110 protein-coding genes and 1 pseudogene (2 of these 111 cut by a window edge) are annotated in these 111,675 nt (G+C 65.3%); 53 read left to right on the top strand and 58 right to left on the bottom strand.

Going from position 1 to position 111,675, the window contains the following annotated elements:
- Positions 1–198: the start of a transposase gene (locus tag H8F24_RS03180; RefSeq protein WP_197169601.1), read on the bottom strand. Its footprint begins 312 nt before the window's first position; 198 of the gene's 510 nt are visible here — the first part of the coding sequence; its start codon is at positions 196–198; its stop codon lies off the left edge, out of view.
- Positions 199–345: 147 nt separating this feature from the next.
- On the opposite strand from H8F24_RS03180, the gene H8F24_RS03175 reads away from it, so the two are divergent.
- Together H8F24_RS03175 and H8F24_RS20010 are read left to right on the top strand one after the other, a co-directional pair.
- Positions 346–2,361, top strand: coding sequence for an acyltransferase family protein (locus H8F24_RS03175; RefSeq protein WP_231598066.1), 2,016 nt, complete (start codon positions 346–348; stop codon positions 2,359–2,361).
- 235 nt (positions 2,362–2,596) lie between these two features.
- Entirely contained in the window at positions 2,597–2,821 is a 225-nt protein-coding gene (locus H8F24_RS20010; RefSeq protein WP_370594792.1) for a DUF2256 domain-containing protein, read from the top strand.
- Positions 2,822–2,963: 142 nt separating this feature from the next.
- Here H8F24_RS20010 and H8F24_RS03165 read toward each other — a convergent pair whose 3' ends face one another.
- Positions 2,964–4,511: an IS1182 family transposase gene (locus tag H8F24_RS03165; RefSeq protein ID WP_197169597.1), complete on the bottom strand. Its 1,548-nt coding sequence runs from the start codon at positions 4,509–4,511 to the stop codon at positions 2,964–2,966.
- A gap of 100 nt (positions 4,512–4,611) precedes the next feature.
- Complete coding sequence (argJ, locus tag H8F24_RS03160; protein WP_197170930.1) at positions 4,612–5,871, bottom strand: bifunctional glutamate N-acetyltransferase/amino-acid acetyltransferase ArgJ; 1,260 nt, start codon at positions 5,869–5,871, stop codon at positions 4,612–4,614.
- Positions 5,872–5,994: 123 nt separating this feature from the next.
- Here argJ and H8F24_RS03155 point away from each other — a divergent pair, with 123 nt between their 5' ends.
- From H8F24_RS03155 to coaE, 3 genes are read left to right on the top strand one after another with little or no spacing between them, the layout of a single operon-like run.
- Positions 5,995–7,155 carry an SPFH domain-containing protein gene (locus H8F24_RS03155; RefSeq protein ID WP_197170928.1) on the top strand — a complete coding sequence of 387 codons (1,161 nt, stop codon included), beginning with the start codon at positions 5,995–5,997 and terminating at the stop codon, positions 7,153–7,155.
- Positions 7,152–7,841 (top strand): zf-TFIIB domain-containing protein, encoded by a 690-nt coding sequence (locus H8F24_RS03150; RefSeq protein ID WP_197158460.1) that lies wholly within the window; start codon positions 7,152–7,154, stop codon positions 7,839–7,841. The genes H8F24_RS03155 and H8F24_RS03150 overlap by 4 nt, the downstream gene beginning before the upstream one ends.
- A gap of 2 nt (positions 7,842–7,843) precedes the next feature.
- Positions 7,844–8,533 (top strand): dephospho-CoA kinase, encoded by a 690-nt coding sequence (gene coaE, locus H8F24_RS03145; protein ID WP_197158461.1) that lies wholly within the window; start codon positions 7,844–7,846, stop codon positions 8,531–8,533.
- On the opposite strand, the gene H8F24_RS03140 is transcribed toward coaE, so the two are convergent.
- The 4 genes from H8F24_RS03140 to gatB all read right to left on the bottom strand — a co-directional run bounded on the left by H8F24_RS03140 (position 8,484) and on the right by gatB (position 11,676).
- A complete protein-coding gene (locus H8F24_RS03140; RefSeq protein ID WP_197158463.1) occupies positions 8,484–9,470 on the bottom strand; it encodes a 2OG-Fe(II) oxygenase in 987 nt (328 codons plus the stop codon). The two genes, coaE and H8F24_RS03140, sit on opposite strands and share 50 nt — an antisense overlap.
- Before the next feature lie 64 nt (positions 9,471–9,534).
- Entirely contained in the window at positions 9,535–9,762 is a 228-nt protein-coding gene (locus H8F24_RS03135) for a hypothetical protein (protein ID WP_197170926.1), read from the bottom strand.
- Positions 9,759–10,025 carry a hypothetical protein gene (locus tag H8F24_RS03130; protein WP_197158465.1) on the bottom strand — a complete coding sequence of 89 codons (267 nt, stop codon included), beginning with the start codon at positions 10,023–10,025 and terminating at the stop codon, positions 9,759–9,761. Before H8F24_RS03130 ends, H8F24_RS03135 begins: the two co-directional genes overlap by 4 nt.
- A gap of 157 nt (positions 10,026–10,182) precedes the next feature.
- Positions 10,183–11,676: an Asp-tRNA(Asn)/Glu-tRNA(Gln) amidotransferase subunit GatB gene (gatB, locus tag H8F24_RS03125; RefSeq protein WP_197170925.1), complete on the bottom strand. Its 1,494-nt coding sequence runs from the start codon at positions 11,674–11,676 to the stop codon at positions 10,183–10,185.
- A 225-nt stretch (positions 11,677–11,901) separates the two neighbouring features.
- Between gatB and H8F24_RS03120 the strand changes: the two genes are divergently transcribed.
- Positions 11,902–13,071 (top strand): FAD-dependent oxidoreductase, encoded by a 1,170-nt coding sequence (locus H8F24_RS03120; protein ID WP_231598217.1) that lies wholly within the window; start codon positions 11,902–11,904, stop codon positions 13,069–13,071.
- 396 nt (positions 13,072–13,467) lie between these two features.
- Here the strand turns inward: H8F24_RS03120 and ndk are convergent, their stop codons facing one another.
- Positions 13,468–13,926, bottom strand: a complete 459-nt coding sequence (gene ndk, locus H8F24_RS03115) for a nucleoside-diphosphate kinase (RefSeq protein WP_197158471.1) — start codon at positions 13,924–13,926, stop codon at positions 13,468–13,470.
- Positions 13,927–14,114: 188 nt separating this feature from the next.
- On the opposite strand from ndk, the gene speA reads away from it, so the two are divergent.
- Both speA and H8F24_RS03105 read left to right on the top strand, forming a co-directional pair.
- Positions 14,115–16,118, top strand: a complete 2,004-nt coding sequence (speA, locus tag H8F24_RS03110; RefSeq protein WP_197171971.1) for a biosynthetic arginine decarboxylase — start codon at positions 14,115–14,117, stop codon at positions 16,116–16,118.
- A 729-nt stretch (positions 16,119–16,847) separates the two neighbouring features.
- Positions 16,848–18,785 carry an adenylate/guanylate cyclase domain-containing protein gene (locus H8F24_RS03105; RefSeq protein WP_197170923.1) on the top strand — a complete coding sequence of 646 codons (1,938 nt, stop codon included), beginning with the start codon at positions 16,848–16,850 and terminating at the stop codon, positions 18,783–18,785.
- Here H8F24_RS03105 and H8F24_RS03100 read toward each other — a convergent pair.
- Both H8F24_RS03100 and H8F24_RS03095 read right to left on the bottom strand, forming a co-directional pair.
- Entirely contained in the window at positions 18,742–19,425 is a 684-nt protein-coding gene (locus H8F24_RS03100; RefSeq protein ID WP_197170921.1) for a hypothetical protein, read from the bottom strand. The two genes, H8F24_RS03105 and H8F24_RS03100, sit on opposite strands and share 44 nt — an antisense overlap.
- Positions 19,426–19,440: 15 nt before the next feature.
- Positions 19,441–19,854 (bottom strand): DUF3307 domain-containing protein, encoded by a 414-nt coding sequence (locus tag H8F24_RS03095; RefSeq protein WP_370594791.1) that lies wholly within the window; start codon positions 19,852–19,854, stop codon positions 19,441–19,443.
- Positions 19,855–19,859: 5 nt separating this feature from the next.
- On the opposite strand from H8F24_RS03095, the gene H8F24_RS03090 reads away from it, so the two are divergent.
- Positions 19,860–21,353 (top strand): mechanosensitive ion channel family protein, encoded by a 1,494-nt coding sequence (locus H8F24_RS03090; RefSeq protein ID WP_197170919.1) that lies wholly within the window; start codon positions 19,860–19,862, stop codon positions 21,351–21,353.
- 310 nt (positions 21,354–21,663) lie between these two features.
- On the opposite strand, the gene H8F24_RS03085 is transcribed toward H8F24_RS03090, so the two are convergent.
- Positions 21,664–32,583, bottom strand: a complete 10,920-nt coding sequence (locus tag H8F24_RS03085; protein WP_197170917.1) for a YDG domain-containing protein — start codon at positions 32,581–32,583, stop codon at positions 21,664–21,666.
- 450 nt (positions 32,584–33,033) lie between these two features.
- On the opposite strand from H8F24_RS03085, the gene H8F24_RS03080 reads away from it, so the two are divergent.
- Positions 33,034–34,752: a ShlB/FhaC/HecB family hemolysin secretion/activation protein gene (locus H8F24_RS03080; RefSeq protein ID WP_197170915.1), complete on the top strand. Its 1,719-nt coding sequence runs from the start codon at positions 33,034–33,036 to the stop codon at positions 34,750–34,752.
- Positions 34,753–34,855: 103 nt separating this feature from the next.
- On the opposite strand, the gene H8F24_RS03075 is transcribed toward H8F24_RS03080, so the two are convergent.
- The 3 genes from H8F24_RS03075 to H8F24_RS19085 all read right to left on the bottom strand — a co-directional run bounded on the left by H8F24_RS03075 (position 34,856) and on the right by H8F24_RS19085 (position 37,212).
- The gene (locus H8F24_RS03075) at positions 34,856–35,533 is read right to left on the bottom strand and encodes an SIMPL domain-containing protein (protein ID WP_197170914.1); all 678 of its coding nucleotides are present in this window, start codon (positions 35,531–35,533) and stop codon (positions 34,856–34,858) included.
- A gap of 440 nt (positions 35,534–35,973) precedes the next feature.
- Positions 35,974–36,441, bottom strand: coding sequence for a hypothetical protein (locus H8F24_RS03070; protein WP_197158483.1), 468 nt, complete (start codon positions 36,439–36,441; stop codon positions 35,974–35,976).
- Between the two features lie 477 nt (positions 36,442–36,918).
- Positions 36,919–37,212, bottom strand: coding sequence for a hypothetical protein (locus H8F24_RS19085; RefSeq protein ID WP_231598065.1), 294 nt, complete (start codon positions 37,210–37,212; stop codon positions 36,919–36,921).
- Between H8F24_RS19085 and H8F24_RS03065 the strand changes: the two genes are divergently transcribed.
- Genes H8F24_RS03065 through H8F24_RS03055 form a run of 3 tightly spaced genes read left to right on the top strand, consistent with a single transcriptional unit; the run spans position 37,192 to position 38,710 of the window.
- A complete protein-coding gene (locus H8F24_RS03065) occupies positions 37,192–37,701 on the top strand; it encodes an N-formylglutamate amidohydrolase (RefSeq protein WP_231598064.1) in 510 nt (169 codons plus the stop codon). The two genes, H8F24_RS19085 and H8F24_RS03065, sit on opposite strands and share 21 nt — an antisense overlap.
- Entirely contained in the window at positions 37,698–37,949 is a 252-nt protein-coding gene (locus H8F24_RS03060) for a transglutaminase family protein (RefSeq protein ID WP_231598063.1), read from the top strand. Before H8F24_RS03065 ends, H8F24_RS03060 begins: the two co-directional genes overlap by 4 nt.
- Positions 37,946–38,710 carry a peptidase gene (locus H8F24_RS03055; RefSeq protein ID WP_197158487.1) on the top strand — a complete coding sequence of 255 codons (765 nt, stop codon included), beginning with the start codon at positions 37,946–37,948 and terminating at the stop codon, positions 38,708–38,710. The genes H8F24_RS03060 and H8F24_RS03055 overlap by 4 nt, the downstream gene beginning before the upstream one ends.
- Positions 38,711–38,721: 11 nt before the next feature.
- Here the strand turns inward: H8F24_RS03055 and H8F24_RS03050 are convergent, their stop codons facing one another.
- The 9 genes from H8F24_RS03050 to H8F24_RS03010 form a co-directional block, all read right to left on the bottom strand.
- Entirely contained in the window at positions 38,722–39,492 is a 771-nt protein-coding gene (locus H8F24_RS03050) for a class I SAM-dependent methyltransferase (protein ID WP_197170912.1), read from the bottom strand.
- A 133-nt stretch (positions 39,493–39,625) separates the two neighbouring features.
- On the bottom strand, positions 39,626–40,477 hold the full coding sequence (locus H8F24_RS03045) for a DUF3050 domain-containing protein (RefSeq protein ID WP_197170910.1): 852 nt from the start codon (positions 40,475–40,477) through the stop codon (positions 39,626–39,628).
- Positions 40,474–40,881 carry a nuclear transport factor 2 family protein gene (locus H8F24_RS03040; protein ID WP_231598062.1) on the bottom strand — a complete coding sequence of 136 codons (408 nt, stop codon included), beginning with the start codon at positions 40,879–40,881 and terminating at the stop codon, positions 40,474–40,476. Before H8F24_RS03040 ends, H8F24_RS03045 begins: the two co-directional genes overlap by 4 nt.
- A gap of 139 nt (positions 40,882–41,020) precedes the next feature.
- Positions 41,021–41,314 (bottom strand): MSMEG_0570 family nitrogen starvation response protein, encoded by a 294-nt coding sequence (locus tag H8F24_RS03035; protein WP_231598061.1) that lies wholly within the window; start codon positions 41,312–41,314, stop codon positions 41,021–41,023.
- A 49-nt stretch (positions 41,315–41,363) separates the two neighbouring features.
- Positions 41,364–42,371 carry a sll0787 family AIR synthase-like protein gene (locus H8F24_RS03030; protein WP_197170907.1) on the bottom strand — a complete coding sequence of 336 codons (1,008 nt, stop codon included), beginning with the start codon at positions 42,369–42,371 and terminating at the stop codon, positions 41,364–41,366.
- Entirely contained in the window at positions 42,368–43,000 is a 633-nt protein-coding gene (locus tag H8F24_RS03025) for an MSMEG_0567/Sll0786 family nitrogen starvation N-acetyltransferase (protein ID WP_197170905.1), read from the bottom strand. The genes H8F24_RS03030 and H8F24_RS03025 overlap by 4 nt, the downstream gene beginning before the upstream one ends.
- 15 nt (positions 43,001–43,015) lie before the next feature.
- Entirely contained in the window at positions 43,016–44,140 is a 1,125-nt protein-coding gene (locus tag H8F24_RS03020) for an MSMEG_0568 family radical SAM protein (RefSeq protein ID WP_197170903.1), read from the bottom strand.
- Positions 44,133–45,143 (bottom strand): Nit6803 family nitrilase, encoded by a 1,011-nt coding sequence (locus H8F24_RS03015; protein ID WP_197159037.1) that lies wholly within the window; start codon positions 45,141–45,143, stop codon positions 44,133–44,135. Before H8F24_RS03015 ends, H8F24_RS03020 begins: the two co-directional genes overlap by 8 nt.
- A 32-nt stretch (positions 45,144–45,175) precedes the next feature.
- The gene (locus tag H8F24_RS03010; protein WP_197158502.1) at positions 45,176–45,658 is read right to left on the bottom strand and encodes an MSMEG_0572/Sll0783 family nitrogen starvation response protein; all 483 of its coding nucleotides are present in this window, start codon (positions 45,656–45,658) and stop codon (positions 45,176–45,178) included.
- Between the two features lie 176 nt (positions 45,659–45,834).
- Between H8F24_RS03010 and H8F24_RS03005 the strand changes: the two genes are divergently transcribed.
- From H8F24_RS03005 to H8F24_RS02990, 4 genes are all read left to right on the top strand, one after another.
- On the top strand, positions 45,835–47,142 hold the full coding sequence (locus H8F24_RS03005; RefSeq protein WP_370594790.1) for an MSMEG_0569 family flavin-dependent oxidoreductase: 1,308 nt from the start codon (positions 45,835–45,837) through the stop codon (positions 47,140–47,142).
- Positions 47,143–47,377: 235 nt separating this feature from the next.
- Positions 47,378–47,539 carry a hypothetical protein gene (locus H8F24_RS03000; RefSeq protein ID WP_197170901.1) on the top strand — a complete coding sequence of 54 codons (162 nt, stop codon included), beginning with the start codon at positions 47,378–47,380 and terminating at the stop codon, positions 47,537–47,539.
- 480 nt (positions 47,540–48,019) lie between these two features.
- Positions 48,020–48,649 carry a DUF4336 domain-containing protein gene (locus H8F24_RS02995; RefSeq protein WP_231598059.1) on the top strand — a complete coding sequence of 210 codons (630 nt, stop codon included), beginning with the start codon at positions 48,020–48,022 and terminating at the stop codon, positions 48,647–48,649.
- Between the two features lie 185 nt (positions 48,650–48,834).
- A complete protein-coding gene (locus H8F24_RS02990) occupies positions 48,835–49,032 on the top strand; it encodes a hypothetical protein (RefSeq protein WP_197170899.1) in 198 nt (65 codons plus the stop codon).
- A gap of 62 nt (positions 49,033–49,094) precedes the next feature.
- Here H8F24_RS02990 and H8F24_RS02985 read toward each other — a convergent pair whose 3' ends face one another.
- The 5 genes and pseudogenes from H8F24_RS02985 to H8F24_RS02965 all read right to left on the bottom strand — a co-directional run bounded on the left by H8F24_RS02985 (position 49,095) and on the right by H8F24_RS02965 (position 52,510).
- Positions 49,095–50,474, bottom strand: a complete 1,380-nt coding sequence (locus H8F24_RS02985) for a nicotinate phosphoribosyltransferase (protein ID WP_197170897.1) — start codon at positions 50,472–50,474, stop codon at positions 49,095–49,097.
- A 108-nt stretch (positions 50,475–50,582) separates the two neighbouring features.
- Positions 50,583–50,836: pseudogene (locus H8F24_RS19080) on the bottom strand (ADP-ribose pyrophosphatase); the annotation flags it as partial.
- Positions 50,837–50,976: 140 nt separating this feature from the next.
- Positions 50,977–51,285 (bottom strand): hypothetical protein, encoded by a 309-nt coding sequence (locus tag H8F24_RS02975; RefSeq protein WP_197170893.1) that lies wholly within the window; start codon positions 51,283–51,285, stop codon positions 50,977–50,979.
- Between the two features lie 99 nt (positions 51,286–51,384).
- Positions 51,385–52,113, bottom strand: a complete 729-nt coding sequence (locus tag H8F24_RS02970; protein WP_231598216.1) for an SDR family NAD(P)-dependent oxidoreductase — start codon at positions 52,111–52,113, stop codon at positions 51,385–51,387.
- A gap of 58 nt (positions 52,114–52,171) precedes the next feature.
- The gene (locus tag H8F24_RS02965) at positions 52,172–52,510 is read right to left on the bottom strand and encodes a hypothetical protein (protein WP_197170889.1); all 339 of its coding nucleotides are present in this window, start codon (positions 52,508–52,510) and stop codon (positions 52,172–52,174) included.
- Positions 52,511–52,894: 384 nt separating this feature from the next.
- Here H8F24_RS02965 and H8F24_RS02960 point away from each other — a divergent pair, with 384 nt between their 5' ends.
- Together H8F24_RS02960 and H8F24_RS02955 are read left to right on the top strand one after the other, a co-directional pair.
- Complete coding sequence (locus H8F24_RS02960) at positions 52,895–53,239, top strand: hypothetical protein (RefSeq protein WP_197170887.1); 345 nt, start codon at positions 52,895–52,897, stop codon at positions 53,237–53,239.
- Positions 53,240–53,463: 224 nt separating this feature from the next.
- Entirely contained in the window at positions 53,464–53,811 is a 348-nt protein-coding gene (locus tag H8F24_RS02955; protein WP_197170885.1) for a hypothetical protein, read from the top strand.
- Between the two features lie 86 nt (positions 53,812–53,897).
- On the opposite strand, the gene H8F24_RS20005 is transcribed toward H8F24_RS02955, so the two are convergent.
- Entirely contained in the window at positions 53,898–56,288 is a 2,391-nt protein-coding gene (locus H8F24_RS20005; RefSeq protein ID WP_197170884.1) for a calcium-binding protein, read from the bottom strand.
- Between the two features lie 241 nt (positions 56,289–56,529).
- On the opposite strand from H8F24_RS20005, the gene H8F24_RS02945 reads away from it, so the two are divergent.
- On the top strand, positions 56,530–58,080 hold the full coding sequence (locus H8F24_RS02945; protein ID WP_197155761.1) for an IS5 family transposase: 1,551 nt from the start codon (positions 56,530–56,532) through the stop codon (positions 58,078–58,080).
- A 202-nt stretch (positions 58,081–58,282) separates the two neighbouring features.
- Here the strand turns inward: H8F24_RS02945 and H8F24_RS02940 are convergent, their stop codons facing one another.
- Both H8F24_RS02940 and H8F24_RS02935 read right to left on the bottom strand, forming a co-directional pair.
- Positions 58,283–59,776, bottom strand: coding sequence for an IS66 family transposase (locus tag H8F24_RS02940; protein ID WP_197154297.1), 1,494 nt, complete (start codon positions 59,774–59,776; stop codon positions 58,283–58,285).
- Between the two features lie 348 nt (positions 59,777–60,124).
- Positions 60,125–60,886 (bottom strand): response regulator transcription factor, encoded by a 762-nt coding sequence (locus H8F24_RS02935; protein ID WP_197158520.1) that lies wholly within the window; start codon positions 60,884–60,886, stop codon positions 60,125–60,127.
- Positions 60,887–61,008: 122 nt separating this feature from the next.
- Between H8F24_RS02935 and H8F24_RS02930 the strand changes: the two genes are divergently transcribed.
- A complete protein-coding gene (locus tag H8F24_RS02930) occupies positions 61,009–61,800 on the top strand; it encodes an ABC transporter ATP-binding protein (protein ID WP_197170882.1) in 792 nt (263 codons plus the stop codon).
- Between the two features lie 45 nt (positions 61,801–61,845).
- Here H8F24_RS02930 and H8F24_RS02925 read toward each other — a convergent pair whose 3' ends face one another.
- The gene (locus tag H8F24_RS02925) at positions 61,846–62,406 is read right to left on the bottom strand and encodes a DUF1543 domain-containing protein (RefSeq protein WP_197170880.1); all 561 of its coding nucleotides are present in this window, start codon (positions 62,404–62,406) and stop codon (positions 61,846–61,848) included.
- A 45-nt stretch (positions 62,407–62,451) separates the two neighbouring features.
- On the opposite strand from H8F24_RS02925, the gene H8F24_RS02920 reads away from it, so the two are divergent.
- The 4 genes from H8F24_RS02920 (at position 62,452) to cysC (ending at position 64,395) form a co-directional block, all read left to right on the top strand.
- Positions 62,452–62,655: a hypothetical protein gene (locus H8F24_RS02920; RefSeq protein ID WP_231598058.1), complete on the top strand. Its 204-nt coding sequence runs from the start codon at positions 62,452–62,454 to the stop codon at positions 62,653–62,655.
- 125 nt (positions 62,656–62,780) lie between these two features.
- On the top strand, positions 62,781–63,068 hold the full coding sequence (locus tag H8F24_RS02915; protein WP_197158523.1) for a cell division protein SepF: 288 nt from the start codon (positions 62,781–62,783) through the stop codon (positions 63,066–63,068).
- Complete coding sequence (locus H8F24_RS02910; RefSeq protein WP_231598057.1) at positions 63,069–63,671, top strand: hypothetical protein; 603 nt, start codon at positions 63,069–63,071, stop codon at positions 63,669–63,671.
- 64 nt (positions 63,672–63,735) lie between these two features.
- Positions 63,736–64,395, top strand: coding sequence for an adenylyl-sulfate kinase (gene cysC / locus H8F24_RS02905; protein WP_197170878.1), 660 nt, complete (start codon positions 63,736–63,738; stop codon positions 64,393–64,395).
- Here cysC and H8F24_RS02900 read toward each other — a convergent pair.
- Together H8F24_RS02900 and purE are read right to left on the bottom strand one after the other, a co-directional pair.
- Positions 64,388–65,470 (bottom strand): AI-2E family transporter, encoded by a 1,083-nt coding sequence (locus tag H8F24_RS02900; RefSeq protein ID WP_197170876.1) that lies wholly within the window; start codon positions 65,468–65,470, stop codon positions 64,388–64,390. The genes cysC and H8F24_RS02900 overlap by 8 nt on opposite strands.
- Positions 65,463–65,963 carry a 5-(carboxyamino)imidazole ribonucleotide mutase gene (gene purE, locus H8F24_RS02895; protein ID WP_197171962.1) on the bottom strand — a complete coding sequence of 167 codons (501 nt, stop codon included), beginning with the start codon at positions 65,961–65,963 and terminating at the stop codon, positions 65,463–65,465. The genes H8F24_RS02900 and purE overlap by 8 nt, the downstream gene beginning before the upstream one ends.
- Before the next feature lie 173 nt (positions 65,964–66,136).
- Here purE and H8F24_RS02890 point away from each other — a divergent pair, with 173 nt between their 5' ends.
- Both H8F24_RS02890 and bchM read left to right on the top strand, forming a co-directional pair.
- A complete protein-coding gene (locus H8F24_RS02890) occupies positions 66,137–67,291 on the top strand; it encodes an amidohydrolase family protein (protein ID WP_197170874.1) in 1,155 nt (384 codons plus the stop codon).
- A 38-nt stretch (positions 67,292–67,329) separates the two neighbouring features.
- The gene (gene bchM, locus H8F24_RS02885) at positions 67,330–68,028 is read left to right on the top strand and encodes a magnesium protoporphyrin IX methyltransferase (RefSeq protein WP_197170872.1); all 699 of its coding nucleotides are present in this window, start codon (positions 67,330–67,332) and stop codon (positions 68,026–68,028) included.
- Positions 68,029–68,061: 33 nt separating this feature from the next.
- On the opposite strand, the gene gghA is transcribed toward bchM, so the two are convergent.
- The 5 genes from gghA to H8F24_RS02860 all read right to left on the bottom strand — a co-directional run bounded on the left by gghA (position 68,062) and on the right by H8F24_RS02860 (position 73,825).
- A complete protein-coding gene (gene gghA / locus H8F24_RS02880; RefSeq protein ID WP_197170871.1) occupies positions 68,062–70,503 on the bottom strand; it encodes a glucosylglycerol hydrolase in 2,442 nt (813 codons plus the stop codon).
- 87 nt (positions 70,504–70,590) lie between these two features.
- The gene (locus tag H8F24_RS02875; protein ID WP_197170869.1) at positions 70,591–71,313 is read right to left on the bottom strand and encodes a hypothetical protein; all 723 of its coding nucleotides are present in this window, start codon (positions 71,311–71,313) and stop codon (positions 70,591–70,593) included.
- A 25-nt stretch (positions 71,314–71,338) separates the two neighbouring features.
- Positions 71,339–72,514: an RluA family pseudouridine synthase gene (locus tag H8F24_RS02870; RefSeq protein ID WP_231598056.1), complete on the bottom strand. Its 1,176-nt coding sequence runs from the start codon at positions 72,512–72,514 to the stop codon at positions 71,339–71,341.
- Positions 72,511–73,332 (bottom strand): response regulator transcription factor, encoded by an 822-nt coding sequence (locus tag H8F24_RS02865; protein WP_231598055.1) that lies wholly within the window; start codon positions 73,330–73,332, stop codon positions 72,511–72,513. Before H8F24_RS02865 ends, H8F24_RS02870 begins: the two co-directional genes overlap by 4 nt.
- 10 nt (positions 73,333–73,342) lie before the next feature.
- Complete coding sequence (locus H8F24_RS02860; protein ID WP_197158531.1) at positions 73,343–73,825, bottom strand: hypothetical protein; 483 nt, start codon at positions 73,823–73,825, stop codon at positions 73,343–73,345.
- A gap of 78 nt (positions 73,826–73,903) precedes the next feature.
- On the opposite strand from H8F24_RS02860, the gene H8F24_RS02855 reads away from it, so the two are divergent.
- The gene (locus H8F24_RS02855) at positions 73,904–75,055 is read left to right on the top strand and encodes a cysteine desulfurase family protein (protein ID WP_197170867.1); all 1,152 of its coding nucleotides are present in this window, start codon (positions 73,904–73,906) and stop codon (positions 75,053–75,055) included.
- Here H8F24_RS02855 and H8F24_RS02850 read toward each other — a convergent pair.
- Positions 75,021–75,617, bottom strand: a complete 597-nt coding sequence (locus H8F24_RS02850) for a DUF456 family protein (protein WP_197158533.1) — start codon at positions 75,615–75,617, stop codon at positions 75,021–75,023. The genes H8F24_RS02855 and H8F24_RS02850 overlap by 35 nt on opposite strands.
- Positions 75,617–76,534 (bottom strand): 16S rRNA (cytosine(1402)-N(4))-methyltransferase RsmH, encoded by a 918-nt coding sequence (gene rsmH / locus H8F24_RS02845; protein ID WP_197171957.1) that lies wholly within the window; start codon positions 76,532–76,534, stop codon positions 75,617–75,619. The genes H8F24_RS02850 and rsmH overlap by 1 nt, the downstream gene beginning before the upstream one ends.
- Before the next feature lie 65 nt (positions 76,535–76,599).
- Between rsmH and H8F24_RS02840 the strand changes: the two genes are divergently transcribed.
- On the top strand, positions 76,600–77,784 hold the full coding sequence (locus H8F24_RS02840; protein WP_197158534.1) for an NAD(P)H-quinone oxidoreductase subunit H: 1,185 nt from the start codon (positions 76,600–76,602) through the stop codon (positions 77,782–77,784).
- Positions 77,785–77,933: 149 nt separating this feature from the next.
- Positions 77,934–78,221: a DUF2752 domain-containing protein gene (locus H8F24_RS02835; protein WP_231598054.1), complete on the top strand. Its 288-nt coding sequence runs from the start codon at positions 77,934–77,936 to the stop codon at positions 78,219–78,221.
- 160 nt (positions 78,222–78,381) lie between these two features.
- Here H8F24_RS02835 and H8F24_RS02830 read toward each other — a convergent pair whose 3' ends face one another.
- Complete coding sequence (locus H8F24_RS02830; RefSeq protein WP_197158535.1) at positions 78,382–79,095, bottom strand: hypothetical protein; 714 nt, start codon at positions 79,093–79,095, stop codon at positions 78,382–78,384.
- Positions 79,096–79,169: 74 nt separating this feature from the next.
- Between H8F24_RS02830 and H8F24_RS02825 the strand changes: the two genes are divergently transcribed.
- Positions 79,170–79,610, top strand: a complete 441-nt coding sequence (locus H8F24_RS02825; RefSeq protein ID WP_197158536.1) for a thioesterase family protein — start codon at positions 79,170–79,172, stop codon at positions 79,608–79,610.
- Here the strand turns inward: H8F24_RS02825 and H8F24_RS02820 are convergent.
- The 5 genes from H8F24_RS02820 to menA all read right to left on the bottom strand — a co-directional run bounded on the left by H8F24_RS02820 (position 79,594) and on the right by menA (position 83,431).
- Positions 79,594–79,761: a hypothetical protein gene (locus tag H8F24_RS02820; protein WP_197158537.1), complete on the bottom strand. Its 168-nt coding sequence runs from the start codon at positions 79,759–79,761 to the stop codon at positions 79,594–79,596. The genes H8F24_RS02825 and H8F24_RS02820 overlap by 17 nt on opposite strands.
- 95 nt (positions 79,762–79,856) lie before the next feature.
- Complete coding sequence (locus H8F24_RS02815; protein ID WP_197158538.1) at positions 79,857–80,120, bottom strand: TM2 domain-containing protein; 264 nt, start codon at positions 80,118–80,120, stop codon at positions 79,857–79,859.
- Positions 80,121–80,136: 16 nt separating this feature from the next.
- On the bottom strand, positions 80,137–81,438 hold the full coding sequence (locus H8F24_RS02810) for an AMP-binding protein (RefSeq protein WP_231598053.1): 1,302 nt from the start codon (positions 81,436–81,438) through the stop codon (positions 80,137–80,139).
- Positions 81,417–82,406, bottom strand: coding sequence for an o-succinylbenzoate synthase (locus H8F24_RS02805; RefSeq protein ID WP_197170863.1), 990 nt, complete (start codon positions 82,404–82,406; stop codon positions 81,417–81,419). Before H8F24_RS02805 ends, H8F24_RS02810 begins: the two co-directional genes overlap by 22 nt.
- 26 nt (positions 82,407–82,432) lie before the next feature.
- Positions 82,433–83,431 carry a 2-carboxy-1,4-naphthoquinone phytyltransferase gene (gene menA, locus H8F24_RS02800; RefSeq protein ID WP_197170862.1) on the bottom strand — a complete coding sequence of 333 codons (999 nt, stop codon included), beginning with the start codon at positions 83,429–83,431 and terminating at the stop codon, positions 82,433–82,435.
- Positions 83,432–83,552: 121 nt separating this feature from the next.
- Between menA and H8F24_RS02795 the strand changes: the two genes are divergently transcribed.
- A complete protein-coding gene (locus tag H8F24_RS02795; RefSeq protein ID WP_197171953.1) occupies positions 83,553–84,935 on the top strand; it encodes an isochorismate synthase MenF in 1,383 nt (460 codons plus the stop codon).
- A gap of 50 nt (positions 84,936–84,985) precedes the next feature.
- Positions 84,986–85,852, top strand: coding sequence for an ion transporter (locus tag H8F24_RS02790; RefSeq protein WP_197170860.1), 867 nt, complete (start codon positions 84,986–84,988; stop codon positions 85,850–85,852).
- A gap of 34 nt (positions 85,853–85,886) precedes the next feature.
- Here the strand turns inward: H8F24_RS02790 and gshB are convergent, their stop codons facing one another.
- The gene (gene gshB / locus H8F24_RS02785; RefSeq protein WP_197170858.1) at positions 85,887–86,903 is read right to left on the bottom strand and encodes a glutathione synthase; all 1,017 of its coding nucleotides are present in this window, start codon (positions 86,901–86,903) and stop codon (positions 85,887–85,889) included.
- A 2-nt stretch (positions 86,904–86,905) separates the two neighbouring features.
- Positions 86,906–87,166 carry a glutaredoxin 3 gene (gene grxC, locus H8F24_RS02780; protein WP_197158544.1) on the bottom strand — a complete coding sequence of 87 codons (261 nt, stop codon included), beginning with the start codon at positions 87,164–87,166 and terminating at the stop codon, positions 86,906–86,908.
- Between the two features lie 85 nt (positions 87,167–87,251).
- Between grxC and H8F24_RS02775 the strand changes: the two genes are divergently transcribed.
- The 10 genes from H8F24_RS02775 (at position 87,252) to H8F24_RS02730 (ending at position 94,053) form a co-directional block, all read left to right on the top strand.
- The gene (locus H8F24_RS02775; RefSeq protein ID WP_197170856.1) at positions 87,252–88,013 is read left to right on the top strand and encodes a hypothetical protein; all 762 of its coding nucleotides are present in this window, start codon (positions 87,252–87,254) and stop codon (positions 88,011–88,013) included.
- A gap of 69 nt (positions 88,014–88,082) precedes the next feature.
- On the top strand, positions 88,083–88,712 hold the full coding sequence (locus H8F24_RS19870; protein ID WP_197170854.1) for an ISAs1 family transposase: 630 nt from the start codon (positions 88,083–88,085) through the stop codon (positions 88,710–88,712).
- A complete protein-coding gene (locus H8F24_RS19865) occupies positions 88,703–89,245 on the top strand; it encodes an ISAs1 family transposase (RefSeq protein WP_197158713.1) in 543 nt (180 codons plus the stop codon). Before H8F24_RS19870 ends, H8F24_RS19865 begins: the two co-directional genes overlap by 10 nt.
- Positions 89,246–89,283: 38 nt before the next feature.
- Complete coding sequence (locus H8F24_RS02760; RefSeq protein ID WP_197170852.1) at positions 89,284–89,931, top strand: alpha/beta fold hydrolase; 648 nt, start codon at positions 89,284–89,286, stop codon at positions 89,929–89,931.
- Positions 89,932–89,961: 30 nt separating this feature from the next.
- A protein-coding gene (gene prfB, locus H8F24_RS02755) for a peptide chain release factor 2 (RefSeq protein WP_197159045.1) occupies positions 89,962–91,087 on the top strand; the annotation gives its coding sequence in 2 pieces (ribosomal slippage) (positions 89,962–90,036 and positions 90,038–91,087; 1,125 coding nt in all).
- 118 nt (positions 91,088–91,205) lie between these two features.
- Complete coding sequence (locus H8F24_RS02750) at positions 91,206–91,388, top strand: DUF3285 domain-containing protein (RefSeq protein WP_197158546.1); 183 nt, start codon at positions 91,206–91,208, stop codon at positions 91,386–91,388.
- A gap of 4 nt (positions 91,389–91,392) precedes the next feature.
- Positions 91,393–91,983 carry an rRNA maturation RNase YbeY gene (gene ybeY / locus H8F24_RS02745; RefSeq protein WP_197170850.1) on the top strand — a complete coding sequence of 197 codons (591 nt, stop codon included), beginning with the start codon at positions 91,393–91,395 and terminating at the stop codon, positions 91,981–91,983.
- Positions 91,984–92,075: 92 nt separating this feature from the next.
- Complete coding sequence (locus H8F24_RS02740; protein WP_197159046.1) at positions 92,076–92,498, top strand: diacylglycerol kinase family protein; 423 nt, start codon at positions 92,076–92,078, stop codon at positions 92,496–92,498.
- A gap of 89 nt (positions 92,499–92,587) precedes the next feature.
- Entirely contained in the window at positions 92,588–93,211 is a 624-nt protein-coding gene (locus tag H8F24_RS02735; RefSeq protein ID WP_197170848.1) for an aminodeoxychorismate/anthranilate synthase component II, read from the top strand.
- A gap of 83 nt (positions 93,212–93,294) precedes the next feature.
- On the top strand, positions 93,295–94,053 hold the full coding sequence (locus H8F24_RS02730) for an MBL fold metallo-hydrolase (RefSeq protein ID WP_197170847.1): 759 nt from the start codon (positions 93,295–93,297) through the stop codon (positions 94,051–94,053).
- Here H8F24_RS02730 and H8F24_RS02725 read toward each other — a convergent pair.
- Positions 94,037–95,227, bottom strand: a complete 1,191-nt coding sequence (locus H8F24_RS02725; protein WP_197170845.1) for a histidinol-phosphate transaminase — start codon at positions 95,225–95,227, stop codon at positions 94,037–94,039. The genes H8F24_RS02730 and H8F24_RS02725 overlap by 17 nt on opposite strands.
- 62 nt (positions 95,228–95,289) lie before the next feature.
- Between H8F24_RS02725 and H8F24_RS19860 the strand changes: the two genes are divergently transcribed.
- From H8F24_RS19860 to H8F24_RS02715, 3 genes are all read left to right on the top strand, one after another.
- Positions 95,290–95,424, top strand: a complete 135-nt coding sequence (locus H8F24_RS19860) for a hypothetical protein (RefSeq protein WP_255518222.1) — start codon at positions 95,290–95,292, stop codon at positions 95,422–95,424.
- A 767-nt stretch (positions 95,425–96,191) separates the two neighbouring features.
- Positions 96,192–96,536, top strand: coding sequence for a hypothetical protein (locus H8F24_RS02720; RefSeq protein ID WP_197170843.1), 345 nt, complete (start codon positions 96,192–96,194; stop codon positions 96,534–96,536).
- Between the two features lie 111 nt (positions 96,537–96,647).
- Complete coding sequence (locus H8F24_RS02715) at positions 96,648–97,628, top strand: hypothetical protein (RefSeq protein WP_197170841.1); 981 nt, start codon at positions 96,648–96,650, stop codon at positions 97,626–97,628.
- A 73-nt stretch (positions 97,629–97,701) separates the two neighbouring features.
- Here the strand turns inward: H8F24_RS02715 and H8F24_RS19060 are convergent, their stop codons facing one another.
- Together H8F24_RS19060 and argS are read right to left on the bottom strand one after the other, a co-directional pair.
- Complete coding sequence (locus H8F24_RS19060; protein WP_231598052.1) at positions 97,702–97,851, bottom strand: hypothetical protein; 150 nt, start codon at positions 97,849–97,851, stop codon at positions 97,702–97,704.
- Between the two features lie 245 nt (positions 97,852–98,096).
- Positions 98,097–99,941 (bottom strand): arginine--tRNA ligase, encoded by a 1,845-nt coding sequence (gene argS / locus H8F24_RS02710; protein ID WP_197170839.1) that lies wholly within the window; start codon positions 99,939–99,941, stop codon positions 98,097–98,099.
- A gap of 1,048 nt (positions 99,942–100,989) precedes the next feature.
- Between argS and H8F24_RS02705 the strand changes: the two genes are divergently transcribed.
- On the top strand, positions 100,990–101,871 hold the full coding sequence (locus H8F24_RS02705) for a formate/nitrite transporter family protein (RefSeq protein ID WP_197158557.1): 882 nt from the start codon (positions 100,990–100,992) through the stop codon (positions 101,869–101,871).
- Between the two features lie 145 nt (positions 101,872–102,016).
- Here H8F24_RS02705 and cynS read toward each other — a convergent pair whose 3' ends face one another.
- Complete coding sequence (gene cynS, locus H8F24_RS02700; protein ID WP_197158558.1) at positions 102,017–102,466, bottom strand: cyanase; 450 nt, start codon at positions 102,464–102,466, stop codon at positions 102,017–102,019.
- Between the two features lie 215 nt (positions 102,467–102,681).
- Between cynS and H8F24_RS02695 the strand changes: the two genes are divergently transcribed.
- Together H8F24_RS02695 and H8F24_RS02690 are read left to right on the top strand one after the other, a co-directional pair.
- On the top strand, positions 102,682–102,834 hold the full coding sequence (locus H8F24_RS02695) for a hypothetical protein (protein ID WP_197158559.1): 153 nt from the start codon (positions 102,682–102,684) through the stop codon (positions 102,832–102,834).
- A gap of 146 nt (positions 102,835–102,980) precedes the next feature.
- Positions 102,981–104,708, top strand: a complete 1,728-nt coding sequence (locus H8F24_RS02690) for a dihydroxyacetone kinase family protein (RefSeq protein ID WP_197158560.1) — start codon at positions 102,981–102,983, stop codon at positions 104,706–104,708.
- Positions 104,709–104,789: 81 nt separating this feature from the next.
- Here the strand turns inward: H8F24_RS02690 and H8F24_RS02685 are convergent, their stop codons facing one another.
- Together H8F24_RS02685 and H8F24_RS02680 are read right to left on the bottom strand one after the other, a co-directional pair.
- A complete protein-coding gene (locus H8F24_RS02685; protein WP_197170838.1) occupies positions 104,790–105,299 on the bottom strand; it encodes a DUF1993 family protein in 510 nt (169 codons plus the stop codon).
- Between the two features lie 53 nt (positions 105,300–105,352).
- The gene (locus H8F24_RS02680; protein ID WP_197158562.1) at positions 105,353–105,691 is read right to left on the bottom strand and encodes a translation initiation factor; all 339 of its coding nucleotides are present in this window, start codon (positions 105,689–105,691) and stop codon (positions 105,353–105,355) included.
- Here H8F24_RS02680 and H8F24_RS02675 point away from each other — a divergent pair.
- Together H8F24_RS02675 and trpB are read left to right on the top strand one after the other, a co-directional pair.
- On the top strand, positions 105,690–105,959 hold the full coding sequence (locus tag H8F24_RS02675; RefSeq protein ID WP_197158563.1) for a hypothetical protein: 270 nt from the start codon (positions 105,690–105,692) through the stop codon (positions 105,957–105,959). The two genes, H8F24_RS02680 and H8F24_RS02675, sit on opposite strands and share 2 nt — an antisense overlap.
- Before the next feature lie 52 nt (positions 105,960–106,011).
- Positions 106,012–107,274 (top strand): tryptophan synthase subunit beta, encoded by a 1,263-nt coding sequence (trpB, locus tag H8F24_RS02670; protein ID WP_197171951.1) that lies wholly within the window; start codon positions 106,012–106,014, stop codon positions 107,272–107,274.
- 1 nt (position 107,275) lies between these two features.
- Here trpB and H8F24_RS19055 read toward each other — a convergent pair whose 3' ends face one another.
- The 3 genes from H8F24_RS19055 to H8F24_RS02655 all read right to left on the bottom strand — a co-directional run bounded on the left by H8F24_RS19055 (position 107,276) and on the right by H8F24_RS02655 (position 109,835).
- On the bottom strand, positions 107,276–108,364 hold the full coding sequence (locus H8F24_RS19055; RefSeq protein ID WP_231598051.1) for a 20S proteasome subunit A/B: 1,089 nt from the start codon (positions 108,362–108,364) through the stop codon (positions 107,276–107,278).
- A gap of 54 nt (positions 108,365–108,418) precedes the next feature.
- On the bottom strand, positions 108,419–109,408 hold the full coding sequence (locus H8F24_RS02660) for a heat-inducible transcriptional repressor HrcA (RefSeq protein WP_231598050.1): 990 nt from the start codon (positions 109,406–109,408) through the stop codon (positions 108,419–108,421).
- A gap of 76 nt (positions 109,409–109,484) precedes the next feature.
- Entirely contained in the window at positions 109,485–109,835 is a 351-nt protein-coding gene (locus H8F24_RS02655; RefSeq protein WP_197158564.1) for a rhodanese-like domain-containing protein, read from the bottom strand.
- Between the two features lie 67 nt (positions 109,836–109,902).
- Between H8F24_RS02655 and H8F24_RS02650 the strand changes: the two genes are divergently transcribed.
- Complete coding sequence (locus H8F24_RS02650) at positions 109,903–111,477, top strand: DUF3352 domain-containing protein (protein ID WP_197170836.1); 1,575 nt, start codon at positions 109,903–109,905, stop codon at positions 111,475–111,477.
- On the top strand, positions 111,474–111,675 hold the 5' portion of the coding sequence (locus H8F24_RS02645; RefSeq protein ID WP_197158566.1) for a histidine phosphatase family protein. Its footprint extends 311 nt past the window's final position; only the first 202 of its 513 coding nucleotides appear in the window; its start codon is at positions 111,474–111,476; its stop codon lies off the right edge, out of view. Before H8F24_RS02650 ends, H8F24_RS02645 begins: the two co-directional genes overlap by 4 nt.

The raw sequence follows: 111,675 nt of genomic DNA, 5'->3' as shown, positions 1-111,675 counted from the left end.
GGCAGCGCTCCACTGCTCCGGCGGCCGGTTCGTGGCAGGCACCAGCTGGCCCTGCTTCTGCCACTGGCTCCGCCAGTTGTAGATGGTCTGCGCCGTGATCCCGGTGTCGCGGGCGATCTCAGCCACGCTCTCAAGGTTCGGAGGGCTCATCCGCAGGCGGACGGCTTGCCGCAGAGCGGCGTCATAGGGCGGTTGCATAGTCGTCGGTTGGGCCCCCAGGTGGACGGGTCAAACCGAGCGGACTTCTTTGCTGACACTGGGGGGGGAAGAAATCCGTGGCAACTCAGCGGGTTCATGCCAAACCATCGGCCCTGCAGAATCTTCGGAAACCAGGACAGCCAGGCCTTGAAAAGCATTGTCGCAGAAGGAGAGGTCAGAAAATCCAACTACAGGCCCGAGATTGATGGTCTAAGGGCCCTGGCGGTGATCGCCGTTATCGTGAATCACATCAACAAGAACGCCATGCCCAGTGGCTATCTCGGCGTGGACATCTTTTTCGTGATGTCTGGCTTTGTCATCACCTCGTCTCTGGCCAATCACCGCAGTGAGTCGCTCCAGGACTTCTTCCTCGGCTTCTATGCCAGGCGCCTCAAAAGGCTGATCCCAGCCTTGGCTCTCTTCACGGTCATTACCAGTCTGTTGATCTGCTTTTTCAACCCCGAACCGTACAACGAACTTGGGCTTGCATGGAAAGGGATGTTTGGCATCTCCAATCTCAGCCTTTACGGATCGGCAACTGACTATTTTGCCTCTTCAACCGAGCTGAATCCATTTACCCACACCTGGTCTCTGGGGGTCGAGGAGCAGTTTTATCTTGTTTATCCATTTTTGATTTGGTTCTCAGGATTCGGCCGCGCCACGGTCAGGGGTGAATCCAATCTGCTCTGGGTGACTGGGCTTCTCTCCGTCGCATCACTGATCGGATTCCTTTATCTCTATCAAGTGAATCAGCCAGCAGCTTATTTTCTGATGCCGCCTCGGTTCTGGGAAATCGGGGCGGGGAGCTTGCTGTTTCTGGGCCTGAGGCATCCCAGTCAACTGCTGCGGTGGACAGAATCCCTGCCACCCCTGGCCGTTGCCGCCTGCCTGGTGGCGATCCTATGGCTGCCTTTGGAGCTGGCTGTCATCGGCACGCTTGCCGTCGTTATCGCCACGGCAGTGCTGATTGCATGCCTGAGAAAGGGGACGTTGATGTACGCTGTCTTGACTAATGACAAGATAACGTACATCGGTCTGATTTCATACTCTCTCTATCTTTGGCATTGGGGAATTCTCTCGATCAGCCGATGGACGATTGGGATTCGCTGGTGGTCGATCCCCGTCCAAGTGGCGCTGATGCTTGCCTTGGGAATTCTCTCCTATCGATATGTCGAGACACCTTTGCGTCGAGCGGAGTGGTCCGCAATGCGATGGAAAACGATCGGCTTTGCGATCAGCGCATCCGCAGGTACGGCTGGCTTGGTGATCGGCCTGCAGAGGCTGCCGATTTCTCTTTATACCGGAGAGCAGCTTGAACTTGCCGCCAGGGGAGTGGAATCCCTTCTGCAGAAGTTTACCCTTTCAGGAACAGGTCGTGCGTGGCAAGGGCGGCCATGCGTGCTGACTGAAAACTCAGAGGCTGGCAAGATCATCACCTCTGCCGGATGCACATTGGGCGACCCAGGCAAGGCAAAGCGTCGGGTGCTGGTGCTGGGTAATTCATTCTCTGCAGCATTTGTGCAAGCCTTCAGTAAGCTGGTCAAGAGAGATGGCTACGCCATTACGATCACGTCATCCTGGGGGGCGTCTCCCGTCAAGGGGATGGATAACTTCAGCGCGTATAAAGAAGTAAACACGTATTACTGGGAGCAAGTCGCGCCCTCATTGATGAAAGATCTGCGCAGAGGAGATTTGGTCTTTCTGATCAACGATTTATCAGATCTCACGCCAGCAGCAGATACGGGCAGAGCTCAAAGGCGGCGTCAACAATTTAAGCGAGGATTGGAGGAGCTCTCCCAGGAGCTCTCCTCCAAAGGGGTTCACCTTGCCGTGCTTCACGGCCTTCCGTTTGCCCGCGAGGCGAACTGCAAGCCCGTGAACGCCATCCCTCAGTGGTTCCGACCGCCGGGGAATCACTGCCCGATTCCCAATAAAGAAGTATCTCTGGTGAGGCGATCCAAGTTGGACATGATTTTACGAGAGCAAGAAAGGACTCGGAAGATCACAGTGGTGGATCTTTTCGATATCTTCTGCTCGCGTAAGGAATGCACCTACCTTGGTCGAGATGGCGAGGTTCTTTACCGTGACGAGCATTCCCACCCATCGGTGGAAGCAGCACGGCTGTCAGCCAATGCGATTCGTAAGGCACTCATGGCGCAATGACGCTTGTCGCGAGCTCTGGTGATTGCCAACTACGGGATCGATCAACCTCGCCGATTCCTCCTCCGACTTTCAGGATGGCATTCACGCCGTTGGGTCGCCGGGTCCTCGTTCATGCGGGCATCCGAGCTGGGACTGCTTTGGGCCCGTCCTGAGCTGCCGCCGTGAAAGTCTGAGCAGTCGCCCGATTCCAGCCAGTCATCTGCCCACAAAAAAGCGGACCCAGAGGACCCGCTCGATGACCATGGCCATAGTATTGCAGTTTGTAACGGACCGTGGCTCGGCGCCCACTTCCCTGATGCCCCATCACGCGGAGCGACCCACCAAGGTCTGCCAGGCCTGCGGCAGGCCCTTTCAGTGGCGCAAGAAATGGAAGGACGTCTGGGAGGAGGTTCGCTACTGCTCGGATCGCTGCCGCAGGACCCGCAACGACCGCAGAAACCAAGCCCGGATCTCTGCCTAGGAGTTTGTTGCCAATAGAGCAGCGAGCCCCTGGTCACGACGAATCCCGGTGAGGTGAGCTCTGAGGTCTACCTCTCCCGCTGAGCTGGTTCATTGGGGCGAGGTTGACTCAGCCCTGGCGGCATTGCCAGGGTCTCTACCCCTCATCCCGTCGCTGCTGCCCAGAGCTGCTGCTGTGATCGCCTGTACCGGAACAACTTGAGCAGGTTGTGGGTGGCAGCGATCAGATGCCATTCACCATCGACCTTCTCCAGGCCCCGCAAGAGAAACCGCCGCAGGCCCCGGCCTTCCTTGATCTGGCCGTTCACCGGCTCCACGATCGCTTTGCGCTGGGCGTAGATCCTGGATCCCTTCTTGCTTCTGATCTTGCGGGCCATGCGGGTTCTGGCGTCGGCATCTCTGGGCAGCGGTCCTCGCTGTGGCGGTGGCGGCTTCCCATGCGGCAGACGGCCGGTGGCGATGTAGGCGTCAATGCCAAGGTCCTCACAGTGACCTGCGTTGTCGTCGCTCCAGTAGCCCGCATCCATCGTCATCACGTCCGGCAGTTCACCGGCGCTGGCGGCGATCCGCTCCAGCATGGGCTCCAGGTGCTCCACGTCCGGTGGCTGGTTGCTGACGCCCACCGCCACGATCACCTGGTGGTCACTGTCGACCGCCAGCTGGCAGTTGTAGCCCTGCAGGTAGGTGCCGCCGGACTGCATGAGGTGGCTGTCGGAATCTGTGAAATTCCGTTGGGTCTTGGCCGTCGGTGTGCCGTCAGCCTTTCTCGCCAGACCACGCCTGGGCATCGCGTCAGAGGCGAGTGGCTCCAGATCTGGTGGCTCGAGGCCAGCGCTCTCGGCGGCCTCGATGGCTTTGTCCCCCGCCGCTGCTGCCTTTGCCGCTGCGGCTTCCGCTTTCCTGTTCAGCTCGGCCTGCTCAGGGGCCGATCCATCCGATTCCTCGGCTGCGGTCGCTTTGGCTCTGGCCTTCTCGGCTTCCTCCTGCCGCTGCCGCGCTGCAGCTGCAGCGGTTTCCGCCTCCATCTCCTTGCGGGCCTGACGGATTTTTGCGAGGCGGCCCTGCTTGTGGCGCAGCTCATCGGGAAGTTCACTGCCCAGGTTTCCTTTGCCGTAGCGCCGGTCTTCCTGGGCATCCAGGATCTCGGCCTTGCGGATCAAGGCGTTGATTTCCTTCTGGAGCTCCTTCTCCGCCCTGAGCATCCGCTCGTGGCTCATCGCCTTGTGCTTGGAGGCATTGGCCTGCACCTTGGTGCCATCGAGGGCCACATGGCCCAGGCTCACCATCCCCGCCTTCTGGCACAGGCGCAGGATCTGAATAAACAGGCCCTTGAGGGCATCAAGGTTGCGCCGGCGGAACTCGCTGATTCGGCTGTGGTCCGGCTGCTGGTTGCCGGTCAGCACGCGGAATGCCAGATCCTCGTAGCAGGCCCGCTCGATCTTCCTGGAGGAGACGATGCCCACGCAGTAGGCGTAAAGCAGCAGCATCGTCATCATGCGTGGATCGAATCCCTTCTCTCCGCGGGGGTCCTTGGCCTGAGCGGGTACGAGGATCGCGGAGAGATCCAGCTCATCCACCAGGTCCAGCAGGAAATACACCTGGTGGTCTTCTGAGAGCCACTCACGCGGTGACGGCGGCAGCAGGGTGGCCTGCTGCGGCTGCCAGGGGCGAAAGGTCTTGCGCTTCTGCATGCCCGAGTGTATCGCCCAGATCCATTGCAGTCACTGGGATCTGGGCAGATTGATGGGCGGCTGTGGAGAGACTGGGTGCTGATCTATGCGCGACAGGCTCCTAGGTCGTGTAATCGGCGTTGATGCGCACGTACTGGTCGGAGAGATCGCAGCCCCAGGCGCAGCCCTGGCCGGGACCCTTGCCCACCACCAGGCGGATCAGCACCGTGTCGCCGCCGGGTCCAGGCCCGCCGAGATAACTGCCGGCGGCGCGATCCTTCAGATACTGCGAAGCGGCCGGGCGATCGAAGGCCAGGGGCTGGCCGGCCGCCATCAATTGGTGCTCCCCCAGCCAGAGGGCCACCGCCTCCGGATCGAAAGCCACGCCGGCGCGGCCCGCCGCTGCCACGATCCGGCCCCAGTTGGGGTCGCGGCCGTGCACGGCGCACTTCACCAGCGACGAGCCGCAGATGGTGCGGGCCATGGCGCGGGCGCCGGCCTCATCGGCTGCCCCCTCCACCCGCACCTCGATCAGGCAGGTGGCGCCCTCGCCGTCGCGGGCGATGGCGCGGGCCAGGTGTTGCGACACCGCCGTCAGGCCGGCCTCCAGCGCGTCGAAGTGCTCGGGGCTCAAGGGCTCGCCGGCTGCAAACGCCAGGTAGGTGTCATTGGTGCTGGTGTCGCCGTCCACCGTGATCGCATTGAAGGAGCGATCCACCGCCCGCCGCACCATCGCCTGCCACAGCTCGGCAGGCACACCGGCATCGCAGGTGAGGGTGCCCAGCATCGTGGCCATGTCGGGGTGGATCATCCCCGAGCCCTTGGCCATGCCGCCGAGGCGCACCCGCCGGCCGCCCAGATCCGCCTCCAGGGCCAGTTGTTTGTCGATCAGATCCGTGGTGAGGATCGCCGTGGCGGCAGCGGCGCCGCCCTCGGGGCTGAGCGCGGCCACCAGCGGATCGAGGCCCGCCACCAGGGTGTCCATCGGGATCGGCACGCCGATCACACCGGTGGAGCAGATCAGCACCTCCTCGGCCGCCAGGCCCAGCCGATCGGCCACCGCCTGGGTGGCCCGCAGGCTGTCGATCAGGCCGCGATCGCCGGTGCAGGCATTGGCCTGGCCGGAGTTGGTGAGCACCGCCCGGGCCCGGCCGCCGCTGGCCGCCAGCCGCTCGGCGCAGAGGTCAACGCAGGCGGCGCGCACCAGCGAGGTGGTGAAGGTGCCGGCGCAGATGGCCCCCTCCGGGGCCAGCACCAGGCAAAGATCCGGGTTGCCCGAGGGCTTCAGGCCGGCCGTGACCGCCGCGGCCAGGAACCCGGCCGGCGCCGTGACGCCGCCGGTGATCGGATGCCAGAGGGCGGAGAGGGAACCGGCGGACATGGAACGGCGGCGGCGGAAACGGCAGGCGGCCAACCACGCGGCTTGGAAACGCCTGGGCCAATCCTGCCCTGACGGACGCTGGCAACCCCCCTAGCCTGCGTTCAAGGCCGCAGCACGACGCCGATGGCGATCTGGGAGAAGGTGCGCAGCGAGTTCATCGACGTCATCGAATGGCCCGAGCAGGGGGAGTCTGAGGGCCCCGATGCCGATGCCGGAGCCACCCTGGTGTGGCGGTTTCCGCGCCAGGGCAACGCCATCAAGATGGGCGCCCAGCTCACGGTGCGCCCAGGCCAGTGGGCCGTGTTCGTGAACGAGGGGCGCATCGCCGATGGTTTCGGGCCGGGCCGCTATGTGCTGGAGACCCGCAACCTTCCCTTCCTTACCAGCCTGCTCTCCCTGCCCTACGGGTTCGAGAGCCCGTTCAAGGCGGAGGTGGTGTTCGTCGCCACCCGCCAGTTCACCAACCTCAAATGGGGCACCCGCCACCCGGTGCTGGTGCGCGACCGGGAGCTGGGGCCGGTGCGGCTGCGGGGATTCGGCACCTACGCCCTGCAGGTGCGGGATCCGGCCCAGCTGATGCGCGAAGTGACCGGCAGCCAACCGCACTTCAACATCGAGGGGATCAGCGAGCAGCTGCGCAACCTGATCGTGACCCGCCTGGCCGACCTGCTGGGCGAGAGCGAGCACCCCGTGCTGGACCTGGCGGCCAACTACGACGAACTGGCTGGCGAGCTGGGCCAACGACTGGCGCAGGAGGTGGAGGGCTACGGACTGGCCTTCACCAGCCTGCTGATCGAGAACCTGTCGCTGCCGCCGGAAGTGGAGGCGGCCCTCGATCGCCGCAACCAGATCGCCCTCAGCGGCGACCTGCAGGCCTTCACCACCTATCAGGCCGGCATCGCCATGGAAAAGGCGGCGGCCAATCCCGGCGGCGAGGCGGCGGCCGGGGTGGGGATGGGTATCGGCCTGGCGATGGCCCAACGGCTGGCTGGAACGGCGGCAGCCTCGGGGCCGCCGGCAGCAGCTCCAGGAGCAGGCGCATGGCCGGGGGCCGGCACACCTGCCCGCCACTACCACCTGCTGGCAGGCCAGCAGCAGCTCGGGCCCTACACCGCCGAGCAGCTGCTGGTGCTGCGGGACCAGGGCCAGCTCACAGCCGCCAGCCTTTTGTGGCATCCGGGCCTGGAGACCTGGCAACGGGCCGCCGATCTGCCCGAGCTGGCGGTGCTGCTGCAGGCGCCACCACCCCCTCCGCCCATTCCTCCAGCGGTGCCAGAGCCATGAAGTGCGCCTGCTGCGCCGCACCCCTTCCCCCCCAGGCCGTGGTCTGCGCCTACTGCGGCAGCCGCCAGGACGTGGACCTGCAGAGCTGGGTGCAGGCCGAATCGATCGGCCCGATGCAGGATCTCAGCTGCCCGGATTGCCGCCAGTCCCTGGAGGAGCTGCGGCTGGGGGGCGATCCGCCGCTGGTGGTGGGCCGCTGCCACACCTGCCTGGGGCTGTTCCTGGGCCACGGCGTGCTGGAGCAGCTGCTGAGCCAGGCGGTACGACCATCGATCGACATCGACGGCCCCAGGCTGAACAGCCTGGTGGAGCAGGCAGCCGGCAGCAGCCCACCGCTGCGCTACCGCCACTGCCCCGTCTGCGACGACCTGATGAACCGTAGCCTCTACGGCAAGCGCAGTGGCGTGATCGTGGACCGCTGCCGCGACCACGGGCTCTGGCTCGATGCCGGCGAACTGCGGCAGTTGATGGAATGGGCCCATGCAGGCGGACTGCTGCACCACGCCGCCCGCATGGAGGAGGAGCAACGGGACCAGGAGCGGCGCCGGCGGCAGGACGAGGTTGAACGTCGTGCCGGCGAACAGGAGCTGCAGAACCTGGAGTCCGGCGGCCGCCAGACCGACTGGCTGGACGCCGACCTCGCCACCCTGTTGACCCGAGGGTTGCAGCGCCTGTTGGGGGGCTGAGGATGGTTGGCAGCAACCGTGGCACTGGAAGCAGCAGTGGCAGTGGCAACCGGTCGCGGGGGGAGCGGTGGCGGGGCCGGCAGCGGCGGATCGGCCTCACAGGCGGTATCGCCAGCGGCAAGAGCACGGTGGGACGGATCCTGGCTGAAAGCTTCGGACTGCCGGTGCTGGATGCCGACACCTACGCCCGCGAGGCCCTGGCCGCTGGGAGTGTCGGGGCGGAGGCCGTGTTGGCGCGCTATGGCCCGGTGGTGAGGGCCAAAACCAGCAGCAACGGCACCGCAGCGATCGATCGCGCCGCCCTCGGCAGGATCGTCTTTGCTGATGCGGCCGAGCGCCTCTGGCTGGAGCAGCTGGTGCATCCGCGGGTCAGAACCCGGTTCGATCAGGAGCTGCAGCGGCTGGCGGCTGAACCGGTGGTGGTGCTGATGATCCCGCTGCTGTTTGAAGCAGGTCTCGACAACCTCTGCAGCGAGATATGGCTGGTGGATTGCGACGCAGCCGAGCAGAGGCAGCGCCTGCTCCACCGCGACGGGCTAGCGGAGGCGGAGGCCCTTCGTCGCATCCACGCCCAGTGGCCCCTGGAGCGCAAGCGGGCCCTGGCAGACCGTCTGATCGACAACCGGGGAACGAGCGATGCGCTCACCAAAGCGGTGGAACGGGCCCTCGCGGCGGCTGGTCAGAGTCAGTGAAACGGGATGGTGCGGTTCCAGGCAGGCGACTGCGTTCCGGGATCGCCACCACGGGATCTCCCCGGTCCCAGCGCCCTGAGTCGGGCCCTCCGCAATGACGCCCCTGCTCAGCGCGAAACCACTTGGTGATCACGTACTTGCAGCCTTGCCGCACCGGCAGAGCTTCATGGAGCACGTAGGGGTTGGGGGATCCATCGGCCATCAGATTGTTCCAGGCCAGGGCCAGCCCCGGCACCGGCGTGAAGGAGCGATCCAGCAGGCGGAAGCGGGTTTCGCCGCCGGCCTCCACGGCATTGAGGTAGATCATCACCGTCCAGGTGCGCTGCCCCCCCGGGCGGGTGTGGTGCCGGTATTCCTCGGTGCCGGGGGTGAACCAGTCGGTGTGCTCGCGGAAGTACTCCCCCACTGCGTAGCGCTGCCCCTGCAGCCCCTCCGAGAAGGCCGGATCCACACCCAGCAGCTCCGCCAGGCGTCGATCGAGATCCGCAGCCAGAGCGCGATCACCATCCCGCAGGTGACAGGTGCGGCTGGTTCGATAGTCCGCCGGCCCCTGGGTCACGGTGGATGGTTGCAGGGATCCATCGATCGCCACCCGGATCACGTCACACTCCTCCGCCGAGAGGAACCCAGGGATCTCGTACACCTGTGCCAGCGGGGTATCGAGACGCCAGGCGCGGGGACGCTGGCGTGGATCGGTGAGGCGGGCCTGGAACCAGTGAAGCCAGGATGCCTGAGGAGCTCCCGGAGATGGCTCCGCCGGTACCGCCCCTGGCAAGCGAAGGCATGTCCTGGATGGAGCCTCTCCCTCCAGGACGGCGGTGATGGCTTCCGCCGTGAAGCCCTGGGCCAGTCCCCGCTCGATCAGTCCGAGGCGGTCGCAGCCGCGGTCGCGGTTGAGCCGGAACCACTCCTGCCACTCTGGAGGAATCGTTGCCACGGCTCACTCTGCAAGACACTGTTCCAGGTTGCTGGACTGGCAGGCCGTCTGCACGCCCGCAGGCTCAGCTCTCCGTCAGAGCGGAGATCATCCGTGTCACGCAGGCCTCGGGGCCCAGCTCCCCGGAAGCCACGATCACGTCGTAGCTGCAGAAACGATGAACCACGCCCACCAGGCCACGGGCTCGACCGAGAACGCGATCGCCGCGTCTGCATGGATGCGGGCCAGCTCTCGATGGCAACGCAATGCTCCATCCAGAGAGGCTCACCACCTGCTGGGATTTGGACGTCACTCTCTGGGCCTCAGGGAGCCGCCATTGCAGAAGCGTGTCGCCCAGGCCTTGATCACTTCCCTGTTGTCATCCGGCGTACTCTGCGAGTGCCACTGCACTGAAGTGGAATAGCAGGCATCCCAGATTTTCGCCTGCCGGGCAAGGGGCACCAGGGATGCCGCCATGACAACGGCGCTGACTGTTGTGATCAGCTGAAGAACGATGCCTGCATGGGCACGGACCATTTCCCGCGAAGTCGGTTTCTGATCGGTGTGCTCGCTCATGGTGGGGTTGCTATGAAATCAGAATGGATTTCAGCCATTGTGGTCGCTATCAGCCGCCACCTTTGATGCTCGTATGGGTCGTTAACACCGCTGGGCGACGATCAATCTCTTGATGATCGTCCAGAGATGGCGTTGAGCAAGGGTATTCCCTGAAGCCTCAGCCCTTCAGCTTCTCCAGCAGGATCTGGTTGGCCAGCTTTGGATCGGCTTTGCCGCCAGTCTTCTTCATCAGCTGGCCCACGAAAAAGCCCTGGAGTTTGTTCTTGCCGCCCCGGAAGGCTTCGACTTCGGTGGGATGGGCTGCCAGCAGCTCCTCCACGATGGCGGTGATCGCCGCTGGATCACTGATCATGCCAAGGCCACGCTCCGCCACGATCGCCTTGGGTGAGCCGCCTTTCTCGAGCAGTTCGGGCAGAATCTCCTTGGCGATCTTGCCGCTGATGACTCCGGATTCGATCATCTGAACCATCTCGGCCAGCTGGGCAGCCTGAAACGGCAGTTCGGTGATCAGGAGTCGGTTGGCATTCACGTACGCGGCAATGTCACCGGTCACCCAGTTGGTCACGGCTTTGGGATCTCCCCCGGCAGCCACGGCGGCTTCAAAATATTCGGCCATGGCGCGCTCATCGGTGAGCACGCGGGCGTCGTAGATCGAAAGGCCGAGCTGATCGGCGTAGCGATGGCGCTTCGCGGCTGGAAGTTCGGGAAGCTCGGCGCGCCAGGATTCCCGCTGCTCCGCGCTCACCTCGATCGGTCCAAGATCGGGGTCAGGAAAGTAGCGGTAGTCGCTGGCACCTTCCTTGCTGCGCATGCTCTTGGTGAGCTGCTTGGCTTCGTCCCAGAGGCGGGTTTCCTGCACCACCGGCTCGCCGGCCTCATAGGCCTTGATCTGCCGCTGAATCTCATACTCAATCGCCTTCTGAATGGCAGAGAAAGAGTTCATGTTCTTGATCTCCACCTTTGTGCCGAAGGGGGCATCGGGTCCGCGGCGCACGGAGATGTTCACGTCGCAGCGCAGGGAACCCTCCTGCATGTTGCCGTCGCTGACGCCCAGATAACGCATGATCCTGCGAATCTCGGAGGCATACTCAGCGGCCTCACGGCCGGTGCGTAGATCAGGCTTGCTGACGATTTCCGCCAATGCCACCCCGGCGCGGTTGTAATCCACCAGTGAATGGGTGGAGCCAGCCAGGCGATCACTGCCGGCATGCACGAGCTTGCCGGCATCTTCCTCCATGTGAAGCCGCTCGATGCCGATTGTTTTCAGGTAGGTTTCCTTACCCTTCTCAGCCACCTCCACTTCGATCCAGCCATTTTCGGCGATGGGTTCGTCGTACTGGGATATCTGATAGTTCTTCGGCAGATCGGGATAGAAATATTGCTTGCGATCGAACTTGCTGTGCTCGGCGATCCTGAGGTTGAGGGCCATGGCGGCCTTCACCGCATACTCGAGCACCCGCTGGTTGAGTACCGGCAGGGTGCCGGGCAAGCCGCACACCACCGGATCGATATGGGTGTTGGGGTCGTCGCCGAAGGCGGTGGAAGCGCAGGTGAAGATCTTGCTGTCGGTGCCCAGCTGCACGTGGGTCTCGAGGCCGATCACCGCCTCCCAGGCAGCCTCAGCCGTGGCCTTTGCAGCAGCCCCTGCCATCACCGTTCTCCAGATCCCATGCGTGGGCTGATCCTATGGGGAGCGCCGCTGGAGCCTCCGGGCGGGTCGTGATCGCAGCGCTGTGCGGTGCATGCGCCGAGCGGTGCGTGCATGACTCGCGCCCTGCGGGGCCCAGCTGGAACACTGGAGGGCCCGATTCCAGACGTTCCCGTGGACCAGGCGGCTGCCGACCGCGACCCCGTGCTGATCCTGGGTGGTGGGCTGATGGGCCTGGCCATCGCCCATCAGCTCGCCCGCCGCGGCACAGCGGTGCTGGTGCTCAGCCGGCGCCGCAGCGAAGCCGCCGGCTTCGTGGCCGCTGGCATGCTGGCGCCCCACGCCGAAGGATTGCAGGGCAGCCTGCTGGAGCTGGGTCAGCAGTCGCTGCAGCGGATCCCTGCCTGGGTCGCCCAGATCGAAGCGGACGGCGGCAGCTCCTGCGGCCTGCGGCCCTGCGGCATTGTGGTTCCCTTCCCCACCATCGCCGAACGGGACCGCTACCCCACGGCTGCCTGGGGCCAACCCCTCGACCGCGCTGCCCTGGAGCGCGAGGCACCCGGCATCGGCCCTCGCTGGCAGGCGGGTCTGCTGTTTGAGCAGGACGGCCAGATCGACAACCGCCGCCGCCTGATGCGCGCCCTGGAGCGGGCCTGCGTGGCCCTGGGTGTGGCCTTCCAGGAGGGCAGCGAGGTGCTGGAGCTGCAGCAGAACGGCCGTGGCGCCCTGGCGGGAGTGCGCCTGCGGACGGCCGAAGGAGACGAGCGCCAGTTACCGGCCCGCCGCGCCGTGCTCACGGGCGGGGCCTGGAGCGCCAGGCTGCTGCCCCAGCTGCCCGTGTTTCCGGTCAAGGGGCAGATGTTGTCGCTGCAGGGGCCGCGCCAGGCCCTGCAGCGGGTGATCTTCGGCCCGGGCACCTACCTGGTGCCGCGGCACGACGGGCTGCTGGTGGTGGGAGCCACCAGCGAGCCGGAGGCGGGCTTCGCCGACGGGCTGACGCCCTTCGGGCAACGCCAGTTGCAGGACGGCATCGCGGCCTTGCTGCCTCAGGCGAGCCAGTGGCCCCCCATGGAGCGTTGGTGGGGGTTTCGCCCCTGCACCCCGGATCAGGCGCCGCTGCTGGGCCCGAGTCCGATCGAGGGGCTCTGGCTCGCCACCGGCCACCACCGCAATGGCGTGCTGCTGGCAGCGATCACGGCGGAACTGCTGGGCTTTGCCCTGGATCCGGAGGGCCAGTCAGTCGAGCAGGACCTGCCCGCAGGCATCAGGTCCTGCCTGCTGGAGGCGTTTCGTTGGGACCGCTTCATGGCGCCTTCGGTCTCTCCTCCTGGTGCCTCTCCCCAGAGCGCCCGGCAGTCAGGCACGGTGAACGCGGCTCCGGTTCAGCCGCCAGGGTGAAGCTCTCCATCCCTGCATCGCGCAGCCCCCTGCTCAGGTGGGCGGGGCGATGCCCCCTCAATGGCGAAGGCCCGCAATCCGAACACCGTTACAGGCTCGGGCCAACACTTCACCATCGGACCGCCCCAGCGGCACGACGCCCACCAGACCGTTGAACAGCACCACCCGACGGCCGCGACTGACACTCACCAGTGGTGGACCGGTGCCCTACAGCTGGACCGCCGCCAACGGGGCCTTCTCCCATGGACGTGGCTTGAGGCCCAGTTCCCCCGCGATACGGAGTCGGAGGCTGCCTCCACTGGCCAGCTGCACTTGCAGGTGTCCGGGGTGCTGGGTGCTGGGTGCTCAGCACGGGGAGAGGGCCCATTCACCGCCTTCCGCAACGAGGCGGCAGCCTCAGCCTTCGGTACGCCACGGCTGGTCGGAAGGGGTCCACTCGCTCAGCTCCGAGGGCTGGAACCACAGGCCGATCTCAAACTCAGCGGTTTCCGGGGCATCGGAGCCATGGATCACATTGCGGCCGATGTTCACCGCCAGGTCACCGCGGATGGTGCCGGGCTCAGCCTCGAGGGGCTTGGTGGCACCAATCAGCTTGCGGGCGCTGGCGATCACGCCATCGCCTTCCCACACCATCGCCACCACAGGGCCGCTGGTGATGAACTCCACCAGGCCGGCGAAGAACGGGCGCTCACGGTGCACGCCGTAGTGGTTCTCTGCCAGCTCACGGCTGGGGGTGAGCTGCTTGAGGCCCACCAGCTTGAAACCCTTGCGCTCGAAGCGGCCGAGGATCTCGCCCACCAGGCCGCGCTGCACGCCATCGGGCTTGATGGCAACAAAGGTGCGTTCGGCAGCCATGAAGTCGGAAACATCGGATCGGGCCCATCGTCCGCGCCGGCCCTGCCGCTTGGCAAGCACACCGCTTCAGCCAACCGGTCCCGCGGCCGCCGCTCAGGGCTTCAGGTCCGCACTGCCTAGATTTCGCCTGCTGCTCCGTCGCCGTTTCCATGGTGCTCGCCCAACCCTCCCTCGCCGGCGAGCTGGCCATGGCGGCGTCCGGGCCTCCCACCTGGACCCCCGCCGACAGCGCCTCCCTTTACGGCCTCGACGGCTGGGGCGATCCCTACTTTTCGGTGAATGCCCGCGGCCATGTGCTGGTGCAGCCCCAGGGGGAGAGGGGCGGATCCCTGGATCTGGTCGAGCTGGTGCAGGGGCTGCAGGGCCGCAACCTGTCGCTGCCCCTGCTGATCCGCTTCGACGACATCCTCGAAGACCGGCTGGAGCGCCTCCATGCCGCCTTCGCCCGCGCCATCGCCCAGTACGGCTACGCCGGGCGTTACCAGGGCGTCTTCCCGGTGAAGTGCAACCAGCAACGCCATGTGGTGGAGCAGCTGGTGGAGAGCGGACGGCGCTGGCACTTCGGCCTGGAGGCCGGCAGCAAGGCCGAACTGCTGATTGCCCTGTCGCTGCTCGACGACCCCGAGGCCCTGCTGATCTGCAACGGCTACAAGGACCAGCGCTATATCGAGACGGCGATCCTGGCCCGGCGTCTCGGTCGCCAGCCGGTGGTGGTGATCGAGCAGGCCGATGAAGTGGAACGGATCATTCGCGCCAGCCAGGAGCTGGGGGCTGCTCCCTTCCTGGGCATCCGGGCCAAGCTCTCCACCCGCAGCACCGGCCGCTGGGGCAGTTCGGTGGGGGAGAAGGCCAAGTTCGGCCTGTCGATCCCGGATGTGCTGGCCACGGTGGAGGCCTTGCGCAAGGCCGACCTGCTGGGGGATCTGAAGCTGCTGCACTTCCACGTCGGCAGCCAGATCAACGACATCGCCGTCCTCAAGGACGCCCTGCAGGAAGCCGGGCAGATCTATCTGCAGCTGGTCCGACTGGGGGCACCAATGGGGTTCCTCGATGTGGGCGGCGGCCTCGGCATCGACTACGACGGCAGCCGCACCGCCACCGCCGCCTCCACCAACTACTCCCTGCAGAACTACGCCAACGACGTGGTGGCCACGGTGCGGGAGTGCTGCGAACCGCACGGGATTCCGCTCCCCACCCTGGTGAGCGAGAGCGGCCGCGCCATCGCCAGTCATTTCTCGGTGCTGGTGTTCGATGTGCTCGGCCGCAGCGGCGTGCCGGGAACCGTGCCGCCGCCGCAGGAGAACGAACCGCTGATCGTTCGCAACCTGCGCGACACCCTGGCCGGCATCACGGGGGTCGTGCAGGGCAGGGACAGCGAAGCCAAGGCTGAAGCCCCAGGCCTCGACACCACCGCCGCAACCACTGCTGAACCCGGGGACGTTCCCCCGCTGGAGCGGCTGCAGGAGGCCTGGAACGACGCGATCAAGTTCCGCGACGACGCTCTGGCCGCCTTCCGGCTCGGCTACCTCAGCCTGCCGGAGCGGGCCATGGCCGAACAGCTCAGCTGGGCCTGCGCCGAGGCCATCGCCGGGCAGCTGCCGGCCAGCGGGCCGATCCCCGAGGATCTGCGCGCCCTGCGGGCGGCCCTGGCCAGCACCTACTACGCCAATCTCTCGGTGTTCCGCTCCGCTCCCGACACCTGGGCGATTGATCAGCTCTTCCCGGTGATGCCGATCCACCGGCTCGACGAACGGCCCGACCGGCTGGGCAGCTTCGCTGACCTCACCTGTGATTCAGACGGCAAGCTGGCCCGCTTCATCGACCGCGGCCAGGTGAAGCCCCTGTTGGAACTGCACGATCTGAATCCCGGTGAGCCCTACTGGATCGGCCTGTTCCTGGCGGGGGCCTACCAGGAGGTGATGGGGAACCTGCACAACCTGTTCGGCAGCACCGATGCCGTGCACATCCGCCTCGGGGCCGGCGGCGGCTACCGAGTCGACCATGTGGTGCGCGGCAACACCAACGCCGAGGTGCTCGAGGCGATGGAACACGACCCGGAGCTGCTGCTGGAGCGGCTCCGGGTGGCCAGCGAGGCGGCGATCGGCCGCGGCGACCTGCGGATCAGCGAAGTGCGCCGCCTGATGGATCACCTCGAAACCAGCCTGCGCCAGACCACCTACCTGCAGAGCTGACGGTGTCCAGCGCTAGCAACGGCCCAGGCAGGCCCGCAAGCCGCGTAGCTTTTCCCATCGGCCGCGCCAGCAGGGATCGGTGACCTGTCTGTACCGCAGCAGCGTGCAGCTCTTGCACTGGAGCAACAGGCGACGCAACACCGCCACCATCGCAGGATTCAACATCTGGAGATGATTCAGTGAGCCGAAGATGATCCGCCCACCTGACAGCGCTGGCAGAGGGGAGGCTTCCGGCATCACTTCCGGCATCACTTCCGACGGACGAAAGACGAACTGATTATGTCAGCCGCACAGACGCTCCAGTCCGCTCTCCTTGTGAGTGGCAATTTCCCCCTCGGGATCCAGCCCAGCCATCGGTGAGGCGGTAGTCGAGGCTCGACAGACCGGTGAGGAAGAAATAGCCGAGCCAGACCTATGCCACGGGTATGGCCAACGGGATCGATCAGCCGTTTTCAGCGATTTCATGATATCGGCGATTGCCATGAAGCGCGATAGCACCGACAGATCCTCCGCGGAGTCGCCGCCCGCCAGCACAGCATCGAGCCGTTCGATGGCTGAAGGATGGGTGGATATTGATGGGCTGCTCTTCAGGAGCTGCAGGAACCGTTCCACCACTGTCCAATGGCAGGCGATCTCCTGGATTGCCCAGCCTGTCCAGTCCTACCGATGGCGGCAGCATCGGACATAGGCGCCAGAATCGGGGCATTCCTCCTCTGAAAGATCGACGGCATGGGTCGCTGGAGCTTTGCCCTGCCGAGCCGTGATCGGATCCGCAGCCGCATCCTGACCCTGCTCAAGGGTATGGCCCCCTACGGCATGGCGGCCCTGCTGCTGCTGGGCCTGCAGCGCAGCCGGATCGCCGAAACCCTTGATCTCCTCCTCTACGACCTGGTCACCAGTCAACGCCCGGCGCCGGCTGGCAAGGCTCTGCCGATCACCATGATCGGCCTGGATGAGTCCGACATCCAGGCCTACGGCTGGCCGATCGAGGATGGCCTGCTCTGCCGGGCCATCGAGCGGCTGGGGCAGGAGGGGGCGGTGGCGATCGGCCTGGATCTGTACCGCGACAAAGGCATGGGGCCGAACCAGGCCTGCCTGCGGCAGCTGGTGCAGAGCGAGCCCCGTCTGGTCACGATCTTCAACGTGGCCGAGGGCATCGAGCCGATCCCCGGAGCTCCCCCCGAACGGCAGAGCTTCAACGATCTGGTGGTGGATGCCGATGGGGTGATGCGCCGCGATCTGGTCCACGTGGCCGGGCAGGATGAAGCCACCGTGTCCCTGGCCCTGCGGCTGGCGGAGGTGGCCAGCGGCAGCAAGACCCTGCGCGGCACTCTCGATCAGGGCTCGGCGCCTGGCCCCTGGCTGGAGACCGAGTCCGGCGGATACCGCGGGCTCGATGCAGCGGGCTACCAGCAGATGCTGCCGTTCCGCCAACCGGGCAGCTTTCCCACCTGGAATCTGCAGGCCCTGCTGGCGGGCCAGGTACCGGCGACGCAGATCCAGGGTCACATCGTGCTGATCGGCAGCACGGCGCCATCCCTGCGGGATCTGTTCGAGATTCCCCACACCCGCTTCACCAGTGGTGCCAAGCAGCTGCTGATGCCAGGCGTGGAGATCCATGCCCTGCGGGTGGCGGCCCTGCTGGAACGACAGAATGGCGATCTGCGGCTGCATGTCTGGACCTCTTCAGGCCAGCTGGACCTGGCCCTGGAACTGCTGGCCGTGGTGCTCGGGATCGGCCTCGGGGAGGCCTTCAGGACCCTGCGGCGCAGTGTGGTGGCGGTGGCTCTGGTGGGGCTGGGACTGGCCGGGGGGCTGATGGCACTGCTTTGGCTTCAGCACGCCTGGATCGGTGCCGTCACCCCCCTGGCCGGCCTCTCTCTGATGGCCGGTGCCGGCTGGTTGCGCCGCGGCGCCGCCAGCCAGCAGCAACGCCAGCAGATTCAGCGGCTGCTGGGCCAGACCACCTCCCCGGCGGTGGCCAAGCAGCTCTGGGAGCAGCGAGAGGAGTTGCTGAGCGACGGACGCTTCGAGGGCCGCCAGCTGCCGGTCACGATTCTGTTCTCCGATACCTGCAGCTTCACCAGCGTGTCCGAGCAGCTCCAGCCAGCTGAACTGCTCAGCTGGCTGAACCGGGGGATGGCCTACTGCGTTCCGGCGATCACCAAACGGGGCGGCATGGTGAACAAGTTCACCGGCGACGGCTTCCTGGCCGTGTTCGGAGCACCGGTGAGCAACAGCCCCAGGGCCGATGCCCGTGCCGCGATCGAAACCGCCCTGGACATTCAGAACGGCCTGGACACCATCAACCAGGAGCTGGCCCGCGAAGGGGCCCCGGCGATGCACCTGCGCATCGGCATCCACTCCGGGGAAGTGCTGGCCGGTTCGATGGGCAGCAGTGAACGCCTGGAATATGCCGTGATCGGCGACACCGTGAACTGCGCCTCCCGGCTGGAGAGCATCGACAAAACCCGCCAGGACAACATCTGCCGGGTGCTGGTGTCATCGGCGACCCGGGCGCTACTGCCTGAAGACTGGGCCCTGGAGTGGGAGCACTGGGGCGAGCTGCAGGTGAAGGGCCGGCAGGAGCCACTCGACATCTGGGAGCTGCGCGGCGCAGCGCTCAGAGACAGCGCACCGGCAGCTCCGCCGGCCACTCCCCATTGACCACATCCGTCATCCCGAAGGCCTTGGCCACCTGGGCCCGCGGCACGGTGGAGCCACAGAACCTGCGCAGTTGCTGCAGGGCAGTCTGCAGGGGCTTGTCCTCCGGCGTGCTGTCGTTATCAGCCACCAGCAGGCTCACCGCTGGCGGAGATTCCGACTGGACGAAGGCCAGGGGATTATTGGCTGCGGTGGCACTGCCTTCCTCGCATTTGTAGGCCGATTCCCAAACGGTGGGCACTTTCAGTGCCGACACAGCGAGCAGGGTGACACCCGCAGGAGACGCCGGCAGCAGCCGTTCGACACCCGACGAGTGGGCGGCATCGCTGTTGAGCGGACGGAAGGAGAGGCGCACGGGACGCGGGTTGGCGGTCGGCCCTTCCAGCAGACCGATCTGGAGGGACGAGCCCGGCGCGAACACGCTGGTGGAGGGCACCAGGTTGGCCACCAGCCTGGAACTGCACTCGCCGCGAGTTCCTCCTCCGACGCGTCGTCCGGGGAACGTGGACCGCAGGGATGACTGGGCCAGTACCTCCGGCAGCTGGCTGGCAGCCACCAGTAACAGCAGGCCAGTTAGAAGGGCGTGGCGCTGCCGGATCAAAGGCCTGGAGGTGGATGGATTGCCTTCAGGGCGACCTGCCATGGATTCGAGCCTCTCTCATCCCCTCCACCCTGAAGCAAACATAGGGATTGTGGCCAGCCCCGCCCACAGGGCTTTGCAGAGAATATGGAGAAACTGATCGGTGTTGAGCCGGTACAGGCCGCGGCACTTGCCCAGGTCGATGAACGTGTGGATTCCCCATTCCGCCAGACCCAGCAGTGGCACGCCGGTGATCCAGGCCACCAGGAAGCCGTGGATGGCGGCATGGGCGGTGAGCCACCAGCGCCAGGAGAGCACCACATCGCAGCCTGGGCACTTCTCGACCGCCATGCGATCGCTCTGCAGCGCGAAATCCCCCACTAAATGCCCCATGGCGAGCATCAGAAACAGGTTGAAGGTCACTGCGGGATCATTCACGACCGCTCGGCACATGGGGAACATTCGCACCAGAATGATCGCGGTTTGCGCCAATGGCCATGCCCGCCCTCGACCGCCTCATTCTCACGATCGGGCTGGCAGTGGGTCTTTTCGCCCTTGCCGCCATGGTGCGGCGGCGGCCACACATGCCCCCTCTTCCCCTGGCTCTCCCGCTGGTTGCACTCGGGATCCAGGCCGTCGCCAGTCTGCTGCGCGGACCCCTGCAGGGGATCGATCTGCTGGGCCTGGATATGGCGCGCTGGCTGGATACGGGCGGTGCGCTGGCGGTGCTCTATGCCCTGATCCGCCTGGCGCTCTGGGGCTGTCTGCAGGTTCCGCCGGCCCTCGGCTGGTGGCCGCCTGTTCCGAAGATCCTGCGGGATCTGCTGCTGCTGCTGGCGGCAGCGGCCGTCACCGTGCTGGTGCTGCGTGACTACGCCGGCGTCAATCTGGTGGGGCTGATCACCACCTCTGCCGTGCTCACCGCCGTGGTGGGGCTGGCGGCGCAGGAAACCCTCAAGGACCTGTTCGCCGGCATCACTCTGCAGCTGGATCCTCCCTTCCGCGAAGGCGACTGGATCGACCTGGGCGAGGCGAAGGGCACGGTGGTGGGACTCACGCTGATGAACACCCATCTGATGAGTTTGGATCGGGCTTGCGTCGTCGTTCCGAACGACACGGTGTCGCAGGCCGTGCTGCGCCGGTACAGGCAGAAGGATCCGGTGGGGAACGGCTTCAGCCTGGGGCTGGATTACAGCCTGCCGCCGGCCCAGGCGCAGCAGCTGATGCTGGCGGTGCTGCAGGAGCATCCCCGGGTGCTGGCCGATCCTCCCCCACGGATCTGGGTGGCCGAATACGGCGACAGCGCCATCGTTTACGACCTGATGGTGTGGCACTTCGACGCCACCGACGCCAGCCGGTACGACGTGCGCAGCGACCTGCTCTCCCAGATCTGGTATGCCCTGAAGCGCGCCGGCCACAGCGTTCCCTATCCGGTCCGCGAACTGCGGCCCAAGCGGCCCGACCGGGGCACCCCTCCGGCGGAACCTCTGGATTCGGAAGCACGGATGGCGCTGCTGACTGAGCACACCCTCTTCAGCAGCCTGGACACGGACCAACGGGAACACCTGGCCCGGGAAAGCCACTGCCTGCGCTTCGGCCCCGGGGAAACCGTGGTGCGCGAAGGCGATCGTGGCGACACTCTTTTTAAGATCGTCTTCGGGTCCGTGGAGGTGCTCAAGTCGGATGGGAGTACCACCTGCCACCGGGTGGCGACGCTCGGGCCGGGCGATGTGTTCGGCGAGATGACCCTCTTCACCGACGCGCCCCGCAGCGCCTCGGTGCGAACCACCAGTGAAACCCTGCTGCTGGAGGTGGAACGGCGTGACCTCCAACCGCTGCTGGAGAAGGATTCGGTGCTTCTGGAGCGCATTGCCCGGATGGTGCAGGAGCGGCAGGCAGGCCTCGATCAGCTGATGCAGCAGTGCAACCGACCCACGGAAGTGAGTGTGCTGCAACGGATGCGGCAGCTGTTCGGCGTTCTGCGGGGCTGATGGCGAGCCAGGCGGCGCGGTGTCATTGGCGCCGATGCCCTGCTTCGGCATCGGCCGGCAACCACCTTGCACACACACCTGCAAGGGCTCGATCTGGGGTCGCACCTGCGACAGCCGACTGACCCTCAGATCATTCACATCGATATCCTGCAGAGCCGAGCGCACGGCCACCTGCAGGATCCCCTCCCACAGCACTCGCACTTCGGCCCTCGCATGAATCCACCGGGGCTAGCTGTGCGAGGACTGGGCAGGCCAGCAGCAGGGCGATCCCCCATGGGCGGGAAGACGGGAAAAGGCGGGCCATGGCTGATCACCAAGGGGTGCCGAGCAACTGCATTCCACCCCAGAAGTAGGGATGCGTCACGCCATTCTCCACGCGTCGCTGTTGCGCTTGGCTCAGCCCGCTGAGCAGAGCCCGTCCGTCAGTGCCGATCACCGCATCCCCCTGAAGACGCACCGCGCCGCTGACGAACGCCTTGCGGGTCGCCTGCAGGGCCTCCGCCTTCGGCATCCCCGCATCGAGGTAGCGATAAAACTGCACGAAGAGGGCTGATGTGGCCACATCGTCCACGTACCAGAGGGTGCCGATCGCACTGCGGGAGCCCGCCTGCAAGGCCAGTCCGGCAAAGCCGAGTTCACTGTCCTTGTCTCCCAGGGCGGTGCGGCAGGCACTGAGGGTGAACAGGTCGAGCGGCTGTCCATCGCGCCGCTGGCGCAGGCTGGAGAATTCCGCCAGGCTCATCGGCCCAACACCAGAGTAAAGCTGTGCCTTGGCGGGCCCGCCAGGCAGGAACTCGGCGTGGGTCGCCACATGAACCTGCTGGAAGGCCGGATCACCCGCCTTCTCTAGCAACAGCTCAGGCGTGAAAGCTGCATCCAGGAAAGCGCGTCCCGGGATCTCGAGTGCAAGCTGATCCAGCTCCTGAGGCACCAGCGGCAGCGGTGCCAGCCCGTCGAAACGGGACGCGCCGGTGCGCAGTTGACTCTTCTCCCCCGCCGGCGGTACATCCAGTGGCATCAAACCGATCGAGGGCGTCAGCGCAATGCCGATCCGTTCCGCCAGAAATTGCTGGCCATCGTGCAGGGCCGCAAATGGAACCGCCTGCAAGCCGGCATCCGCCGATAACAGAAGCGTCGTGAGCCCCAGAGCGTTGATGTCCTGTTCCATTGGTCGGATCAAAACGTCGTAGAGCTGGCGCGCGGGCGCCAAGGGATTGGCTAGGTCCATCGGACTCTGTTTGGCCAGTTGTCCGTACCACTGCCGCAGTCGCTCGCCAAACTGCCCTGTATCCACCATGACGCGGCGGCCCACCACTTCGCCCTCCGCCGGGACGAGCGTGATGTCGAGAAAGCCTTCTCCGTTGAGACTTCCAGCTGCGGCGTCGCTGCTGAAACTCATCCGCAGCGCTCCCAACTTGTAAGGCGCGTAATTGGAGGCGCGCTGAACCCGTTGAAGCACACTTTGCACTTCCTCAGTTGTGAGGGGCGTGACACGGCGCCCTCCCGTTAGGGCGAGCTTCTCGGCAGTGTCATCGGAGGAGCGCTGTTCCCCCATCTGGAAAGCCTGAATTGCCTCGGCACTCGTCATCGGCAAGACCGCCAGTTGCAGGGGAGATCCCAGTCCATTGAGCAGATCGAGAGTGGAGGTCACTACATCCGCGGAGCGGAGAGCCTGCGCCTCCAGTAACGAACGGCTGAACGCATCCGTTTCCAGATCCGCCCGGGCCAGCCAGTCATCGCCCTCTAGATCGATTGACGTGAGATCTGCCTCCAGATCCACCTGAAACACGGTGTCGAAGGGGAGTGCCGCGAGCAATTCCTGAGTGACAGGCTCTCCGCTTGCCGGACCATCGTCAGGACGGAGGTCGAGGATCGACTCTGCCAGCAAGGCATCGCTGAGCACACCCGGCATCTCCGCAAGTTCGTCAGTGAAAAGGAAGGAACTCGTCTCCAGGGTGATTCGAATCGGTTGCTCCACAGTCACATCACCCCCTCCCCCCAGCGGCAACGGTGCTGATGCCTCCAGAGAGGGAATCACCTCCTCATCGGTGATGGGCGGCTGCTCAATCAGGGACTGAACGCTCAAGACCTGGTCCAGCAGTGACGACGAGACCGGCACTGGACTGGGGTTGGGCGATTGGCTCGACGCAGGTGTTGGCGTGGGGAGCGGAGTCGGCGTAGGACCCGGGGCTGGGATGGGCGTTGGCGTAGGTCCAGGCCCAGGAAGTGGCGTTGGCGTGGGGAGTGGGGTCGGCGTAGGACCCGGGGCTGGGATGGGGGTTGGCGTAGGTCCAGGCCCCGGAGTCGGAGTCGGAGTCGGTGTGCCACCGATGATCTGGATGGTGGCGTCGTTGAACAAGGTGGCAGGAGGTCGCGGGCCTGTCAGGAAGGCGCTGGAAGCCGTTGGACCAAGCTGAATTGTGACGCCGCCATCAATATTGAGAGCGTTCGTGTCCAAGGATCCGATTTGCACCAGGCCACCTGAAAGCCCAACGACGTTGAGGATGGTTCCGCGGCTGCCACCTCTGATGTCGATACTGGATCCATTGATCCGCAAGGAGCCGCCAATCGCGGGGGGATCAGCGATTAAGTTGGAACCAATAACTACCACATTACTTGGCAGTGAGCGTAAGCCAATGTCAATCGCTCCTCCGTTATTTTCTCCAGAAGTATTTATGTCGCTGTTTAGTATATCAATTGTCCTGCCATCCAGGCTTGTCAGGCCTCCATCGGCGGCGCCACTGGTATCCAGTAAAGTGTTCTCCAAAAGCAAAGAGCCTGAATTGCTATTTAAAGCAATTGACCCTCCTGGGGACAGAATCTGACCCTGGGACAGGCTTAGTTCGCCACTGGTCTGGTTAATGGCAACAGTGTCAAAGCCGCTGATCAGACCTCCTGATTGTGAGTAGCTATCTGTCACGTTTAGGGAGCCAGAGCCACTCACTGATCCCCCGGGAAGATTCAAGGTTGCAACCTGAAGACCAGAATCAGCAACAATGTCTCCCCCGGTATTTGTAATTAAGCTGATTGCTCCAGGGGTAGCCGCTGCCAGGCGCACGCTGCCAGAATTCAGCAATTCAGCGGTAGAGAAGGCTCCTCCCAGGAAGTTAAAGGAGCCACTTTCTGATATCTCTGTGGCTCCGGAAACGGCAAGTGATCCACCCTCCACTCTGAGTACGCCTCCAATATCCAGAGACTGCAACGACACGAAGCCAGCGCTGGAATCAAAAACAATCGATCCGCTGCCTTCTCCAATAAGCACTGAATCTACGTTGCCTAAGGTAGGAAGAGCATCCCAATTAGTAGATTCACTCCAAAGGCCACCTCCGCTGCCAAGCCAAGTCGATAGTGGGCGAGTTGTGATGCTTCCGTCTCCATCGGCACTCGTATCGACGCTGTAATTATCAAGACTTGTTCCCTCTGACGCCTGATAGTTCTCTGCTGTCAACTCCGCCGACACACGGCTTGCCGCCAACACATCCTTGCTATCGAACTGACCCTCTGTCGGCAGGGACTGCAGGTCTCCTCCCTCCCCGTCTACAAAACCGGTCAGCTGGTAATCCTCGCTGGCCAGCTCTGCTGTTGTGGTGCCGTCATACTCCTTGCTCTGCGCACTCAGCGTCACCGTGAGAGCCTTTGGCGTGATGCTTCCGTCTCCCTCGGCACTCGTATCGACGCTGTAATTATCAAGACTTGTTCCCTCTGACGCCTGATAGTTCTCTGCTGTCAACTCCGCCGACACACGGGTTGCCGCCAACACATCCTTGCTATCGAACTGACCCTCTGTCGGCAGGGACTGCAGGTTTCCTCCCTCCCCGTCTACAAAACCGGTCAGCTGGTAATCCTCGCTGGCCAGCTCTGCTGTTGTGGTGCCGTCATACTCCTTGCTCTGCGCACTCAGCGTCACCGTGAGAGCCTTTGGCGTGATGCTTCCGTCTCCCTCGGCACTGGTATCGACGCTGTAATTATCAAGACTTGTTCCCTCTGACGCCTGATAGTTCTCTGCTGTCAACTCCGCCGACACACGGCTTGCCGCCAACACATCCTTGCTATCGAACTGACCCTCTGTCGGCAGGGACTGCAGGTTTCCTCCCTCCCCGTCTACAAAACCGGTCAGCTGGTAATCCTCGCTGGCCAGCTCTGCTGTTGTGGTGCCGTCATACTCCTTGCTCTGCGCACTCAGCGTCACCGTAAGAGCCTTTGGCGTGATGCTTCCGTCTCCCTCGGCACTCGTATCGACGCTGTAATTATCAAGACTTGTTCCCTCTGACGCCTGATAGTTCTCTGCTGTCAACTCCGCCGACACACGGGTTGCCGCCAACACATCCTTGCTATTGAACTGACCCTCTGTCGGCAGGGACTGCAGGTCTCCTCCCTCCCCGTCTACAAAACCGGTCAGCTGGTAATCCTCGCTGGCCAGCTCTGCTGTTGTGGTGCCGTCATACTCCTTGCTCTGCGCACTCAGCGTCACCGTGAGAGCCTTTGGCGTGATGCTTCCGTCTCCATCGGCACTCGTATCGACGCTGTAATTATCAAGACTTGTTCCCTCTGACGCCTGATAGTTCTCTGCTGTCAACTCCGCCGACACACGGCTTGCCGCCAACACATCCTTGCTATTGAACTGACCCTCTGTCGGCAGGAACTGCAGGTCTCCTCCCTCCCCGTCTACAAAACCGGTCAGCTGGTAATCCTCGCTGGCCAGCTCTGCTGTTGTGGTGCCGTCATACTCCTTGCTCTGCGCACTCAGCGTCACCGTGAGAGCCTTTGGCGTGATGCTTCCGTCTCCCTCGGCACTCGTATCGACGCTGTAATTATCAAGACTTGTTCCCTCTGACGCCTGATAGTTCTCTGCTGTCAACTCCGCCGACACACGGGTTGCCGCCAACACATCCTTGCTATTGAACTGACCCTCTGTCGGCAGGGACTGCAGGTCTCCTCCCTCCCCGTCTACAAAACCGGTCAGCTGGTAATCCTCGCTGGCCAGCTCTGCTGTTGTGGTGCCGTCATACTCCTTGCTCTGCGCACTCAGCGTCACCGTGAGAGCCTTTGGCGTGATTTCACCTATGGCACCAGTGATGGTTTCACTCGCGAGCTGATACCCAAAAACCTTGTTTATCTCTTCGTCGACGATGGCCAGTCCAGAGACTTGTACATTTATCCCTGTACCTACATTCTTAACCCCCTGCCCCTCTAAGTCCACGAACAGACCCGAACCAGGGAGCGAGAAGTCGACGTTGTCACCATCTAGAATGCCTGTCACAACATAAGAGCTTCCTTCCAGCGTGGAGTCAGGTGTGCCGTCATACGTTTTCGAAACTGAGCCTTCAAGGCTGATTTCGATAATTGGTGAATTTCCATAAATCACTCCATTTCCTGATGCCGCTGCAATCGGTGTCCTATCGCCTTCGACCTTGCCGTATTGCTTGAAGCCACGTGGAAGAGCATTCACCTCTTCGGAGGGCTCGGCTGCATAGACAAGCCAGCGAGCTCCGAACTCCGCATCAACGCTCAGAACATAATCGCCACCATTATTCAGCAACGATCCTTCCCCAATGTTCAAGACAATAGAATCAAAGACACTATAATCATCCTTGGTGAAACTTGCGCTGATCTGTTCGTTGAGACTGATTATGTTGCCGGCATCGGTTTGAGCGTCAATCCGCACAGTTGAGCCGGATAAGGCTTGGAGCGTGACATTGCCCGCATCTGCATCTACTGATTCACCTTCTCCATATCTAGAGGGGGAAAGTTTGATGTCGATATTGCCAGTGCCTGCGTTGATCGTTGTGCCTTCGCCCATCCAAACTTCTGCTTCTCCAGGATCTCGAAATTCAAAATTTGCCAATGGATCGTTGGCGAGTAAGCTTACATCTGAGCCGTCTGTAGTAATACTGGAGTTCAGAACGATGGATCGCCCGGCCTGCAGAGAGAGGGAGCCACCAATCCCTTCAGGATTGTCGATGTTGATGTCGGATGCTGGAGTCAGCGTGATGTCATTATTTGCTTGCAGGATCACATCCGTTCCGCTGTTTGCGATCGCTTCAATCTGCGCTGGGGTCAGAATCTGATCAGAGCCGAGCATGTCAGAAGGGATGTTGCCTTCCGCCACCTGCAGCAGGCCAACACCGAACGCAGTGGCGGAATCTGTGGATGGTGAGCCAACAACAAATCGATCACCATCAAGCCCAATAATCTGTGATTCACAGCCTTCACCACAAACTGTCCCATAGCCTTGGTACGGTTGCGTACCGAGGAGCGAGTTCAAGCTGGTTGCAGGCCCAGACAAGCCAACACTGCCATCCCCCCATGTCACGGCACCCGCGTTTTCGATCAGCCCAGAGGTGGATGAGGCATCTACGAAGGGGCTGCTCACCACAAAGTTGCCATTGCTCAAGACTGTCACGCCACCCTGGCCCACACTATCGAATGAAAAAGAGCCCACCAGTGAATTGGCGGCAGTCACCGCGCCCACCGTGCTGCCACTGCTACTTCCCCATGTCACAGCACCAGCATTTGTAATCAACCCGCTAGAACCAAATGGGTCATCCCAGCTTGGGCTTATTAACACATAATTACCGGTTCCGACTTCTACAACGCCGAAACTGCCAATCCGATCATTAGTGGTAGAGCCTACCAATGAATTTGTATCGTTGACTTCGCCCACCGTGCCACCACTCCCATTCCCCCATGTCACGGCCCCCGCATCTGATATCAGCCCAGAATCGGATGGGGCATCCCAAAGGTAACTGTTCACCACATAGTTGCCATTGCTCAACGCTGTCACGCCACTAATCCCTACAGAGTCAAACGTATTCGAGCCCACCAGTGAATTCCCTGCACTCACCTCACCCACCGTGCCACCACTCCCATTCCCCCAGGTCACGGCCCCCGCATCTGAGATCAGCCCAGAATCGGATGGGGCATCCCAAAAGTAACTGTTCACCACATAGTTGCCATTGCTCAATGCTGTCACGCCACCAATCCCTACATAGTCAAACGTATTCGAGCCCACCAGTGAATTCCCTGAGCTCACTACACCCGCTGTACGCGTTCCTGTGACACTTCCATTCCCCCATGTCACAGCCCCGACATTAGAAGCAGTGAGGGAATTCCATTCGTGACTAGCCACCACATAGTTTCCATTGCTCAATGCTGTCACGCCACCCAGGCCCACTCGATCCCCAGCAAGAGAGCCCACCAGTGAATTTTCAGAGCTCACCACACCCGCAGTACGCGTTCCCGTGACACTGCCATTCCCCCAGGTCACGGCCCCTGCATCTGAGATCAGACCCGAATCGGAGGGAGCGTTCCAGGATGGACTATTTACCACGTAATTACCATTGCTCAATGGCGTCACGCCAAACTCGCCGACATAATCAAATTCATTCGAGCCCACCAAGGAATTGGTAGAACTCACCGCCCCACTGATGCCTGTTGCCCCATTCCCCCAGGTCACGGCCCCTGCATCGAAGATCAGACCCGAACGGGAGGGAGCGTTCCAGTTCGGACTGCTCACCACATAGTTGCCATTGCTCAATGCTGTCACGCCACCAGTCCCTACAGAGTCAAACGTATTCGAGCCCACCAGTGAATTCCCTGCACTCACCTCACCCACCGTGCCACCGCTCCCATTCCCCCAGGTCACGGCCCCCGCATCTGAGATCAGCCCCAAGATCACGGCCCCCGCATCTGAGATCAGCCCAGAATCGGATGGGGCATCCCAAAAGTAACTGTTCACCACATAGTTGCCATTGCTCAACGCTGTCACGCCACCAATCCCTACATAGTCAAACGTATTCGAGCCCACCAGTGAATTTTCTGAGCTCACCACACCCACCGTCCGCGTTCCCGTGACACTGCCATTCCCCCAGGTCACGGCCCCTGCATCTGAGATCAGACCCGAATCGGAGGGAGCGTCCCAGTATGGACTATTGACCACGTAATTTCCATTGCTCAATGGCGTCACGCCAAACATGCCGACATAATCAAATCTATTCGAACCCACCAAGGAATTGGTCGAACTCACCGCCCCACTGATGCCTGTTGCTCCATTCCCCCAGGTCACGGCCCCTGCATTTGAGATCAGACCCGAATCGGAGGGAGCGTCCCAGAAAGGACTGTTTACCACGTAATTACCATTGCTCAATGGCGTCACGCCATACTCGCCGACATAATCAAATCTATTCGAGCCCACCAAGGAATTGGTCGAACTCACCGCCCCACTGACGCCTGTTGTCCCATGCCCCCAGGTCACGGCCCCTGCCGCTGAGATCAGTCCAGAATCTGATGGGGCATCCCAGTCAGGACTAAGCACCACAAAGTTACCATTGCTCAGCTCAACGGCGCCATAATTTCCCACCTGATCATCAGGATTAGAACCATGCAGCGTCGACAGCAAGGCCCCGGTTTGGCCATTAAAGAGATAGACCGCTCCTGCATCGGCAGCGACTGCATCATCGTCAGGGTCGAAAGCCAGAATGTTTCCACCGCTCAGCACCAGTACATCACGTCCAAATCCCCCATACTTCACTGGATTCGGATCCACCAGATCTGTGACCAAATAGCTTCCCTCCTTTGGGGTCGCGGAGGCATCAATGATGATATTTTTGGGGTCTAGCAGCAGGGTGCCTGCCTTACCCTTTGGCGCTGACGCATCGGCCGTTCCACCAAAGGTCAGCAGTTCCTTGCCGGACACCTCCAGCAGGCCGCCATCACCGCCCTGTAGTCCGCCCTTGGCCGATACGGAGCCATAGAAACGCGTCGTATCATCCGACCAGACAATCACCGTTCCGCCATCACCTTGGCCGGTTGCATCTGCGTTCAATGTTGTGGAGAAGGTGACCGTGGTGGATCGGGCATTCGCGGCTCCGCTCGGCAGCGCCGCTCCCCGGAATCCTCCCCCCACCTGGATCGAACCGCCGCCACCGTCACCGCTGGCATCGGCACTGGCGCCCTGCAGCTGGATTGTGGTCCCACTGATCTCGATGCTGCCGCCCTGGGCCTGCTCGCCCGTGCCGATCGCCTCATAGGTGCCGGAGCTGAACAGGTTCCTTCCCGCTGACACCGTGATGCTGCCTCCGAGTTCCGTGCCGCTGGCCTGCAAGACGGACGCAGCCGACTGGATCACGTTGCCGCCCGCCTCCAGCTGGATCACACCACCGTTGCCCGCCGAACCGGTGGCACGCACTTCCGCCGAGCTCATCAACGTCTCAGCGGCAGTCAGCACCACACTGCCGCCGCTGCTGCCGCTGGCCCGAATGGCGCCACTTTGAAGCACCGTGCCACCGGCAATCGTGACCTGCCCCCCCCGGCCACTGGCCGGTGGAACCTGAGCTGTCGTCGATGGTGTTGTTGGTGACACCAACGGGGTCGATGGGGCCAGGAGGGCGGCAGCCGGCGCTTCAGCCGTAACGGCTGTCACATCCAGAGCAGAAACGTCATTGCTCAGGGACGCGATCACATCCTCCGTCACGAGGGGAGCTTGCACCGTGGACATGTCCTCAGCGGAGACCTGACTGGCCAGGGGCTCGAGCACCGCAGCCTCCAGCAGCGGAGCTTCCACCACAGTCACGGCGTCCGGTGGTGGTTCCGCCAGCGCTGCGTTCAGGTCTGTGGTGCCGGTCTGCGGCGCAAAGCTCCAGCTGCCGCTCGTGCCGCTGTTCTCCACCACCGTGCCGCTACCGCCATCGGTGCTGCCTTCCGCAGAGCCACTGCCGGAGGCATTGATCATGCCGCCGCTGATCAAGACCCGCTGCCCCTTCAGCTCAATCCGTCCCCCATCGGCCAGCACCGCCTTAGCCGGGATCCCATCAGCTACCGCTGGCGGCGGTGTCGAGGCGGCGGCGGCGGCCACACCCACCGGGGCGGACGGTGCTGGATCACTCGAACCCGCATCAGCTGGTCCGGAGTCGCCTGATCCGGCTTCAGCCACGATTACAGCACCGGATGGCCAGGCTGCATCGCTGCTGGCCTCAGGCATCGCCTCGGATGACGGTTCCGAGGCTGAGGCTGCCGATCCCTCGCTGGCGACATCTGGTCCTGCTTCCGGGGCGTCCGTGCTATCCGCATCAGATGTCTCGAGACCTGTCTCGCTGGCACCATCCGCCGCGGCCTCGGATCCACCGGTCTCTGATCCACCGGTCTCTGTTCCACCGGTCTCTGTTCCACCGGTCTCGGATCCATCGCTGCCGGCCTCACTGGCCGACGCCTCTTCCTCCTCTGCGGCCGCAACAATCGTGGCCGGATCGTTTCCGGCACCATCGCCAGCGCTCTCTGGCTCGCTCGCCACTTCACCGCCGTCGCCGTCGCCGCCAGTGGCGAGCACATCGGTGTTCTCCAGCGTCAGATCTCCCACCGCCGCCAGCACCACGGTTCCGCCACCGGTGGCTCCGCTCGAATCGATGCGGCTATCGCGAACACTCACCACCTCTCCTTCCACCGCAATCCGCCCGCCCACGCCATCGGCGCTGCTCACGTTCAGCTCACTGGAGCTGATGCTCACATCACGGCCGGCCACCTCGATCTCGCCGCCACTCACCAGCAGACGCGCCGCCTGCAGAATCACATTGCCGCCCTGGGCATCCATCAGCAGGCTCTGATCCACCGTGAGCGTGCCGCCAGCGAGGCTCAGATCGCCATTGCTACTCAACCCCAGCGCCGCCAGACTGGCCGAGTCCGTCACCAGGCCAGAGCGGCCCCGCAGCGGTTCACCACTGAGCAGGGCCGCCTGGGCCGGCGTTGTTCCCAGCACATCAAACAGGCCAGATCCAATCCGCAGAGCCGTGGCGGTACTGAGATTGAGATGCTGCACATTCTGGAATCCGCCGGAGCCACTGATCGTGATCCCGCCAGGAGACAGCCAGAACAGATTTCCTTTGCTGCTCAGTGAAACCGGCTTATCAATAAAGCTGCCCAGAGAATTAATCACCCCTACCATGACATTGCTATATCCACCCGACTCAATCCGCACTCCCGTGATGCCGCCGCGCGTATCGAACGCACCGAAGCGATGAAACAGATTGCGCCCTGCCCCCGTTCCGCCACTCACGCCGCACAGGCCGGCTTCACAGCTGCCGTCCCTGACCCCATTCACCACCGTGCCCAGGCTCCTCGCTCCTGCCGCTCCCTTCACCTCCGCCGCCGCACGACCAGCGCCCAGGAGCAGCCCCGTGAGGCCCAGGCCGGCCCCGAGGCCCAACGCCCACAGGCGGAATTGAGGCTTTGCCGTCATGGGGGGAGGTGGCTGTCGTTGATGCCGCGAGGCGCCAAAGCCCCCACTGAGGCCGTAAAGGTTGCCGCGACTCGTCAGGCCTATTGCCAATGAGTTCAGCATAGGATGGAAAAACTTGACTTATGAGCTCAATTTTAGAGCACGCTCGCGTTGAGCACGTCCGAAACTATCCATCTTCTTCTAACAGCAGGCTCTGCGATTGTCTGCCCTTGAGTAGCAATCGCTACCATGGCTGTCGGGAATGCCCGCGCCAGAAGCCCTGGTATCGCGGATGACCCATGCCCCGCCGGGCTCTGCCTGTCCAATTGCCGTCGACCGCCTGAAGGGCAGAGTCCCTGCCGCACAGCTTTGAAGTCGTTCAGTCGATCGAAACAGCGGCACACCAGCCTTCACCACCCTCGATCCTTCCGTTGACAATTCCCGGTTGGAATTGCGTTCTGTGGGCATCAGATGCTCCTCCTGTTAGCCCAGCTGGTTGCGCCGCCGCTGCAGAACAGTCCGATTCGGCTGCCCGGACCCGATGCCGGGGAACAGCGTCCGGCCCCCCGGGGAGAGCAGCAACCGGTTCCGGTGGAGATTCAGGAACCGATCGATGGCGAGCCCCCGGCCCAGACGCCCGATTCCCCGGATCAACCCGGCACCGAACCACCAGCCGTACCCGGCGACTTCGGCAGCAGTGCAGAGCCCCGGGTGGAGGGGCTCACCGTCTACGACGCCTCTGATCTCTCAACAATCCTGGCCGGGTGCGGCGCCGGCGAGGCATCGGCCCAACGGCTCCAGACCTGTGCTGCAGTCCTCACGGCCCGGTTGGTGGCCGATGGCTATCTCAACAGCCGTGTCTATGTCAAAGCCACACCAGCCCCTGGCTACCTGGAGGTGGTCGAAGGGCGAGTGGTGGAACTCCGCGTCAACAGCGACGACGGCCGCCTCAGCCGCAAGGTGTCGCGGCTGCTGGCTCCCCTGAAGGGCTCGGTGCTGCACTTGCCCACCGTGGAGCAGCAACTGCAATTGCTGAAGCGCCTGCCGGGTGTGGCGAACGTGCGCGGCAACCTTTCACGCCTGGGCAGCGACCCTTCCCAGGCGGTCTTCACGGTGAGCTTCCAGCCCAGCGACCAGCCCTGGCAAGGCGAATTCTCCCTCCGCAACGACGGCTCCAACGGCTCCGGTGAGGCACGCGCCATCGGCACCATCGCCAAGGCCAACCTGGCCACCCGCGGCGACACCCTGCTGATCTACAGCGAGCTCGGCACAGACAACACGCCCTCACTCGGGGCTGTGATCACGTCGGTGAGCTACACGGTGCCCCTGGCCGATCAATGGAACTTCACCGGCGCCTTCGGTTACAGCCGCCGCAACCTGATCGAGCTTCCCTCCCCCACGAACGGCATCTCCACGACCCAGTTCCAGGGGCTGGGCCAGGTCGAGTGGGTGTTCAAGGACACCCTCAGCCAGCGCTGGAGTCTGTTCGCCGGATTCAGCGGCGACCGCAGCACTACCTACCTTGACGGCAGGGCCCTGCCGGACCTGGTGCCGGAGAGCGTGCGCTCCCCCAGCAACGGCTACCTGCGGGTCGGTCTGGCCGCCAATGGACTCAGCGGCTCGCTGGGCTGGGCTGGCAACGTCTATCTGCTGCAGGGCATTGCCGCCGCCACACCCCAGCAGCAGCGTAAGGAGCTGGCTCAGGTGGATCTCTATCCCGGCGAAGCCACCGCCCTCGGCGGCCTGATCTCAGCGGCCTGGGCCTTTGCCCCCAGCTGGCAACTGAACCTGCGGGCCGGCGGCCAGGTGGCCTTCAAGCCCCTGACCAACTCGATGCAGTTCACCGTGGGCTCCGATGCCGGCATCCGCGGCCTGCCCGGCCAGTTCCTCAGTGGCGACAACGGCTGGCTCGGCACCGCCGAGGTGGCCTGGACCTTCTGGCAGAAGAACAACCAAAGCCTCCAGCTGGTGCCGTTCATCGGCATGGGTGGTGTGACGACCACCCTGGCGGGGGTCACCTTCTCCGACACGGTGGGCTCCGGCGGGATCCTGGCGCGCTGGTTGGCCGGCAACAGCTGGCTGGTGGAACTGGGCTGGGTGGAACAGTTCGAAACCAACGACAACCTGGGCGAATGGACCGACTGGGCCCTGGGCAAGGGCCTGTACGCCCAAGTGAAGTACCGATTCTGAGCGGGGGGGCGTCCGGACACCTGCCTGGGAGAAAGGTGTTACAGCCCCGCGACGTGCCCCGACAAGATTGAGCTTGCCCGGATCGATCGCCGTGGCGCCAATCTCAGCGCGCGCAGAACTGGGCCTGCAGCTGCAGCCTGTCGATCGAACTGGGCAGTTCGGCCGGATCGAAGGGTGGAGGCGCGGCCGCATCGGCGGCCCTGGCCAGCATCGGCACTGGCCTGAATCCGCCATTCACCGAAACCTGCAGCGGCCGCACATGACTGAGCCCGATCGCTTCAGCGAGCTCGCGGCCCTGCCGCAAGGCATCCTGATACGCGAGCCTCAACAGCTCGCGCCGCACGGCAACATCGGCGATCGGATCCGCCTGAGGGCGAACCGGCGCTAGCTGGACACCCGGCAAGGCACCCACGTCACGGACCAAGCGCTGCAAACGCTCTGGTGCCAGATCGCCACTCACCTGCAGTTGTGCTGTGATCCGGGCCGGTCGATTCGATTCCGCTGAGCGCTGCCATGTCGACGGAGAGCTCACCCGCAGATCGTTGACATCGAGATCCTGAAGTGCTGAGCGCACAGCGGCAAGACGGCGCTGCAGTTCTGCCAGGGCGGCATCGGCCGAGGCCGCCTCCGCCTCAAGCCCAAGGGAGATGCCCAGGCGCTGGGTGGCGCGTTTGCGTTCAGCACTGCCCTGAGCCTCCAGCAGGGTGCCCTCACACAGCACCTGCACCTGGGCGTGGACAGGTTTCGCCAGGGTGAGCAGAACCAGGGCAGGGGACAGCATCAGCTGGGTCGCCCCCCAGGTGGACCAGAAACGGGTAACGGATGCCATGACCGATCACCAGGATGTGATGAGGAGCTGCATCCCACGCCAGAAGGATGGATGCACGCATCCATCCTCGACCAGAAGGCGATCAGCCACTGGCCCAGTCCAGGCGCGTGAAAATGGGTTGGTCGTGCCGCTGGCCTGGATCCCTGATCGCCGCGGCGGGCTGATGCCAAGCCTGTCATGAATCCACTGACATTGGCTCACTCGATCTGCGTTCGAGCGATCTGAATGGTGGCAGAAGGGATGGAATTGGCTGGATTCGGTGTCCCGGAACCGACGTCTGACCGCAGACAATCAAAGAAGCCTTGCTCAGGTCGTTGGGTCGCAGGATCAGCCGGTGCTCCCAAGGATGCTGCTGCAGGAGCTGATCGGATCGCGATCTTCTCCGGATCGATTCACTCCAGGTCAACGGACTCCAGCAAGATCCGACTGCGCATCAACCGGTCGGCATCGATTGCCCAGGCAATGATCTGAGTGTGCTTGGCCTGCGCGTCGTCCTTCATCTCCTCGACCACCTCATCGTGGAACCCCTCCAATTGACGGACCAGCGTCAGAGCAATCTGCTGATCTTCAGAGGCACTGGTATCGAGCTGTTCGATCAGATCCAGCACCTCCTGGACCTTGGCACTCGGCTCCTGTTCGGGCTTCTCCAGACGCTCGGACCTGGCCTGCATGGCGATCAGTTCATCGGGGCTGCCCGGGATGCCGGCAGTCGGTTGCTGGGATGCGTCGGCGTCGACCATTTCAGGATGCACACCCTCGTTGGGATCGGCAGGCTTGCCACCGTGGTAGCGGTACCGCCCGCTGCGGCGCTGGGGCTCCCCTGAGGAGGGGTTCAGTGGCTGATCTGAGGGAAGGCCCATCGCAGAGGTGGTGTCGTTGTGCTCCAACCAGGATCGCGCCGATGGGTCCCGGCTGCCTGCCGTCGGGGTCTTGGCTTCCGTGGGGCGCGGCAGGCAGCTGCCGTCGCAGCTTCATCCCGTACGACCTGCAGGCTGCTCTGCTGTGCCGTGGCCCCTTCAGCCTTGCCCTCGGTCAAGGACCCTTCGCACGCGGCGTCCTCTGCAAGGGCCCAGGTGAATCTGCAGGCGAAGCCCGTGCTTTGACCTGAGATAGGGATGCCGCAGCAACGCAGGATTCTTGCTTTTTCGCACGTTAATTCGGCAAGCCAGGACGGTGTCTGATCATGCGCCGCCCCTCCCCTCGATCACAGGGCATCGTGCAGGCCCGCTCTGCTCTCGGTGATTGGTCTCCTGATGGGCATCGGTGTTCTGGTCACGGGCTTCGACCTGCTCGGATTCAGCAGCCGTTTCCCTGCGCGGCCCGCGTGAGGGCGCTCCTCAGGGCAGGGTGAAACCGGAGGTGTTCAGGTGTTTGAGGTCGAGCAGCACGACCGTGAACCAGACCAGCAGGGCCAGGCCTCCGATCGCGCCGACCAGGACCAGCAGGCCAGCGATCACCGACTTGATGGACTTGCTGTCGTTTGGCACGAGCATGGGGGAATGGATGGTCACTGTCCCACAGCCAGATCTTATTCTCGAGATCTGGCTGCATGCCCCCGCACCCGCCTGCCATGCCGTTTCCGGATCGTCGGCTCCGGCGGTCGCTCCGCCGTGCTGCTCACCGCCGACCACGCCGGCCGCTCCATTCCCCGCTCTCTGGCCAAGCTTCAGCTCAGCGATGAGGTGCTCGAGACCCATGGGGCCTGGGATCTGGGTGTGGCGGCTCTGGCGGAGCGCCTCTCGGCTCGGCTGGATGCCGTCCTGATCCTCCACAACTACTCACGGCTGGTGATCGACGTGAACCATCCGCCCTGGGCCCCTGATTCGATCGTGGTGCGCAGCGAAAATGCCCTGATCCCCTCCAATCGCACCCTCTCTTCGGACGTGCGTCGGCGAGGGCCTGAGGCGCTGTTCGAGCCCTGCCACCGCCGCATCGCCGCCGAGCTTGATGGGCGATCCCGGCAGGGTCAGCCCGGCGTGCTGGTGGCCGTGCACAGTTTCACGCCGGTGCATGGAGGGCAACGGCGGATTCCCCACGTGGAACTGGAGGTCCGCCAAGACCTGATCGCCACGACGAAGGGCCAGCAGGCCTGCTGGCCATTGCCTTCTGCCGCTGGATGACCATTCCGGCTCGCTACAGCACCGGTTACCTGAGCGACATCGCGGTGCGGCCGCCCCACTCGGCCATGGACTTCTCAGCCTGGTTCGAGGCCTACCTCGACGATGGCTGGTCTGTGTTCGATCCACGTAGCAATCCTCCGCGAATCGGGCGCATCCTGATCGCCCGCGGCCGAGATGCGGCCGATGGGGCCTTCCCCACCACGTTCGGTTCCTCGACACTGGAATCTTTCCAGGTGTGGGCCACATGACCTATTGCGTAGCCGTTCTCCTGCAGGCCGGCATGGTGTTCGGCTCGGATTCACGCACCAATGCGGGTCTGGATAATTTCGCCACCTTCTGCAAGATGACCGTGTTCGAGCGCAGCGGCGATCGGGTGCTGGTGCTGCTCAGCTCCGGCAGTCTGGCCGGCACCCAGGCGGTGATCAGCCTGTTGCGCCAGCGGGCCGACGACAGCAATGGGGGCGACACCCTGTGGACGGCGCGCACGATGTTTGATGTGATGCTGTTGGTGTCGGATGTGGTGCGCAAGGTCCAGCAGCGTGATGCCGCCTACCTGGAAGCCTCAGGCAGTGGATTCAATGCGTCGTTTCTGGTGGGCGGCCAGATCAAGGGCGAAGCGCCACGGCTGTTCCGGATGTATGCCGAGGGAAATTTCATCGAAGCCAGCGCAGATACGCCGTTTCTCCAGACCGGCGAGGCGAAATACGGCAAGCCGATCATCGACCGCGTGATTCACGCCGACACCTCGCTGGCGGATGCGGCCAAATGTGTGCTGGTGTCGTTCGATTCCACCATGCGCAGCAATCTTTCGGTGGGGATGCCGATCGATCTGATCGCCTATGAGCGTGACAGCCTGGCTATCACCCACCGCCGCCGCTTCGGCGATGGCGATGCCGAGTTCGCGGAACTGAGCAGCGCCTGGGGTGTGGGCGTGCGCCAGGTGTTCCGCGACTTGCAGGATGTGAATTGGCAGGAGGAAAATCATTCGGCTTTTGCAGCACCCGAGTGAATGATTCCTGGTCACTCCGCCTTGACACAATCAAAGAGAATCATGATCGGGTTCTTCAAGAAGTCCTCCCAATCCGCCCTGTCATCACGATCAGGCGCCAAGTGCAGTGGATGCAGCTGAAAATCACGAAACCCCGCCCTGCGGAAGGCTTCTCGATAGTCCGTTAGCGGCAAGTAGTAATTCACAATCTCCAGATCGGCCTTCTCGAGGTGCATGGTGAAGCGAATCGGGGCTCCGCCTTTCACATGCTCTGCCAGGGTCATCTCGAATCCATACTTCCGGTAATCCGGCCTGGGCCTGAAGAAATAAACATCGGGGTTGGTTGTGAGCGTCACGAAGCGCCCTCCCGGCCGCAAGCGAGAGGCAATTCCGTCGCAAAACTCCTGAAGTTCCTCGCGCGTCTGGGCATGGACCAGCAGCCAGGCCGAAACCACGAGATCAAAGGACTGCTGCGGCACCACGGTGCGTGCATCCTCCACCCGGTAAGCAATCCCAAGCGGGTCATGGGCCTCCTGGGAGCGGGCCAGTTCGATCATGCGTTCGGAGACATCGAAGCCCACCACCTCTGCCGCTCCGGCCTTCCGCAACCTACGGGTGAAATACCCCTCGCCACAGGCCGCATCGATCACCCGCTTTCCCCGTAAGTCTCCGATCAGCCGCATCAGTGACGGCTCCTCGATTCGTGAACGCCAGAGCTGCTGTTTGGCTTCCTGGTACTGCTGGGCAACCTGATCCTGGTCGTAATCCAGCGGGGCTTGGTCTTCGGTCACAGTGCTCTTCATCTCCAACCGGACTCCAGCGTAGGCGTGATGGGTCAACGCAGATTTCAAGAACCGACAATCGCGTCCATGACGATCCAATCCTGAAGCCATGGAATCCTGATGGATCCGTTCCTCTGGCTTCATGCCATGCCGCTCAGGCAGCATTGGCGCGACGGATGGCTGGTCGTGCTGTTGCCAGGCTCGATCCAAGGGGCAGCGGCACCGGGGCCAGAGCCCGGTGGATGTCATCCCAGAACTGCCTGCGGGCCAGCACGGCACGTCGGGCCATCGCCTGGGTGGCTTGAAGCCTGGAGGAGCAGCCGCCGCAGAGCTCACTCAGCATCGCCAGGGCGGTAGGGCCATGGTCGTCACCATCCATGGCAACGTGCCGCATCAGATACCAGTGCAGGGAGGGAGCCCGTTGCGGCGCAATCAGAGCCCGCTCCAACAGGGCCTGGAACAACGACGGCACCAGCAGCTCACGGCCATAGGTGAAAGCCGCCGCCATCGGCAGCACCTCACCGCAGCCGATCACCTCAAAGGTGAAAGTCATGAAGCGCCGTGAAGGCTGGGGGATCGGTAGACCCTCCAGGGCAGCAGCGAGCTCGGCAGGGCTCAAGGTCCAGGCCTCAACCCCCCGCAATCGGCTCAGCAACTGCTCGATCGGTGCCGTACAGGCCCCCACCTCCCGCATCGCCAGCAGGTAGATCTCCAGATGGCTGAGATGGCTGGCACCTAAAGGATTGGCAGGCGCCTGATCACACTCCTCCTCCGCCACGATCCGATCGATCACCGCCACCGCCGCATCTGAACGGGGCGATGGGCCGGAGCCGGGCAACGGAGCGAAGCGAGACCTGGAGGCAAGCTGCCGCTGCAGCGCCTTCGCCAGCAGGAGGAAGTCCCACACGGCGAACACATGGTGTTCAATGAACAGCCGTAGCGCCGGCAGATCCGTGATGGCACCGGCCAGGGGGTGATCCTGCAGGTCGGAATCCGCCGGGTTCACAGTCCCAGGTCGGTCAGGCCGGGATGATCATCCGGGCGTGGGCCCTGGGGCCAGAGGAAGAGCCGATCCGTTTCGCGGATCGGAACATCGTTGATACTGGCCTCACGACGACGCATCAGGCCCTGGTCATCGAACTCCCAGTTCTCATTGCCATGGGCTCGAAACCAGTTGCCGGAGTCGTCGTGAAATTCGTACTGAAAACGCACGGCTATGCGGTTGTCGTGCCAGGCCCAGACTTCCTTGATCAGGCGATAGTCGAGTTCGCGGGCCCATTTGCGTTTCAGAAACGCTTCGATCTCCTGGCGCCCCTGGATGAACTCCGATCGATTACGCCAGACACTGTCTTCGCTGTAGGCCAGGGCGATCTTGGCGGGATCGCGGGAATTCCAGGCATTTTCGGCCATGCGGGCCTTCTGGGTCGCGCTGTCACGGTCAAACGGGGGCAGGGGTGGCTTCGATGTCACAACGAGGGGAGTCTCAGCGAGCAGATCAGAGCGAGGTCGTTCAGTGAAAGTGGGGGTGGTGAAGGGAGTCGTGGGCCCTTCAGTCGCCCGACTGGATCGTCACCATCTGGTCGGCGCTGTAGTCCGCCAGGGTCTGTTGCAGTTTCAGGGCCTCCTCATCGGTGCGCGTGCAGGCGAATCCATAGCGCGCCCTCACCCGTTCAGAGGCCTGCTTCAGACCCTCCAGCCCCCGGGTCTGCAAGTCGCCGACGGACAATTGTTCGCCGGGGGGAAGGTGCTCCAGGATCACGGTGGAGGGTGAATAGAGCTGGGAGCTCAGGCCATCGGGCCACTGCAGAGTGAGGTGAACTTCTGGCACCAGGCGATCGGGCAAGGGCTCCGGCCATGCTCCCAGCCCCCCAGGTGCATCGCCGTGCCCATGGTCACAGATGCTCCTGGCCAAGATCGTTCAGGGCGCCAAAACCGGTGAGTGGGTCCTGCTGGTGCCACACCCGCTGGCACGCCCCTGCGGCACTCAGCACAAGCTCGGCATCACCGCTCTGAAACCTGCCGATCTCCACGCACAGGAGATCGGGATCGATCCCGGTGGCATGCCGCAGCGCTGCCGACTGGGACGGATCCACTGCCAGGAGATAGCCATAGCTGGGGAAGCAGGTGAGCCAGGCTTCGAGCTCCACACCGCCTGGCGGCTGAAGCGCCTCAAGATCCAGCTCCAGGCGGCAATGTGCCGCCTCGGCGAACATCACGGCCGTGCCCACCAGGCCGCCCATGCTGATGTCCTTGGCCCCATGCACGATGCGGGCACCGGCCAGCTCCACCAGCAGAGCGAGATGGCGGCGCAGCCGGGCGGGTTCCGCCTCAGTCGCGGCATCCCAGAAGGGGTAATGGCGATGAAAGTGCCCCTTGATATTGACCAGCAGATGGCAGCGATCCCCCGGGCGGGCGGCCCGAGCGGAGAGCACCGGGCCTGGCGTGGTTCCGAGCACAGCCACCGAGAGCGCGTTGTAGGGGCTGTGCAGATTGGTGTGACCGCCCACCATCGGAACGGCGAATGTGTCGGAGGCGAAGCGCATCCCCGCCAGCAGTCGCTCGGCATGCTGCTCACCGGTCGCCCAAAGGCTGTTCACCACAGCGAGCGGGTTGCCGCCCATGGCGGCGATATCGCTGAGATTGACCAGCACTCCACTCCATCCGGCGAACCAGGGGTCGTCGTCGACCAGCTGGGGGTCCATCCCTTCGGAGGCCAGCAGCAGGGGGCCGGTCACGCCGGGGATCAGGGCGGCGTCATCGCCCAGGGCCGCTGCTGGCCCCAGTTCGGGAAAGGGCAACGGCGGGAAAGTTCTCGCCGGAGCCTGGATCTCCTCCTTCCCCCGCAGGCCCGGGTGCTGCCGCAGCCGCAGCGTCAGTGCCTGCAGGTCGGCGGGGGTCATGCCGCCTGGGCGATCGGTCGCCGTTCCAGCGAGGGCCGGTAATAGGAGAGATCGGCTTCCATCAGGTGATGGGAGATGCCGCGGATGTCGAGTTGCTCGAGCGAGCGCCAGTGCAGCCGCCGGAAGAAGGGAACGTTCTGACGCTGCACGGTGGCGAGAAAGCGATCACAACCCCAGCCATGGGCGGTGGTGACAGCCTTCCAGATCAACCCCTTGCCGATCTGATTGTGGCGGCGGAAATCGGCATCGACCCCGAGCCGGCCGCCCTGCCACAGCCGCGGGCTGAGTTCCACGATCCGCACCACACCAACGGCCTCACCGGCGCGGGCATGGCTATGGGACACAGCCACAATCGGGTAGGCGCTGGCATCGAGCTCATCGCGATCCGAGTCTTCGAAGAGGTGCTGCTCCTCGCAGAAGATCCTGCTGCGCAGATCCCAGTAGCTCGGCAGCAGCCTGGAGCCCGATCCGAGCACATGGAAGGAAAACTCCTCGGAACTGGCCGTCGGGGAGAGCTGGAAATCCTCGGCATCGAGTGCCATGCCCCAGCGCACCGAGGGGGTAAAGGCGGCCGGAGCGGAGGTGGTGCTGCGGCCGATGTCGTGGCTGCTGGGATCAATGAACAACATGGAACCGGGGATGGCTCAGGATGCGTTTTCAAACAGGGAGAGGGCCGAACAGGCGCCGCATTTGGCGCAGCCGGCGGCCATGCGGTCCGAACGGATGTTGGACTCGGCCAGCAACTTGCCCACGGCTTCGTAGATCTCGACCATGAAGTCGGCACTCGGGGCCGGGTGGTGCTGCAGAGGTGTACCGGAAATGGGTACGAAGGGCACCACGAAGGGATAGACACCGATCGCAATCAGCCGTTCGCTGCAGGAGATCAGGGTGCTGGCACTGTCGCCCAGGCCGGCCAGCAGATAGGTGCTCACCTGCCCGCGGCCGAACACGGCCACAGCCTGCTCGAAGGCCTCGACATAGCGCTCCAGGCTGAGCTCCGATTTGCCCGGGAGTACACGACGCCGTACCGCTTCGTCCACCACTTCCAGGTGCATTCCCAGGCTGTCAATCCCCGCCTGCTTCATGCGGAGATACCAGATCGGATCATCCGGGGGCTCGCATTGGCCCTGGATCGGCAGGTCCACCCGCGCCTTCACCGCCGCCGCCGTTTCCGCCATCAGCCGGGCCCCCCGATCGTCACTGTTCGGAGTGCCGGTGGTCATCACCAGCTGGCGCACACCATCGAGCCGCACCGCCGCCTCGGCCACCTCCGCCACCTGCTCAGGGGTCTTGCGCACCAGGGTGCGTCCGTCCTCGAGCGACTGCTCGATGGCACAGAACTGGCACGACTGACTGCGATCCCGAAAGCGGATGCAGGTCTGGAGCAGGGTGGTGGCCAGCACATCGCGGCCATGCAGCAGGGCGATGGCGCTGTAGGGGGTGCCGTCGGTGGTGGAGAGGCCGTAGAAGCGTGGTTGTGGCGGAGGCTCCACGGCGGCCAGTTTTGTGCCGGGCCGGTCGGTCACGGCAACCGCTCCATCGGCAGCCTGCTCCAGCCGGAACGGAGAGTCCTGGGACACCGCGTTGTAGACGGGAACCATCACGGTGGTGCCCGCGATCGTCAGGGCGCGATGGTCCGATGGACCGGCTCCACCGCGGCGCCCCTGGTTGCCGGCCACGGCGGGGTCGACCAGCCCCTGCACCTGCAGCTCCGTCACGAAACGCCCGAGGTTCTGGCTGGCCAGAGCCGGCTTGGAGGCATCAGCCATGGGTCTGGGCCTCAGCGGAAGCGACCTGCACCGTGGCGCCTGACGGAGCGTGGCTGTCCTGAGCTGCTCCTGGGATCAGCATCGGGTCCACCTGGGTGGCCGGCGTTGCGTTGATCCGCAGCCCCAGCAGATCGGGACGGCTGTAGTGCCCCACACTGTCCATCATGCGTTTGCGTTTGGTGATCAGGGCGGTGTCGAGCGTGGCGATCGCCAGTCCTTCACCCTCCGGCAGTGGGCCGGCCAGATAGCGGCCTTCCGGGCTGATCACCGCGGTGTGGCAGCCCCCCTGGAAGGCACGATGCAGGGAAGGATCGGGAGTGATCACGGCATGGTCGGCCGGATCCAGCCAGGCGGTGGACGACACCACGAAGCAACCAGCCTCCAGGGCGTGATGCCGCAGGGTCACGGCGGTCTGTTCGGAGAAGATCGGACCCACGAGCGATCCGGGAAACTGGGCGCAGTGGATTTCCTCCCCCTGGGTCATCAGGGCGAAGCGGGCCAGGGGGTTGTAGTGCTCCCAGCAGGCCAGGGCACCGATGCGGCCCAGGGCGGTCGGCACCACCTGCAACCCGGCGCCATCCCCCTGCCCCCAGACCATGCGTTCGTGGTAGGTGGGGGTGATCTTGCGGCGCTTCAGCACAATCGTGCCAGAGGCATCAATCAGCAGTTGGGTGTTGTAGAGGCTGCCGCCATCCCGTTCGTTCACCCCCAGGAGCACATGCAGGTTGTGCTGGCTGGCGGCTGAGCAGATCTGGCTGATCTCCGGTCCGGGAATCACCACGGCCTGCTCATAAAGGCGCAGATGGGAAGCACCCATCAGCACGGCCGGCTCCACGAAGGAGAAATAGGGGTAATAGGGAAGAAATGTCTCCGGAAAGACGATCAACTCAACCCCTGCCGCAGCCGCCTGCTCCATGGCCGCGAGCACCCGGGCCACGGACCCCTCAAGGTTGAACAGAACCGGACGAATCTGCGCCGCCGCAACGGTGATCGTGCTGACCATGGGAGACATCCGAAAGGTCTGAAACAGAGATCTCAGAGGGTCCAGGTGTCGAGGATGAAGGCCCCCTCCTTGCGGTGCATCAAGACAATGTCAAGCACATCAAGGGGGTTGATGGGGGTGATGCCTGGGATCAGCGCCCCTTCGCCGTGGCCGTACAGAGCCTGGAGGGCAAAGCGGCAGGCGTAGACTTTGCCACCCTGGCCCATGAACTTCTGGATCCGGGCATTGAAGTTGAGATGGCCATCAAAGGCCGCATCACCCAGCTTGGGGAATCCCCGTTGAACCCCCAGCGTGACTCCCGGGCCATACAGAAGAATCGAGGTTTCGAAGCCCTTGGTGATCAACCGGCTGGCCTGAAGAAGATTGACCAGGCCGATCGAACCTTCGAAGGCGACGGTGTGAAAGGTCACCAGGGCTTTTTCCCCGGGCTCCGCTTGGACATCAGGAAAGACTTTCTCTTCGTAATCAACGAGAAAATCGCCCGGCTGGTTGGCGGGACGGGTGACTTCGGGCATGGGGTGAGGTTGTCTGGTGGCGGAATCCAGGGCGAACCCTGCCACGTGTTTCGTTTTGTTTTATGTGGCCGATGCGACCGAATCCCTGGAGGTCGCAACCCGGCTGAGCCCGTCCAGAGGTTGCAATGGCTACCGGCCCCTGAGTCGCCAGCAGGGAAACTGGGATCTCCTCTTGATTGGCACCCTTGCAGCCCTCGGCTCCTCTGCCGCCCAGGCATCCCGTCGTGGTGGTCGGGGGCGGCCAGTCCGGCCTGTCGGCAGCAGCCTGCCTCCAGCGGCGTGGTATCCGGCCCCTGGTGCTGGAACAGCACCAGGTCGGCCACGCCTGGGAACGGCAGCGTTGGGATTCCTTCTGCCTGGTCACCCCGAACTGGCAGTGCCGGCTGCCGGACTTTCCCTACGACGGGAAGGATCCGGAAGGCTTCATGGTGCGTGACGACATCGTGGCCTACGTGCGCCGATTTGCCGCAGCCATTGCTGCAGATGTGCGTGAGGGAGTGAGTGTGCAGCGCCTCTGCTGGCGTGACGGCACCTACACGCTCACCACCAATGCCGGTGAGATCGAAGTGGAGCACGTGATTGTCGCCACCGGTGGCTACCACAAGCCAAAGCGCCATCCCCAGGCGGAGCGGCTGCCCAGCTCCGTCGTCCAGCTGGATGCCCGCGACTATCGCAATCCTGACCAACTGCCGGCCGGACCCGTGCTGGTGGTCGGCAGCGGCCAGTCTGGCTGTCAGATCGCTGAGGATCTGTTTCTTGCCGGCCGCCGAGTGCATCTGAGTGTGGGCTCAGCACCGCGCTCACCGCGCCGCTATCGCGGCAAGGACGTGGTCGACTGGCTGGATCGCATGGGCTATTACGCCATGCCGATTGATCAGCACCCCGAGCCCAGGCTGGTGCGCCACAAGACCAATCACTACCTCACTGGCCGAGACGGGGGACGGGACATTGACCTGCGACGTCATGCCCGCAATGGAATGGTGCTGCATGGTCGACTGCTCGGTTTCGCTGACGGACAGATCCACTTTTCCAGCGATCTGGCTGCGAATCTGGATCAGGCGGATGCGGTGTATTGCCGTATCCGTGACAGCATCGATGCCTACATTCAACGGGAAGGGATTGAGGCTCCTGAGGAAGCGCCCTACCAGCCCTGCTGGCACCCGCCAGCAGCAGGCGCAGACAGCGTGGCTCTCCACCAGGAGCCCCTCGCTGCGGTGATCTGGTGCACGGGATATGCGGCCGATTTTCGCTGGATCGATCTGCCGGTCTTCAATGGCGCTGGCTATCCGGCCCACGATCGCGGAGTGACTCACAGTCCGGGGTTGTATTTCATCGGCCTTCCCTGGCTGCAGACCTGGGGTTCGGCCCGCTTCAGCGGCGTTGCGGACGACGCCGAGCATCTCGCGGAGACCATTCGTCTGCGCATGCAGCTCACGGATGCCCTCCACGAGCGTCAGGAGTGCACGGCTCTGCTGGGGTCATAGTCCTGCAGTCAATCCTGGAAGCCTTGCATGGGCTCCAGTGGGGCTCCGGGAGCGCTGAAGGCGTGGACGCCATGCTCCACAGGTCCATCTGCATGGATGCTCTGGATTAGGCGGCAAGCTCCGGGCTCCTTGGTGCCGTTGCTTGCCTAGCAGTTGGTTGCCAATCGAGCAGCGGGCCCCTGGCCACTCTTGCCAAGGCCGTTGCCCTGCATCCCGTCGCTCCTGCCAGCGTCGAATGCCGGGATCGCCTGAAGCGCAACAATTTGAACAGGGTGTGTGTGGCATCGATCAGGTGCCATTCACCATCGACTTTCTGCAGACCCTGGCGCACCAGAGCAGGGATGGGTTCACCGGCGGTGCCGCTGCCAGGCAGCGGCGCCAGCTCACCGGTGGCTGAATCGTAGATAGGCTTGGCCTGGTCCTCAGGATTGACACCACTCGGCGGGATGCCCCCGTTGAATCTTGCCCGACTTCCGTGGAGATCATGTTGAAACGGTCGGACAAGCATGGTTCAAACCCCCACATCAACAGACAAGTTGGGCTTGGATGAAGCGGTTTCACAATCCCTGGCGGGGCAGGAGGCGGATTGCTACCAAGGTTCCAGGAATCTCTGTGACCAGGGTTGTCTGCCATGCAATGCGCTGCCAGCTTTTTGTACGAGCCCGTCGACACTCTTAAGGGCACCTCGAAAAATTGCCTCCACCAAGACGGAGCCCTCAAGCCTGGCCTGAAGTGGCAATGAGTCTCAATTGCCGGATCCCGAAGATCCCGAATTTTTCGAGGTGCCCTTAAGCAGATTGGTGAGGATATTTGGATTGTTGACGGCCCAGTCGTGCAGATGTTGCTGTACGGGCTGAGGGTTCCCTTTCCGACTCGAATGACCATTGTGCGCCTGGGCAATGGCGATCTGTGGTGCCATTCGCCAACGGCGTTCAGCCCTGCCCTTAAGGAACAGGTGGATTCTTTGGGGCCTGTTCGGCACTTGATATCTCCGAATAAGATCCACTATGTCCATATTGGTGCTTGGCTCAAGACTTATCCTGGAGCCATTGCCTGGGTCTCCCCAGGTGTGCGTGAGCGGGTGATCAAGCAGAAAATGGATGTGGCATTTTCTGCTGACTTGCGGGATGCTCCTCCTCCTGAGTGGGGTCAGGATCTGGATCAGATGATTTTTGCTGGCAATCTATATCTGGATGAAGTTGTGTTTTTCCATCGGAAAAGTTCCACTCTGATTCTGACTGACCTCATTGAAAACTTTGAGGTTTCCAGGCTCAACAAAGTGAGCTGGCAGTACGGTTTTCTGCTGCGGGTGGGGGGCTGTGTTGAGCCGGATGGGCAGGCTCCTTTGGATCTGCGATTGGCCTTCTGTCCTCGAAAACAGGATGCCCGGCGTTCCTTGAGGCGTTTGCTGGACTGGAATCCAGAACAGCTCGTCTTTGCCCACGGTCGTTGGTGTGATCGAAATGGAGCGGAGCAGTTGCGCCGCTCTTTTCGCTGGCTTCAATAAAATTGCCAAGGGGATGGAATGGCCCGGCGATTCGAGTGTTGAATCCCGCGTCGGTTTTTTGCATGGCATGCGTCTGCCAGATTGGTTGGTTCCGATTGGCGGCGACAGGGACAGGATTGGTGTCTGTGGCTGTGGGACTTGGTGAAGAGATATCGCATCTCGCCAGCCGGGGTGGGCGTGGGCCCATGGGCAAGAACAGCAGTTCAGTGCTGGGATCAAGCGCGATCCGAGAGTATTCGGAATCTTCTGTTTTTCGTTCGCATCTGCTCAGCTCGTTGCAGCATGGCCGCGATGCCCGGTTCAGCTCTGCTGCGCAAGAACCGCAACCGGAGTTGTTGCACTCCAGCACCGAGGTGAGGGACGCGCGTGCCGGCGATCCCTGAGCAGGCGAAGGTCTCTCCCCCAGGGCAAGAGGGCTAACTGGATGGACCTGCTGCTGCCGCCCTCAGCCGAGGACGGCCCGCTCACGCACCTGATCCAGGCTGCAGCGGTTCAGCAGCTCGCCGTTCTCGTACACGGTCTGCAGGCAGGAGTCGGGATGGATCCCGGGCAAGGGGCGCACAATCGTGCGGTAGGTGCCACCGGTGTGGATGAGATCGAGCACGCCGGCCTTGCTGGTCTTGGCCGGATCGGTGATCGGGCGCTTGTGCACCGGCAGGATCTGGCCCGAACGCTCCACCCAGGACGCCTTGTAGACAAAGCGCTGGGTGTCTCGGTTCAGCTGCTGCAGCAGGCCGCCGCCCATGCCGTAGGCCACGTTCTCGGCGCTGAAGCCCGCCGCCAGGACGGCCTCCAGCACCAGGGGCAGGGTCTGGGCGGTGATGCCGTCCCCCTGGATCACCCGCACGTGCTGGAGCACGCGGTAGCCCTTGCCGTTCATCCGGCTGCCGAAGCGGGCCTCCAGGCGCCGGAGCAGTTCCGGCACGATCCGCACCGGATCGCCGGAGTCTGGGCGGATCACCACCGTGGCACCCGCCTCGATCACCTGCGGCCGCAGCTGCTCTCCCCAGAGGTGATCCACCGCGTTCCAGAGGTCGTAGGAGTCGGACACCACCGCCAGGACGGCTCCCGGGCGGGCGAAGTGATCGAGCATGTTCCGGTAGGCCTGCGCTTCGTGCTTCTGCCCCCAGGCCAGGACCGTGGAGTGCTCGGCAGCGGGGATCGAGAAGCCGGCCATCGGGCAGTCGTAGTGGCGGCGGCCGGCCACCAGGGCGGCGCCGGTGTCACTGCCGCGGAAGGCGATCAGGTGCGCCAGACCGCCGATCGCGGCGCTCTGGAGGCTGGAGACCCCGCGCGAGCCGAAGTCGTGCAGGCGGAAGGCCAGCTCGACGGCGGGATCATCCGCCGAGCGCTCCAGCGCGGCCGCTAGAACCGTGCGCAGCTGCCAGCTGCGGGTGGCGACCGTGGTGGGGTACCAGATCCGCAGCAGCTGGGTCTCCACCCAGGTGACCAGCCAGGCCAGTTGGGGATCGGTGGATTCCACCGTCATCAGCACCTGGCCAGTGGGCACCCGGCTGCCATCGGGTACGGCGCGGATCAGCAGAGGCAGCCGGCCCCCGTGCACCTGCACCACACGCTCCCAGCCCGGACGATTGAAGGGGAGGCCGTGGCTCTGCCAGAACTCCTCTGCTTCCTCCACATCCGCCTGGGTGATCGGGGTGGTGAAGGACTGCAGCAGTAGCATCTGCAACCCGAAGAAGAGGGTGGCAGGGTTCTCGCCGCCGCGGCTCTCCAGGTAGGCCCCCATGGCAGTGAGATCGGGGGGGTACTGGAGCCAGTGGCTGGTCTTGTAGCTGTCGGTATCGAAGAGAAGGTTGGTTTCCATGGTGTGCTCTCCGCACGAGAGTAAGGAGGCGCCCCGGCCCGGTCCACCCAGGCCAGATGCAAGCAACCAAACAGGGTTGAACACGCTCTCCAGTGAAGCGGTAGCTGCTCAGATCCGGGAGATGAAGTGCTGGATGATCTGCACGTGGTCCTCGAAGAAGTTGTCTGCGTGGGCGTAGATGTCCGCCAGCGGTATCCAGAACGCCTTCTCGGCGTCATCGGCGCCGCGGACCGCGGGCAGGGCACCGGCCTTGAGCTGAATCAGAAAGGCATGGGTGAACCCCGCCCCCGTGCCGACCGACCCGGTGCATCGAACACCTGGCTGCCGGCGATCGAGCCCTCCAGCACGGATCTGGGCACCCTTCCCGGAGAAGGGTGACGGTCAAGGACGGAGGCTGCGCATCTGAAGATGGGTGTCACGCTGATGGGGTGACATGGACCCAGGAAACAGGTGCAGGGTTCACGTGAGCTCTCTCGCTGCTTCGCAAAGTTCAGAGCTCGCATCAGGGCTCGCAATCGAGTTCCTGGATCCAGGAGGCGATGGCGGCGTTCATCTGGTTGCGCTCTGAACTGGCGAGGAGTTTTTCGCGATAGGGTGAACTGCTCGCTTGCGCTGCAGGAGCTGAATTCTGGATTCGCCTCGCGAGATCGGCAATGATGCCTTTCCCATGATGAATAGAGCCCTCCGTTTCCGTTGCAGAGAGTTCCATCGCAAAGCCGTATGACACGGCGCCATGAGAGCAGTTCACGTCCAGCGGCAGGCGCGTACCGTCCTCAACGAGGAACCAGCTGTGTGGCTGCTTGGCAATCACTCTCATCATGCTGTTCTGCCGTTCGAGCCACTCCCTCTGACATGGCGTCTCGGCTGGATGAAGGGGATGGCTGGTTTGCTGCCCCGTCCTCTGCAGCGATCAGATCGATGAGGAGAATCCTCCGTCCACGGGGATGGCGGCACCCGTGATGTAGTTCGAAGCGGCACTGGCCAAGAACACGGCCACCCCCTCGAGGTCGTCTGGAGTGCCCCAGCGCCCTGCGGGGGTGCGGGCCAGCACTTGTTCGTGCAGGCCCGGGATCTGTGTACGCCCTGCACGCGTGAGATCGGTGTCGATCCACCCGGGCAGAACGGCATTGACCTGAATGTTGTCCGGAGCCCAGGCCACCGCCAGCGACTTGGTGAGCTGCAGGATACCCCCTTTGCTTGCTCCGTAGGCAGCCGAAAACGAAGCGCCAAAGATGGACAGCATTGAGCCGATGTTGATAATCTTGCCGCCTGAGCGTTTCATCAGCGGATAGGCAGCGCGAGCACACAGGAACGTGCTGGACAGGTTCGTGCAGATGACGTCGTTCCACTCGGCAAGAGAGAGATCCTGGGCGGGTGCGCGAATGGTGATGCCCGCATTGTTCACGAGGATGTCCAGGCGCCCATGGCGCCGCTCGATCTGCCTCACCAGCTCGGTGACTGCGTGCTCATCGGTGACATCGGTCTGGATCGCCATCGCCTCGAGGTCGATGGCGCTGAGTGTGCGAAGCGCTGATTCGGACTTCGCGGCATCTCGAGCGGCAATCACCACATGAGCCCCTGCCTTGGCCAGGCCGGTGGCTATCCCAAGCCCGATTCCTCCGTTGCCGCCCGTGATCACAGCGACTCGTGATGCGAGAGAGAACACCTGGGGATTCCTGCTGGTGGTGAAGCCTGCTTTATGAGCAGCTTAAAGACGTCCTATGGGTGGAAGGGGATTGAGGATCACGCAGTGAAACCGAGAAGTCATGCTTGCCTGTGCCCAGGTGGGGAGTGCGTGATGTCTCCTGTCCTGGCAGATCCTGATCAACTTCGTTTTGGCTTTCCGGGTTCTCCACCTGCGCGCCTTGCCCGCTGTTGTGATGCAGCAGCAGCAGTGCATGAATACCGGCATCGGCTGCGATTTTAACAGTGGCGCGATGGGCGGCTTCCATCAGTATCAGCACCTTGGTGGGTGAGCTGCGACGGTCCAACTCCCCTGACCACCCGTAGACCGGACCGTCCTGCAGGGCCACCATGGTGACCCCCAGCCGGCGCCCCTGGCTGGCTCCAGTCGCACTCCACTCCTGAAGATCGTTCAACAGCAGCACCCCGAAGGTGCGGCTGGGGTTGCAGACCAGTCCCCGGTGATGCGTGGGGTCGTGCAGGGCACGGAGGTCTGGGAAAGAGGAATCAAGCTGTGAATCGGAAGCTTTCCTCCAATGCTTATCGGCGTCATGCGCAAGATTTCATTGTATGGCTGGATGCTTCTTCTGGGCACCTCGAAAAATTCCAATTCCTCGGGGATGACCCGAGTGAGACTCATTTCCCAGCCTGAGTCATCCCGGCCTGGAAGTCCCGGAAAGGACGATTTTTCGAGGTGCCCTTCTGAAAGATCCGCTTCAGCCCTTTCGTTGGAAGGAGTGATCACAGATCCATTCCGTACCCTCGCCCCGGCCCGGGCCCTCCTTGAGGAGAGGCTCGGCCCCCCATCGGCAGGGATCGGCAGGGTCTCCTGGGCCCTGCTCCAACGCACGGTCGAAAGCGGTCAGTGGCCGCAGGGCAAAGCGGAAGGATCCGTCGGCGGGCCCAGCCGTGACACGCTCCGCCATGGCGAGGCCCTGGCGGCCACCCAACCGCGAATCATCCTGCACCTCGAGCGGATGGAGCAGCGCCTGGAGCGCCTGGAGCTGCTGCTGCTCCACCTTCTGGACCGTCAGGCCGGACCGCCGACCTTTCCGCCGACCTCGCCCTCTCCGCCGACCTGACCCCACAGACTGCATTTCCCTGGATGCCTCCCTTGCCGCCGCGACATACACGGCAGCTGCGCCCCATCGGCGCGATCCTGGGAACAATGACACCCCCCTCTGCGATGGGCTTTCCTTCCGATCAGCCGCTGAAATCCTCGTAGGGGCAGCCCCAGCGCCGCAGCGGCCGTTACCGCTACCACGGCGGCAAGCCCGCTGATCCCAACGAGGGCGTGCATCCCGAAATGGTCGACTCCGACCCGTCTGAGCCGCCGGCGACCGGCATTCCCGGCAGCCCCGATGAACTGATCGCCATGCAAGCCAGGTCCGAGCGTCCGGAGAAGCCCGACCGGGAGCTGAGTGCCAGGGTGCAGGAGGTGCTCGATCTGATCGAACAGCTCGATACCAGCGCCGCCGAAGACCAGCAGATCGCCCTGACGCTGGTCCGCCACCTGGAGGGTTTCCACGATGAAGTGGTGGAGGAGATGAAGGCCGACGAGCAGGCCAAGCACAGCCAGATCGTTGCCTGGTCAATCGATGCTGACCGGCTGATGCGCAGCCGCATCCTGCTCGAATCCGTCGACCTGGAATGAGCCGAGGGGCCAACCCGTCCTGATTCCCCCCAGAAGCCTTCGCGGCCCCTGAGGGGAGAGATCGGCATCCTCCTGGGCGCGATGAGTCAGCTCAGCAACACCGCCCCCTGGGTCAGATCTGCGACCATAATCCCGCTCAGGTTGATAGTTTGAGCATTGAAGCCCAGATCCACCAGAGTGCCGCCGGGCTGATCCATGAATCCCGGCAGGATGGATTCGTTCCGGAAGACGGTCAGATCCAGCACGTCTTCGCTGGGATTGAAGCCATCAATCGTGAGCGATTGTCCCCAGGCGTAGGGGATCATGATGCGCTCCGCCACGCCACTCTGTGCCATCAGATACGTATCCGTGCTGTTGACCAAGATGCCGGTTACCTGATCGACCTGCGAGCCGTTGCCTGGATCCGAAAGCCCATCGGTGATGTCGTCATCTGGAAGCAGTGGCTGGATGGCCCACGGAAGGAGCGGCTGGATGGGCTCGCCTGTGATCACGTCAGACTCTGGGTCTGTGTGCTCCTCGTCGGAGATCAGCTCAACTCTGCCCGTGCCTGCAAGGACCTGGCCTTTGGCATCGAGGAGCTGGACATCTCGGGCTATATCAAACTTGGAAAGATCAAAATCCTCAAGAATCGCAATGTTGGTGCCAGTTGTTGTGGAGATCCTGCCCAGTCCGTCCGTCTCGGAATAGGTGATCAGGAGATCAGAGCCTGAACTGACCCCGTCGTAGGCCTTCATGACGATCTGAATCTGATCAACGCCTCCTGTGAAGTCTTCAATGGTGTTGGTGCCGCCATTGAGCAGAAAGGTGTCGCTCCCACCGCTGCCGGCCAGGATGTCGTCGCCCATGCCACTGGCCAGGACATTGTCTCCATCGTCACCGCGGATGATGTCATCGCGGTCCGAACCCACGATGTTCTCGATCCCATAGAGGTAGTCCAGGTCTGCGCCTTCCGCCACCATCGGCTTGCCCAGCTCACGGATGCCGTTGTGCAGCAGCACCGCTCCATCCACCGTGGTGGCCGTGTCCACCGTGATGCCCTGGGTGGCGCTGTTGCTGGCATAGCCGTAGAAGGCCGTGTCGATGCCCTCCCCGCCATAGAGAAGATTGGAGCCGCCGCCGCCCATGAGGATGTCGTCCCCCGCGAGTCCGTAGAGCACGGCGCGGCTCATGTCGGGATGGTTGGCGCTGGGTGAGTGGTGACCCTCCAGGATGTCGTCGAGCGCTGTGCCGCTGAAGGAGGAGACGCCGTTGACCCCCTTGCTGACGGTGGTAGCCCCGTGGGCACCGAGGATGATCATCGAATCGCCGCCCAGCTGATCGAGGCCATCCAGGTTCACGCTCCGCTCGCCTTCCTGCATCTGCAGTTGCGATGAAGTGCCATCGGCGATCACGTAGCTGCGGCGCAGGGTGGAGAAGGCCAGGTCTGCCAGGTCGGTATTGGAGAGATGGCCGAGTCCGTTGCGCTGCGCGTGGGCGAGCATGGCATCCATGTCAAAGGTGACATCGGCGAGATAGGCGGGGGCGCCATTGATCTCCTGCATGACATAGAAGCCTCCGCTGTTGCTGGAGAACTGCTTGGCCACGATCTGGGGCTTGTCTTTGTCCGGATGCAGGTTGAGGATCAGGGAGTCTTCGTAGGGGTTGAAGTCCGTGATGATCTGCGCCTTGCTCCACTGCAGTGAGTAGGAGGGGGCAGTGCTGTCGTTGGAGTTCAGGTATTCGAGCAGTCCCTGTCCCAGATTCAGGGCTGAAGAGAGAGCAAAGTTCCCTGTGGCAAGTGCCACTACGCTTGCGCGTCCCAGCCCCTTTGCGGCGACGGAGTGGGAAAACGCGGTTTCCACGCCTTCATTGAATTGAAGCGCAGGTGCCACCAGTGGGCTCAGCACGAAGGTGTCGAAGCCGCTGCCGCCGCTCAGGCGGTTCTGGTCGCTCCCTGCCATCGTATCCACGATCAGCCAGTCATCTCCGGCGCCCCCCATCAGGGTGTCTGTGCCGGTGCCGCTCAGCAGGCGATCGTTGCCATCTCCGCCGTGGAGCAGGTCGTGATCGTTGCCTCCCTCCAGCAAGTCCTGGCCGTCGCCTCCCTCGAGCGTGTCGTTGTGGTTGCCGCCCAGCAGATGGTCGTTGCCGCTTCCTCCTCGGAGTAGGTCATAGCCGTTTTGGCCATAGATCGTGTCATTGCCTCCGCCACCATCGATGCGGTCATTGTGGTGGTAGAACTCCTCGCCACTTGATGTTTTCGCCGAGTTGTATCCCACGATGAGGTTGTCCTGGGAATTGCCGTAAATCTCGCTGGGAACGTAAAAGCCGGTGCCTCCTGACTGTTGTTGTGATCCCCAGTTGGGTTTGTCCAGGTTGGTCGAGCCTTCTGCCATGTGCGTCGCGCCGGTGGAATACACCCATGCATTCGTCCAGCGACCCATGCCTACATAGTGCCTGCTGTGGTGCAGCAGGGTTCCGCTGGGTGCTCCGCCCATGCTTTCTGTTGCCGTCGAGAAATGGAGGGTCTCTGTGGAGGGGGGTAAAGAAAGCGTTTCCCAGGTGCTGGTTGGGTCGGGGTCTGCATGCAACCCTTCTGCTTCTTCAACCAGTAGATCCCCGTAGGGACTCCTGAACAATCCAGATCCATTGCGCCGCAGCTGGTCTCAAGCATGAGAAACCGCTAAAGTGGCCGTGAATCAGGCAATCCGTGATTGCCTTTACTCCTGATCGTTCCATATGTACCGGAGGCACAATAACGGTCAGATCTCAATCAAGGAGTTCCACCTGCCATTTGGCGGCACACTTGATCCCGAGAATCGCTGGGTTCAACTGGAGGGGCTGATCCCATGGGATGAGCTGGAAGAAACCTATGCCCCTCAATTCAGCGCCACAATTGGCGCTCCAGCCAAATCAGTGAGAATGGCCTTTGGTGCTCTCTACATCAAACAGAAGTTAGGGCTCACCGACGAAGAGACAGTCCATCAGATCAGAGAGAACGCCTATATTCAGTTCTTTCTCGGCTTTGCGGGCTACACAGCTAAGGCACCGTTTGATGCCTCGATGATGGTGCACTTTCGCAAGCGTTTTTCTGACGAGGATCTGCGCCGTATCAACGAGCTGGTGGTGCAGCGCGGCAAAGAGATCCTTCTGGAAGCACTTGCTCAGGCAGCAGACGATGACGACCATGATGATCGTGATTCCAGTGGAGGAGGCGCTCAGCTAGAACTTGATGCGTTGATCAAGCCTGCTGACTGGCCAGAAGGAAAGAATTGGGGCACTCTCACGATTGATGCCAGTTGCACTCCAGCCGACATCACCTATCCCAGAGACCTCAAGCTCCTCAACGAGGCTCGCACAACGACCGAGCGAGTCATTGATGATCTGTGCAGTCAGTCATCGGGATTCAGGAGACATCGACCTCGCTACGACCGTGGCCTTGCTCGTGCTCATTTCCTGAGAGTGGCGAAGCAAAAACGACCACGTCGCCGCAAAGTGAAGGCTGCCATTAAACATCAGCTTGGCTATGTGCGGCAGAATCTCAAGGCCATTGATGCTCTGATCGGCTGCGGGGCAAGGCTTTCCGAGCTTAAGAGGCATTGGTGGCAGAAGTTGTTGGCCTGCAGCGAGTTGGAGCGGCAACAGGGCCTTCTGCTCGCCTCTCAGACCAACAGCATTCCAGACCGCCTGGTGAATCTTGTGCAGACCCATATCCGCCCAATGGTGCGAGGCAAAGCACGTGCTGCGGTGGAGTTTGGAGCCAAAATCAGTGTTTCGGTTCAAAACGGCTTTCCGTTCTTGCACCGCATAAGCTGGAACCCCTACAACGAAGGAGAAGACCTTATCGCTCAGGCGGAAAAATACAAGCTGGATACAGGATCTTACCCAGAGCGAATCTGCGCCGACCGGATTTATATCACGGCCAAGAATAGGCATTTCTGCACGAGGAACGGTATTCGCCTCTCCGGCAAGCGATTGGGTCGCCCGCCCAAGGATCCTGATGTCACCACTGCACACAAGCACCAGCTCCGATCTGATCAAGCTCGACGCAATGAAGTGGAAGGCGTCTTTGGCTCTGGAAAGCGCAAGTATTCCCTGGATCTGATCATGGCTCGTCTACCAGCTGGTGCCGAATCCTCCATCTCGATGGCCTTTGTCGTGATGTGCGCGGAAAAGGTCTTGAGGCTGCTGCGCCTCTTTTTTGTCCTTCTTTTTGGGTGGATCTACAGCTTTTTTATGGCCTGGTCAGCGATCAGAGCGCCTGAGGGCATCTGCAAGCCATGCTTTTGAGATCTGGCCGACTTGATGTCACCGCGCTTGCCAGCCTGATTAACGCGAAGCAAACGGACGAATCCGGCGCCGATGGGCCGAGAATCTTTTTCAGGAGTCCCCCCGTATCCGTTCAGGGGCCGTGACGCAGCCGCGCAGCATTCACCGCCCTTGATCGCTGATCACCAAGCGACCACAGACACCACGATCGATGACGGCCGGCTCAGGGATTCGGCAACAGCGATGGCATCTCACCGCCGCGATGATGGGCGATCAAGGCCTGCTCCAGGAACTGCCAGATATCACGGCCCTGTTGCCGCAGGCTGGTGGTGACCGTGAGCAACCTGCTGCGGCAGATTGCACCCTGGCGGGATTGGACGCCATGGCTGATCTTGCGCTGAATCACCGAATGGCGCAGGGCACGCTCGGCTGCGTTGTTGGTGGGCTCGATCCCTTCAATCTCCAGGAAGGTCCAGAGGCCATCGCTCACTTGCAGCAACTGATGGCAGGTACGCACCGTCTTGGCCCACGGCGTTCGCTCGCCGCGCTGGCAGCCCAGCTCCACAACCCGCTGCAGCGTGCCCACAAACGCCTGGCGGATCGGCCGACAGCCCTGCTGCAACGTGGACCAGTCGATCGTTCCGTCTTTGTAGCGGTGCCACTGGGCAAACAGCTGCTGCTGCAGGCCCAGCAGCTCCGCTCCAATCTCACCGCTGGCGCCCTGACGGTCAGCGATGGCGGTGAGATCGCGGATCACGTGCGCCCAGCACAGCTGGCGCTGCTCCAGCGGGAGATGGTTGTAGGCGGAGAAGCGATCGCTCACCACAATTCCGCCAAAGGCATTCCCGAGCAGGTCGATCGCGGCGGCAGCCGAGCGGCTCAGGCTCTGCAAGAACACTGTCACCCCCATGGCGGTCACCATGACCCACTCCCAGCCGCGCCGGCCATCGGGGTTGCCCCCATCGGCATTACCGGTGGGGGCACCGGTTTCATCGACATAGACCACCGACTGCTGACGGGCAAACGCAAGGGCCTCCTGCATGGGCTGCTCCAGTGCTGCACTCAAGCGCTGGCGGATAGTGGCCATCGCTCCCCGGCTGATCTGTACCCCCAGCAGCTGATCCAGCAGCGCCTGGGTCTTGCTGAAACTCAACGGGAAGGCACTACCCAGCAGACCCACCAGAGCACTGAGCCGGGGACCGTAATGGCTTACTTCCACCTCCGCCGGTAACGAGGCACAGGTGCTGGTGGAACAGCAGGGGCAGACCAGGCGGTGCAGCCGGTGCTCGATCACCAGAGGCGTGATCGGTGGAATCTCGATCACCTGGTGCCTCAAGGGCTCGGGATCCTGACCCTGTAGCAACGTGCCGCAGCGGCGGCAGGCCTGGGGGTGGTGCTCGACCACCTCATCCACCCGCTCGATCGGCAGCAGCTCCGGCCCAGATCCGGGATGGCCCGGCTGGCCGCCGCGCTTGCGGCCACTGCCCTTGCGTCGTTCGGGCGGCCTAAACCCCTGGCCATCACTGGAGGGAGGCTTGGAAGAATTGCGGGAGCTGCGGCCGATCCGCTCGCGCAGATGGGCCAGTTCGGTCGCCAGGGCGGTGAGCTGGACGCGGAGCTGCACCATCTCCTCCTGTTGAGCCAGAATGAACTCCCTGGCACCAGCTGGCCACGACAACCAGTCCACCTCGGAAATGCCAGCAGGAGGGGCGCCCATCTCAAGCAGTCTCTGCCTGAGATGCAAACGGGAATCAGGACGCCGTCAAGGGTTCAGCAGAGACGATGTTCGCCGCGTGCTGTCCCGACCCCTGAATGCTTACAGATCCCCTTCGGAATCCAGGGATTCGTAGGCGCTGATCTCAGGAGTCACAGCCGTGATCGGTTCGCTCGAGATGGGAAGTTCTGGATGGAGGGTGAGAGGGTTCATGGCGGATCTGATTTCTCTTGATCCCAGAGTGCAATCAGCGCCGTTCGATTCCATCCTGCACATGCAGGATGGCTCTGCAGGATCCTTCAACTGCAGGGGTGCTGTGCAGCATCCCTGGTCCGTTGGCTGATCCTGTGTTCAGGTGTTCGTCCAGTGCAGATAGCCCTGCCGCACGCCCGCCAGTACGGCCGCGGTGCGGTTATCCACCCGGAGCTTGCGCAGGATGTTCTGGACGTGGTCGCGGGCCGTCACCTCGGCGATGGACAACCGACCGGCGATCTCCCGGTTCGAGCAGCCTTCTGCTACGAGCTGCAGGATCTCCATCTCGCGTTCCGAGAGCTCGTCGCTGGCCCGCTCGCGTGTTTCCAGGGCGAGCCGGCACTCCGGATCGAGGTAGCGCTGGCCGGTTTCCAGTGCTTCCAGGGCCTCCAGCAACGCGCCTTGCCCGATGTTGTGCTGCACCAGCAGCGCATCCACACCGGCATCGATCGCGGTTTTCACAGTGGTGCGATGGGCGGCATCCATCAGCATCAGCACCTTGGTGGGTGAGCTGCGACGGTGCAACTCTCCTGACCACCCGTAGACCGGGCCATCCTGCAGGGCCACTGTGGTGACCACCAGCAGGCGCCCCTGGACCCGCTCGATCAGCGAGCGCCCCTCATTGCTGGTGTGGGCGATGCCTACCAGCCGCTGGCTGACTCCAGTGGCACGCCACTCCTGAAGATGGCTCAACAGCAGCACCCCGAAGGTGCGGTTGGGGTTGCAGACCAGCACCTGGTAGTGGCTGAGGAGTTCCATCACCAGCCGGGTCCGCTCCACCAGTCCCAGGTGATGCGTGGCGTCGTGAAGGGCCCGCAGGCCTGGGAAGGAGGAATCGAGCGGTGAATCGGAAGCTGTCATCCCATACTCAGCCGCGTCCTGCACAAGACATCATTTTATGGCTGGATGCTTCGTCTGAAAGATCCTCTTCAGCTGTCTCCGCCTTGGTGCGCAACCATGTGGGTCGATGGTCAGGGCTCCGCTTGCTCACCCCCACCCCCTATCTGGAGCTTGAGGCGGTCGAGGTCTGGCTGGGACCTCGCCGCGTCTTCGACGACCTCTCCCTGCAGCTGCACCTGGGCGAACACACGGTGATCCTGGGGCCCAACGGCTCCGGCAAGAGTTCCCTGATCAAGCTGCTCAGCCGCGAGCTCTACCCCGTGGTCAGGCCAGGCTCCCGGCTGCGGATCTTCGGCAGCGAGACGGTGAACCTCTGGCAGCTGCGCGGCCGGATCGGCCTGGTGTCTCAGGATCTGCAGGCGGGTTATGTCGGCCGCGTGCCCGCTGCTGATGTGGTGCTCTCCGGCTTCTTCGGCTCGGTGGGGATCGGCCGCAGTCAGCAGCCCACCCTCCCCCAGCGCCAGCGGGTGGCCGAGCTGATGGAGCAGCTGGGGCTGGCCGATCTGGTGGAACGGCCCTATGCCCAGCTGTCCGATGGCCAGCGGCGCCGGTTGCTGCTGGCCCGGGCCCTGGTGCACAACCCCGAGGTGCTGGTGCTCGATGAACCCACCAACGGCCTCGACCTCCAGGCGAAGCACCAGCTCCTGGCGATCCTGCGGCAGCTGGCCCAGTCCGGCACCACCCTGCTGCTGGTCACCCATCAGATCGAGGCGATCCTTCCCGAGATCAGCCGAGCCGTGCTGCTGAACCAGGGGCGGGTGGTGAACGATGGCCCCGCCGCCGCTCTGCTGCAGGACGCTCCTCTCAGCGCCCTGTTCGACACCCCCTTGAAGGTGTGCACCGCCAACGGCTACCGCCAGGTGGTGCCGGCCTGAAGGCCCTGATCGCGTTCGTTGGCATCACGATCAGCCTGATCGCGATCAGACGTCATCCCGATCGATGCGCCGGTAGCCGAACCAGTCGGGCACCAGGGGCTGATGGCGCCCCTGCGGATCGGGGATCAGGTGCACGTGCAACGCTCCCACCTGCGCCAGGGGGAGGCAGTCGTCCGCCTCCGGCAGCACCTGGAGCAGGGAGAGATCGTCTTTGTGCTGCTCGGTGGCTCCCACCAGCCAGCGGCCCTTGGCCCTGGCCTTGGCGGCCCGGGGTGAGCGGGCCACCACCAGTCCGAACTGGTGCAACTCCGCCAGCTGCCGAGGGTCGTAGGCACCGAGGTTCACGAAGTAGAGCCGTTCGGCGCTGGCCTGCTGGGGCTCTGGCTGCAGCATCACCTGGAAGCCATCCACGCGATGCACGGCCACATAGCTGTCGATGTGCAGCCCGCGCCGCTGCCCGAACCACTGGGCGCGCAGGGCTGGGATGGTGGCCTCGATGCAGTCCCCCGCCACAAAGCGCACATCGTGCAGCTCCACGTGGCAGCGGGCCGTCCGGCCGCCGAGCACCACCAGGAACAGGAGGGGAGTCGCTGGCGCGTCGGTCACGGTTAACAGATCTTTACATTAGTCTGGGGGACCGTCGGTGCGCCCGTGGACGTCCTGTTCCCCATCCTCTATCTGATTGTCTTTGCGGTGCTGCTCGGCGGCTCCTTCGCCCTGATGAGCCAGGGATTCCGCCGCCCCAGTCCCCCAGCGGCGCCCCGTCATCCCGAAGCTCCCAAGCCTGGTGAGCCGGTGCTCTACGTGGATCTTCAACGCGAGCGGCTGGAAGCGCTCTATCAAGAGGCTTCCTGATCAAAGCGCGCGATCTGCTGCCCTGCTGATCCTCTGGAGCCGGATGAACGCCAGGCCAGCTGCCGGCAGGGCAGGCTGGATGCCCGGGTGATGATCCGGCATCCGGTCGACGCACCATCCCCCCGATGGATCTTGAGGGCACCTTGCAGGCCATCGACGACCCCTTCTGGATCCGTCCGATCGAAGTGGTTGTCGTGCATCCCGGCTCCTTCTCGGAGGGATGTGCGGCCCTGGTGCTGGTGCGCGAGCAGAAAACCATCCTCGTGGACCTCTCCCAGCTGGACGAGGATGTGGCCCAGCGGGTGGTCGACTTCCTCGCCGGCGGTGTCTTCGCCCTCGATGGCTCCTCCGAACGGGCCGGCGATCAGGTGTTCCTGTTCGCTCCTGAAAGCGTTTCGATCCAGCGCGACTGATTGCACGGCATTCAGCGCCATGTCCAGCGCGACATCCAGCACGACGCAACACCCCCCATGCCCTCCATCCAGCTCGACACCCTCGATGGCTGTGGCCTGGCGATCGGCGGGTATCCGCGCTTCCGCTACGACGCCCGCGGTGGTGGAGCGCTTGGCCACCTTTCCTCCCCTGGGGCTGAGGGTCTGCACGACGTGCAGTTCGATCCAGCCGGCGTGGTGATCCCTGAGCTGTGCAGCCGAAACACCCGTCAGCTAGGCCTTCCTCTGCCGCCGTTTCTGCACATCGCCATCGTGCCCACCGCCCTGGCCGGTCAGCTGGATCCGGCCAGCGGCCAGCTCAGCCTGCAGTTCCAGGCCCGCTTCCGCTTCCGCATCGGCAGCCTCTACGCCGCTCCGGATCTGCTGGTGGACACCAGGCTCAGCACCGGGGCGGTGGCCAGCCGGCGGCATCGCCTCGCGGGCCGGCCGCTGGATGCCGCCGGGGAGGGGGTGCTGGTGGGAGTCGCCACCGTGCCCCCCTGCGGCGATCCGTGGCTGGATCGCTTTCTCGGCCTGCCGGATGAGGCGCTGGCGCTGCTGCGCTGCCGGCTGCAGAGCGTCTGAGGCCGGCAGCGCGGCGAGTGCGGGGGAGAATGCCTGTCTGCGTCCTCCTGTCCCGCGCCGCCCGATGACTGCCAGCCCCGCCTCGAATCCCGCCTACGGCGAGCTCACCAGCCGGGGGGCTTCCACCAACATCGTGTGGCACCACTCCACGGTGACCCGGGCCGCCCGGGCCCACCAGCGCGGCCACCGCAGCGCCATTCTCTGGTTCACCGGGCTGAGTGGTGCCGGCAAGAGCACCCTGGCCAACGCCGTCAACTCGGCTCTGTTCGAGCAGGGCCTGGCCTGCTACGTACTCGATGGCGACAACATCCGCCACGGGCTCTGCAAGGACCTGGGCTTCTCGGATGCCGATCGGGAGGAGAACATCCGCCGCATCGGTGAAGTGGCCAAGCTCTTCCTGGATGCCGGCGTGGTGGTGCTCACCGCCTTCGTTTCGCCATTCCGGGCGGATCGTGACAAGGCCCGCTCGCTGGTGGAGGCCGGCGATTTCATCGAGATCCACTGTGCCGCCGACCTGAGCATCTGCGAAGACCGCGACACCAAGGGCCTTTATGCCAAGGCCCGAGCGGGTGAGATCAAGGAATTCACCGGCATTTCCAGCCCCTACGAGGAACCGGAGAACCCCGAACTGCGGGTCGATACCGGCAGTCAGAGTCTGGACGACTGCGTCGCCCAGGTGATCAGCCACCTCGAGGCGCAGGGCATCATCCCGGCGGTCAACTGAGTGGCTCGCCCGGTGCCTCCCCTGCCCGCAAGCGTTCACCCCAGGCATCGAGGAAGGTCTTGACGCAGCTGGCCAGGGGCACCGCCAGGAGCAGGCCCAGCAGCTCCCCGAAGCCCATCAGGCTGCCCACCCGGGCCCCGATCGGCAGACTCACCAGCAGCCAGGCCGGCTGCAGCCCCACGATGCTGCCCATCAGCCGCGGCTGGATCACCTGATCCACCACCTGGCCGACGCTGATCGCGGCCGCCAGCACCTCCAGAGCGGTGCGGGGGTCTTCCAGCGCCAGCAGCACGCTCACCACCACGATCGTGAGGGCACTGGCGTAGGGGATCAAGGTGGTGAAGCCGATCGCCACGGCGAACAGCACGCCGTAGGGAATACCCAGCAGGGTGAACACCACGATCTGGGCGCCGCTGAGGATCAGGGCGAGCACCACCTGGCCGGCGAAGTAGCCGCGGAAGGTGCGTCCCAGGGTGGTGAGCACCAGGGAGCGCACCCCCGCCGGTAACCAGATCCCGAGCCCCGCCACAATGGCGTCGCCGCCCAGCAGCAGGAAGGCGGCCAGCACCAGCACGATCAGCGTGTTGATCGTGATCCCCAGCGTGGTGCCCAGCAGGGCCAGCAGCTGCTGGCTCACCTGGCTGGCAATCCGGCTGGTGCGGCTGATCAGATCACTGCTGAGATTGCCGAAGTCGCTGGGGAGGCCCCGCTGCACGGCCCAGTCCTGCAGGTTCTGCAGCAGCAGTTCCCCCTCCGCCAGCCAGGAGGGCAGCGCATTGATCAGATCGCCGAGCTGCTGCACCAGCCGCGGCACCAGCCACAGCACCGCCAGGGCCACCAGCCCCAGGGCGCCCCCCAGCACCAGGGCCAGGGCCAGCAGCCGCGGCATGCCGCGATCCTTCAGCCAGCGGGCCGGCAGATCCAGCAGAAAGGCGATCAGGGCTGCCCCCAGGAACAGGGCCGGAAACGGCGCCAGGGGCAGCAGCAGCTGCCGTAGCACCCAGAGGTTGAGAACCAGCAGCGGCAGGGCGAGGCCGAACCGCAGCCAGGGGGGCAGCACCAGGCGCTCAAGCATGGGGCATCTGCTCCAGATACGTGCTGCTGCCGAGCTCCTGCAGGCGGGTGTCCTTGGCCACCACCTGATCGTGCAGGTCGCTGCGGTAGGCCTCCAGCTGGGCACTCAGCTCCGCATCGGCGGTGGCCAGGATCTGCAGGGCCAGCAGGGCGGCGTTGGTGCCATTGCCGATCGCCACCGTGGCCACCGGGATGCCGGCGGGCATCTGCACGATCGAATGGAGGGAATCCACGCCCCCCAGGGCCCGGGTCTGCACCGGCACGCCGATCACCGGCAAGGTGGTGAGCGAGGCCACCATGCCGGGCAGGTGGGCGGCGCCGCCGGCGCCGGCGATGATCACCTTCAGGCCGCGGCCTGCCGCTTCGCGGGCGAACTGCACCATCTCCAGGGGCGTGCGATGGGCCGAGAGCACCCGCACCTCCGCTTTCACCCCGAACCGCTCCAGCATCGCCACCCCGGGCTGCAGGGTCGGCAGGTCTGAATCGCTGCCCATGATCACCGCCACCCGCACGGGCTGGGCCTGGGGCGCCACCGCGTCGGCAGCGGATCCGGCAGCGGCAGCGGAAGGGGAGGACACCAAAGGGCAACGCCCGACGACGGGCCGAGGGAGCAAGCCAGAGAGGATGGCATCTTTCCGCCTGCCCCGCCGCCGGGTCGGCTTTCGCCATGCGCTGGCTCAGCCACGTCCGCCTGCCCCAGGCTTCCCCCTGCCGCCATGGCCACAACCGCTCCTGGCGGATCGGCATCGATGAGGCGGGTCAGATCGCTGTGGTGGAGCCGATCCCGGCCGGCAGCGCCGCCGCCGGTGAGGCCTGGGGGGGCGACTGGCTCAGCCCGGCCGGGGTGGATGTGCAGATCAACGGTGGCCTCGGCCTCGCCTTCCCGGAACTCACCCCGGCGGATCTGCCGACCTTGCTGCAGTTGCTGGAGCGGCTCTGGACGGATGGGGTGGAGGCGATCTGCCCCACCCTGGTGACCTGTGGTGTGGGTCCCCTGCGCCAGGCCCTGGCGGTGTTGGACCAGGCCCGCCAGCAGCACCAGCCCGGGCGCTGCCGGCTGCTGGGCGCCCACCTGGAAGGCCCGTTCCTGGCGCCGCAACGGCGTGGTGCCCACCCAGCTCAGCACCTCTGCCCGCCCAGCCTGGAGGCCCTGCAGGAGCGCATCGGCGGCCATGAGGACGCCATCGATCTGGTGACCCTGGCCCCGGAGCTTGCCGGCGCCGAGGCCGTGATCGACGCCCTGCGGGCCCGGGGGATCGTGGTGAGCCTCGGCCATAGCGGCGCCGATGAGGCGGCAGCGCAGCACGCCTATGGGGCCGGCGTGACCATGGTGACCCACACCTTCAATGCCATGGACGGTCTGCAGCACCGCAGCCCCGGACCGGTGGCGGCGGCGATCCTGGCGGGCACTGTGGCCCTGGGCCTGATCGCCGACGGGGTGCATGTGGCTCCCTCGATGGCGGTGCTGCTGCAGCGGCTGGCGCCGGATCGGCTGGTGCTGGTGAGTGACGCCCTGGCGCCCTACGGACTGGGGGAAGGCGCTCACCGCTGGGATGAGCGGCTGCTGCTCGTGGAAGAAGGCTCCTGCCGCCTGGAGGACGGCACCCTGGCTGGCGTCACCCTGCCCCTGCTGGAGGGGGTGCGGCGGCTCGCCAGCTGGAGCGGCCGGCCGGAGCAGGCGATCGCCGCGGCCACGGTGTCGCCGCGGCGGGTGCTCGGCGACGAACGCTCCGTGGAAACGATGCTGGTGGGCACCCCGCTCGGCGAGGCGTTGCGTTGGCATCAGGACGGCACGGGTCTGGCCTGGCGACGCGCTGCCTAAGATCCGCGCCACGATTCCCAGCGACGAATTCCAGCCCCATGCCCACGAAAGAAGCCGAGAAAGCCGTGGTGGAGGCCTATTTCAACAGCACCGGCTTCGAGCGCTGGAATCGCATCTACAGCGACAGCTCGGAGGTGAACCGGGTCCAGCGCAACATCCGCATCGGCCACCAGAAAACCGTCGATCAGGTGCTGGCCTGGCTGCAGGAGCAGGGCGATCTGGCCAACCGCAGCTTCTGCGATGCCGGCTGTGGCGTGGGCAGCCTCAGCCTGCCCCTGGCCCAGCTGGGGGCAGGATCGATCGCCGCCAGCGATCTGTCCGCCGCCATGGTGGAGGAAGCCGGCCGCCGGGCCGCCTCTGCCGGAATCTCCAGCGAGCAGCTGCGTTTCACGGCCTCTGATCTCGAGAGCCTCGAGGGCCATTACGACACGGTGATCTGCCTGGATGTGTTCATCCATTACCCCCAGGCGGCCGCTGAGGAGATGGTGCGCCATCTGGCCGGCATGGCGGAGAAGCGCCTGATCGTGAGCTTTGCCCCCTACACCCCCCTGCTGGCGCTGCTCAAGGGGATCGGCCAGCTGTTCCCCGGCCCCAGCAAGACCACCCGCGCCTACACCCTGCGGGAAGAGGGGATCGTCAAGGCGGCGATGGCCTGCGGCTTCCAGCCGATCCGCCGCAGCCTCAACAAGGCCCCCTTCTACTTCTCGCGGCTGATCGAATTCGAGAAGCGGGGCTGAGGTTCCAGGCCGCAGTCCTGGTGGCCTGAACCCTCAGCCTGCCAGGGGCTCCAAGAGCAGCGCCTGGCTGTCACTCAGCGCGATCGCATCGCCAGCCAGGTCGACTGCGGTGAGCTCCAGGCCCGGTGAGGCGAGCAGCAGCTGCCAGCCACCGCAGTGGCTCGGGAAGAGTTCCTGCAGACGGACCTCCATGGTCTCGCCGCCCATGTGGGCCACGAGGGCCACCCCATGCCGGGATGGATCCCTCGTGATCGGTGGCTCCCAGCGCAGCCCATAGAAGATGGTGGTGGATGGGATGGCCAGCAGATTGAGCCGCTCTGCCGGAGCGAGGTTGTCGCCCAGCCAGGGCCGGGCCTGGCGGAAGCGTCGCAGCGAGAGATTGAAGTCGGCCTGGGTGGGCTGCAGCCGATCGGCGTGCAACCAGACATTGCAGGCCTCGTGCACGTCTTCCATGAACTGGCGGGCGAATGATTTCAGCCAGAACACATCGATGCCGGCGGTCTCCACCGGCACGGCCCGCGCGCAGTGTTCGGCCATCCGTTCAAGGTCGTAATCGGTGTCCGTGATGGTCTCGACCAGCAGGGCGAGAAACCGCCGGAGCTGCCCCAGCTCAGCGAACCCCAGCTGTTTGATGCGGGGAAACAGTGCTGCCTCTGCAAACAACTCCGGCGTCACTTGCCAATCGAGGAATCCCGGCGCTTCCTCTGCCACCACCTTCACGGCATAGCGGTCGTCGGTGTTGCGAAAGAAGCCCCAGGGGGCGCGCATCAGACAGTGGATGAAATCCATCGGCAGCCCCGGCGCAAAGCCATAGGTGAGTGCCGCGATCGCCGGGTTGTCGTAGGCATTGTTGAGCACCTGCTGAAGATTGCTGCCCAGGTGGTGATTGATCGGCTCGTTCAGATCCACCTGGGTGCCGCGCCGCAGGGTGTCGTGGTTGCCGCAACCGGTGATCCAGTGGGAGCCGAACTGCATCTTCTCGCAGACGCGGTGCCATTTGTGCGCCCAGAAACCCTTCAGGGCCGGAGTGTTGTGGGCGAAGATCAGCGGTCCCCACTGGTAGGAATCCGGGCGCAGCTCCACCAGGTCTCGGTAGGTGGAGATCTCTTCCCAGCCCTCCGCCGGCCAGGGTCGACCATCCTCATAGATCACAAAGGGACGCCACTGATCGCCGCCGATCTCCTGAACGAGATCGCCCATCGCCAGCAGATAGGGATCGTCGTACTCGACCCGGCCGCTGATCGGGTTGAAGAACTTGAAATCCTGGCCGCCGTCGATTCGGATGCCGTCGGCGCCGGTGTTCACCTTGCGGCGCTGCATCTCCAGCAGGATCGCCCGTACCACGGGATTCTGATGATTCACATCCTGGCCGTACATGTTCGGCCCCTTGAGGAAACGGCCATTCAGCAGGTCGATCGCCTGATTGTCGGCATGGCCATACACCAGGTCGTAGATCAACCGGATCGGCCCGGTGGGGAAGGTATGCAACGTGGCGATGAAATCCACCAGCTCATCCGGCCGCAGGGTTTCCAGCAGGGCGGGGTTGGTGGCCGCTCCAGCGAAGATCACCACGTCGTAGCCCCAGTTCTGGAGATCGGGGCGACGCAGCTGCACCCGCACGGTTGCGGATTCACTGACGATGCCTTCGGTTTCCGGATCCAGCCTCTCTTCATCGCCGTCCCGCAGGCTGAAGAAGCCGTCCTCATGGGGCCTCCCTCCCCGGTATTCCACCGTGGGTTCAGTCGGCAGCAGCTGCACGGCGTCGTAGCCGAGGAAATTGGTTTCCGCCGGGGAGAGGTTCTCCCCACGGCTGAGCTTGCGGCCCAGCTCCCGGAACAGGGTCGTCAGCCCCGAGAGGTAGCCATTCGGGGATGCCGTTTTGACATGCAGCTGGAGAATGTTCCGCGGCGCTGGAACAACGGTAGGATTTTCCTTCTGTGTCTCGAAATAGGCCAGATCCGCCCGCGTGCGCTGCAGTGACTCCAGGTCGTAGAGCTCGGCTGGGGCATAGACGCCGTAGGGGAAGGAGGTGCCGAGGCAGTCGCCCACGATGCACACGGCGTTGGTTTCCGGGCTGAGATAGCGGAGCCAGTAGAGGGAGCCGATTATCTCGCGGTTGCCCTGCTGCAGGCCACGCAGCACCCCCCAGTGGTAATCGCCCTGCTTCTCGAGCTGCACGTAGTCGCGGCGGAAGCGCACCTCCTGGTCGGCCAACGCCGGATCAATCGCCTGGCGGGGTGTGAACACCTCCAGCACGATGTTCTTCGGCTGAATCACACCGGTGGACAGCTCCGGCGTCCAGAAGCCGATCTCCGTCAGCCCATCGGCTCGTCCACGGGCCCCGAGGCGGGTGGCGAGCAGGCGTGCCTTTTCGAAGGTGGTGGCATCGCTGGACTCGATGGCCTCGGCCCAGGTGAGCAGCTCCGCAGTGGCGCCGGCCACCAGCTCGATGGACGCAGGTGGGGTGGCGGGCATCGATCTGTTGCTGTTGGTGGCGGACGGCTCTCCGAACGTCGGGTGCAAGGGAGCTGTGCCCCACCGTTGCACGCCTGCGGAGCGGCGTCAGCCGGGTCCATAGGCGATCTGGCACACGGCATTGAGCAACTGGGCCTGATCTGCCGTGCTGGGGGGCTGGCCCTGCAACAGGCCCTGGTCGCAATCCGCCTGGCCATAGGAATAGCTGCCGCCGCTGATGGCATAGGCGAAGCTGGCGCCCTTCGGCGGCACGGCCTGCACCGAGGCGTAGTCGAGCTGAATCGAGGTCTGGGGCACCACGATCACGGTGTTGTGCTCCTCCACCGCCGCGTCCACCAGATCGGTGACGGCCGACGCAGTGGCCAGGCTGGCGACTCCCCAGGCGGCCGACCGCGCTCCCCACCAGCCCCAGCCCGCCGGGTTGACGCGGTACCAGCCGGCAGTCCATGGCCTGGCCTGCCAGTAGCGGCCGCCCTGCCAGGCGGGATTCCAGGTGCCCACCCCAGGCCTCCGCACCACCCCGGCACCGGGCGCACCCCAGCCGGCGCCGGGCCGCACGCCCCGCCCCGAAGCCGGTCCTCCCACGCCTCCGCGGTTGTACAGGCCGGGTCCGGCCTCTCCAAAACCGGCACCAGGCCGCACCCCGGCACCGGAGGCCGGTCCGCCGACTCCGCCGCCCCGCATGGGCCTGGCCGTGGCCTGCGGTGCCGACAGCAGCAGGGGCAGCAACAGCAGGGGCGTCAGCAGCAGAGGGTTGAGCAGCAGGCCCTGGGGCCGGCTCCCCCAGCGGGATCGGGATGGATGGGCCATGGAGGTGTACGGGGACTCCCCCTTGCTAGCCAGGGACTGATGCAAAGGATTGGCTTTCGGCCTTTCGGAGCGAGTCCCCTGCGGTCATGGGCTCCGTTGCGTACGCAAGGACTGCCGGCAACGGCGACTCCAGCTCCAGGCAGCCACCCCCGGGCAGGGGCAGGCTGAGCCGGTGGGCATGGAGGTGATAGCCGCCGGCGCCGGGCAGCACCGCCGGATGGGCGGTCCCGCCCGGCTGGTAGAGCGGATCGCCGAGCAGGGGGGCACCGAGCGCGGCGGTGTGGATGCGGATCTGGTGGGGGCGGCCCGTGGTGATGGCCACGGCCACCAGGCAGGCGCCGCAGCGGCGTTGCAGCAGCGTCAGGCGGCTCTCGGCGGCCAGGGCAGCGGGGTCTTCGGCCGTCTCGGCGGCACACCAGATCGTTCCCAGCAAGGGATGGGGACGCCGACCGATCGGGGTGGTGATGGTGAGGCTCTCCCCCGGGGCCAGCCCCGCCAGATCCGGCGGCAGCGGAGTCGTGAGCGCGCGGTAGATCTTGCTGCAGCTGCGCTGTCCGTGCTGGCCGGTGCCTGACCGCTGGCTGCTGCTGCTGTCGCGCAGCAGGGCGCTGAGCCAGGCGCGGCTGGCGGGGCGGCGGGCACAGACCAGCAGGCCGGAGGTGGAGCGGCCCAGGCGATGCACGGGGCGGGGCACCCCAGCGGGATCACCGCCATGGCGCCGCTCCAGCAGCCGCAGCAGGGTGTGCTCCGAGAAGCCACCGGCGGGCAGCACCGGCAGCCCGCTGGGCTTGTCGATCACGCAGAGGTCGCCGTCGTCGAACAGAACGTTCCACGACCCCGGCACGGCCTGCTCCTTCCAGGGGGGCCGATGCCAGTCCAGCCGATCCCCGGCTGCGAGAGGCCCATCGGCCCGGAGCTGGTGGCCGTTCCGCCACAGCTCACCGGCGGCGAGCCGCTGGCGCCACAGTGCCGCCCCCGAATGGGTGAAGCGGGACGCCAAGTAAGACAACACGCCTGCGGGGTTGGCCGTCGGTACCCCAGCCACTGAATCTGGGCTGGAGAGGGTGTCCAACTGGCGCAGATCAGCGGCCCTGATCCGCTCGCGATACACGTGACCCTGGTTGAGGCTCTCCGGCAGCCAGTCCGGAGGCGGAGCTTCCTCCAGCGGAGCTGCCTCGCCCGGAGGGGCCCCGGAGCTCACTCCACCAGGCCGTGCTCGAGGGCGTAGCGCACCAGCTCGGTGCGGCTGGAGGTGCCGGTCTTGGTGAACAGCCGGCTCACGTACTTCTCCACGTTGCGGATCGAGGTTTCCAGCCGCCGGGCGATCTCCTTGTTCATCAGCCCCTCCGCCACCAGCTGCAGCACGCTCGCCTCGCGGGGCGTGAATTCCAGCCGCACCGCCGCCGGCGGCTTCTTGCTGCCGCTGCTGGAGAGCAGGGAGCGGATCTCGGTGATCTGCTTGGCCATCTGGCCGATGTCCGCATCGGCAAAGCGGGCCGCCTCGGCCAGCAGCCGTTCCTGACGTCGCACTGCGTTGTGGACGCGGGCCACCAGCTCGTCGGGATCGAAGGGCTTGGGGATGTAGTCGTCGGCGCCGGCATTGAAGCCGGCGATGCGATCGGCGGTCATCCCCTTGGCGGTGAGGAAGATCACCGGGGTGCCCCCCAGGCGCTCATCGCCCCGCAGCCGCTGCAGCAGCCCGTAGCCATCGAGGCGGGGCATCATTACGTCGCTGATGATCACATCAGGCAGCAGCTCCTGGGCCAGGGTCCAGCCCTCCTCGCCGTCGTTGGCGGTGGTCACCACGAAGCCCTCGTCCTCGAGATAGGCCTTCACGGCGGTGCGCAGACCGGGTTCATCGTCCACAAGCAGCAGCCGGGCCGGTGCCTGCGGAGCCGGCTCGGCGGCCTCGGCTGAAGCGGCTCCGGCGGATCCGGCCGCTGCGGAGCTGGCACCAGCGGGGCTGGTTGCGGCCGCATGGGGATCGGCGGGTCGGGAGCCGGTGGGGTCGGGGGTCATGACGATCAATCTATCGACGGCTTCCCGGCAGCACCTGGCGGCGCTCCTGCAGGTGGCCGGGATAGCCCAGCTGGCGGGCCACCGCCCCCAGGGTGGCCGGATCCTTGCCGGCCTGCTCCGGGAAGCAGGTGGCCCACCAGATCAGGTGATGGAGCCGGTTGCCGGGGGTGATCTGGCCGCCGGGGTTGAGCTCGAGCACGATCAGGTTGCGGCCGTCGCTGGTGATCCGCATCGGCGTGGCGGGGTTGCAGCGGATCGACTCGGTGCGCACCTTGATGTCGTCGGGAAGCTCCTCCCACACCTTGATCCGCCAGAGCCCGGGCTCGGCTGGATCGGCCGTGGCGCCATAGACGCCGGTGGCCTGTTTGCCGCCCCGCACCTGCCGTTCCTCCAGAAGAATCAGATCCTTGGGCCTCGCCTTCGAGGGGATCAAGTTCAGGCCCTGGGCCGAGGCTGGCGCAGCCAGAACCCAGCAGGCGAGCAGCCCCGCCATGGTTGTCAGCCCGCGGGTCAGCAGCCCACCGGCCAGCCTGGGTGTCGCGGTTGCCCGTGCAGTTGTCAGCATGAATCCATGCTGGCCTACCTCGACCACCACGCCACCACCCCCTGCGATCCGGCCGTGGTCGCCGCCATGGCGCCCTGGTGGAGTGAGGCTTTCGCCAACCCCGCCAGCCGCCTCTACCGGCCGGCCCTGCAGGCGGCGGCGGCGGTGGAGCAGGCCCGCGGCCGCATCGGCAGGGCCCTTGGCGTGGCCCCGGAAACGGTGTGTTTCACCAGCGGCGCCACCGAGGCCAACAACCTGGCCCTCAAGGGTGTGGTGGAAGCGGCGTCGGAGCGCGGTCTCTCCCGCCGGCGGATCGTGAGCCTGGTGAGCGAACACCGGGCGGTGCGGGATCCCCTCGCCCATCTGCAACGCCACGGTGTGCCGCTGACGCTGTTGCCGGTGCAGCCCGATGGGCTGCTCGATCTGAACCGGCTGGAGGAGGCCCTCACCCCGGACGTGCTGCTGCTCTCGGTGATGGCCGCCAACAACGAGATCGGCGTGCTGCAGCCCCTGGCGGCGATCGGCCGACTCTGCCGCGATCGGGGCGTGCTGTTTCACTGCGATGCCGCCCAGGCGGTGGGCCAGATTCCGCTCGCCGCCGAGGAGCTCGGCATCGACCTGCTCAGTCTCAGCGGCCACAAGCTGTATGGGCCCAAGGGGGTGGGGGCGCTGCTGGTGCGCCCCGGCGTGCCCCTGGCGGCGCAGCAGCACGGCGGCGGGCAGGAGGGGGGGCTGCGGGCCGGCACCCTGCCGGTGCCGCTGATCGTGGGGCTGGGGGTGGCGGTGGAGCAGGCCCTGGCCGACCGGGAGGCGCGGGCCCTGCGGCTGGCGCCCCTGCGCGACCGGCTGCAGCAGGCGCTCGAGAACCTCGGGGGGGTGACCCTGAACGGGTCCGCCACGGCCCGCCTGCCCCACAGCCTCAATGTGAGCGTGGCAGGCCTGGACGGCACCCGACTGCATCAGCGGCTGCGCCGCCAGATCGCGGTGAGCAGTGGCTCGGCCTGCAGCCAGGGCAGTCCTTCCCACGTGCTGGCGGCCCTGGGGCGCAGCCGCGCCGAGGCCGCCGCCTCGATCCGCTTCGGGCTGGGGCGCGGCACCACCGAGGCCGACATCAGCACGGCGATCACGGCCGTGCGTGAGGCCGTCAACCAGCTCCGCTCGGGCCCCACAGGGTGGTGAGCAGCACGAAGCCCACCACCCCTACAACGGCCAGCAGGGCCTGGGCCACCCGGCTCACCAGCATCCCGCTCACCACCGCCAGCCCCACCAGCAGGCAGCGCCGTAACCGCAGCAGCGGGGTGGGCGCCAGCGAGGCCGGAGCGCTGACCAGCTCCCCCACACTCGCCCCCAGCAGGGGTCCCACCAGTGCCCCGAGCAGAGGTCCACCGAAGGGCAGGGCGGGCAGCAGGCCCAGCAACCCCACCAGCAGCCCGATGCCGGCACCGAGATAGGCCCAGCGCGTGGCCTGCAGCCGCGCCGGACCCAGCACCAGCCCGAGCGCCTCGGCCCCCCAGCCGAGCAGCAACAGCACCACGGCCAGCGCCAGCGGCGGCCAGCCCACGCTCCAGCCCACCGCCAGGGGCCAGAGCAGCGCCCCCAGGGGCAGCAGCACCAGACCGGGCAGCAACGGCAGCAGGGTGCCGGGCAGGGCCGCCAGCTGAATCAGGAATGCCAGCCACCAGAGCAGGTCGGTGCGTGCCGTGGCGCTCAGCGCCGGCAGGGCGATCGCGGCCAGGGCCATCAACCCTCCTCCAGAACCCGCCGCCGGGCCACCCGGAACTTGGCGGAGCGGCTGCGGGGATTGGCCTCCTGCTCCGCTGCGCTGGCGACCAGGGGCTTGCGGGTGATCCGCTCCAGCCGTTCATCGGCGAGGAAGGCGGTCTTGACCCGCCGGTCTTCGAGCGAATGGAAACTGATCACACCCAGCAGTCCGCCGGGCAGCAGCCAGTCGGGGGCGCGCTGCAGCAGGCGATCCAGCACGGCGAGTTCGTTGTTCACGGCGATGCGCAGGGCCTGGAAGCTGCGGGTGGCGGGATGGATGCGGCCGCGCCGCGCCTTGGGCGGGTAGCAGCCGGCGATTGCGTAGGCCAGGGCGGCTGTACCCCTACCCTCCGCTCCTGTGGGATCACTCCAGGGGCGCAGCTCCACCAGTTTGCGGGCGATGCGGCGCGATAGCCGCTCTTCGCCATAGGCATACAGCAGATCGGCCAGCTCGGTTTCCGAGAGCCGATCGAGCAGCGCGGCGGCCGGCTCGCCGGCAGCGGGATTCATTCGCATGTCGATCGGGCCATCGACGCGGAAGCTGAACCCTCGTTCCGCCACGTCCAGCTGGGGGCTGCTCACCCCCAGGTCGGCCAGCACCAGGGCGGCGGGCTCGGGGGGCAGGAAATCGGCGAAGTTCGTGGCCACGATCCGCACCCGATCGCCGTAGGGGTCCAGGCGCTGGGCGGCGGCGGCGCGGGCGGTGGGGTCCTGGTCGAGACCGATGAGGCGCAGGCCGGGATGGGCCTCCAGCAGCAGGGCGCTGTGGCCGCCGCCGCCAAGGGTGCAGTCGATCAGCAGGCCGCCCTGCGGGCCCGCCGCCGCGGGGGGGAGCACCGCGAAGCTGGCGAGCACCGCTTCCGCCAGCACCGGCACGTGATCGAAGGCCTGTGCCAGAAGAGGCCATGCAGCGGGCTCTCCCTTCCTAAGATCCCGCCATTCGATCCGCAGCCCACGGCCCCATGACGCAGCTGGAGACGCGCACGGAGCCGATGGTGGTCAACTTCGGGCCCCATCACCCCTCCATGCATGGGGTGCTGCGGCTGGTCGTGACCCTCGATGGCGAAGACGTGGTGGACTGCGAGCCGGTGATCGGCTACCTCCATCGCGGCATGGAGAAGATCGCCGAGAACCGCACGAACGTGATGTTCGTGCCCTACGTAAGCCGCATGGACTATGCGGCCGGCATGTTCTACGAGGCGATCGTGGTGAATGCGCCCGAGCGTCTGGCCAACGTGCCGGTGCCGAAGCGGGCCAGCTACATCCGCGTGCTGATGCTGGAACTCAACCGCATCGCCAACCACCTGCTCTGGCTCGGCCCCTTCCTGGCGGACGTGGGCGCCCAGACGCCGTTCTTCTACATCTTCCGCGAACGGGAGATGATCTACGACCTCTGGGAAGCGGCCACCGGCCAGCGGCTGATCAACAACAACTATTTCCGCATCGGCGGTGTGGCTGCCGACCTGCCCTGGGGCTGGCTGGAGAAGTGCCTCGATTTCTGCGATTGGTTCGGCCCCAAGATCGATGAATACGAGAAGCTGATCACCAACAACCCCATCTTCCGCCGCCGCATCGAGGGGCTCGGCACCATCGAGCGGGAGCAGGCGATCAACTGGAGCCTTTCGGGCCCGATGCTGCGGGCCTCCGGCGTGCCCTGGGACCTGCGCAAGGTCGATCACTACGAGTGCTACGACGACTTCGACTGGAGCGTGGCCTGGGCCAGCGAAGGTGATTGCTACGCCCGGTACCGGGTGCGGGTGGAGGAGATGCGCCAGTCGCTGAAGATCCTGCGCCAGGCCTGCCAGATGATCCCCGGCGGCCCCACCGAGAACCTGGAAGCCCGGCGCATGGCCGAGGGCAAGAAGAGCGAGTGGTATGGCTTCGATTACCAGTACGTGGCCAAGAAAGTGGCTCCCACCTTCAAGATTCCTTCGGGCGAGCTGTATACACGCCTCGAATCCGGCAAAGGGGAAATCGGTGTGTTCATCCAGGGCAACGACGACGTCACCCCCTGGCGCTTCAAGATTCGCGCCGCCGATTCCAACAACCTCCAGATCCTGCCCCACCTGCTCAAGGGCAACAAGGTGGCCGACATCATGGCGATCCTTGGCTCGATCGACGTGATCATGGGCTCGGTGGACCGCTGAGCCGCGCAGCAACCCGACCTCGATCCACGCGCCAGCGCTGGCTCCAGCGGCTGCAGCAGTCTGGCTTCCTCCTGCCTGCTGCTCTCACCGGTTACCTGGGGCTCAAGGGTTGGCTGGGCCATGGCCTCCTGCCCGGCTGGTCGTGTCCGTTGCGGGCGCTCACCGGTATTCCCTGCCCCACCTGTTTCCTCACCCGGGCTGTCTGCTCCAGCCTCCAGGGCCAGATCCGTGAGGCGATGGACTGGCATGCCTTCGGACCTGCGGCGGCCGTGGCTCTGCTGGTCTGGTCGGTGGCGTCGATCCGCAGCCGGCGGCTGGTGCCACCCCAGCTGAAAGGGAGCCATCTGGTGGTGATCAGTGTGGCGCTGGTTCTCTATTGGGGGGTGCGCATGACCCTGCAGTACGGACTGGGGCTGCCGGCCTTCCCGACGGGCTGAGGGTTCCGCAGCAGGACAGGCCAGGAGTGACCAGATTCAGATCAAACGACAGGATTCAGATCAGAAGGACGACAAGATCAGAAGACAAGATTCAGATCAGAAGGCAAGATCTGATCAGCAGATCAGAGGCCCAGCAGAGCGGCCTTGATCGGAGCCGGGATCAGGAGATCACGCCCTGGTGATACGCGGAGTTCTGGATGTAGAAGTTTCCCACCGGTATCGCCACCAGCGCCGCCAGGCCGCAGGTGCAGATCGACACCACCAGCACCACCGTTCCCACCAGCGCCTGCACCCCCACAAAGGCCATGCCATGGGGTGAGCGGAACACGGCCTGGAAGGAACTGGCAAAAGCGTCCAGCACCCCCTGATCGGTGGCGAAGATGCGGTTCACATACACCGGCGCCACCAGCAGCACCGCAAAGCCGGGCAGCAGGCAGAGCAACAGGCCGACGCAGGTGACCAGCGCGAAGAAGAGGCCCGCCAGCAGATAGCGCATCGGTCGATCCTGCAGGATCCGCAGGGCCTCGGACACGGTGATGGTGGTGCCCGTTTCGTAGTGCAGGGCCGGCACCGCCACCAGCAGTACCCCCACCAGGCTGGAGAGGATGGCAAAGGGCACCTGACCCAGCTGGCCGAGCAGCAAGGCCATCTGGGCAGCCGCGCCGGTGGGATCGAGGGCTCCCTGGGTGAGTGCCGCCGGATCAGCGCCGCCCAGGCTCACGCCCAGCAAGGCAAACACCAGGGACACCCCGCTGCCCACCGCCGTGATCGCCATGGTGATCAGCCAGATCACCAGCAGGGTGGGGAGATGGGCCACGAAGGCCTCCCAGGCCCGATTCAGGCTGGGCGGCTCGTAGGCGAACGCAGCGGCCACACCAGCGGGGCGAAGATGGCCGGAATGTAATGGGGCCACCAAAGCCGCACAAGGGAGACCCGGGGACAGGATCGATGGCATCGAGCCACTGGCTGCAGATCGAGCGCACCGTGCGCTTCGGCGACACCGATGCCGCCGGGGTGATGCACTTTCACCAGCTGCTGCGTTGGTGCCATGAGGCCTATGAGGAGAGCCTGGCGCGCTACGGCATCAGCGCCGAGGAGATCTTCCCGCGTCCTGGCCAGCCGCTCGCCGTGGGGTTGCCGATTGTGCATTGCAGCGCCGATTACCGCCACCCGCTGGTTTGCGGCGATCAGCTCAGGGTGTGGCTGCAACCGGAACGCCTCGATCCCGGCAGCTTCGAGGTGCGCTACAGCTTCCGCTGCGACGGCCACGACGTCGCCACTGGCCTGACGCGCCATGTGGCCATCACGGTGGAGACCCGAAGGCGCTGCCCTCTGCCGCTGGCGATCCAGCGCTGGTTGGAGGCCTCCAACCTCAGCGCTGCCGGCTGAGGCCCCATAGCAGGGCCGCGAGCTGGAGGGGGAGCAGGCTGGCCATCCAGGCCAGAGGGTGGAGCCCCTGATCTGGGATGGCGTTGAAGGCGGCGAGGCTGATCAGGCTGGCCAGCACCAACAGCAGCAGCGGCATTCGGCGCAGGGCCATGGGGAAGACGGTCGATGCCGGGGAGCCGGAACGCGGTGCTGAACCTTGTGAGACCCCGGGCGATGCAGGGTTGGCAAGGGGAAGACCCAACGGCATCAGAACCATTCCCGCTTGGCGTCGAGATAGGTGGCTTTGAACTCCTCAGGTGTTTTGGAGAGATAGATAATCCCTTCAACCAGGCCGATCACACCCATCACGAATCCGCCGAATCCGCACGTCACAACCGTGACAACGGCCATGATGATGCCGGCGTTCGTATAGCCCAGTACGAACTTGTGGATCCCAAAGGCACCCAGGAAGATCCCAAGCAGGCCGGCGGCGAGCTTTTTGTTGCTCACTTCCGGATCAACGCCGTTCATGTCTTGAGGGCCTGGGTCAAGGGTTTTGTAGCGAGGCGAGCCACTGCTGCCAACGCCCCCGTTGCCATTTGCCAGTAGCGGTGGGTGCCAGATCGGGGCAGAGCAACCAGCGGCGCGGCCGTTCAGCGGCCCGCCAGCCGGCCGTGAGTGCCGGCAGCGCCTGCTGCAGCGACTCCCAGTCGTCAGGCGAGTGACCGCGCACCAGCGCCACCAGCCGCTGCCCCCAGGGGGGCTCCTCCACGCCGAGCAGCAACACCTCCTGCAGGGGCAGCGCTGCGGCCAGCTGCCGCAGCCGCTCCTCCAGCTGCTCGGGAAACACGGTCTCACCGCCGCTGCTGATGGCGCCATCCAGACGGCCCTGGATGTGCAGGCCCAGGGGTGTCAGCACCCCACCATCCCCACTGGTCCACCAGCCGTCCGGGGTGCGGGGCAGCGGCTGCAGCAAGCCCTGCGCCAGCCAGCCGGGACTGAGCCGTGCGGTGCGCAGCTGCACGGCGCCGGTCTGGGGCTCCAGCCGCAGTTCCACATCCTCGAGTGGGAAGCCGCAACCAGGCTGGGCCGGATCGCCGGCCAGAAACTGCTGCGGCGCCAAGGCGCAGACCATGGCGGCGGTTTCCGTGGCGCCGTAGCAGGGGGCCAGCGGCAGCTCCCAGTGCCGGGCCCTGCGGGCCAGGTCCTGCGGCAGGGCCGCACCACCCACCCAGATCACGGCACAGCCACGCAGCCAGGCCACGGCAGTCGGATGCTCCAGCAGCCGCGCCAGCTGGGTGGGCACCAGCGAGAGCAGCACCGGCCGATCGCCAGGGTGCGGCAGGGCGTCTGCCAGGTGCTGGGGCTGGCGCAGCAGGGTCGCTGGCAGCCACCGGTGGCTCTCCGCCCAGGGATGCGGCCGCGTCCGCTGCTGCGCCCACTGCTGAGCCCGCAGCAGCGGCAGCAGACCGCTGACGTGATGCAGCGGCAGGGGGTTGAGGTGCAGACAACGGGCCGGATCGATCCCCAGTTGCTCCAGCCAGTGCGCCGTGGCCGCAGCCGAGGCCTGAAGGTGGGCCAGGGGCTGCAGGCAGCAGCGGCGCCCGCCGCTGCTGCCGCCGCTGCCCACCAGCACGCCGGCGCCGACCGGCAACTGGGCGCCGATCAACTCGCTCTGCAGCTGCTGCGCCTCGGCGGGATCGGTCAGGGCCACCAGGCGCTGCTCCTGCCAGGCACGTTCGAGCGTCGCGATCAATTCCGCCGGGTCGCCAGCCTCGCCGCTTTGCAACAAGAGCGGTTCGGCGCCCGCGTGCAACTCCGGATCCTTCATCGAGCCGCCGCCTCCCACACCTCCACAGGGTCCAGGCTGCCGAGCCCCGTGCCTGGCAGCCAGCCCGGTGCCAGGCCTGGGGCGGGGGCGTCGCCCTGGTGAGCCTGCAGGGCCGCCAGATGGTTCAGCCAGCGCTGGCCGATGCCGGTCTCGAAGGCGGTGCTGAGCACCAGCCGCGGCAATGGCCCGCCCCCCCTCCCTGCCAGTGCCGCCAGCAGGGGGCGCGGGTCCCCCTCCTGCGAGGGGCGCCGCACCTGCCAGCCGGGCCAGCGTTGGCGCAGCTCCGGCCTGTGCTGCAGGGATTCATCCAGGGCCACCGGCAGCAGTCGGGCCAGGGCCTCATGGCCCTCCAGGTCGAAGGGTTCGAGCGGCTGCTCCAGCCATTCGAGCCTCGGCTCCTCCGCCAGCCGCTCTGCCCAGGCCGTTGCGGTGGCGCGGCTCCAGCCGCCATTGGCATCAAGTCGCAGCCGGGCGCCGGCAGGCAGCCGCTCCAGAAGCTGTTCCAGCACCTGCCGTTCCAGTGGATCGGGGTTGGCGGCCACCTTCCACTTGCAGCTCGGCCGGACCGCCCTGTTGGCCCCGTCTGCGTTCAGGTGGAGCTCAAGGGCAGCCAGGGCTTCCTCTCCGGCCGGAAGCAGCCGGGCGGCGGGCGGCGGCGGCAGCCAGATGGGGCCGATCAGCCCGTCCAGCTCCGCCAGGGCGGCACCGATCGCGAACGCCAGCACCTCTGGCAGGCCGGGCAGCAGGGCCTCGAGGGCGACACGCGTCATGGTGGCGTCTGGTCCAGGCGTGCAACGGGCGATCGCAACCGCCAGAGCCGCCGTTTCGCCTTGCAGGGCCGCCGCCTCGCCCCAACCCAAGGCGGTGTGATCGGGCGACTCCAGTCGCAACAGCCAGCCCTGCTTCTGGCGCAGCCAGCCCTGGGAGGTGCGCAGGAGCTGGGGCAATGAAAGACGGAACGGGCGCCACTGCAGCCGCAGCGCCACGGCCGCTCCTGATCCAGGGCTGTAGCTCAATGCCCGGCCCGCGCCAGCCAGGGCCCCAGCGCCAGGCCCAGGGCCAGCCCCAGGCCGTTGAGGGCCTGGAAGCGGAGGGCCAGGAACTTGCTGCCACTGATGCGCTCGGGCACATGATGGTGCTCGCGCAGCAGGCGGATCAGGGCCCGGGCCGGCGGCAGACCGATCGCACCGAGCAGGGCCGTGAGGGGCCACCAGCCGAGCAGAACCGGTGCCCACTCCCAGGCCAGGGTGGCCGCCACAAACCAGGGCACCAGGGTCGCCGCCCGATCGCTGCCGAGCTGCACCACCGGTGAGCGCTTGCCATGGGTGGCGTCTTCCTCCACCTGATGGAAGTGGGAACAGAACAGCACCAGGGTGGTGGCCAGGGCCGGACCTCCCCCCAGCACCAGGGCATCGGCCCAGGGGATCGTGACTCCCGCCGCCCCACCGGCCTCGGCGACCGGCGCCAGTGCCAGCAGGGCCGCCGCCGTGGCGCAGGGGCCGAAGGTCAGCCAGCAGAGCGGCTCCCCCAGACCCCGGTAGCCAAGGCGGAAGGGCGGCCCCTGGTAGAGGTAACCCAGTCCGCAGCAGGCCAGCACCAGCAGCAGCACCGCCGTGGAACTGCGCAGGGCCACCACGGCCATCACCAACAGACCCAGCACCAGGGCCCCGTTGGCCAGGGCCGCCACCCGGTCGCGCCGGCCGGTGAGGGCCACCACTGAGTGGGGCTTGCCCTGGGTATCGACGCCGGTCTCGTCATCGAAGACGTCGTTGGCCAGGTTCTCCCAGGCCAGCAGCAGCACGGCCGCCAGCAGGAACAGCAGCAGTTGATCGAGCCGCATCGGCAGGCCGCGACCCAGCCGCCAGCCGGCGGCGATCAGGGCCGGCATCACCGCCACGGCATACATGGGCCACTTGATCGCCGCCTTCCAGAGGCGGCGCCGATCCAGCGGTGGCCCTTGCCGTGGCGCCTCGGCGGCGTGAAGGCTTGCGACGACCTGGGGCTCGGACATGGATGCCGGCAGCTGCTGATGCGAGAAGGTCCATACATTTGAGCAGCCGCTTCGGCGCCACCCGGTGCAGGCTCCACCCAGCGTCACCTCCCCACTCCCGTCGTTTCTCGCGGAGCCCTCCCTGCCGGAGGCGAGCTTCACGGAGCTCCTTGCCGCGGCGGCCCAGGGGGCCAGCCAGCTGGAAGACGACGGTGTGCTGAGCCTGGCGTTGCCGCTGGCCGCGCGAGACCCGATGGCGCTGCTGGCCCATCTGCCCAACGGCCAGCGGTTTCGTTTCCTCTGGGACAGCGCCCCCGGCCTCTGCCTGGCCGCCAGCGGCAAGACCCACAGTCTGGAGCTGAGCGGACCGCGTCGCTTCGAGCTGGCCCAGCGCTTCAGCGCCGTGAGCCTCAGCCGGCTGGCGGTGGCGCCGCAGGCCTGCCCGCCCCTGGCCAGGCCGCGGGTGCTGCTGGCCTTCTCCTTCTTCGACAGCCCCCTGCAGGACGGCCAGGGCGTGGCCGGGGTGGAGGCGGTGCTGCCGCGCTGGCAGCTCAGCCGCCAGGGGCGCCACTGCTGGCTGCGGCTGCAGCGCAGCCTCGGCGGCGACGTGACCCCCCGCTCGGTGGCGGAGGAGCTCTGGGAGCAGGCCGAGCTGTTGCGCACACTGCCGCCGTCTTCCGAACCGGCGGGCGATTTGCTGGGGGTCCGCCTGTTGCACAGCTCCCCCTGGCAGGAGGGCTACCGCGAGGCGGTGGCTCGAGGCCTGGAGCTGGTGGAGACGGGGGCGCTGCGCAAGCTGGTGCTGGCGGTGCGCCAGCGGCTGGAGCTGGATCGCCCCCTGGATCCCCTCCTGCTCCTGGCCCAGCTGCGCCTGCGCCAGCCCGGCAGCTGTCGCTTCCTCTGGCAGCAGGCCCAGGGTGGGGTGTTGCTGGGCGCGTCACCGGAGCGGCTGCTCACGGTGCGCCAGGGCCAGCTGCGCAGCGATGCCCTGGCCGGCACGGCTCCGATCGGCCCGGCGGCCGATCTGTTGCCCGGCTCCGTCAAAGATCGGCATGAACACGAGCTGGTGGTGGAGGCGATCACCGAGGTGCTGCGCGAGGCCGGCCTCGATCCGCGCCGGCCGCGGCGACCGCGGCTGGCCCGCCACGGCCAGCTGGTGCATCTGCACACCCCGATCACCGCCAGCCTCGGGGAACAGCAACCCCTGGCCCTGGCCGCGGCCCTGCATCCCACTCCGGCGGTGGCCGGCCTGCCCCGGCGGGAGGCCATGGCCTGGTTGCGCAGCCTCGAGCCCTTCGAGCGAGGTACTTACGCCGCGCCCCTGGGCTGGATCGACAGCGAGGGGGATGCCGAGCTGCGGGTGGCGATCCGCAGTGGCACCCTGCGCGGCCGCGAGCTGGAACTCACCGCCGGCGCCGGCCTGGTGCAGGGCTCGGTGGCGGAGCGGGAACTGCAGGAGGTCGCCCTCAAGCTGGGGGTGCTGCAGCAGCAGCTCAATCTGCCGCTGGCTCCGATGCCGCATTGATGCACGAGCGCTGCCGCGGGTTTCTGCACCGCTCCTGCCCCTAGCCGGCCATGGCCCCCCTGCTCGTTCTGCTGTTGCTGCTGAGCGGTCTGCTGGTCAGTGGCCTGCTGCTGCGCCAGCACTTTGGCCGCGCCACCCTCCATCGGGTGATTGTCGAGGCGGACACGCCGGCGGGCAAGGCCTTTGACCTGTTGCTGCTGATCGCCATCAGCGCCAGCGTGTTGGCGGTGATCCTGGAAAGCGACAGCCGCGTGGCCTTGAGCCATCCCCATCTCTTCGAGGGGCTGGAATGGGGCTTCACATTGCTGTTCGGTCTCGAATACGTGCTGAGGCTGTTGTGCACCAGTCAGCCGTTTCGGTATGCCACCAGCTTCTTCGGCGTGGTGGATCTGATTGCGATCCTGCCCAGTTTCCTGGGGTTGATGCTGGCGGGAACCAAATACTTTCTGGTGGTACGCATCCTGCGGCTGCTGCGGGTTTTCAGGATCCTCAAGCTGGGCGAATATCTGCAGGAATCGGAGCTGCTCTGGCGGGCGATAGTGGCCAGCCGGCGCAAGATCATCGTCTTTCTGATGACCATGGTGCTCCTGGTGGTCATCATCGGAGCTCTGATGTATCTGATCGAGGGCGAATCCGGCGGCTTCGTCAGCATCCCGGTCGGGATCTACTGGGCCGTGGTCACCGTGACCACCGTGGGCTATGGCGATGTCGCGCCGGTCACCCCCCTGGGGCGCTTCGTCGCCTCGATCGTGATGTTGCTGGGCTACAGCATCATCGCGGTGCCCACCGGCATCCTCACGGTGGGGATTCAGCAGGCACGCCGCCGCCAGGAGCCGGTGCGGCGCTGCCCCAGCTGCGGCAAGGGGGGGCACCAGGGCGATGCCCGCTTCTGCCGCCAGTGCGGCAACGGGCTCTGAGGGGGCGCGCCGGCGTGGTTCAGGTGGGGTTGCTTCAGCCCTGTGCCAGCAACCGCTCGATCGTCAGATCCGCCAGCGGCTGCCCCGCCAGCCGTTCGACTTCCCGCACACCGGTGGGGCTGGTCACGTTGATTTCGCTGAGGCGGCCATCGATCACATCGATCCCCACGAAGAACAGACCCTCCGCCCGCAGCACCGGGGCCAGTTCGGCGCAGATCCGCCGCTCCGCCTCCGTCAGCTCGGTGACCTCCGGCGCCCCACCCACCGCCAGGTTGCTGCGGAACTCACCCGGCAGGGGCTTGCGGTTCACGGCCCCGAGCGGTTCGCCGTCCACCAGCAGGATGCGCTTATCGCCGGCCGTCACCCCCGGCAGGAAGGCCTGCACCATCACCGGCAACCGTTCCTGCTGGGTCACCAGCTCCAGCAGGGCCGTGAGTCCGGGGGCTGAGGCCGCACTGCGCACCACCCCCTGACCGGCCCGGCCACCCAGGGGCTTGAGCACCACATCGCCGTGCTCGGCGGCAAAGGCGGCCAACTGCTCCACCCGGGCACTCACCAGCGAGGGCGCCATCAGGTGGCTGAAGCGCAGGGAACCGACTTTCTCGTTCCAGCCGCGCAGGGAGGCGGCCCGGTTGAGCACCCGCACCCCCTGGCGCTCGGCCAGCTCCAGCAGATGGGTGGCATAGAGGTAGGCCTCGTCCACGGGCGGATCCTTGCGCATCCAGACCCGGGGAAACGCTTCGAGGGGCAGCAACCGCGGCGGCTCGGCCCGGTACCAGGGCTGGGGCACCTGCCAGCCCGCCGGATCGGCCACCATCGGCTCCAGCCATACCGGCTGGGCCCACACCCAGGCACGATGGCCGCGGTCGTCAACGCCGCTGACTGGCGGCGCGGCCGACAGGTCGGCGATGGTGGCCACCCAGACCTCCTGGCCGGCCCGTTGAGCCGCCTGCATCAGGGCCACGCTCGAATCCTTGGCGGGATTGAGCCGGGCGATCGGATCGATCAGGAACAGCTGGGAGGCGGAACCGGGGGGCGGAAGGACGCTCACCGTCAGCTGCCCAGGAGGGGATCGAGCTGGCCCTTGTGATCGAGGGCATGCAACTCATCGCAGCCACCGATGCCCTGGCCATCAATGAAGATCTGGGGCAGGCTCGTGCGCCCATCGGCCCGCTCGCTCATCGCCGCCCGGGCGGCATGGTCGCCATCGATGCCGTACTCGGTGTAGGGCACTCCCTTGCGCTCCAGCAGCTGCTTGGCGCGAATGCAGAACGGGCAATACCGCCAGGTGTAGATCTCAACGTTGGCGGCCATCTCCTCAACTCAGGCGGAAGGGTGGATCCTAGAAGTGAACAGCGGCACGGCTGGGCATGGTGATCAGGGGGCTGAGGGCTGGGCCATGACATGGACACGCCGCCACCTGTTGCTGGTCGCGGCGTCGAGTGCAGTGGCCGGCACGGTTCCCTGGAGGGCGCAGGCCAGGCCGTCGGCAGGCGAGTCTTCGGGACTGCCGGTCACGCCGTTGCAGCTGCTGGCGGCGCCCGTCTTCAACGACCAGGTTCTGTTCGCCCTCGGCGGTGCCAGCTCCCAGACGGCGGAGGTGGGAGAAGTGCTGCGGATCGCCCAGGTGATCCGTGCCCGCAGCGGCAACCCTTCCGATCCGCCCACGGCTGCCTTCGATGCCCTGGTCGAGGCCTTCGGCAGCGCCGGAGATCGGCTCGAACAGTTGGCCGAGCAGGCCAGTGCGCACCCCGTCACCGCCCGCCACCGCTGGTTCCGCGCCGCCACCTGCGCCGCCCAGCAGCTGTTCTTCGTGCTCGGCAGCGGCGATGGCGCGCGCGAGGAGGCTCTCTTTGCCTCTGCCCAGCGCCGCTGGCTGCAGGCGATCCGCCTCCTGGAGCCCCGGGTCGAACGGTTCGTGGTGGCCTCGCGCTTCGGAGAGCTTCCTGTCACCTTCTTCCCCGCCCCTGGCGGAAGCGGAGCGCGCCCCACGGTGCTGATCAGCGAGGGCAGCGACGGGCAGAACGTCGAAACGATGCAGTTCGGCGTCACCGCTGCCCTGGCCCGGGGATACAACGTTGTCCTGTTCGAGGGGCCCGGCCAGATGTCGCTGCTGTTCCAGCGGCAGATCCCCTTCACCCCCGACTGCAGGGCCGCCTAAAAGTCTGTCCTGGTAGCTCTTGGCAGGTCTGCCAGCATTGGGTTTGGTCGGCGGGTCTCAGTGCCCCCAATGCCCGAAACCCGCTCCACCGGAGTCGATCAGCCCGCACCGGATGACCTGATCAGCTTCCTCAAGGCCATCCCGGATGGGCGTTGCCGCCGCGGGGTGCGTTACCCGCAGTGGTTCCTGCTGCTGGTGGCTGTGCTCGGGATCCTGAGCGGCTGCCGCAGCTCCCGTGATCTGGAGGCCTTTGCCCGGCGGCACCGTGAGGCACTCAACCAGGCGCTGGGCCTGAATTTCAAGCGCTGGCCCTCCGATGCCACCTTCCTCTACCTGTTCAACAAGGCCCGCCTGCAGGAGTTTGGCCAGGTGCTGCAGGCCTGGATGATCAGCCAGGTCCCAAGCGGGGCAACGGGTCTGGATCAGCTGGTGTGTGATGGCAAGACCCTGCGCGGCTCTGCCGTGGAGACAGAAGACGGCAGTCACCGGTTTGTCGCCCAGGTCACGGTGTACGCCCGGGCCCTTGGCGTCGCCCTGGCCCAGACGACCTATGACACCCACGAATCCAGTGAGCGTGCGGCGCTGAAAGAGCTGCTCAGCAGCCTGGATCTCGATGGCGTGTTGATCCAGGCGGATGCCCTGCACACGACGCAGGCGTTTTTCGCTGGTGCCTCTCCCAGGGGGCCGACGTGCTCCTGACCGTCAAATCGAACCAGAAGACCCTCTACCGCCAGATCGGCTGCCAGTTCCAGGGAAAGCGTCACATCCCTTTCACTGCAACAGATCACGAGAAGCGCCACGGGCGCGACACCGTCTGGGAACTGCGAGCCAGAGAGGCACCGGAGCACATCAAAGCCAACTGGCCCGGCAGCGCCTGGATCGTTGAGGTGATCACAGGCACCCTCACCCGCAAGGGCAAGCGCAAGATCAGGCACCACCTGTTCCTCACCAGCGTGCGCACCACGCCACAAGCCCTGCTGCGCCTGATCCGTCAGCGCTGGAGCATTGAGAACGAATGGCACTGGGCCCGTGACGTCCAGCTGGGTGAGGACGCTCATCGCTACGCCAACCGGATCGGGGCCCCGGTGTTCGCCTTCCTGCGAACCATCGTGATGAACTTGCTGCGGCGGGGCGGCTACCGCTCGATCCGCCAAGGCCTGCGGGAGTTGGCCTACGACATCAAGGGAATGCTGGCACTTGGCGGCGTGGCCAGCCGAGGGAGCTTGGGCTGATCACACTTTTAGGCAGCCCTGCCCCCGACTGGGACCAGGTGGTGGGTCCGGTGCTGGATGCGGTGCGTCAACGCAGCGACGTGGGGCGGGTGGCCCTGATCGGGATCTCCTTCGGTGGCATGCTCTGCGCCCGGGCCGCGGCCGCGCTCAGCGGGCTGGATGCGGTGGTGTTCGAACCGGCGGCCTGGAGTTTTGCCCCCCTCTGGGGTGATCAGACCAGCATGGCCGCCGTGCAACGCAGCCAGGGGGCTGGGAGCCGCGAGCAGCAGCAGGTGCGCCGCCAGGTGAATGCCGGCCTGCAGGCCGCCTGGCCCTCCCTGAGCCCGACCGAGCGGTTCCAGATTCACAAGCGGGGCGAGATCTTCAGCCGCCAGGTGCTGCTGGAGGCCAGGGCGGGCCAGCCGCCCTCCGATTACTACGGCCTGCTCGAAGCGATGTTGCCCTTCGATTTCCGCAGCGACTGGCAGCGCATCCGGATTCCCAGCCTGGTGCTGGCCAACCAGGGGGACTGGGCCTTTGCCGACCAGTCGGAGCAGGCCTTTGCCCTGTTGACCGCCCTGCCTCCGAGCCAGAGGCGGCTGGTGCGTCTCACGGCGGCCGAAGGGGCCTCCCTGCACGATCAGCCGGTGGGTGCCCAGGTGGCGGAGGAGATCGTCTTCGACTGGCTCGACGAGCAACTGCGCTGATACGGTCGCCCCATGCGACCTCCCTCCACGGTGCTCGACCTCACCGACTTCAAACGCGATCTGTCCGAGCTCACCGACCGCCTGGGCAATGCCCAGGACTGTCTTTGACGTACCGGCCCTGAAAGCCCGCCAGCGCGACCTCGAGCAGCTGGCCTCCCAGCCCGATTTCTGGGATGACCAGCAGGAGGCGCGCCGCCAGATGCGCCTGCTCGACGATGTGAAGAGCCAGCTCGAGCAGCTGGCCCGCTGGCGCGGCGCCGTGGACGACGCCGAAGCCACCCTGGAGCTGTACGGGCTGGAGCCCGACGATGACCTGCTGGAGGAGGCCAGCAGCGGCCTCGCCACCCTGCGTTCCGATCTGGACCGCTGGGAGCTGGAGCGGCTGCTTTCCGGCACCTACGACAAGGAGGGCGCCGTGATTTCGATCAATGCCGGTGCCGGCGGCACCGACGCCCAGGACTGGGCCCTGATGCTGATGCGCATGTACACGCGCTGGGCTGAAGACCACGGCATGAAGGTGACCGTGGACGAACTCTCGGAAGGGGAGGAGGCGGGGATCAAGAGCTGCACGATCGAGATCGAGGGCCGCTACGCCTACGGCTACCTGCGCAATGAAAAGGGCACCCACCGGCTGGTGCGGATCTCGCCGTTCAACGCCAACGACAAGCGCCAGACCAGCTTCGCTGGTGTGGAGGTGATGCCGAAGCTGGATGAGGAGGTGAAACTCGACATCCCGGACAAGGACCTGGAGATCACCACCTCCCGTTCGGGCGGTGCCGGCGGCCAGAACGTCAACAAGGTGGAGACGGCCGTGCGGATCCTGCACATCCCCACCGGCCTGTTCGTGCGCTGCACCCAGGAACGTTCCCAGCTGCAGAACAAGGAGAAGGCGATGGCGCTGCTGATGGCCAAGCTGCTGGTGATCGCCCAGGAGCAGCGGGCCTCTGAAATCGCCGACATCCGTGGCGACATCGTGGAAGCGGCCTGGGGTAATCAGATCCGGAACTACGTGTTCCACCCTTACCAGATGGTGAAGGATCTGCGCACCCAGCACGAAACCACCGACGTGCAGGGCGTGATGGATGGTGACCTGGACCCCTTCATCGAGAGCCTGCTGCACCAGGGGGTGGAGATGGCCACCGAAGCGCCGGACTGAGGCGCCGGACCGATGCGCAGGACTGAAGCAACCGACTGAACCTCCGGGCTCACGATCGGCGTCTGAAACGCCGACACTGAACAGGCGCAAACGAACGCTCTCCCGTCTCTTTTCCTTGATGCCGGATTCTTCACCAGACCCGCAGGCGCCACCGGCCAGTTTCGTGAAGCTGGCCATGCGCAACATGGTGCGCAAGGGACGCCAGAGCCTGGTGCATTTCGGCCTCACCGCTTTGGGCCTGTGCGGCTTTCTGGTGCTGATCGCCTGGCTGGGCCGGCCCACCCTGCCCCCCACGGGCTGACGCCATGCCCGCCGACTCCACCATCGAGATCGACCCCAACGAGCTCGACCTTGACCTGGCCTTCCAGGCGGACGACAGCCTGGAAGCCGCTCTGCTGGCAGCGGCAGCGCCCCTGGCCGATGCCGTGGCGGGGCTGGAACCCTGGAGCGAGCACCTGGGGCGCTGGCTGGCGGAGCTGAGGCCGGAGCTGCCCGGCACATTGCAGGCAACGGCCTACAGCCTTGGCCTGAGCCTCTGCAGCGATGCCGCAATCGCCGAACTCAACGCCTCCTGGCGGCAGAAGGATGGCGCCACGGACGTGCTCGCCTTCGCCGCCCAGGAGACCGCTGAAGGCGAACAGTTCCCCGATCTGCCGATGGCGGCTGGGATGGAGCTGGAGGCCCTGGAGCTGGGCGACATCGTGATCTCGCTGGAAACCGCCGCTCGCCAGGCCGGAGATGCTGGCAACACGCTCGAGGATGAGCTGCTGTTCCTGGCCAGCCATGGCCTGCTTCACCTGCTCGGCTGGGACCATCCCGATGAGCCCAGCCTCGCGGCCATGCTGGCCCTGCAGGAGCGTTTGATCAGGACTGGTCAGGCCGAAAACCGGCGGTAGGGTGCGCCAAGAGACGCGTTGCTGGTACCGATGCCATGCAGGTTCCGCACGAGCCCCCCATCCTCACGCTGCATGAGCCCAGCGGCCTGGCGATGAGCACGCAAGGGACTTCCCGCAGCCGCAAACCCCGACTGGGTGCCTGGACCGTGGCAGGGGATCTGCCCTCCAGCTTTCGCTACGCAGCGCAGGGCGTGATCTATGGCTTCCGCAGCCAGCGCAACTTCCGCATCCATGTGGGCACGGGGGTGGTGGTGTTCTCCCTGGGCCTCTGGCTCGGGCTGAGCGCCGACCGGCTCGCGGTGCTGGTGCTCACGGTGGCGACGGTGCTGGTGCTGGAGCTGCTCAACACCGCCACCGAAGCCGTGGTCGACCTGGCGATCGGGCGATCCTTCCACCCCCTGGCCAAGATCGCCAAAGACTGCGCCGCCGCCGCTGTGCTGGTGGCGGCCCTGGCCTCGCTGCTGGTGGCGGGCCTGTTGCTGCTGCCGCCGCTGATGCTGCGGCTGGGCCTCTGAGGCTGCGCCCTGCCAAGCCATCCCGCTGCTGAGGCGGCAACGTTGAATGGGGCGATCGATGCGGCGCCTGCCGGCGCCCGAAGGCTCCCATGCTGCTGGTCCTCGACAACTACGACAGCTTCACGTTCAACCTGGTGCAGTATCTGGGCGAGCTGGCGACGGACCATCCCCTGGCTGCTGAGCTGCGGGTGGAACGCAACGATGCCCTCGGCCTGGAGCAGATCCGGGAACTCGCCCCAGCCGCGATTCTGATCTCCCCCGGCCCGGGCGATCCAGATCAGTCGGGTGTGTGCCTGGAGGTGTTGCGGCAGCTCAGCCCCACCGTGCCCACCCTGGGGGTGTGCCTGGGCCACCAGGCCATTGCCCAGGTGTATGGAGGGCGAGTGGTGCGGGCGGCGGAGCTGATGCACGGCAAGACCTCTCCGGTGCGCCATGGCGGCGAAGGGGTGTTCGCCGGCCTGCCTGATCCCCTCACCGCCACGCGGTATCACAGCCTGATCGCCGAGCGCGCCAGCCTGCCGGAGTGCCTGGAGATCACGGCCTGGCTCGACGACGGCACGATCATGGGCCTGCGCCACCGTGACCATCCCCATATCGAGGGGGTGCAGTTCCACCCCGAAAGCGTGCTCACCCAGAACGGCCATGCGCTGCTGGCCAACTTTCTGCGGCAGGCGAGCCTGCATCCGAGCAACCAGCGCCAGGCCAGTCGCTGAGCAGCCCGGCCAAACTGTTCTGGCGCCCCATCGCTGCTAGTTTCGCGCCACGCAAGGGCCCTTGGGGCCGCCTCCCCCATCCCATGGCTGTTGCCGGTTTCCGCCGATTCCGCCCCCTGGCGACGCTCACGGCCACCAGCGTGCTGGCGGGAACCACCCTGGCAGGAGCGGCCCTCACCCCGGCTGCGCTGGCTGCAGGCGGGGTAACCATCACCAGCTATGGCCACAGCGCCCTGTTGATCCGTGGCGGCGGCGCCACCGTGCTGGTGAATCCGTTCAAGGCCGTGGGTTGTGCCGCGGGACTCAGCGAGCCGCGGGTGGGTGCCGATGTGATCCTGGCCAGCAGTCGCCTGCTGGATGAAGGAGCCCCGGTGGCCAGCGGCCGCATGCTGGTGACTCCGGGTTCCTATCGCGTCGCGGGCCTGCAGATCGAGGGGATCGCCGCACCCCATGACCGGGTCGGGGGCCGCCGCTTCGGGCAGTCCACCCTGTGGCGCTGGCAGCAGGGTGGACTCACCTTCGCTCACCTGGGCGGTACTGCCGCCAGGCTGGCCCCGGCCGATCGGGTGCTGCTGGGCACACCGGATGTGCTGATCATCGGGGTCGGCGGTGGCGCGAAGGTCTATACCGGTGCCGAGGCGGCGGAGGTTGTGCGGGAACTGAAGCCTCGCAGGGTGATCCCCGTTCAGCACAACAGCGGCAAGGAGAAGCCGGATTGCGACCAGGGCAGCGTCGAGCCCTTTCTGCAGGCCATGGCCGGGACCCCGGTGAAGCGGGTGGGCAGCAGTGTGACCCTGCCGGGCAAGCTGAGTGAGGGCACCGAGATCATGGTGATGCGCTGAGCTCGATGGCGGCATAGGCCGCCCAGAAGCACTCCATCTGGTCCAGCGTTCCAAGGCTCACCCGCAGGGAGCCATCGATCAGGGGTTTGCCCGCCATCGAGCGCACCAGAATGCCGGCTCGCCGCAACTCGGCCTCCACCTCAGCCGGATCCCCCTGGGGCCAAAGCAGCAGATAGTTGCCCCCGTCCACGTGGTGGCGCACACCGGCCTCCCGCAGGCGTTGCACCAGCCAGTCCCGGGCCCGCAGCACCTCCGCCACATAGGCCTCCACATAGGGCTGGTCAGCCAGGGCGGCATGGGCGGCAGTCACGGCAAAGCTGTTGATGTCGTAGGGGCCGGTGACCCGGCTCACCCGGTCCACCACGGCTGCTGGCCCGATCGCGAAACCGATGCGCAGCCCCGCCAGGCCGGCTGTCTTGGCCAGGGAGCGCAGCACCAGGAGGTTCGGATAGGCCGCAAACGGATCAGCGGCGCCGCTGGCCTGCAGCAGGAGCGGCAGCACGCTGTCGCCGGTGAAGGCCTCATAGAGCTCATCCACCACCACCAGGGTGTGGGGTGCCAGCGCCGCCAGCTCCAGGACCCGCTCCGGTGCCAGCCGGGTGCCGGTGGGGTTGTTGGGGTTGCAGAGCAACAGGATGCGAGGTGGCGTCCAGCTCGCCTGGGCTTCATCGCCAGCCGCAGCACCAGTCGCCGGTGGCTGAAGCGCGGCCTGGATCGCGGCCAGCGGGAACGTGAACGACGGCTCCTCGTAGGGAATCGCCTCGATCGCCATGCCCTGCATCCGGGCGCAGGGGGTGTAGTAGCCGAAGGTGGGGCTGGTGGTGAGCAGCCGGTCTCCTGCCGCGCCATAGGCCTGGAACAGGGCGTGGATCGCGGCATCCACGCCGTTGAACAGGCCAACCTGCTCAGGGGCGAGTGACCGGACCAGCCCTGGGGCTGTGGCACTGAGGTTGGCTACCACCGCCTCGCGCAGGCCGTCGTATTCCGGGTAGATGGCGTAGTGGTCGGCCGGGATGGCGCGAATCGCCTCCACCACCCGGGGGCTGGGCCCCACGGTGTTCTCGTTGAAATCGAGCCGCAGCAGGCCGCGCCTGCCCTCCAGGGGGGCGCTGTAGGACTGCAGCGACTCCACCTCGGGCCGGGCCTTGGGTCCTGGAGGCAGGCTGGCGGGCAAGGCGGAACGGGGCGACGACCAACGGCAGCGTAGGGAGGCCTGATCCAGCGCTACCGCGAGAGATGGGCAGCGCTGAGGTGAAGGCGTTCCTCAGCCATCTGGCGGTCGATCTGCAGGTGAGCGGAATCTTCTCCTGGCGCTCGGAATATTCGCCGGCGGCATTTACTTGCTTGGGCAGGACTCGTTTTTCTCAGTGATAAGTCGAATCATGGTCTTGGAACCTTGTTTCAAGATTCTGCGCTGAATTGTTTGGCTTTTGGTCTGATTTCTTCGGGCGGTTTCGCTGGCATGGTTGGCTACTGCTGGGCCAAAGGCACTTTGCCAATGCCGGGTAAGGACAGGATTCGTCCTTGCTCGTTATATACGGGGATGGTGATGATTAGGCTCTGGTAACTATTGGCGCCGGCGATCTGCTTGTTCGCGTTAGCCTTTCTGCTGGCGGATAAAGTGCCTGATAGAGCGCTCCACTCGACGCCACAAGGCAGTGCGGCTAGGCTTCCGCGCTGATCTGATCGAAGTTAAGGCGGGTCCATTTATTCGCGTTACCTCTAAGTCGTATCTGATGCAGATCCTGAGGTGCACGTCCTCGCAACTGATTGAGTCTCGCCATTCGTAGACTAATAGATGGATGACTGCTGCTGGCCGGCAACAGCATGCGCCGGACTGCTCTGAGCGCATCCATTGCTGCACGACTCACTGATAGTTGTCCTGATGCATTGCCCCAGGTGAGGCCCCGAAGGCCTGGATCCTGGACGGCAGGATCGCCTGCCTTTCCCTTCGGCCTTCAGGACCTTAGCTTCGCAATATGGGGCTGAGTCAACTCCCGACGCAGAGATGATCGGGTCATGCTTCTTTCCCCATGGTTGTGCCTGAATCCGTCGCCGCAGCGTTCCGTTGGGCCTTGACCCTGCTGTTGCCCCTGCTACTCGCCCTACTGCTGAACGGGTTGCTCCCAGGCGCTGGGATGACGACCCGGACTCTGCTCTGGCTGAGAGGATTGCAGGTCCTTGGTCTCGTGCTTGCCCTGATCGGGGTGGTCACGCCCCTGGTGCTGTTCCCCCTAGTGGTCGTGCTCATGTTCTGCGCGATCTTCAGCGGACTGCTGCAGATCCTCAGCCAGTTCAGGGCCAGTTTCTCCTGCCCCGAATGGCCACTGGCGGCTCAGGCCCATGTCTCGATCCAGCCCGGGCTGGCCCTGTTGGTGTTCGCAACGGCGCTGAGCTACCTGTCGAGGCGACACTTGCTGAAACGAAAGCAGCCCGGGCAGCCAGTCTCTGAGCCCCAGGATCAGTTCAAACCGTTGCCGTGATCACAACTCGCCCATCCCTGAACCATCGCCAGCTCCGGCGCTCAGTTCTCTGCATTGCCGAGCGACGGTTCCCGCCTGAGGATGGTGTGATCCACGGCAGGGGAGTGGCCGGTGATTTTCGATGGCAGTGAGCAGCAGGCCAGGCTGATCCTTGGCGCGATGGCGGAGGTGGCCCGGGCTGGCGATGGTGAACTCACCGCCCTCGATCGCAGTGCCTTGTGTTCGGCGGCGCTGCTGGTGTTCCGGATCGGTACCGGACTGGATCTCCACAGCCTTGAGCGCGTTTCGCCGGCCCAGCTGGCCGAGGGTCTGGGGGAGCGGGGGAGCGAGGTGATCGTGCCGCTGGTGGTGATCGCCACGGTGGATGGGCAGGTGTCGCCCGCTGCGGCCGAGCGGGTGGCTGCCTATGCCGAGGCCCTCGGGGTCGAGGAGCCGGCAGTCCGCGATCTGCAGTCGCTGGTGCAGGGCGAGCTGGGGCTGGTGCGGGCCGACATGCTGCGCCGCAACCGGGCCAGCATCACCGGCGAGTGGGTGGAGGACGTGGCGAGCTTCTGTGAGTGGCTGCTGCCCTACCGGGATGCGTCGGCTCCGGAACTCAGCCAGCGCTATGAGGCGCTGGCTGCGAAGCCACCCGGGACCTTCGGGCGGGCCTTTCACGACTTCTACCGCGTCAACGGTTTCCCTTTTGCTGGGATGGAGGAGGCAGTGGCCGAAGCCTTCACCACGCCCCATGATGCCGCCCACCTGCTTTCGGGCTACGGCACGTCGCCGCAGGGGGAGTTGCTGGTGAGCACATTCACTGCCGGTATGCACCCAGTGGAGGCGCTGGCTGGGCACATCCTGCCGGTGATCGTGAGCTGGCACCTGGGCGTGCCGCTCGTGGAGCCTGCCGGCAGCGCCACGGGAGCTCTGGATGCGCGCAAGTTCTGGGTGGCGTGGAACCGCGGCGATGTCACCAGTGGCGACACGTTCAACCCTGCCTGGAACTTCTGGGAGCACGTGGATGAGCCGCTGGAGAAGCTGCGAGCGGCGATGGGGGTGCCGCCGCTTCAACCGGCGGATGCCGCTGATGGCGGTGTCAATCCGCCTTGAAGCTCATGCCCATCACGGGCGTGCCGGTTCCGAGCTTGGGCGTTGGGCCTTGATCCAACTCCCGAAGAGCTGATCACTGACTGCCACGATGCCTGGTCTCGCGCTCAAGACGAACAGTGCTTGGGCTGCCACCGATGCGCTCAATCAGACCCGATGTGAGCTCGCTGTTCGTTGTGCCGTAGGGGCAGGACTTGCCCCTCTGGATCGTCTCGATCCCGATCATCTGGGGAACACTGTCTGAACGCATCATTGCTCAGATTGCTCTTGCGGGCCGTGTGGTGATCGATTCAGGAGTGATCGGCTGACCATGGCCATGGAGGCAAGGATTCTGGAGTCCCATGCCCGAACGACGCCGCAAGCAGGTGACGGACCCCTGCCTCTCGATGAACCCCATCTCCGCGGCAGCTTCGGCTCCTGCGCCGACCGGTCGCCGCTGGGAAAGGCCGGATGACCTGCTGCCAGGAGCGCTCACATCCGCTCCAGGCTGGGAATGCCGAGCAGCCCCAGCCCCAGCCGCAGGGTGTCGGCCGTGAGGCGGCAGAGCGCCAGGCGTCCAGGGCGGGCGGCTTCCTCAGCCTTGAGCACCGGCACCTGGTCATAGAAGCGGTTGAACACCTGGCTGAGTTCAAAGAGATAACTGCACAACCGGTTGGGCAGCAACTCCTGCTCCACCTCGGCCACCACCGCGTCGAACTTCAGCAGTTCTCGCACCAGGGCCCACTCCTGAGGCTCACTGAACTGCAGGCTGGAGGCCTCCGCCTGGCCCGCCAGGTCGCCGCCTTTGCGGGCGATGCCGGCGATCCGCACCACGGCATAGAGCAGATAGGGGGCGGTGTTGCCCTGCAGCGCCAACATCCGATCAAAGCTGAACTGATAGTTGGTGGTGCGGTTCTGGCTGAGGTCGGCATACTTCACCGCCGCCAGTCCCACGGTGGTGGCCACCTGGGTGATGAAGCTCTCCTCCTCGTGGCGCCCCTCCTCCTCCAGGCGGCGGCGCAGGTCGGTGCCTGCCCGCTCCACGGCTTCATCGAGCAGATCCCGCAGGCGCACGGTGTCGCCGGCACGGGTCTTGAGCTTCTTGCCGTCGTCGCCCTGCACCAGGCCGAAGGGCACATGCTCCAGCCGCCCGTCTGCGGGGATCCAGCCGGCCCGCCGGGCCACCTGGAACACGCCGGCGAAATGGCTGGCCTGACCAGCATCCGTCACGTAGATCACGCGGCGGGCGCCATCGCCGGCCGGGGGCTCGGCAAAGCGATAGCGGATGGCCGCCAGGTCGGTGGTGGCGTAGTTGAAGCCGCCATCGCTTTTTCGCACGATCACCGGCAGGGCCTTTCCGTCCTTGCCGCTCACCCCCTCCAGGAACACGCAGCCGGCGCCGTCGTCGGTCACCAGCAGACCGGTGGCTTCCAGGTCGCTCACCACGGCCTCGAGGTAGGGGTTGTAGAAGGATTCGCCCCGTTCGCTGAGGCGGATGTCGAGCCGGTCGTAGATCTTCTGGAATTCCCGGCGGCTCTGGTCGCAGAGCAGGCCCCAGGCCTTCAGCGAGACCGGATCTCCCCCCTGCAGCTTCACCACCTCCTCGCGGGACGTCGCCTGGAAGACGGGGTCGTCGTCGAAGCGCTGCTTGGCCTGGCGATAGAAGGCCACCAGATCGCCCAGGTCCACCGCATCGGCGGTGATCAGCGCCTCGGGGGCCACCTGCTTGAGGTGGGTGATCAGCATGCCGAACTGGGTGCCCCAGTCACCCACGTGGTTGAGGCGCAACACCGGGTGGCCGCGGAACTCCAGCACCCGGGCCAGGCAGTCGCCGATGATCGTGGAGCGCAGATGGCCCACGTGCATCTCCTTGGCGATGTTGGGGCTGGAGAAGTCGACCACCACCGGAGCCGCCGGTGCTCCGCCGCCTTGATCGCTGCCGCCTTGGCCTCCGCCCACCTCCGCAGCCGCGGGAACGCCCAGGCGGGGGTCCCCAAGACGGGCCGCCACCTCGGCCGTGAGCCGCTCAGGACGCAGGGTGAGGTTGATGAAGCCGGGCCCGGCGATCTGGGGCTCCAGGCAGAGTTCCGCGAAGGCTGGATCCGCCGCCAGTTCGTTCACGATCGCCGTGGCGATGGCACGGGGCGGCTGCTTCAGGGGCTTGGCCAGGGGCAGGGCGCCGTTGGCCTGGAAATCACCGAATTCGGGCTTGCTGGCCGCTGCCAACTGGGGATCCAGGCGCCGGCCATCTGCACGGGCCTCGGCGGCGGCCTGCGGAAACGCCCGCTCCATTGCCGCACACAGCTGGCTGTCGAGGGCTTGGGCGAGGCGAAGCATGGGGGAGGGCTGGAAGAGCGGCAAGCCTCCCGCCTGTGGCGGGAGAGGCCCTGATCATCCATCCGGACCGGCGGCACCCAGGTGGAGGCTTGGTGGAATGGATGGCTTGAGGCGCGGGTGATCGGGAAGGCCTCGTTGCAGGGCCCGTGAGACTCGCTTCGGATTCGGTCTGGACTTTCGACCGAAAGACCTCTGAAATGCACTGATGCCAGTGACTCACTGCTGGAGCATTCCCAGTCCGGGGGTGAGCTGTGCGTGGGCTGGGAATCGAGGTTGGATGAAGCCCAGAGTCAACCATTCAGGAGAGATCAGCCATGCAGGAAATTCACCCCGGCCATGATCTGGCCGACGCGGTCTTGTCGTTGAAAAGCTCAGGGTGTTCACTCTCCCCATGTCCACATTCATCTGTCTATCAAGGGAATCAGGACCTCGTCACAGCCGTCAGATCGCTGACAAGCCTTTAACGCGACGGGCTCGGAATGCTTGATGGGGAAGCGGCGCTGCGCACACATTGCCCACTCTGTGACTTTTCAGGCCGGCACCTCTATGGGAGACGATCAGCACGGTTGTGCCACGAGCTCCGAAGCCCCTGGGCAGCCAGGATTGATCTTCTGTAGCATCTGTCACAACACTTCGTTCTGGCAGCACCTAGACAAGTTCCGTTGATCTCGCTTGTTTCCGACAGGTCAACATTGGACGTTATTGCGTCCACCCCTCGGGGCAGTGAATGCTTCTCGCTTCTTCGTCGTCTGTCTTGTTCCAGTACCTTCCCTGTTGAAGTGCTCCCTCTGGCTGGACATCTTGACTGAGGCGTAGTCTCATCGTCCATTTCCCTGGGGCCCTACCGGCAGGCTCTGCTTAGTTGGCGCCAACTTGATTCCACAGCTGCTTTTTCTCTTCCCATGGCCATCACTTCATGGCACCCGACAGGGTTGTCCAGGCAGGCCACCGTCCAGGTAGTGGGCTGATCGGTTGCTTCATCAACGCCATCCGTGGCTGAGGCGCCTAACTCTTTCGTTCCCAGTTCCAATTCAGTAGCACCTCAAAGATGGATTACGTCTTACCAAATGAACTCGTTGACGGCATGATTGCTGCCGGCGGCAAGAAATCCGGCGTCAGCATCAAGAATCTGTTGCTGCGAGGTTTCTACTCCGGATCCGTTCTCGGTCTGGCCTTGTGCCTTGCCCTCACGATCATGGTTCAGACCGGAATACCGTGGATCGGGTCTCTGATCTTTCCTTTCGGATTCGCCAGTATCGTGTTGTTCGGCATGGAACTGGTCACCGGTAACTTTGCCTTGCTTCCTATGGCGGTCTGGGCAGGTAAGACCACTTGGAGCAAAACCATCCGGAACTGGATCTGGGTCTGGATCGGCAATTTCCTCGGTACAGGCCTGGTGGGCATCCTGTTTGCCATCAGCCTCACAAGTGGTGGAACTGCAGATCTGGCTGCAGGGTCAGGGGATTGGGTTGCGGTCGCCAACAAGATCATCGGCCTGAATAAAGCCAACGTGATCGTCAAGTATCAGTCCCTCGGTGTCCTTGGTTTCTTTCTTGCCTTTGTCCGAGGCCTTATTGCCAACTGGTTGGTCTGCCTTGGTGTCACTCTGGCGCTCGTCAGCAAAAGTGTTCCTGGAAAGATCCTTGCCTGCTGGCTGCCAATCACGGCATTCCAGGCTCTCGGTATGGAACATATCGTGGTCAACATGTTCCTGCACACCACGGGGCCTCTTCTGGGCTCTGGCGTAAGTTTCGGACAGATTGCATTTTGGAATTACCTGCCTGTCACCATGGGAAATATTGTTGGTGGGATGGTGTTCATCGGTATGCTCTTCTACAGCACCCATCGCACAACGGTCAGCAATGTGCTGCCCACGGTGCATGATGAGAAGCTTGAGCGTGAGTTGGCTGCCGAGCTTGGCGCCCGTTGATGATCTGGGTAAGCTGATTTAAAAGTCGACTTTCTCAACGGCTTTCAACAATCAGCAAGGTCTCCAACGATCAGACCCGTCGCATTGCGACGGGTCCTTTTTCGTTACTGGCTGATTCGGCCGGTGGGCACGCGCAGCGCCTGGATCACCACTTCTTGTAAGGCAGGAACTTGCCGCACATGGTGATCTTCACTCGGTCCCCGGCGGGATTGGCTTCTTTGTCCACGTGCAAGGTGAAGTCGATCGCGCTCATAATGCCATCGCCAAACTTCTCCTGGATCACATCCTTGAGTGGCATGCCGTACACCTGCATGATCTCGTAAAAACGATAGATCAATGGATCAGTGGGAATAACCGGATCCAGCGATCCCTTGGTAGGGAAATCCTGCAATGCAGCGATGATTTCCGCATCCAGGTCCAGCAGCTCACCCAGTTGGGTTGCCTCGTCCGCCGAGGCGGTGGCCTGGAGATAAAACAGGGAGGCTACCCAGACTTCGTCGCGGCCCAGCTTGGCGCCCAGGTCGGCAAAGCTCATTCCCTTGGCTTTTTTGGCAGCCAGCAATGCAGAGATCATTGTGTCTTGGTTCGCAGTCATGAACAACGGTTGTCGTGATGTCCGCTACCGCATCAGGCCGTGCCATTGGATCATGGCCTGATGTCAGTTGCGAACTCCTGACTATCGATTGATCGACGCGTCTTGCTGGCATCAATCACTACAGATCTGGATTTCACCAGGCCTTTTGGATGATTTTCATACAGACGTCGTCCGATGGTCTGATTGGAATGAGGTCGACCTGTGTGAGCTGCCGGATGGTTCATGCCCTCATTTCCTACCTTCGCCATCTAGGCCTGTTTGAGCCAGTCCCCTCTCTGATCCTCCAGCGGCTCTACGTCGCTGCCGGCCGTGATCATCCTGCCCACCCCCGCCACGGTCGCTACGACGGCCTCACGGCCTGTGAGTGACCGCGGCGTTCGGCACCGTCCCGATGGTCCTGGGTAGTGAGATGGGTGGTACAGCATGACGCTGTCATGAAACTCCTGGGCCGCAACAGCAGCAGGGTCCATGCTGATGCTGACGATCCGGACGGCCCCATTCGGGGTCTCAGAGCATGACGCACCTGATCACCGATCCCGGCCGCTTTGCGGTACAGGCCAAGGCTGGGTTCGTGGCTGCGAATCGCCGCCGGGTGCGGGCCGTGGCGGGTGGTGTCGTGCGTGCCTCAGGCCTCGTCAGGGGACGGGTGGCCGTGGTGACCGGCGGTGGGTCCGGCCACTATCCCGCGTTCATGGGCTTTGTCGGGATGGGCATGGCCGCCGGTGCCGCCTGCGGCAACATCTTCGCGTCGCCGTCGGCTGGCCAGATCGTCAGTGTGAGCCGTGAGGTGAATCGGGGCGCTGGTTTCCTGCTCACTTTCGGGAATTACACCGGCGACATGTTGCAGTTCGGCCTGGCGGCGGAACGCCTGCGTTCCGAGGGCCACGATGTGCGCATTGTGGCGGTGAGTGATGACATCGCCAGTGCCCCGCCCTCCGCCATGAATCAGCGCCGTGGCATTGCCGGCGGGCTGGCGGTGTACAAGGTGGCCGGTGCGGCTGCCGAAGCAGGCCTGGACCTGGATGCGGTGGAGAGGCTGGCCCGGCGGACCAATGCCCGCACCCGAACCCTCGGTGTGGCCTTCAGCGGCTGCACCCTGCCGGGGGCGGAGTCTCCCTTGTTCTCTGTGCCGGCGGGTCGCATGGCCGTGGGGCTGGGCGTGCACGGCGAGCCGGGGCTGGAGGAGCGTCCTCTCCCCGACGCTGCCGGACTGGCGGAGCTGCTGGTGGCTGCGCTGCTGGCGGAAAGCCCGGATGACATACCGCCCCAGGAGGCTCGGGTAGTGGTGCTGCTCAACGGGTTGGGCGGGTTCAAATATGAGGAGCTGTTCAGCCTCTTCGATGCGGTGGCAAGCAATCTTGAGGCCAGGGGCGTGCGGATCGTCGATGCCGAATGTGGCGAACTGGTCACCAGCCTGGAGATGGCCGGGCTGTCTCTCAGTCTCTTCTGGCTCGACGATGAGCTCGAGCCGTTCTGGCAAGCCCCAGCCGACAGCGCTGCTTTCCAACGCGGCCATCCGACACTCGGCCCGACGACCGCTCCGGAACGGGAGGCAGACGCTCCTGCCCCGATTCCGCCGGCATCAGCGCGCGACAGTCCAGCTGGCCAGGGGGATCAGCTGATCTGGGCCCGTCGGGTGCTGGAGGGCCTCCAGAAGGCCCAGGCAGCGTTGGAGGCGAGCCACCAGGAGCTGGGCCAGCTCGATGCCATCGCAGGAGACGGCGACCATGGCCTGGGCATGGTGCGGGGCGTCGGTGGGGCGGTGGCTGCTGCCCAGCGGGCGGTGGACGACCAGGGCAGCGTGGCCCGTGTCTTGCTGGAAGCCGGAGAGGCCTGGTCTGAGCAGGGCGGCGGCAGCTCCGGTGCCCTCTGGGGCATTGGTCTGGCGGCTGCCGGCAATGCCCTCGCCGCGGCGGATCGATTGGATCCAACCGCCCTGGCCGGAGCCGTCGCCGCCGCTCTTGGCGCCATTCGGAATCTCGGCAAGGCCCAGGCTGGCGACAAGACCCTGGTCGATGCCCTGATCCCTTTCTCGGAACGGTTGAGCAGCGGTATCGCCCAAGGGGAGTCGGCTGCCAGGGCCTGGTCTGAGGCGGCCAGCTGCGCAGTTCATGCTGCCCAGGCCACAGCCGAGCTGTTGCCCCGACTGGGTCGAGCCCGATCCCATGGCGCCAGGAGCGTCGGCCACCCCGATCCAGGCGCCGTTTCCCTGGCGGAGGTGTCGGTGGCCGTTCAGATCTGAGCCTGGCCTGGGCGCCTCAGGACCCTTGCCCACCCCATGGAGAGGCATCGTGTCGATGGCAATGGGCTGGAGGCGAAGATTTCAGGATGCGCCCAGGAAATCGCGCTTGCCGAGGACAACACCGTTGTGGCGCAGGATGTTGTAAGCGGTGGTGACGTGGAAATAGACGTTCGGCAGCACGAAGCTGCTCAGAAAGGGCCAGCCCGGCATCGTGATCGTCTGATCGCGGCCGATCGGCACTGTGACCAGCCGTTCTTCCGAGCCGTTCAGCTGTTCCGTCGGCACGCTTTCGATGAAGGTGATCGTGTGCTGCAGCCGCTCGATCAGTTCGGCGAAACTGGTTTCGCTGTCCTCCACCGCTGGCGCTTCGGATCCGGCCAGCCGGGCGACCCCTCGGCGGGCGATGTCCGAGGCGATCTGCACCTGACGCACCAGGGGGAACATGTCGGGATAGAGGCGGCTCTGCAGCAGCACCGCCGGATCGATGCTGTGGGCTTCCGCGTGGGCCTGCCCCTTGGCGAGCACGGCGGCGAGATTGGTCAGTGTCCGCGTCAGCGGCAGCACCGACGCATCAACCATCGAGAGTTGCATCGGTAAGACAGCGGAATCTCTGAGATCTCACAACCCTAGGGGCCCTGCTCGCGTCATCCCCCTGCCTGCTTCGGCCGAAAACCAGCCTGCTCAAGGGCGGAAAGAGCCGCGGCCACCTGATCGCCCTGGAGTTCGATCACGCCATCTTTGAGGGTGCCGCCGGTACCGGCGGAGGCCTTCAGCTGCTTCAGCAGGGTCCTGCTTTCAGCCTCGCCGATCTCCAGCCCGGTGATGGCGGTCACCAGCTTGCCGCCCTTGCCCGCTTTGGTGCGTTGCACCCGCACCCGCTGCTGGGCACGTGGCTGGGCGGCGGCATCCCCCGCACCAGCGCGCTGCAGGCTTTCCGGCCGGCTGCCGCCACTGCTGAATTCGGTCCAGCCCCCCTTGGCCATGGCTCCATCCTTCGCTACCACCCACTCCAGCGCACCGCCCTTCCACTCCGCCAACGCCCCCACCGTGGATCTTCCCCCCCTGCAGCTGGAAATGCTGCGGATCGGCCTGCAGGGCGAACCTGCCGCCGCTCTCTGCCGCAAGGCGCCGTTGCGACCCGACAGCCTCCGTTCCTCCGTGTCCGGAGCAGCCGACTGCACCCTCGAGCCGGACTGGCTGCGTATCGATGAACCGCCCGGCTGGCCGGTGGCGCCGCCGCCACCGCCCTGAGCACGGCTTCCTACGCTGGGATCACCCCGTCCAGCCGCCGGTGACCAGCACCCTGTCAGCGCAGACCCCAGCCCCGGGGCAGCCCGATGCCACGGCCCTCGACCCGTCGGCACGGCCCACCCCGGCCGGTCGCTTCGGGCGGTATGGCGGCCAGTACGTGCCCGAAACCTTGATGCCGGCCCTGGCGGAACTGGAGCAGGCGGCGGCCGAAGCCTGGGCCGATCCAGGCTTCACCGATCGGCTGAATCACCTGCTGCGCACCTACGTGGGCCGGCCCACGCCCCTTTACGAGGCCGAACGACTCACGGCCCACTACGCCCGTCCCGAAGGCGGTCCGCGCCTCTGGCTGAAGCGGGAAGACCTCAACCACACCGGCGCCCACAAGATCAACAACGCCCTCGGGCAGGCACTTCTGGCCATGCGCATGGGCAAGCAACGGATCATCGCCGAGACCGGCGCCGGCCAGCATGGCGTGGCCACCGCCACCGTCTGTGCCCGCTTCGGCCTGGAGTGTGTGATCTATATGGGCGCCGAAGACATGCGCCGCCAGGCTTTGAACGTCTTCCGCATGCGGTTGCTGGGGGCCACCGTGCAACCCGTCACCGCGGGTACCGCCACCCTCAAGGACGCCACCAGCGAGGCCATCCGCGACTGGGTCACCAACGTGGAGACGACCCACTACATCCTCGGCTCGGTGGCGGGGCCGCACCCCTATCCGATGCTGGTGCGCGACTTCCATGCCTGCATCGGCCGGGAGGCGAAGGCGCAGTGCCAGGAGGCCTTCGGTCGCCTGCCGGACGTGCTGATCGCCTGCGTGGGCGGGGGCTCCAATGCCATGGGCCTGTTCCACCCCTTCGTGGAGGACACCTCCGTGCGCCTGATCGGGGTGGAGGCCGCCGGCGACGGTGTGGCCACGGGTCGCCACGCCGCCACGATCACTGAAGGGCGCGTCGGGGTGCTGCATGGCGCCATGAGCCTGCTGCTGCAGGACAGCGAAGGCCAGGTCCAGGAGGCCCATTCGATCAGCGCCGGCCTCGACTACCCGGGAGTGGGCCCCGAACACAGCTACCTCAAGGAGATCGGCCGGGCCGAATACGGTGCCGTGACGGACGCCGAAGCCCTGCGGGCGCTGCAGTTGGTGTGTGAACTCGAGGGGATCATTCCGGCCCTCGAAACCGCCCACGCCTTCGCCTGGCTCGAGACCCTCTGCCCCACCCTTGCCCCCGGAACGGAGGTGGTGCTCAACCTCTCAGGCCGCGGCGACAAAGACGTCAACACCGTGGCCGACAAGCTGGGCGGCAGGCTCGAGGGCTGAGTCAGAGGGGATCCTCTTCCCAGGCGAAACGCGGCAGGCGGCGCAGGCCGTCCTGCATGCTGCGGGCCCAGATGTCCATCGAGCGGCCGATCTCCGGTGCCCCCTTGGAGAGCTTGATGCGGCGCGAGATCCGAAGCTCGTCACGGGGCATCAGGGCCACCTCAAACGGCGGGCCCACCGTGAGGTTGGAGCGTCGCGTGATGATCTGGGAAATCAGGCACAGCCGCGCCGCATCCTCCAGGGACAGGCCGCAATGCCCCACGAAATCAAGCGGAGGCTTGCCGTACTTGCTTTCACCGATCTGCAGGAAGGGGGTTTCGCGGGTGGCCATCACCGCGTTGCCCTGGGGGTAGATCAGAACCAGGCCATGGCGGTCACCGCGGATCTGGCCGCCCAGGATGAAGCTGGCTTCGGCACTGGCTCCCGACTGCCGCAGGGTATGGCCGTATTCCTGCTGAACCGCCACGCTGACGCGACCCACATAGTCGGCCGCTTCAAACAGGAAGCGGGCGCTGAGCAGGTCGGGCAGGGATGAGTCCCGCAGACCCACGGCCTCTCGATCCACTCCCTCCCGACCCACTCCCTCCCGACCCACTGCCGCGCGATCCACTGCCTGCCGGTCCAATCCCTCCCAGTCCGCTGCCGCCCGGGAGGACGGGTTCCCGGCTTTGACGGAGCTGGTCACCGAGGCGAAATCAGAAGCCCAGGCAGCGAGCGGTCCGGCAGCCGGTGCCGTGGAGCCGGTTGCCGCATCAGGACTGATGGGGCAGGAATCGGCGAACACCTCCGTTTCCTGCGGTGGTTGGCTCGGTTGCTGCATCAGGCTGGAGCCGATGCCCACCGCTGGGCCACTGCCCACGCCAGGGGGGGTGCTCACGCCCTTGGCCAGCAGATCACGGTGGATCCGGTTCAGCACCGCCTGGGTGGTGGCGAGGTTGCCGGCGGCCAGGAGCACGAACAACCGGTCTTCTGCCGGCTGAAACACGTGCATCTTGCTGTAGGTGGAGATGTAATCCACCCCGGCGTTGGTCCGGGAATCAGATGCGAAGACCAGCCCCGAATCGAGAAGAAAGCCGACGCAATAGGTCATTCCGGGGTCGGGAGGAAAGAGGGGCGGGCAGGGGCAATCCGGCAGCCGCAGCCCTCAGCTGAGCAGGCGTTGCAGAATCGAGGCTACCGATCGGACCGTCGCCCGCGCCGTGGCGTACGCCATCCGCATCGGTCCGATCAGGGCAACATGGCCCAGGCCACCGTCGCCGCTGCGATAACTGGCCTGCACCACGGCGCAGTCATGCAGGGCGACGTGGGGGTGTTCGCGGCCGATCCAGATCGCATCCCCTTCAGGACCCAGCACCTGCCGCGGTCGCTCTTCAACCAGTTGCACAAGTGGCCGCAGGCTGGCGGTGCGGCTGAATTCCGGCTGTCCAAGCAATCCCCCCAGTCCGATCGCGAGGGCGTTATCAGCATCATCGGCATCGCTGCTGGCACGGCTGGCCAGGGCCTGGCGCAGCACCCGGCCACTGCGCTGCAGCTCGCGTGGCAACTGCTCCCAGGAGATGCCGGGCTCCCCCGGCCGGCGCAGTTGCTGATTGGCCCAGCGCTCCAGCACAGGCAACTCCAGCTCCGTTTCGCCCGGAAGGCGCACGTTGAGGCTGGTGGCCACCGCCGGGGCCTGCACCAGAAACACCAGCAGGCGATCGTGGCTGCCCATCAGCCGGATCGCCTGGAGCCGCGGCTCGGCCCGTTGCGGCCGGGTGATCAGGCTGAGCAGCCCGGTGAGATCGGCCAGCCGCCGGCCGAGGTGACGCAGCAGGTCGTCCAGGCTGGCCCACTGAAGGCTGAGGCCGGTGAGTTCACGCTCCAGTTGCAGGGCAGCCGCACCGGGGGCCGGCAGCAGCTGATCCACATAGGTGCGGTAGCCCCGCTCGCTGGGGATACGGCCGGCGGAGGTATGGGGCTGGGTCAGCAAGCCCCGCTGTTCCAGGGCGCCCATGGCCGATCGCACCGTGGCCGGGCTGGCGGGCAGGCCGAAGCGACGCACCAGGGTGCTGCTTCCCACCGGCTCCATCGTGTCGACGTAGTGCCTCACCGTGGCTTGAAGCACCTGCTGTTGGCGGCGGGGCAGGCTGTCCACGGGAAGGGGCCGGCACGGACCCGGTCAGAGTGGCGTTGAGCTTAGAGAGCTTCCAGCGCCTGCGCCAGACTGGAGATCAGTAGCGGGGCACGCTGGGATCCACAAGCACGCTCCAGGCGTCGATGCCCCCCCGCAGATTCCAGACCCGTTCATAGCCCTGTGTCTCCATCAACCAGCAGCCGAACTGCCAGCTGCGCACGCCGGCATGACAGAGCACAACGATGTCGGCCTCCGGATCGAGCCGCTGCGGCAGCTCCGCCAGCCACTCCTGGGAGCGGCTGAGCGGTAGATGCACCGTGGGATGGGATAACCGGGCCAGCGCCAGTTCCTGGTCCTCCCGCACATCCACCAGTTGCAGGGGGCGTTCCGCCTGCAGCCATTGCTGCAGCTCGCTGGCGCTGAGGGAGCTCGGGCTGGCGGAGGCCATGGCGTGGGGGAGTGGGCGGTCAAGGTAGGGGCTTGGCATCAAGATGGGGCCACCTTGCGTAGGGCGCATGAAGGCCCGCCCCTTCCTGGCGGTCGTGCTGCTGGTGGCGGTGTTGCTGCTGAGTCTCGGCCTGGCGGGCTGGTGGCTCGTCTGGCAGCGCAGCCCCCTCCAGCTCCAGCGTCAGCCCCTGGTGGTGCCGCTGTCAGCCCGCTTTGTGCCCCGCTCCGCCCCCCTGGCCCTCTACCTGCTGGCGGATGGCAACCAACCGGTCGACTACGCCCGCGCCGTTGCCCCCAACCGCCAGCGCCGACCATCAGCCGAGGCTGTGGCGCGCCTGCGGGATGGCGCCTTCGCGGCTGCCGGAATCGATTACAGCGGTGAACTGGCCGAGTGGCTCGGCCCCGAGATCACCCTCGCCCTGCTGGAGACCGGCGCCGATCCCGGCGACACCGGCTGGCTGCTGGCCCTGCGCAGCCGCGATGACCAGGGCGCTCGCCGTTTCCTGCAGCGCTTCTGGCAGACCCGCAGCCTGGCGGGCACCGACCTGCAGATCAGCCGCTACCGCGGCATGGGCCTGATCAGCGGCCGCGGAGCCCTGCTGGGGCAGGAGCCCGCCCCCCTGGCCACGGCCCTGATCGACGATGACCTGGTCCTGATCGGATCGGGCCGTGGCGTGCTGGAGCAGGCGCTCGACGTCTCCCAGATCGATGAACTCAACCAGGCCGCCAGTTCCCGCTTTCAGCAGCAGCTGCAGCAGCTTGAACGGGGCGTGGTTGTGGTGCAGGCCCGGCCCGAGGCTCTGCAGCGCTGGCTGGGCCTGCCGGCCTCCCTCGCCGATGACAGCCGTGTCACGGATCTGGTGGCCGCCCTGCGGCCCCAGGGCACCGCTCTGGTGGTGGATGCCCTGCTGGGCTGGAAGGAGCCGGGCCTGCAGCTCGATCCGGCCGAACCCGAGGGACCGCTGAACCAGCTGCGGGGTTCCTCGCGCCAGCTGCTGCTGCTGCAGAACCCGGCCAGCCTGCTGGCCTCACCGCTGGCGCCGGCGCTGGCACCCCTGGCCGGGTCATCAGACGAGGAGTCGTTGCCGGCCCTGGTGGCGACCCGTGATGCCGGTCCCCTGCTCTGGAGCGAGACCGCCGATGGCTGGGTGCTGGGCACAGCGGCCGACCGACCCGCTCTCGCCGACCTGGCGGCCGATCTGGAGCGGCAGGGGCTGGTGATGGCGCCTCTGACACTCGCCTCCCGTGGTACCGACCCGGTGCAGGTGTGGACCCGGCTGAGCCTGGCGGACGGTCGTGGCGATCGGCAGCTGCAGGCCTCCCTGGCCGGCGCCCGCAGCCAGTCCGGTGCCTGGGCCTGGTGGGGGCAGAACCTGGCGGTGCTCGACCGGCAGCAGTCGGCCCGGGGGCTTCCCCATGCTCGTCTGGAGCAGCTCACCGCCCTGGCGATGCCCTCGGCCCCACTGCAGCGGGCCATGGCCGCCGCTCCGGCCCGCGACTGGATCGAGGGCTGGCAACCCTGGCGGCTCCTCTCCGGTCTGGCCGGCACTCGCCTGAGCGAGCCGGTGCAGGGGGCCTCCTTCGCGGCCCAGGCCGACGGAGAAGCCCTGCGCCTGCGCGCCCGCCTGGAGCTGGCCGGATGAGCGAGGGGCGGGAACTGCTGCTGCTTCGCCATGGCATCGCCGAGGAGCGTTCACCGGACCGGCCCGACGCGGGACGCGGCCTCACCCCACGGGGCGATCGCCGCACCCGCGCCGTGGTGGAGCGCCTCTGCGCCCTGAACCTGGGCTGCGAGCTGTGGTTCACCAGTCCGCTGCTGCGCGCCCGCCAGACCGCCGCCA

Source organism: Synechococcus sp. CBW1002 (assembly GCF_015840915.1).
Classification (GTDB): domain Bacteria; phylum Cyanobacteriota; class Cyanobacteriia; order PCC-6307; family Cyanobiaceae; genus CBW1002.
This window is presented reverse-complemented; position numbering and strand designations above follow the sequence as displayed.

Bases quoted from the DNA above. Each gene is read 5' to 3' on its own strand.
- H8F24_RS20010 (WP_370594792.1), top strand. From the start codon at position 2,597: ATGACCATGGCCATAGTATTGCAGTTTGTAACGGACCGTGGCTCGGCG.
- H8F24_RS03165 (WP_197169597.1), bottom strand. From the start codon at position 4,511: ATGCAGAAGCGCAAGACCTTTCGCCCCTGGCAGCCGCAGCAGGCCACC.
- argJ (WP_197170930.1), bottom strand. From the start codon at position 5,871: ATGTCCGCCGGTTCCCTCTCCGCCCTCTGGCATCCGATCACCGGCGGC.
- H8F24_RS03155 (WP_197170928.1), top strand. From the start codon at position 5,995: ATGGCGATCTGGGAGAAGGTGCGCAGCGAGTTCATCGACGTCATCGAA.
- H8F24_RS03150 (WP_197158460.1), top strand. From the start codon at position 7,152: ATGAAGTGCGCCTGCTGCGCCGCACCCCTTCCCCCCCAGGCCGTGGTC.
- coaE (WP_197158461.1), top strand. From the start codon at position 7,844: ATGGTTGGCAGCAACCGTGGCACTGGAAGCAGCAGTGGCAGTGGCAAC.
- H8F24_RS03130 (WP_197158465.1), bottom strand. From the start codon at position 10,025: ATGAGCGAGCACACCGATCAGAAACCGACTTCGCGGGAAATGGTCCGT.
- gatB (WP_197170925.1), bottom strand. From the start codon at position 11,676: ATGGCAGGGGCTGCTGCAAAGGCCACGGCTGAGGCTGCCTGGGAGGCG.
- H8F24_RS03120 (WP_231598217.1), top strand. From the start codon at position 11,902: ATGGGCCTGGCCATCGCCCATCAGCTCGCCCGCCGCGGCACAGCGGTG.
- ndk (WP_197158471.1), bottom strand. From the start codon at position 13,926: ATGGCTGCCGAACGCACCTTTGTTGCCATCAAGCCCGATGGCGTGCAG.
- speA (WP_197171971.1), top strand. From the start codon at position 14,115: ATGGCGGCGTCCGGGCCTCCCACCTGGACCCCCGCCGACAGCGCCTCC.
- H8F24_RS03105 (WP_197170923.1), top strand. From the start codon at position 16,848: ATGGGTCGCTGGAGCTTTGCCCTGCCGAGCCGTGATCGGATCCGCAGC.
- H8F24_RS03100 (WP_197170921.1), bottom strand. From the start codon at position 19,425: ATGGCAGGTCGCCCTGAAGGCAATCCATCCACCTCCAGGCCTTTGATC.
- H8F24_RS03090 (WP_197170919.1), top strand. From the start codon at position 19,860: ATGCCCGCCCTCGACCGCCTCATTCTCACGATCGGGCTGGCAGTGGGT.
- H8F24_RS03085 (WP_197170917.1), bottom strand. From the start codon at position 32,583: ATGACGGCAAAGCCTCAATTCCGCCTGTGGGCGTTGGGCCTCGGGGCC.
- H8F24_RS03080 (WP_197170915.1), top strand. From the start codon at position 33,034: ATGCTCCTCCTGTTAGCCCAGCTGGTTGCGCCGCCGCTGCAGAACAGT.
- H8F24_RS03075 (WP_197170914.1), bottom strand. From the start codon at position 35,533: ATGCTGTCCCCTGCCCTGGTTCTGCTCACCCTGGCGAAACCTGTCCAC.
- H8F24_RS03070 (WP_197158483.1), bottom strand. From the start codon at position 36,441: ATGGGCCTTCCCTCAGATCAGCCACTGAACCCCTCCTCAGGGGAGCCC.
- H8F24_RS03060 (WP_231598063.1), top strand. From the start codon at position 37,698: ATGACCATTCCGGCTCGCTACAGCACCGGTTACCTGAGCGACATCGCG.
- H8F24_RS03055 (WP_197158487.1), top strand. From the start codon at position 37,946: ATGACCTATTGCGTAGCCGTTCTCCTGCAGGCCGGCATGGTGTTCGGC.
- H8F24_RS03050 (WP_197170912.1), bottom strand. From the start codon at position 39,492: ATGAAGAGCACTGTGACCGAAGACCAAGCCCCGCTGGATTACGACCAG.
- H8F24_RS03040 (WP_231598062.1), bottom strand. From the start codon at position 40,881: ATGGCCGAAAATGCCTGGAATTCCCGCGATCCCGCCAAGATCGCCCTG.
- H8F24_RS03030 (WP_197170907.1), bottom strand. From the start codon at position 42,371: ATGACCCCCGCCGACCTGCAGGCACTGACGCTGCGGCTGCGGCAGCAC.
- H8F24_RS03025 (WP_197170905.1), bottom strand. From the start codon at position 43,000: ATGTTGTTCATTGATCCCAGCAGCCACGACATCGGCCGCAGCACCACC.
- H8F24_RS03020 (WP_197170903.1), bottom strand. From the start codon at position 44,140: ATGGCTGATGCCTCCAAGCCGGCTCTGGCCAGCCAGAACCTCGGGCGT.
- H8F24_RS03015 (WP_197159037.1), bottom strand. From the start codon at position 45,143: ATGGTCAGCACGATCACCGTTGCGGCGGCGCAGATTCGTCCGGTTCTG.
- H8F24_RS03010 (WP_197158502.1), bottom strand. From the start codon at position 45,658: ATGCCCGAAGTCACCCGTCCCGCCAACCAGCCGGGCGATTTTCTCGTT.
- H8F24_RS03000 (WP_197170901.1), top strand. From the start codon at position 47,378: ATGCCGGGATCGCCTGAAGCGCAACAATTTGAACAGGGTGTGTGTGGC.
- H8F24_RS02995 (WP_231598059.1), top strand. From the start codon at position 48,020: ATGACCATTGTGCGCCTGGGCAATGGCGATCTGTGGTGCCATTCGCCA.
- H8F24_RS02990 (WP_197170899.1), top strand. From the start codon at position 48,835: ATGGGCAAGAACAGCAGTTCAGTGCTGGGATCAAGCGCGATCCGAGAG.
- H8F24_RS02985 (WP_197170897.1), bottom strand. From the start codon at position 50,474: ATGGAAACCAACCTTCTCTTCGATACCGACAGCTACAAGACCAGCCAC.
- H8F24_RS02965 (WP_197170889.1), bottom strand. From the start codon at position 52,510: ATGGTGGCCCTGCAGGACGGTCCGGTCTACGGGTGGTCAGGGGAGTTG.
- H8F24_RS02955 (WP_197170885.1), top strand. From the start codon at position 53,464: ATGGTCGACTCCGACCCGTCTGAGCCGCCGGCGACCGGCATTCCCGGC.
- H8F24_RS20005 (WP_197170884.1), bottom strand. From the start codon at position 56,288: ATGGGCGGAGCACCCAGCGGAACCCTGCTGCACCACAGCAGGCACTAT.
- H8F24_RS02945 (WP_197155761.1), top strand. From the start codon at position 56,530: ATGTACCGGAGGCACAATAACGGTCAGATCTCAATCAAGGAGTTCCAC.
- H8F24_RS02940 (WP_197154297.1), bottom strand. From the start codon at position 59,776: ATGGGCGCCCCTCCTGCTGGCATTTCCGAGGTGGACTGGTTGTCGTGG.
- H8F24_RS02935 (WP_197158520.1), bottom strand. From the start codon at position 60,886: ATGACAGCTTCCGATTCACCGCTCGATTCCTCCTTCCCAGGCCTGCGG.
- H8F24_RS02915 (WP_197158523.1), top strand. From the start codon at position 62,781: ATGGATCTTGAGGGCACCTTGCAGGCCATCGACGACCCCTTCTGGATC.
- cysC (WP_197170878.1), top strand. From the start codon at position 63,736: ATGACTGCCAGCCCCGCCTCGAATCCCGCCTACGGCGAGCTCACCAGC.
- H8F24_RS02900 (WP_197170876.1), bottom strand. From the start codon at position 65,470: ATGCTTGAGCGCCTGGTGCTGCCCCCCTGGCTGCGGTTCGGCCTCGCC.
- purE (WP_197171962.1), bottom strand. From the start codon at position 65,963: ATGGGCAGCGATTCAGACCTGCCGACCCTGCAGCCCGGGGTGGCGATG.
- H8F24_RS02890 (WP_197170874.1), top strand. From the start codon at position 66,137: ATGCGCTGGCTCAGCCACGTCCGCCTGCCCCAGGCTTCCCCCTGCCGC.
- bchM (WP_197170872.1), top strand. From the start codon at position 67,330: ATGCCCACGAAAGAAGCCGAGAAAGCCGTGGTGGAGGCCTATTTCAAC.
- gghA (WP_197170871.1), bottom strand. From the start codon at position 70,503: ATGCCCGCCACCCCACCTGCGTCCATCGAGCTGGTGGCCGGCGCCACT.
- H8F24_RS02875 (WP_197170869.1), bottom strand. From the start codon at position 71,313: ATGGCCCATCCATCCCGATCCCGCTGGGGGAGCCGGCCCCAGGGCCTG.
- H8F24_RS02865 (WP_231598055.1), bottom strand. From the start codon at position 73,332: ATGACCCCCGACCCCACCGGCTCCCGACCCGCCGATCCCCATGCGGCC.
- H8F24_RS02860 (WP_197158531.1), bottom strand. From the start codon at position 73,825: ATGGCGGGGCTGCTCGCCTGCTGGGTTCTGGCTGCGCCAGCCTCGGCC.
- H8F24_RS02855 (WP_197170867.1), top strand. From the start codon at position 73,904: ATGCTGGCCTACCTCGACCACCACGCCACCACCCCCTGCGATCCGGCC.
- H8F24_RS02850 (WP_197158533.1), bottom strand. From the start codon at position 75,617: ATGGCCCTGGCCGCGATCGCCCTGCCGGCGCTGAGCGCCACGGCACGC.
- H8F24_RS02840 (WP_197158534.1), top strand. From the start codon at position 76,600: ATGACGCAGCTGGAGACGCGCACGGAGCCGATGGTGGTCAACTTCGGG.
- H8F24_RS02825 (WP_197158536.1), top strand. From the start codon at position 79,170: ATGGCATCGAGCCACTGGCTGCAGATCGAGCGCACCGTGCGCTTCGGC.
- H8F24_RS02820 (WP_197158537.1), bottom strand. From the start codon at position 79,761: ATGGCCCTGCGCCGAATGCCGCTGCTGCTGTTGGTGCTGGCCAGCCTG.
- H8F24_RS02815 (WP_197158538.1), bottom strand. From the start codon at position 80,120: ATGAACGGCGTTGATCCGGAAGTGAGCAACAAAAAGCTCGCCGCCGGC.
- menA (WP_197170862.1), bottom strand. From the start codon at position 83,431: ATGTCCGAGCCCCAGGTCGTCGCAAGCCTTCACGCCGCCGAGGCGCCA.
- H8F24_RS02790 (WP_197170860.1), top strand. From the start codon at position 84,986: ATGGCCCCCCTGCTCGTTCTGCTGTTGCTGCTGAGCGGTCTGCTGGTC.
- grxC (WP_197158544.1), bottom strand. From the start codon at position 87,166: ATGGCCGCCAACGTTGAGATCTACACCTGGCGGTATTGCCCGTTCTGC.
- H8F24_RS02775 (WP_197170856.1), top strand. From the start codon at position 87,252: ATGACATGGACACGCCGCCACCTGTTGCTGGTCGCGGCGTCGAGTGCA.
- H8F24_RS19870 (WP_197170854.1), top strand. From the start codon at position 88,083: ATGCCCGAAACCCGCTCCACCGGAGTCGATCAGCCCGCACCGGATGAC.
- H8F24_RS02750 (WP_197158546.1), top strand. From the start codon at position 91,206: ATGCCGGATTCTTCACCAGACCCGCAGGCGCCACCGGCCAGTTTCGTG.
- ybeY (WP_197170850.1), top strand. From the start codon at position 91,393: ATGCCCGCCGACTCCACCATCGAGATCGACCCCAACGAGCTCGACCTT.
- H8F24_RS02740 (WP_197159046.1), top strand. From the start codon at position 92,076: ATGAGCACGCAAGGGACTTCCCGCAGCCGCAAACCCCGACTGGGTGCC.
- H8F24_RS02735 (WP_197170848.1), top strand. From the start codon at position 92,588: ATGCTGCTGGTCCTCGACAACTACGACAGCTTCACGTTCAACCTGGTG.
- H8F24_RS02730 (WP_197170847.1), top strand. From the start codon at position 93,295: ATGGCTGTTGCCGGTTTCCGCCGATTCCGCCCCCTGGCGACGCTCACG.
- H8F24_RS19860 (WP_255518222.1), top strand. From the start codon at position 95,290: ATGGGCAGCGCTGAGGTGAAGGCGTTCCTCAGCCATCTGGCGGTCGAT.
- H8F24_RS02720 (WP_197170843.1), top strand. From the start codon at position 96,192: ATGACGACCCGGACTCTGCTCTGGCTGAGAGGATTGCAGGTCCTTGGT.
- H8F24_RS19060 (WP_231598052.1), bottom strand. From the start codon at position 97,851: ATGATCGGGATCGAGACGATCCAGAGGGGCAAGTCCTGCCCCTACGGC.
- argS (WP_197170839.1), bottom strand. From the start codon at position 99,941: ATGCTTCGCCTCGCCCAAGCCCTCGACAGCCAGCTGTGTGCGGCAATG.
- H8F24_RS02705 (WP_197158557.1), top strand. From the start codon at position 100,990: ATGGATTACGTCTTACCAAATGAACTCGTTGACGGCATGATTGCTGCC.
- cynS (WP_197158558.1), bottom strand. From the start codon at position 102,466: ATGACTGCGAACCAAGACACAATGATCTCTGCATTGCTGGCTGCCAAA.
- H8F24_RS02695 (WP_197158559.1), top strand. From the start codon at position 102,682: ATGGTTCATGCCCTCATTTCCTACCTTCGCCATCTAGGCCTGTTTGAG.
- H8F24_RS02690 (WP_197158560.1), top strand. From the start codon at position 102,981: ATGACGCACCTGATCACCGATCCCGGCCGCTTTGCGGTACAGGCCAAG.
- H8F24_RS02685 (WP_197170838.1), bottom strand. From the start codon at position 105,299: ATGCAACTCTCGATGGTTGATGCGTCGGTGCTGCCGCTGACGCGGACA.
- H8F24_RS02675 (WP_197158563.1), top strand. From the start codon at position 105,690: ATGGCTCCATCCTTCGCTACCACCCACTCCAGCGCACCGCCCTTCCAC.
- H8F24_RS02680 (WP_197158562.1), bottom strand. From the start codon at position 105,691: ATGGCCAAGGGGGGCTGGACCGAATTCAGCAGTGGCGGCAGCCGGCCG.
- H8F24_RS19055 (WP_231598051.1), bottom strand. From the start codon at position 108,364: ATGACCTATTGCGTCGGCTTTCTTCTCGATTCGGGGCTGGTCTTCGCA.
- H8F24_RS02655 (WP_197158564.1), bottom strand. From the start codon at position 109,835: ATGGCCTCCGCCAGCCCGAGCTCCCTCAGCGCCAGCGAGCTGCAGCAA.
- H8F24_RS02650 (WP_197170836.1), top strand. From the start codon at position 109,903: ATGAAGGCCCGCCCCTTCCTGGCGGTCGTGCTGCTGGTGGCGGTGTTG.